117 protein-coding genes, 2 pseudogenes, 1 riboswitch and 2 other annotated features are annotated in these 115,343 nt (G+C 38.9%); of the genes and pseudogenes, 60 read left to right on the forward strand and 59 right to left on the reverse strand.

The features are described 5' to 3' along the window. The 8 genes from JP36_RS11970 to thiE all read left to right on the forward strand — a co-directional run. Positions 1-160 (forward strand): transketolase-like TK C-terminal-containing protein (locus tag JP36_RS11970; RefSeq protein ID WP_167332835.1); only part of this gene is annotated, 160 nt, incomplete at its 5' end. A gap of 221 nt (positions 161-381) precedes the next feature. Next, positions 382-474, forward strand: a riboswitch (TPP riboswitch). Positions 475-561: 87 nt separating this feature from the next. Continuing rightward, a complete protein-coding gene (locus JP36_RS05725; RefSeq protein ID WP_039172864.1) occupies positions 562-1,290 on the forward strand; it encodes an ABC transporter ATP-binding protein in 729 nt (242 codons plus the stop codon). Then, entirely contained in the window at positions 1,290-2,045 is a 756-nt protein-coding gene (locus JP36_RS05730; RefSeq protein WP_039172867.1) for an ABC transporter permease, read from the forward strand. The genes JP36_RS05725 and JP36_RS05730 overlap by 1 nt, the downstream gene beginning before the upstream one ends. 15 nt (positions 2,046-2,060) lie before the next feature. Continuing rightward, positions 2,061-2,705, forward strand: a complete 645-nt coding sequence (tenA, locus tag JP36_RS05735; RefSeq protein ID WP_209434478.1) for a thiaminase II — start codon at positions 2,061-2,063, stop codon at positions 2,703-2,705. 20 nt (positions 2,706-2,725) lie between these two features. Further along, complete coding sequence (locus JP36_RS05740; RefSeq protein ID WP_039172873.1) at positions 2,726-3,676, forward strand: ABC transporter substrate-binding protein; 951 nt, start codon at positions 2,726-2,728, stop codon at positions 3,674-3,676. A gap of 12 nt (positions 3,677-3,688) precedes the next feature. Further along, complete coding sequence (gene thiM, locus JP36_RS05745) at positions 3,689-4,489, forward strand: hydroxyethylthiazole kinase (protein WP_039172875.1); 801 nt, start codon at positions 3,689-3,691, stop codon at positions 4,487-4,489. 9 nt (positions 4,490-4,498) lie between these two features. Then, positions 4,499-5,317 (forward strand): bifunctional hydroxymethylpyrimidine kinase/phosphomethylpyrimidine kinase, encoded by an 819-nt coding sequence (gene thiD / locus JP36_RS05750; RefSeq protein ID WP_039172877.1) that lies wholly within the window; start codon positions 4,499-4,501, stop codon positions 5,315-5,317. Further along, the gene (gene thiE / locus JP36_RS05755; RefSeq protein ID WP_039172879.1) at positions 5,310-5,975 is read left to right on the forward strand and encodes a thiamine phosphate synthase; all 666 of its coding nucleotides are present in this window, start codon (positions 5,310-5,312) and stop codon (positions 5,973-5,975) included. The genes thiD and thiE overlap by 8 nt, the downstream gene beginning before the upstream one ends. Positions 5,976-6,017: 42 nt before the next feature. Here thiE and hisIE read toward each other — a convergent pair whose 3' ends face one another. The 10 genes from hisIE to glnA form a co-directional block, all read right to left on the reverse strand. Further along, complete coding sequence (gene hisIE / locus JP36_RS05760) at positions 6,018-6,635, reverse strand: bifunctional phosphoribosyl-AMP cyclohydrolase/phosphoribosyl-ATP diphosphatase HisIE (RefSeq protein WP_039172882.1); 618 nt, start codon at positions 6,633-6,635, stop codon at positions 6,018-6,020. Between the two features lie 7 nt (positions 6,636-6,642). Then, positions 6,643-7,416 carry an imidazole glycerol phosphate synthase subunit HisF gene (gene hisF / locus JP36_RS05765; RefSeq protein WP_039172885.1) on the reverse strand — a complete coding sequence of 258 codons (774 nt, stop codon included), beginning with the start codon at positions 7,414-7,416 and terminating at the stop codon, positions 6,643-6,645. After that, positions 7,398-8,147, reverse strand: a complete 750-nt coding sequence (gene hisA / locus JP36_RS05770; protein WP_039172889.1) for a 1-(5-phosphoribosyl)-5-[(5-phosphoribosylamino)methylideneamino]imidazole-4-carboxamide isomerase — start codon at positions 8,145-8,147, stop codon at positions 7,398-7,400. Before hisA ends, hisF begins: the two co-directional genes overlap by 19 nt. A gap of 104 nt (positions 8,148-8,251) precedes the next feature. Further along, on the reverse strand, positions 8,252-8,845 hold the full coding sequence (hisH, locus tag JP36_RS05775) for an imidazole glycerol phosphate synthase subunit HisH (RefSeq protein ID WP_039172892.1): 594 nt from the start codon (positions 8,843-8,845) through the stop codon (positions 8,252-8,254). Positions 8,846-8,860: 15 nt separating this feature from the next. Next, a complete protein-coding gene (locus JP36_RS05780; protein ID WP_039172894.1) occupies positions 8,861-9,874 on the reverse strand; it encodes a PDDEXK nuclease domain-containing protein in 1,014 nt (337 codons plus the stop codon). A 40-nt stretch (positions 9,875-9,914) separates the two neighbouring features. After that, on the reverse strand, positions 9,915-10,793 hold the full coding sequence (locus JP36_RS05785) for a hypothetical protein (protein ID WP_052119454.1): 879 nt from the start codon (positions 10,791-10,793) through the stop codon (positions 9,915-9,917). Between the two features lie 18 nt (positions 10,794-10,811). Beyond that, positions 10,812-11,909: a bifunctional histidinol-phosphatase/imidazoleglycerol-phosphate dehydratase HisB gene (hisB, locus tag JP36_RS05790; protein ID WP_039172897.1), complete on the reverse strand. Its 1,098-nt coding sequence runs from the start codon at positions 11,907-11,909 to the stop codon at positions 10,812-10,814. Between the two features lies 1 nt (position 11,910). Further along, the gene (gene hisC, locus JP36_RS05795; protein WP_039172898.1) at positions 11,911-12,981 is read right to left on the reverse strand and encodes a histidinol-phosphate transaminase; all 1,071 of its coding nucleotides are present in this window, start codon (positions 12,979-12,981) and stop codon (positions 11,911-11,913) included. Positions 12,982-13,003: 22 nt separating this feature from the next. Beyond that, positions 13,004-13,123, reverse strand: a sequence feature (His leader region). Between the two features lie 106 nt (positions 13,124-13,229). Further along, positions 13,230-13,877: a glutaredoxin 2 gene (gene grxB, locus JP36_RS05800; protein WP_039133949.1), complete on the reverse strand. Its 648-nt coding sequence runs from the start codon at positions 13,875-13,877 to the stop codon at positions 13,230-13,232. Positions 13,878-14,025: 148 nt separating this feature from the next. Next, positions 14,026-15,447: a glutamate--ammonia ligase gene (gene glnA / locus JP36_RS05805; RefSeq protein WP_039133952.1), complete on the reverse strand. Its 1,422-nt coding sequence runs from the start codon at positions 15,445-15,447 to the stop codon at positions 14,026-14,028. Positions 15,448-15,737: 290 nt separating this feature from the next. Here glnA and typA point away from each other — a divergent pair, with 290 nt between their 5' ends. The 6 genes from typA (at position 15,738) to JP36_RS05835 (ending at position 23,430) form a co-directional block, all read left to right on the forward strand. After that, positions 15,738-17,591 carry a translational GTPase TypA gene (typA, locus tag JP36_RS05810; RefSeq protein ID WP_039145505.1) on the forward strand — a complete coding sequence of 618 codons (1,854 nt, stop codon included), beginning with the start codon at positions 15,738-15,740 and terminating at the stop codon, positions 17,589-17,591. 201 nt (positions 17,592-17,792) lie between these two features. Next, complete coding sequence (gene gntR, locus JP36_RS05815; RefSeq protein ID WP_039172900.1) at positions 17,793-18,794, forward strand: gluconate operon transcriptional repressor GntR; 1,002 nt, start codon at positions 17,793-17,795, stop codon at positions 18,792-18,794. Positions 18,795-19,087: 293 nt separating this feature from the next. Beyond that, on the forward strand, positions 19,088-20,062 hold the full coding sequence (locus JP36_RS05820) for a tripartite tricarboxylate transporter substrate binding protein (RefSeq protein ID WP_039089720.1): 975 nt from the start codon (positions 19,088-19,090) through the stop codon (positions 20,060-20,062). 20 nt (positions 20,063-20,082) lie between these two features. Further along, on the forward strand, positions 20,083-20,532 hold the full coding sequence (locus JP36_RS05825; RefSeq protein WP_039172902.1) for a tripartite tricarboxylate transporter TctB family protein: 450 nt from the start codon (positions 20,083-20,085) through the stop codon (positions 20,530-20,532). A gap of 10 nt (positions 20,533-20,542) precedes the next feature. Then, on the forward strand, positions 20,543-22,078 hold the full coding sequence (locus JP36_RS05830) for a tripartite tricarboxylate transporter permease (protein WP_039145512.1): 1,536 nt from the start codon (positions 20,543-20,545) through the stop codon (positions 22,076-22,078). After that, a complete protein-coding gene (locus JP36_RS05835; RefSeq protein ID WP_039094103.1) occupies positions 22,075-23,430 on the forward strand; it encodes a sulfatase-like hydrolase/transferase in 1,356 nt (451 codons plus the stop codon). Before JP36_RS05830 ends, JP36_RS05835 begins: the two co-directional genes overlap by 4 nt. 71 nt (positions 23,431-23,501) lie before the next feature. Here the strand turns inward: JP36_RS05835 and iscX are convergent, their stop codons facing one another. From iscX to trmJ, 9 genes are all read right to left on the reverse strand, one after another. Further along, on the reverse strand, positions 23,502-23,696 hold the full coding sequence (iscX, locus tag JP36_RS05840; protein WP_013746577.1) for a Fe-S cluster assembly protein IscX: 195 nt from the start codon (positions 23,694-23,696) through the stop codon (positions 23,502-23,504). 1 nt (position 23,697) lies between these two features. Beyond that, positions 23,698-24,036, reverse strand: a complete 339-nt coding sequence (gene fdx, locus JP36_RS05845; protein ID WP_039172904.1) for an ISC system 2Fe-2S type ferredoxin — start codon at positions 24,034-24,036, stop codon at positions 23,698-23,700. Positions 24,037-24,060: 24 nt separating this feature from the next. Continuing rightward, positions 24,061-25,914, reverse strand: coding sequence for a Fe-S protein assembly chaperone HscA (hscA, locus tag JP36_RS05850; protein ID WP_039172905.1), 1,854 nt, complete (start codon positions 25,912-25,914; stop codon positions 24,061-24,063). An 18-nt stretch (positions 25,915-25,932) separates the two neighbouring features. After that, on the reverse strand, positions 25,933-26,451 hold the full coding sequence (hscB, locus tag JP36_RS05855) for a Fe-S protein assembly co-chaperone HscB (protein WP_039173281.1): 519 nt from the start codon (positions 26,449-26,451) through the stop codon (positions 25,933-25,935). A 32-nt stretch (positions 26,452-26,483) separates the two neighbouring features. Beyond that, complete coding sequence (iscA, locus tag JP36_RS05860; RefSeq protein WP_039094099.1) at positions 26,484-26,807, reverse strand: iron-sulfur cluster assembly protein IscA; 324 nt, start codon at positions 26,805-26,807, stop codon at positions 26,484-26,486. A gap of 49 nt (positions 26,808-26,856) precedes the next feature. After that, a complete protein-coding gene (iscU, locus tag JP36_RS05865; RefSeq protein WP_013746572.1) occupies positions 26,857-27,240 on the reverse strand; it encodes a Fe-S cluster assembly scaffold IscU in 384 nt (127 codons plus the stop codon). Between the two features lie 12 nt (positions 27,241-27,252). Beyond that, positions 27,253-28,467, reverse strand: a complete 1,215-nt coding sequence (locus JP36_RS05870) for an IscS subfamily cysteine desulfurase (protein WP_039172907.1) — start codon at positions 28,465-28,467, stop codon at positions 27,253-27,255. Positions 28,468-28,500: 33 nt separating this feature from the next. After that, the gene (gene iscR / locus JP36_RS05875; RefSeq protein WP_039172910.1) at positions 28,501-28,977 is read right to left on the reverse strand and encodes a Fe-S cluster assembly transcriptional regulator IscR; all 477 of its coding nucleotides are present in this window, start codon (positions 28,975-28,977) and stop codon (positions 28,501-28,503) included. 89 nt (positions 28,978-29,066) lie between these two features. Then, positions 29,067-29,813 (reverse strand): tRNA (cytosine(32)/uridine(32)-2'-O)-methyltransferase TrmJ, encoded by a 747-nt coding sequence (gene trmJ, locus JP36_RS05880; RefSeq protein WP_039172912.1) that lies wholly within the window; start codon positions 29,811-29,813, stop codon positions 29,067-29,069. Between the two features lie 145 nt (positions 29,814-29,958). Between trmJ and suhB the strand changes: the two genes are divergently transcribed. The 3 genes from suhB (at position 29,959) to JP36_RS05895 (ending at position 37,681) form a co-directional block, all read left to right on the forward strand. Further along, positions 29,959-30,759 carry an inositol-1-monophosphatase gene (gene suhB / locus JP36_RS05885; RefSeq protein ID WP_039134296.1) on the forward strand — a complete coding sequence of 267 codons (801 nt, stop codon included), beginning with the start codon at positions 29,959-29,961 and terminating at the stop codon, positions 30,757-30,759. 308 nt (positions 30,760-31,067) lie between these two features. Next, positions 31,068-37,184 carry an RTX toxin GtxA gene (locus tag JP36_RS05890; protein WP_039172916.1) on the forward strand — a complete coding sequence of 2,039 codons (6,117 nt, stop codon included), beginning with the start codon at positions 31,068-31,070 and terminating at the stop codon, positions 37,182-37,184. Between the two features lie 35 nt (positions 37,185-37,219). After that, entirely contained in the window at positions 37,220-37,681 is a 462-nt protein-coding gene (locus tag JP36_RS05895; RefSeq protein WP_081964347.1) for a toxin-activating lysine-acyltransferase, read from the forward strand. A gap of 70 nt (positions 37,682-37,751) precedes the next feature. Here the strand turns inward: JP36_RS05895 and uxuA are convergent, their stop codons facing one another. After that, a complete protein-coding gene (gene uxuA, locus JP36_RS05900; RefSeq protein WP_039172919.1) occupies positions 37,752-38,936 on the reverse strand; it encodes a mannonate dehydratase in 1,185 nt (394 codons plus the stop codon). 24 nt (positions 38,937-38,960) lie between these two features. Beyond that, positions 38,961-39,713: a GntR family transcriptional regulator gene (locus tag JP36_RS05905; RefSeq protein WP_039172922.1), complete on the reverse strand. Its 753-nt coding sequence runs from the start codon at positions 39,711-39,713 to the stop codon at positions 38,961-38,963. Positions 39,714-39,875: 162 nt separating this feature from the next. Here JP36_RS05905 and JP36_RS05910 point away from each other — a divergent pair, with 162 nt between their 5' ends. The 6 genes and pseudogenes from JP36_RS05910 to JP36_RS11500 all read left to right on the forward strand — a co-directional run. Then, positions 39,876-40,904 carry a zinc-binding alcohol dehydrogenase family protein gene (locus JP36_RS05910; protein ID WP_039172925.1) on the forward strand — a complete coding sequence of 343 codons (1,029 nt, stop codon included), beginning with the start codon at positions 39,876-39,878 and terminating at the stop codon, positions 40,902-40,904. 27 nt (positions 40,905-40,931) lie between these two features. After that, positions 40,932-41,915 carry a TRAP transporter substrate-binding protein gene (locus tag JP36_RS05915; protein ID WP_039172928.1) on the forward strand — a complete coding sequence of 328 codons (984 nt, stop codon included), beginning with the start codon at positions 40,932-40,934 and terminating at the stop codon, positions 41,913-41,915. Positions 41,916-41,967: 52 nt separating this feature from the next. Further along, a complete protein-coding gene (locus JP36_RS05920) occupies positions 41,968-42,438 on the forward strand; it encodes a TRAP transporter small permease (RefSeq protein WP_039172931.1) in 471 nt (156 codons plus the stop codon). Continuing rightward, the gene (locus JP36_RS05925) at positions 42,438-43,709 is read left to right on the forward strand and encodes a TRAP transporter large permease (RefSeq protein WP_039172936.1); all 1,272 of its coding nucleotides are present in this window, start codon (positions 42,438-42,440) and stop codon (positions 43,707-43,709) included. Before JP36_RS05920 ends, JP36_RS05925 begins: the two co-directional genes overlap by 1 nt. 13 nt (positions 43,710-43,722) lie before the next feature. After that, positions 43,723-44,571 (forward strand): SDR family oxidoreductase, encoded by an 849-nt coding sequence (locus JP36_RS05930; protein ID WP_039172939.1) that lies wholly within the window; start codon positions 43,723-43,725, stop codon positions 44,569-44,571. Positions 44,572-44,579: 8 nt separating this feature from the next. After that, positions 44,580-44,675, forward strand: a pseudogene (locus JP36_RS11500) (glucuronate isomerase); the annotation flags it as partial. A gap of 115 nt (positions 44,676-44,790) precedes the next feature. Here the strand turns inward: JP36_RS11500 and JP36_RS05935 are convergent. From JP36_RS05935 to pdxA, 7 genes and pseudogenes are all read right to left on the reverse strand, one after another. After that, positions 44,791-45,207 (reverse strand): type II toxin-antitoxin system HicB family antitoxin, encoded by a 417-nt coding sequence (locus tag JP36_RS05935; RefSeq protein ID WP_039172944.1) that lies wholly within the window; start codon positions 45,205-45,207, stop codon positions 44,791-44,793. Between the two features lie 41 nt (positions 45,208-45,248). Continuing rightward, positions 45,249-45,425, reverse strand: coding sequence for a type II toxin-antitoxin system HicA family toxin (locus tag JP36_RS05940; RefSeq protein WP_039172947.1), 177 nt, complete (start codon positions 45,423-45,425; stop codon positions 45,249-45,251). A gap of 95 nt (positions 45,426-45,520) precedes the next feature. Then, complete coding sequence (locus tag JP36_RS05945) at positions 45,521-46,276, reverse strand: DeoR/GlpR family DNA-binding transcription regulator (RefSeq protein WP_039172949.1); 756 nt, start codon at positions 46,274-46,276, stop codon at positions 45,521-45,523. A gap of 118 nt (positions 46,277-46,394) precedes the next feature. Next, positions 46,395-47,246, reverse strand: a complete 852-nt coding sequence (locus JP36_RS05950) for a nucleotide-binding domain containing protein (protein WP_324606549.1) — start codon at positions 47,244-47,246, stop codon at positions 46,395-46,397. Positions 47,247-47,285: 39 nt separating this feature from the next. Beyond that, positions 47,286-47,945 (reverse strand): tetratricopeptide repeat protein, encoded by a 660-nt coding sequence (locus JP36_RS05955; protein ID WP_039172952.1) that lies wholly within the window; start codon positions 47,943-47,945, stop codon positions 47,286-47,288. A 377-nt stretch (positions 47,946-48,322) separates the two neighbouring features. After that, positions 48,323-48,769: pseudogene (locus JP36_RS05960) on the reverse strand (ROK family protein); the annotation flags it as partial. Between the two features lie 26 nt (positions 48,770-48,795). Then, a complete protein-coding gene (gene pdxA / locus JP36_RS05965; protein WP_039172955.1) occupies positions 48,796-49,794 on the reverse strand; it encodes a 4-hydroxythreonine-4-phosphate dehydrogenase PdxA in 999 nt (332 codons plus the stop codon). Between the two features lie 304 nt (positions 49,795-50,098). On the opposite strand from pdxA, the gene nirK reads away from it, so the two are divergent. Beyond that, positions 50,099-51,205: a copper-containing nitrite reductase gene (gene nirK / locus JP36_RS05970; protein WP_039172957.1), complete on the forward strand. Its 1,107-nt coding sequence runs from the start codon at positions 50,099-50,101 to the stop codon at positions 51,203-51,205. 73 nt (positions 51,206-51,278) lie between these two features. Here nirK and JP36_RS05975 read toward each other — a convergent pair whose 3' ends face one another. The 3 genes from JP36_RS05975 to JP36_RS05985 all read right to left on the reverse strand — a co-directional run bounded on the left by JP36_RS05975 (position 51,279) and on the right by JP36_RS05985 (position 52,599). Continuing rightward, complete coding sequence (locus JP36_RS05975; protein WP_039172960.1) at positions 51,279-51,608, reverse strand: DUF413 domain-containing protein; 330 nt, start codon at positions 51,606-51,608, stop codon at positions 51,279-51,281. Between the two features lie 69 nt (positions 51,609-51,677). Continuing rightward, a complete protein-coding gene (gene dsbA, locus JP36_RS05980) occupies positions 51,678-52,319 on the reverse strand; it encodes a thiol:disulfide interchange protein DsbA (RefSeq protein WP_039172964.1) in 642 nt (213 codons plus the stop codon). Positions 52,320-52,332: 13 nt separating this feature from the next. Then, complete coding sequence (locus tag JP36_RS05985) at positions 52,333-52,599, reverse strand: YihD family protein (RefSeq protein ID WP_039134255.1); 267 nt, start codon at positions 52,597-52,599, stop codon at positions 52,333-52,335. Between the two features lie 74 nt (positions 52,600-52,673). On the opposite strand from JP36_RS05985, the gene mobA reads away from it, so the two are divergent. The 3 genes from mobA to JP36_RS06000 are packed head-to-tail and all read left to right on the forward strand — an operon-like array spanning position 52,674 to position 54,905. Further along, positions 52,674-53,264 carry a molybdenum cofactor guanylyltransferase MobA gene (gene mobA, locus JP36_RS05990; protein ID WP_021460759.1) on the forward strand — a complete coding sequence of 197 codons (591 nt, stop codon included), beginning with the start codon at positions 52,674-52,676 and terminating at the stop codon, positions 53,262-53,264. Beyond that, positions 53,261-53,533, forward strand: coding sequence for an ACT domain-containing protein (locus tag JP36_RS05995; RefSeq protein WP_013746546.1), 273 nt, complete (start codon positions 53,261-53,263; stop codon positions 53,531-53,533). The genes mobA and JP36_RS05995 overlap by 4 nt, the downstream gene beginning before the upstream one ends. Positions 53,534-53,543: 10 nt before the next feature. Continuing rightward, positions 53,544-54,905 (forward strand): PFL family protein, encoded by a 1,362-nt coding sequence (locus JP36_RS06000; protein WP_039091237.1) that lies wholly within the window; start codon positions 53,544-53,546, stop codon positions 54,903-54,905. Between the two features lie 93 nt (positions 54,906-54,998). On the opposite strand, the gene JP36_RS06005 is transcribed toward JP36_RS06000, so the two are convergent. The 6 genes from JP36_RS06005 to JP36_RS06030 form a co-directional block, all read right to left on the reverse strand. Next, the gene (locus JP36_RS06005) at positions 54,999-56,531 is read right to left on the reverse strand and encodes a pyridoxal phosphate-dependent decarboxylase family protein (RefSeq protein ID WP_039172967.1); all 1,533 of its coding nucleotides are present in this window, start codon (positions 56,529-56,531) and stop codon (positions 54,999-55,001) included. A gap of 16 nt (positions 56,532-56,547) precedes the next feature. After that, positions 56,548-57,915, reverse strand: a complete 1,368-nt coding sequence (locus JP36_RS06010) for a diaminobutyrate--2-oxoglutarate transaminase (protein ID WP_039172970.1) — start codon at positions 57,913-57,915, stop codon at positions 56,548-56,550. Between the two features lie 353 nt (positions 57,916-58,268). Further along, on the reverse strand, positions 58,269-58,988 hold the full coding sequence (gene deoD / locus JP36_RS06015) for a purine-nucleoside phosphorylase (RefSeq protein ID WP_018345544.1): 720 nt from the start codon (positions 58,986-58,988) through the stop codon (positions 58,269-58,271). 16 nt (positions 58,989-59,004) lie between these two features. Next, entirely contained in the window at positions 59,005-60,237 is a 1,233-nt protein-coding gene (locus JP36_RS06020) for a phosphopentomutase (RefSeq protein ID WP_039172973.1), read from the reverse strand. Between the two features lie 29 nt (positions 60,238-60,266). After that, positions 60,267-61,046, reverse strand: a complete 780-nt coding sequence (deoC, locus tag JP36_RS06025; protein ID WP_081964348.1) for a deoxyribose-phosphate aldolase — start codon at positions 61,044-61,046, stop codon at positions 60,267-60,269. A gap of 103 nt (positions 61,047-61,149) precedes the next feature. Then, on the reverse strand, positions 61,150-62,421 hold the full coding sequence (locus JP36_RS06030; protein ID WP_039081696.1) for a NupC/NupG family nucleoside CNT transporter: 1,272 nt from the start codon (positions 62,419-62,421) through the stop codon (positions 61,150-61,152). Positions 62,422-62,732: 311 nt separating this feature from the next. Here JP36_RS06030 and mtr point away from each other — a divergent pair, with 311 nt between their 5' ends. The 4 genes from mtr to hisD all read left to right on the forward strand — a co-directional run bounded on the left by mtr (position 62,733) and on the right by hisD (position 67,214). Continuing rightward, positions 62,733-63,986: a tryptophan permease gene (gene mtr / locus JP36_RS06035; protein WP_039172976.1), complete on the forward strand. Its 1,254-nt coding sequence runs from the start codon at positions 62,733-62,735 to the stop codon at positions 63,984-63,986. Positions 63,987-63,988: 2 nt separating this feature from the next. Next, positions 63,989-64,741 carry a class I SAM-dependent methyltransferase gene (locus tag JP36_RS06040; RefSeq protein WP_418904664.1) on the forward strand — a complete coding sequence of 251 codons (753 nt, stop codon included), beginning with the start codon at positions 63,989-63,991 and terminating at the stop codon, positions 64,739-64,741. 127 nt (positions 64,742-64,868) lie between these two features. Then, positions 64,869-64,988: a sequence feature (His leader region), on the forward strand. 30 nt (positions 64,989-65,018) lie between these two features. Beyond that, positions 65,019-65,918 carry an ATP phosphoribosyltransferase gene (gene hisG / locus JP36_RS06045; protein ID WP_039172982.1) on the forward strand — a complete coding sequence of 300 codons (900 nt, stop codon included), beginning with the start codon at positions 65,019-65,021 and terminating at the stop codon, positions 65,916-65,918. Positions 65,919-65,927: 9 nt separating this feature from the next. Beyond that, positions 65,928-67,214 (forward strand): histidinol dehydrogenase, encoded by a 1,287-nt coding sequence (gene hisD / locus JP36_RS06050; RefSeq protein ID WP_039172985.1) that lies wholly within the window; start codon positions 65,928-65,930, stop codon positions 67,212-67,214. Between the two features lie 71 nt (positions 67,215-67,285). On the opposite strand, the gene JP36_RS06055 is transcribed toward hisD, so the two are convergent. The 16 genes from JP36_RS06055 to rppH form a co-directional block, all read right to left on the reverse strand. Continuing rightward, positions 67,286-68,890, reverse strand: coding sequence for an ABC transporter substrate-binding protein (locus JP36_RS06055; protein ID WP_039134216.1), 1,605 nt, complete (start codon positions 68,888-68,890; stop codon positions 67,286-67,288). A 129-nt stretch (positions 68,891-69,019) separates the two neighbouring features. Next, a complete protein-coding gene (locus JP36_RS06060) occupies positions 69,020-70,423 on the reverse strand; it encodes a DHA2 family efflux MFS transporter permease subunit (protein ID WP_039172988.1) in 1,404 nt (467 codons plus the stop codon). A 3-nt stretch (positions 70,424-70,426) separates the two neighbouring features. Beyond that, entirely contained in the window at positions 70,427-70,939 is a 513-nt protein-coding gene (gene mobB, locus JP36_RS06065; protein WP_039172992.1) for a molybdopterin-guanine dinucleotide biosynthesis protein MobB, read from the reverse strand. 19 nt (positions 70,940-70,958) lie between these two features. Then, positions 70,959-71,858 carry a c-type cytochrome biogenesis protein CcmI gene (gene ccmI / locus JP36_RS06070; protein ID WP_039172995.1) on the reverse strand — a complete coding sequence of 300 codons (900 nt, stop codon included), beginning with the start codon at positions 71,856-71,858 and terminating at the stop codon, positions 70,959-70,961. Then, positions 71,859-72,335 carry a cytochrome c-type biogenesis protein gene (locus JP36_RS06075; protein WP_039172998.1) on the reverse strand — a complete coding sequence of 159 codons (477 nt, stop codon included), beginning with the start codon at positions 72,333-72,335 and terminating at the stop codon, positions 71,859-71,861. Then, on the reverse strand, positions 72,320-72,886 hold the full coding sequence (locus JP36_RS06080; protein WP_039083935.1) for a DsbE family thiol:disulfide interchange protein: 567 nt from the start codon (positions 72,884-72,886) through the stop codon (positions 72,320-72,322). The genes JP36_RS06075 and JP36_RS06080 overlap by 16 nt, the downstream gene beginning before the upstream one ends. After that, positions 72,879-74,837 carry a heme lyase CcmF/NrfE family subunit gene (locus tag JP36_RS06085; RefSeq protein ID WP_039173001.1) on the reverse strand — a complete coding sequence of 653 codons (1,959 nt, stop codon included), beginning with the start codon at positions 74,835-74,837 and terminating at the stop codon, positions 72,879-72,881. Before JP36_RS06085 ends, JP36_RS06080 begins: the two co-directional genes overlap by 8 nt. Further along, positions 74,834-75,373, reverse strand: coding sequence for a cytochrome c maturation protein CcmE (ccmE, locus tag JP36_RS06090; RefSeq protein ID WP_039173003.1), 540 nt, complete (start codon positions 75,371-75,373; stop codon positions 74,834-74,836). The genes JP36_RS06085 and ccmE overlap by 4 nt, the downstream gene beginning before the upstream one ends. Further along, positions 75,370-75,582 (reverse strand): heme exporter protein CcmD, encoded by a 213-nt coding sequence (ccmD, locus tag JP36_RS06095; RefSeq protein WP_039173007.1) that lies wholly within the window; start codon positions 75,580-75,582, stop codon positions 75,370-75,372. Before ccmD ends, ccmE begins: the two co-directional genes overlap by 4 nt. A 12-nt stretch (positions 75,583-75,594) precedes the next feature. After that, positions 75,595-76,332 carry a heme ABC transporter permease gene (locus JP36_RS06100; protein WP_039173010.1) on the reverse strand — a complete coding sequence of 246 codons (738 nt, stop codon included), beginning with the start codon at positions 76,330-76,332 and terminating at the stop codon, positions 75,595-75,597. A gap of 25 nt (positions 76,333-76,357) precedes the next feature. After that, the gene (ccmB, locus tag JP36_RS06105) at positions 76,358-77,020 is read right to left on the reverse strand and encodes a heme exporter protein CcmB (protein WP_039173013.1); all 663 of its coding nucleotides are present in this window, start codon (positions 77,018-77,020) and stop codon (positions 76,358-76,360) included. Between the two features lie 2 nt (positions 77,021-77,022). Beyond that, positions 77,023-77,670 carry a cytochrome c biogenesis heme-transporting ATPase CcmA gene (ccmA, locus tag JP36_RS06110; RefSeq protein ID WP_039134189.1) on the reverse strand — a complete coding sequence of 216 codons (648 nt, stop codon included), beginning with the start codon at positions 77,668-77,670 and terminating at the stop codon, positions 77,023-77,025. A gap of 299 nt (positions 77,671-77,969) precedes the next feature. Next, a complete protein-coding gene (locus JP36_RS06115) occupies positions 77,970-78,821 on the reverse strand; it encodes a thymidylate synthase (protein WP_039173016.1) in 852 nt (283 codons plus the stop codon). Next, on the reverse strand, positions 78,805-79,620 hold the full coding sequence (lgt, locus tag JP36_RS06120; protein ID WP_018345561.1) for a prolipoprotein diacylglyceryl transferase: 816 nt from the start codon (positions 79,618-79,620) through the stop codon (positions 78,805-78,807). The genes JP36_RS06115 and lgt overlap by 17 nt, the downstream gene beginning before the upstream one ends. A gap of 7 nt (positions 79,621-79,627) precedes the next feature. Beyond that, entirely contained in the window at positions 79,628-80,416 is a 789-nt protein-coding gene (locus JP36_RS06125) for a sulfite exporter TauE/SafE family protein (protein ID WP_039173018.1), read from the reverse strand. A 2-nt stretch (positions 80,417-80,418) separates the two neighbouring features. Beyond that, positions 80,419-81,021 (reverse strand): RNA pyrophosphohydrolase, encoded by a 603-nt coding sequence (gene rppH, locus JP36_RS06130; RefSeq protein ID WP_039173021.1) that lies wholly within the window; start codon positions 81,019-81,021, stop codon positions 80,419-80,421. 186 nt (positions 81,022-81,207) lie between these two features. On the opposite strand from rppH, the gene JP36_RS06135 reads away from it, so the two are divergent. From JP36_RS06135 to JP36_RS06175, 9 genes are all read left to right on the forward strand, one after another. Beyond that, entirely contained in the window at positions 81,208-81,936 is a 729-nt protein-coding gene (locus JP36_RS06135; protein WP_039173024.1) for an ElyC/SanA/YdcF family protein, read from the forward strand. A gap of 96 nt (positions 81,937-82,032) precedes the next feature. Continuing rightward, a complete protein-coding gene (gene rsxA / locus JP36_RS06140) occupies positions 82,033-82,614 on the forward strand; it encodes an electron transport complex subunit RsxA (protein ID WP_039134177.1) in 582 nt (193 codons plus the stop codon). Beyond that, complete coding sequence (gene rsxB, locus JP36_RS06145; RefSeq protein WP_039173026.1) at positions 82,614-83,210, forward strand: electron transport complex subunit RsxB; 597 nt, start codon at positions 82,614-82,616, stop codon at positions 83,208-83,210. The genes rsxA and rsxB overlap by 1 nt, the downstream gene beginning before the upstream one ends. A 22-nt stretch (positions 83,211-83,232) precedes the next feature. Next, positions 83,233-85,671, forward strand: a complete 2,439-nt coding sequence (gene rsxC / locus JP36_RS06150; RefSeq protein ID WP_039173029.1) for an electron transport complex subunit RsxC — start codon at positions 83,233-83,235, stop codon at positions 85,669-85,671. Continuing rightward, positions 85,664-86,734 carry an electron transport complex subunit RsxD gene (gene rsxD, locus JP36_RS06155; protein WP_039173032.1) on the forward strand — a complete coding sequence of 357 codons (1,071 nt, stop codon included), beginning with the start codon at positions 85,664-85,666 and terminating at the stop codon, positions 86,732-86,734. Before rsxC ends, rsxD begins: the two co-directional genes overlap by 8 nt. Positions 86,735-86,743: 9 nt before the next feature. After that, positions 86,744-87,376 (forward strand): electron transport complex subunit RsxG, encoded by a 633-nt coding sequence (gene rsxG / locus JP36_RS06160; protein ID WP_039134168.1) that lies wholly within the window; start codon positions 86,744-86,746, stop codon positions 87,374-87,376. A gap of 15 nt (positions 87,377-87,391) precedes the next feature. Next, on the forward strand, positions 87,392-88,069 hold the full coding sequence (locus tag JP36_RS06165) for an electron transport complex subunit E (RefSeq protein WP_039134164.1): 678 nt from the start codon (positions 87,392-87,394) through the stop codon (positions 88,067-88,069). Continuing rightward, positions 88,069-88,704: an endonuclease III gene (gene nth, locus JP36_RS06170; RefSeq protein ID WP_013746510.1), complete on the forward strand. Its 636-nt coding sequence runs from the start codon at positions 88,069-88,071 to the stop codon at positions 88,702-88,704. The genes JP36_RS06165 and nth overlap by 1 nt, the downstream gene beginning before the upstream one ends. Positions 88,705-88,722: 18 nt before the next feature. After that, positions 88,723-90,087, forward strand: coding sequence for a sodium-dependent transporter (locus JP36_RS06175; RefSeq protein WP_039173036.1), 1,365 nt, complete (start codon positions 88,723-88,725; stop codon positions 90,085-90,087). Here JP36_RS06175 and priC read toward each other — a convergent pair. Continuing rightward, a complete protein-coding gene (gene priC / locus JP36_RS06180) occupies positions 90,079-90,648 on the reverse strand; it encodes a primosomal replication protein PriC (protein WP_039173040.1) in 570 nt (189 codons plus the stop codon). The genes JP36_RS06175 and priC overlap by 9 nt on opposite strands. 54 nt (positions 90,649-90,702) lie before the next feature. Further along, positions 90,703-92,430, reverse strand: a complete 1,728-nt coding sequence (gene argS, locus JP36_RS06185) for an arginine--tRNA ligase (protein WP_039173043.1) — start codon at positions 92,428-92,430, stop codon at positions 90,703-90,705. A 100-nt stretch (positions 92,431-92,530) separates the two neighbouring features. On the opposite strand from argS, the gene JP36_RS06190 reads away from it, so the two are divergent. From JP36_RS06190 to ndk, 4 genes are read left to right on the forward strand one after another with little or no spacing between them, the layout of a single operon-like run. Next, entirely contained in the window at positions 92,531-93,109 is a 579-nt protein-coding gene (locus tag JP36_RS06190; protein ID WP_039173045.1) for a VOC family protein, read from the forward strand. Positions 93,110-93,121: 12 nt separating this feature from the next. Next, on the forward strand, positions 93,122-93,592 hold the full coding sequence (locus tag JP36_RS06195; RefSeq protein WP_039173048.1) for a glycine zipper 2TM domain-containing protein: 471 nt from the start codon (positions 93,122-93,124) through the stop codon (positions 93,590-93,592). Between the two features lie 58 nt (positions 93,593-93,650). Beyond that, the gene (gene pepB / locus JP36_RS06200) at positions 93,651-94,952 is read left to right on the forward strand and encodes an aminopeptidase PepB (RefSeq protein ID WP_039173050.1); all 1,302 of its coding nucleotides are present in this window, start codon (positions 93,651-93,653) and stop codon (positions 94,950-94,952) included. 9 nt (positions 94,953-94,961) lie between these two features. Further along, entirely contained in the window at positions 94,962-95,381 is a 420-nt protein-coding gene (gene ndk, locus JP36_RS06205) for a nucleoside-diphosphate kinase (RefSeq protein ID WP_013746503.1), read from the forward strand. Between the two features lie 60 nt (positions 95,382-95,441). On the opposite strand, the gene ychF is transcribed toward ndk, so the two are convergent. From ychF to birA, 3 genes are all read right to left on the reverse strand, one after another. After that, positions 95,442-96,533, reverse strand: coding sequence for a redox-regulated ATPase YchF (gene ychF, locus JP36_RS06210; RefSeq protein WP_013746502.1), 1,092 nt, complete (start codon positions 96,531-96,533; stop codon positions 95,442-95,444). Between the two features lie 9 nt (positions 96,534-96,542). Continuing rightward, a complete protein-coding gene (pth, locus tag JP36_RS06215; RefSeq protein WP_039173053.1) occupies positions 96,543-97,130 on the reverse strand; it encodes an aminoacyl-tRNA hydrolase in 588 nt (195 codons plus the stop codon). 78 nt (positions 97,131-97,208) lie between these two features. Further along, positions 97,209-98,153, reverse strand: a complete 945-nt coding sequence (birA, locus tag JP36_RS06220; RefSeq protein WP_039173056.1) for a bifunctional biotin--[acetyl-CoA-carboxylase] ligase/biotin operon repressor BirA — start codon at positions 98,151-98,153, stop codon at positions 97,209-97,211. Between the two features lie 124 nt (positions 98,154-98,277). Here birA and JP36_RS06225 point away from each other — a divergent pair, with 124 nt between their 5' ends. The 13 genes from JP36_RS06225 (at position 98,278) to JP36_RS06285 (ending at position 110,693) form a co-directional block, all read left to right on the forward strand. Next, positions 98,278-98,712, forward strand: a complete 435-nt coding sequence (locus JP36_RS06225; protein ID WP_039173061.1) for a type II toxin-antitoxin system RatA family toxin — start codon at positions 98,278-98,280, stop codon at positions 98,710-98,712. After that, entirely contained in the window at positions 98,705-99,034 is a 330-nt protein-coding gene (locus JP36_RS06230; protein WP_039173064.1) for an RnfH family protein, read from the forward strand. Before JP36_RS06225 ends, JP36_RS06230 begins: the two co-directional genes overlap by 8 nt. A gap of 14 nt (positions 99,035-99,048) precedes the next feature. Next, a complete protein-coding gene (locus JP36_RS06235; protein WP_039173066.1) occupies positions 99,049-100,254 on the forward strand; it encodes a cupin domain-containing protein in 1,206 nt (401 codons plus the stop codon). After that, complete coding sequence (gene xseA / locus JP36_RS06240; protein WP_081964349.1) at positions 100,244-101,611, forward strand: exodeoxyribonuclease VII large subunit; 1,368 nt, start codon at positions 100,244-100,246, stop codon at positions 101,609-101,611. The genes JP36_RS06235 and xseA overlap by 11 nt, the downstream gene beginning before the upstream one ends. Before the next feature lie 35 nt (positions 101,612-101,646). Next, positions 101,647-102,819: a XylR family transcriptional regulator gene (locus tag JP36_RS06245; protein ID WP_039173070.1), complete on the forward strand. Its 1,173-nt coding sequence runs from the start codon at positions 101,647-101,649 to the stop codon at positions 102,817-102,819. A 283-nt stretch (positions 102,820-103,102) separates the two neighbouring features. Then, positions 103,103-104,596, forward strand: a complete 1,494-nt coding sequence (gene nrfA / locus JP36_RS06250; RefSeq protein WP_039173071.1) for an ammonia-forming nitrite reductase cytochrome c552 subunit — start codon at positions 103,103-103,105, stop codon at positions 104,594-104,596. A 63-nt stretch (positions 104,597-104,659) separates the two neighbouring features. Beyond that, positions 104,660-105,250 carry a cytochrome c nitrite reductase pentaheme subunit gene (nrfB, locus tag JP36_RS06255; RefSeq protein ID WP_013746493.1) on the forward strand — a complete coding sequence of 197 codons (591 nt, stop codon included), beginning with the start codon at positions 104,660-104,662 and terminating at the stop codon, positions 105,248-105,250. Next, positions 105,247-105,924 (forward strand): cytochrome c nitrite reductase Fe-S protein, encoded by a 678-nt coding sequence (nrfC, locus tag JP36_RS06260; RefSeq protein ID WP_209434479.1) that lies wholly within the window; start codon positions 105,247-105,249, stop codon positions 105,922-105,924. Before nrfB ends, nrfC begins: the two co-directional genes overlap by 4 nt. Beyond that, the gene (gene nrfD / locus JP36_RS06265) at positions 105,921-106,880 is read left to right on the forward strand and encodes a cytochrome c nitrite reductase subunit NrfD (RefSeq protein ID WP_039173078.1); all 960 of its coding nucleotides are present in this window, start codon (positions 105,921-105,923) and stop codon (positions 106,878-106,880) included. Before nrfC ends, nrfD begins: the two co-directional genes overlap by 4 nt. A gap of 85 nt (positions 106,881-106,965) precedes the next feature. Further along, positions 106,966-108,867, forward strand: a complete 1,902-nt coding sequence (locus JP36_RS06270; RefSeq protein ID WP_039173081.1) for a heme lyase CcmF/NrfE family subunit — start codon at positions 106,966-106,968, stop codon at positions 108,865-108,867. Next, complete coding sequence (locus JP36_RS06275; protein ID WP_039173083.1) at positions 108,864-109,427, forward strand: DsbE family thiol:disulfide interchange protein; 564 nt, start codon at positions 108,864-108,866, stop codon at positions 109,425-109,427. Before JP36_RS06270 ends, JP36_RS06275 begins: the two co-directional genes overlap by 4 nt. Then, entirely contained in the window at positions 109,427-109,879 is a 453-nt protein-coding gene (gene nrfF / locus JP36_RS06280) for a heme lyase NrfEFG subunit NrfF (RefSeq protein ID WP_039173087.1), read from the forward strand. Before JP36_RS06275 ends, nrfF begins: the two co-directional genes overlap by 1 nt. Further along, positions 109,872-110,693: a nitrite reductase gene (locus JP36_RS06285; RefSeq protein ID WP_039173090.1), complete on the forward strand. Its 822-nt coding sequence runs from the start codon at positions 109,872-109,874 to the stop codon at positions 110,691-110,693. Before nrfF ends, JP36_RS06285 begins: the two co-directional genes overlap by 8 nt. Positions 110,694-110,741: 48 nt before the next feature. Here JP36_RS06285 and metC read toward each other — a convergent pair whose 3' ends face one another. Then, positions 110,742-111,935 (reverse strand): cystathionine beta-lyase, encoded by a 1,194-nt coding sequence (gene metC / locus JP36_RS06290; protein WP_039173093.1) that lies wholly within the window; start codon positions 111,933-111,935, stop codon positions 110,742-110,744. A 172-nt stretch (positions 111,936-112,107) separates the two neighbouring features. Between metC and JP36_RS06295 the strand changes: the two genes are divergently transcribed. The 3 genes from JP36_RS06295 to cpxA all read left to right on the forward strand — a co-directional run bounded on the left by JP36_RS06295 (position 112,108) and on the right by cpxA (position 115,306). Next, positions 112,108-112,710 carry a peroxiredoxin C gene (locus JP36_RS06295; RefSeq protein WP_039173097.1) on the forward strand — a complete coding sequence of 201 codons (603 nt, stop codon included), beginning with the start codon at positions 112,108-112,110 and terminating at the stop codon, positions 112,708-112,710. Positions 112,711-112,971: 261 nt separating this feature from the next. After that, complete coding sequence (cpxR, locus tag JP36_RS06300; RefSeq protein WP_039173102.1) at positions 112,972-113,691, forward strand: envelope stress response regulator transcription factor CpxR; 720 nt, start codon at positions 112,972-112,974, stop codon at positions 113,689-113,691. A gap of 205 nt (positions 113,692-113,896) precedes the next feature. Then, entirely contained in the window at positions 113,897-115,306 is a 1,410-nt protein-coding gene (cpxA, locus tag JP36_RS06305; RefSeq protein WP_039173107.1) for an envelope stress sensor histidine kinase CpxA, read from the forward strand. Positions 115,307-115,343 lie beyond the last annotated feature (37 nt).

The following is a 115,343-nucleotide window of genomic DNA, read 5'->3' on the forward strand; positions in this document are numbered from 1 at the left end:
TGAAGCCGGCATTTCGGATTTTTGGTATAAATATGTTGGCTTGGAAGGTCGTGTTGTCGGAATGAACCGCTTTGGTGAATCTGCTCCAGCAGGCGAGTTATTTAAATTATTCGGATTTACTGTGGATAATGTCGTTGCTAAAGCAAAAGAAATTCTATAATTTTGCTTTTGTGATTTAATATTGAACACTCCCCCATTAGTAAATAGTGGGGGATTTTTCGTTTTTAATCACTTTATCATTTTACAATTATCTAACTAAGTTAAAGATAAAATGCTCAAATATTAGTTCGATTTTGTTTTGATATAGCATAAAACAACAATTTTCTTAAATTTATCATTATTGATCTGTTGCCATTGTCAAAATTTCGCTGTAAAGTAATCGACCATTAGTCGGGGTGCTGTTTAACAGCTGAGAAAATACCCGTTGAACCTGATCCAGTTAGCACTGACGTAGGAAACTAATTATGCAACATTTACACCTTTTATCTATTCCCATTTCCTTTCTGATTTTTACTCATTACCGCTATTTATCATTAACTCATTGATATCAGGTTATTGATAATGAATGCGGTAGAAATCCGGCAATTAACATTGTCATTTACTGACAAACCACTTTTTGTCGACTTTAATTTCAATATTGCTCATTCTCGCTGGAGTGCTGTTCTTGGGCGTTCCGGCGTCGGCAAGTCAACTTTATTGCGTGCTATTGCCGGATTAGAACAAAATACAATAAAATCTGGAAAAATTATAGTTAAACATTGTCCGAATCATCAGCAAAAAATTGCTTTTATGGCGCAAAATGATGGCTTGTTTCCTTGGCTTTCCGTTTTAGACAACGTACAACTGGCACATCATTTACAGGGGTCAAAAAATAAAGCTAGTCGCCAACAAGCGTTATCACTACTAGAGCAAGTGCAATTAGCGGATTATCAGCATAAGCCTTGTTATCAACTTTCCGGCGGACAACGACAACGTGTAGCATTAGCGAGAACGCTAATGCAATCTTCCGATTTGATCTTAATGGATGAGCCTTTTTCCGCTTTAGATGTGGTTACTCGCCAACAGCTCTATCAACTTGCGACAACCTTATTAGCCGGGAAAACGCTCCTATTGGTCACACACGATCCACAAGAAGCGTTACAACTATGTGATGATATTTTTGTTCTGCAAAAACAAACTGATCGGGTTGTTCTCTCACAAAAAGTTTCAACCGCTGTTCATTCTCCGCAACAACCGCAATTTTGGCAGATATACCAACAGTTATTCTCTCTTTTGCAGGAGGAATTTTAATGTATTCACTATCCTCACTGTTAAAAACCGCTCTGCTCTGTCTATTTTTATTAGCGTTATGGCAAGGCACAATTCTTATTTGGGATTTACCGCACTATCTGTTGCCGACACCGTCTGATGTGTTCCAACAGCTCACTTCCCATCATCAACTGTTGTGGCAGCACACAATGGTTACGTTATTGGAAATTTTTCTTGGCTTGTTTCTTGGCTTTATTTTCGGTTTGTTTTCCGCCATTTTGCTCTCTATATCCAATCGGATTGCTACTTTTTTATTGCCGTTACTACTTATTTCTCAAGCTATTCCTGTTTTTGCTATCGCACCTCTGTTGGTGTTGTGGCTAGGATATGGACTGGCTTCAAAAATCGCAATGACGATTTTAATTATCTATTTTCCAGTGACAGCCAACTGTTATGACGGTTTAAGAAATACACCAAGAATTTGGCTGGAATTAGCACAAACAATGCAGATTAATCGTTGGCAAATGCTGTTTAGAGTTCGTTTGCCAGCAGCATTGCCTTCACTTGCTTCCGGTTTACGAATCGCTGTTTCCATCGCCCCAATCGGTGCAGTAATCGGAGAATGGGTTGGTGCTAATCAAGGTTTAGGTTATTTAATGCTACACGCCAATGCTCGTATGCAGGTTGATTTAATGTTTTCAGCACTCTTTTTATTAATGTCGATCACACTTTTACTCTTTTTTATTACCGATAAATTACTGCACCGTGCATTACCTTGGGTAACGCAATTACGTTAAGGAGAAATGATGTCAATTACACAACAATTTATTCAGCAAGCACAACCAGATTGGCAACGTTATGTCAGACATTCATTTGTACAACAACTAGGAAATGGTTCTTTACCAATTGAATGCTTTCAACACTATCTAATTCAAGATTATCATTATTTGTTGCACTACAGTCGCGCTTTAGCATTAGCAATGTATAAATCTCACCATTTTGTGCAACTTACTGCTTTTAATCAAGATTTACAGAATATTTTGGCAGAAGTGCAATTACATATTCATTATTGTCAGCAATGGCAAATTTCTAAAACAGAACTGGACAATACACCAGAATCACCTGCTTGCGTTGCTTATACCCGTTATATGCTCGATTGTGGCTTACAAGGGGGGTTAGCTGAACTCTATACTGCGATTGCACCTTGTGCTTTAGGCTATGCAGAAATCGGTAAACGACTAGCAGCTTTACCGCAGTCGAAAAATAATCCTTATCAGACTTGGATTGATACCTATGCCTCCAAGGAGTTTCAAGCTGCTGCCAATGCTATTGCACAACAGCTAGAACAACTTTGTTCCGGTATTTCTCCACAACAACAGCAAAATTTGCAGCATATTTTTACCACCGCTACCCGAATGGAAATTGCCTTTTGGCAAATGGGGTTGGATCGTTCATAACATTAATCAGAGGAAATCTTATGAAAATTCGTCTATTTTTTACTGCATTTTTACTCTCATTTTTTGCTTGGTTTGCGCAAGCTGAAAAATTAAGTTTACAACTGGATTGGTTCGTTAACCCTGATCACGCTGCTCTCATTGTGGCGCAACAGAAAGGATTTTTTGCAAAAAATGGAATTGAGGTGGAAATCATTGAACCTGCCGATCCCTCTATACCACCAAAATTAGTTGCTGCCGGCAAAAGTGATTTAGCTGTTGGTTATCAACCACAACTTTATTTAGATGTTGATCAAAGCTTGCCTTTGGTTCGTATAGCCACATTAATCGCAACACCGTTAAACAGTATCGTTGCCTTAAAGGAGAGCAATATCAAAACATTAGCTGATTTTAAAGGCAAGAAAATCGGTTATTCGGTCAGTGGTTTTGAAGAGGTTTTACTCGGCACAATGCTGAAATCCGCCGGCGTTAATCCGAATGAAGTAGAAAAAATCAATGTAAATTGGTCATTATCACCGGCATTGATGAGCAAACAAGTAGATGGTGTAGTCGGTGCATTTCGTAATTTTGAACTTAATCAGCTTAGTTTAGAAAAACAACAGGGTATCGCTTTTTATCCGGAAGAACACGGTGTGCCAATCTATGATGAATTGATTTTATTAGCCAATAAAAACAAATTAGATACCCCTCAATATCAAGCAAAACTCTCCGCTTTTCTCACTGCTATTGAACAGGCAACCGTTTATATCAGTAATCATTCGCAAGAGGCGTGGCAAGCATTTATTAGCTATAAACCGCAAGAATTAGATAACGAGTTGAATCGTTTAGCGTGGCAAGATACCTTACCTCGTTTAAGCTTAACGCCACGTGCATTGGATCAGCACCGTTATCAAACAATGGCAGAATTTATGTACCAACAAGGATTAATTAAGAAAGTACCAGCTTTATCCGATTATGCTCGTCAAATCAAATAGAAGAGAAATGATATGAAATTCAATTTATTAGAAAAAATTCGCCAAACCAATCCTTTAATCCACAACATTACCAACATTGTGGTGGCAAACTATGTAGCGAACGGGCTGTTAGCCTTGGGAGCCTCACCAATTATGGCTGATGCCGAAGAAGAAATGGCGGATCTTGCCCAATTTAGCGCTGCCTTAGTAATTAACATTGGTACGCTCGATCCTTTCAAAGTAAAAGCTATGCTGGCGGCAGGCAAAGCCTCGAATAAAGCTGATATCCCTGTGGTGCTTGATCCTGTGGGCGTGGGTGCAACACAATATCGCAAGGATGTAGTCGCCGAATTACTTAACAAGGTAAAATTCACAGCTATTCGTGGTAATGCTGGAGAAATCGCTCAGTTAGCAGGGGTGAATTGGGTAGCGAAAGGCGTGGACGCAGGACAAGGCGAAGGCGATGTGGCACAAATTGCAAAACTTGCCGCACACCGCCATCAATGTGTTGTGGCGGTGAGCGGTGCGGTAGATTACATCAGCGATGGTGTGCAAGTGGCTGCCATTGATAACGGCACGCCAATGTTTCCTAGAATCACAGGGTCAGGCTGTTTGCTTGGTGCAGTGTTAGGGGCTTTTTTAGCGGTCGATCCAAACCAACCTTTTAATGCGATAGTGCAAGCCAGTGCAGCTTATGCGGTGGCAGGGCAACTCGCAGCAAAAGAGTTAGGAAGCACAAAATATGGGCAATTTTATACCGCTCTTTTAGATCAGCTTGGCGAGCTGAGCGATCAACAAGTGGCACAATTCGCACAGGTTCACATTGAAAACTAAGGAGCAACAATGATTCATATTTCACAAGCTCTAACCATTGCTGGTTCAGACAGTGGTGGCGGTGCAGGTATTCAAGCCGATCTGAAAACCTTTCAAATGCGTAATGTATTTGGAATGAGCGTGATCACCGCCGTTACCGCACAAAATACCTTAGGCGTAACGGATATTCATTTGATTCCCCTTAGCACCATTGAGGCGCAACTCAAGGCGATTGTGGAAGATTTCACGCCCAATACGGTAAAAATTGGTATGCTCGGCACGGCTGAAATTATCCAAACCGTGGCAGCTTTTTTACGTCAGCACCCATTTGAGAATGTGGTTATCGATCCTGTGATGATAGCCAAAGGGGGTGCAAGTTTGTTGCAACAATCAGCAATTCAAGCGATGCGTGAGCAATTATTACCATTAGCCGATGTGCTAACGCCAAACCTTCCTGAAGCAGAAGCCCTAACAGGATTGAAAGCTAAAGATCAGCACAATATTGCGAAAATTGCTGAACGTTTACAACAAATGGGCACAAAAACTGTGATTATAAAAGGTGGGCATCAGCAAAACAGCGAAAGCGCAGTATGCCAAGATTTTATTTTCACGCCGACAGAATCTTTTGTCTTGGAAAGCCCACGTTTTAACACGCCGCATACCCACGGCACAGGCTGCACTTTTTCCGCTTGCTTAACCGCTGAACTTGCCAAAGGGCAATCTTTGGAGCAAGCCTGCAAAACGGCCAAAGCCTTTATTACCAGCGCCATCACGCACCCTTTAAATATCGGACACGGACACGGCCCAACCAATCACTGGGCTTATTCACAGGAGCAAAAAAATGGATAAATCAATTTTACGCTGTTATTTAGTCGCAGGTACGCAAGATTGCCGTCACCTACCACAATATAATGCAAGCCAGCCACAACAAACCTTATTAGATCGTTTAGAACAAGCGTTAAAAGCCGGCATTACTTGTTATCAATTTCGTGAAAAAGGGCAATTTTCCCTGCAAGATCCGCAACAAATTGAGCAACTTGCTCGCCAATGCCAACATTTATGCCAACAATATAATGTGCCTTTTATTATCAATAATGATGTGGCGCTGGCAGAAAAATTGCACGCAGACGGCATTCACGTTGGGCAAAAAGATTTTGCTGTGGATAAGCTAGCCCAACAAATTCAAGGCAAAATGCTCATTGGTTTGTCAGTAAATACCTTGCAACAAGCGCAGCAACATAATGCTTTCGATGGTGTGGATTATTATGGCTGTGGTCCGATTTTTCCCACTTTTTCCAAAGCAGATGCTGCTCCCGCTGTAGGAATAAACTTTGTGCAATTTTTACGTGAGCAAGGGGTCTACAAACCATTAGTAGCCATTGGAGGAATTAAAGTAGAACACGTCCCTGCCCTATTACAAGCAGGAGCAGACGGTGTAGCAGTAATTTCGACTATTATGCAGGCAACCAACATAATTTCTACAGTAAAACAGATTTTAAACGCATAAAAAATGGGGCTTACCGCCCCATAAATACTAGTTTGCAGATGTTTATTTATGACGTTCTTTTAATTTTTCAATAACATCACTCCAGTCTAAATCGGCATCCTGCAATAATACAGTCAAATGGTAAACTAGATCCGCCGCCTCGCAAATGGTTTCTTCGCGATCTTTCACGGTTGCCGCCAATGCAGTTTCTACCCCCTCTTCGCCGACTTTTTGTGCAATACGTTTTGTGCCTCGTGCATAAAGTGAAGCGGTATAAGAACTCTTCGGATCAGCATTTTTACGCGCATTCAACAGTTTTTCCAATTTACTCAAGAAAATCCAATTCGGTGTTTCAGAAACCGGTGAAAAACAGCTATCAGTACCTTCGTGACAGGTTGCACCAATCGGATTTGCCAAGATCAACAAAGTATCACAATCACAATCTAATGTATAATCAACAACATTTAAAAAGTTGCCAGAAGTTTCCCCCTTTGTCCATAAGCGTTGCTTGGTACGTGAATAAAAGGTAACTTTCCGCTCCGCAAGGGTTTTCTCAAGGGCTTCCGCATTCATATAGCCCAGCATTAACACTTCGCAAGTGTTTGCATTTTGTACGATAACAGGGAGCAAACCGCCCACTTTTTGCCAATTAATTTGTTCTGTTAATAATTTATTGCTCATTTTATTCCTAACCTCTCACTTCAATTTTTTCATTGCGTAAATACTGTTTTAACTCCCCAATATCAATAATCCGCTTATGAAACACGCTAGCGGCTAGCGCACCGTCCACATGGGCTTCAATAAAGGCATCGCGGAAATGCACCATTTCACCCGCTCCACCTGAAGCGATCAGTGGCACATTGCATACTTCTCGCACTTTTTTCAGTTGGACTAAATCATAGCCTTGACGCACGCCGTCTTGGTTCATCATATTTAGCACGATTTCACCTGCCCCGCGTTTTTGTACTTCTTGCACCCAATCGAGGGTTTGCCAGTTTGTTTGGCGGGTGCGTTTTTCATCGCCTGTGTATTGGTTCACCCAATATTTATCTTGTTTGGCATCATACCAAGTGTCGATCCCCACCACAATGGCTTGCACGCCAAAGCGATCCGCCAAGCGAGAGATTAAATCAGGATCAGCAAGTGCGGGGGAATTTATGGAAATTTTATCCGCGCCAAAAGTGAAAATTTGCTCGGCATCCGCAATGGTTTTGATGCCACCTGCCACACAGAACGGAATATTGATCTCTTTCGCCACACGTTCCACCCAGCTTTTATCTACGGTGCGGCCGTCTGACGAGGCGGTGATGTCATAGAACACCAGCTCATCCGCTCCCTCTTCCGCATAACGTTTTGCTAGCGGCACAATATCGCCGATAATCTCGTGGTTGCGGAATTGCACGCCTTTCACCACCTGTCCATCACGAACGTCTAAACAAGGGATTATGCGTTTTGCCAACATTGGATTGCCTCCGCCACGTCAAATTTTCCTTCTAATAAAGCGCGACCAACAATCACGCCAGCCACGCCGGTGTCTTTTAACACGACGATGTCTGTTAATGAGCCGATACCACCTGAGGATTGAAATTCAATCTGTGGAAAGGCGGTGCAGATTTCTTGATATAATGCCACATTCGAGCCTTGCAACGTGCCATCGCGAGAAATGTCAGTGCATAGCACGTGCTGTAAGCCCACTTGGCTGAAATCTTCAATCACTTGCTCTAACGTCAGCGGACTGGTTTCTTGCCAGCCGTGAATGGCGATACGTTTTTCACCGTCCACGATATGAATATCTAAGGCTAAAACGAATTTTTCCGAACCGTATTTTTGAAACCATTGCTTCACCATTTCAGGCTGCTTAACCGCCGTTGATCCAATGACCACACGGTTCGCCCCAACACGCAATAGATCCGCCACATCTTGTTCTGTACGAATGCCACCACCCACTTGAATATTAGCTTGCGTTGCAGCAATGATTTCGCCAATAAGTTTAGTTTGGCGTTGGCTCGGATCTTTCGCCCCCGTTAAATCCACCAAATGGAGTTGTTTCGCTCCTTGCGATAAATAATGCTGAAATTGGGCGATGGGATTGTCGCTATATTGGGTTTGCTGGGCGTAATCCCCTTGATACAACCGCACAACCTTGCCGTCAATAAGGTCAAGTGCGGGGATAATTTGTGATGTTTTTTTCATTGTTGTGTTCTCTTTTGTTTTTATTAACTAAGCCATAAACGTAATTTCAAGCCCCATGGGCTGCTTAAGCCTGTGGTAGTGTGAACGATTTTGCCGTTTTTAAATTACAGATTTTCCATAAAATTCCGCAATAATTGTTCGCCCACCTTGCCTGAACGCTCGGGGTGAAACTGCACGCCGTAAAAATTATTTTTTGCAATCGCTGCAGAAAATGGCACGCCATAATCACAGGCTGCAATGGTATTTTCATTCGGCAACACGGCATAGCTATGCACAAAATAGAAATAGCTATCTTGTGGGATATGTTCAAATAGTGGGTGGAGATCCTGATAATGCACCTTATTCCAGCCCATATGCGGTAGCGGCAAGCCTTTGTTTGGCAATAATTCCGTCTTTCCCTGAATGAGTTTGAGCGTGCTGATCTCACCCTCCGCTGAATAATCGGTCATTAATTGCATTCCCAAACAAATGCCTAAAACGGGCTGGCTGAGCTGGGTTAAAATGTCCGTTAATTGGCGAGCTTGCATACTTTGCATTGCCGCCAGTGCTGTGCCAACACCGGGTAAAACCAGTTTTTCCGCTTGCTGAATTGTGGTGTGATTGTCCGTAATTTCCGCCTGATAGCCTAATCGTTCAAAGGCAAATTTAACCGAAGACAGATTGGCACAGCCTGTGTTGATGATAGTAATAGTTTGCATTGTTTTCTGAATTTCCTAGCTTTCTTGTTGTTTTTGTTCAAAATTTTCGATTTCTTTGCGTATTTCTGTCAGTAATAATTCTTCTGACGGCAGATAAAGTTGATATTGGCTGGCGAAAATTTGCTGTTGATTTTCGGGTAAAGAAAATTTCACCACGCTATCATTTTTATCCGCACATAATAAAATGCCAATGGTTGGATTTTCTCGTGGCAGTTTTTCAACACGATCAAAATAATTCACATACATTTGCAACTGCCCCAAATCCTGATGGGTTAATTTGTGGGTTTTGATTTCGATAATCACAAAGCATTGCAACAAGCGATTGTATAAAACGAGATCCACGAAAAAATCATCGCCATCAAGATGTAAACGTTTCTGACGAGCCAAAAAAGAAAAGCCGTTGCCTAATTCAAGTAAAAATTCTTGTAAGTGAGTAATAATGGCTTGTTCAAGATCTTTTTCGTAATAAGCACTTTCACGTTGCAGACCAAGAAATTCCAACACCATCGGATCTTTAATAATCTGTTTCGGATCACTGGGAACAAGCTGATTATTCGCCACTGCAAGCACGGTTTCTTTATCGTTACTCAATAATAAACGTTCGTATAAACTGCTGTTGATTTGGCGTTCTAACTGGCGAGAACTCCAATTATTTTTGATACTTTCACCAATATAAAACTCGCGTTTATCAGGATCGTTGAGGCGTAAAAGCAAGCGATATTGCGTCCAGTTTAATTGTGAACGCAGTGCGTTCACAATTGGAAATGTTCGATAAAATTGGCGATACCAATTCAGATTTCGATGAGAAAAGCTACTGCCAAATTCAGGTTCAAGTTGCTGAGCAAGATATTTGATTAAATAAGCCCCATAATCCGCCCTCTCTTGCCCTTGCTGTTCTTCTTCAAAAATACGCTTGCCAATGTGCCAATACATCAGCACACGCTGAAAATCCACCGCTCTTACCGCATTTTCACGGGATTGGGCGATGATTTGTTTGATGTCGGTGATGATATGGGTATCAGTTAGCATTTTATCTTCCTATTATTCATTATGCCATCAGATTTTAATTCTATTTAAAAAATGGAGATAATTGCGCTGCTCCGATTAATATTCCAGCAAGTGCAAAAATTATATTGATAATAAATTGCTTTTTTTGCTGTTTTTGTTCTTTATCTAAATTTAGAATATAATGTGCATTTGACAATTTATTTAATAGCTCTTGATTAGCTTTAGTTATGCCTAAGGTATTATTAATACGCTCCCAAACCTCTGCAAGAGTTGTTTTATCATGAAGGACTGGTTGATTATAGAAAAATATACCGTTAAATTTTGTTGCTTTAATATAAATATCCTGTAACAAACTAACATTAGTTGGTTCTCGTGCAATTGTTTTGGATAGTTCATCGTTCAAAACAGCCATTGCTTCAAGATAAGCATAAGCAAGGCTTAATAGCAAAATGCTCCTTTCAAAATTACCTACCTGCTTAGGAAGATGAGTAAAGAAAGAGAATCCTTTTCCATCAATATGATCATGATGAGAAGTATGTTCTAAAAAATGATTTTCTTTTATTGATTTACTTTCCCTAACTGATATAGATAGTCTTTCTGAGACTTGGTTTAATTCTTTTTCATCAATTAAACAGCAAGCAGAATATAGATGATTATATTGCTTATAATCAGGAGAAGATTTTTTTATCGTCTCATTTATATTTTTTGTCTCTATATGTGAGATATCTAAAAATTTAACGAAAATATGTTGTTTATACGGAGTATCCTTGAAAAAAACTAATTCCCAAGAGTTTTTATCATCACTTATTGAAAAATGGCATGCTTCAAGAAGTGTTTGTCGTAAAAATAGAATATTATTATTCTGAATTTTTAATGATGCTTTATTGGTTGGACTTAATTCCTGTTTAGGTAAGTATATTCTTGCAACAATATGTTTCATGTTTTTTCTCCTATAGTTTTACAACACACCCTTACTACTCGGCATTTCATTGCCTTCAATACGAATGGCTTGTCTTAAGGTGCGTCCGAACACTTTAAACAGGCTTTCGATTTTGTGGTGATCGTTGTCGCCGCTGGCTTTTAAATGCAAGGTGGCAAGCATTGTAAAGGCGAGGGATTGAAAGAAATGTTCGGTCATTTCTGTGCTGAAATCGCCCACTTTATCTCGTTTAAATTTGGCTTTAAATTTGAAATAAGGGCGACCAGAAAGATCCAACACACATTCCGCTTTGCATTCGTCCATTGGCAACATAAAGCCAAAGCGGGCGATGCCACGTTTATCGCCGATGGCTTGTTTTAACGCTGTGCCGAGTGCGAGAGCGGTGTCTTCCACCGTGTGGTGTTCGTCAATATGCAAGTCCCCTTTGCAGCTGATGTTCATTCTAAAACCACCGTGAGTAGCGATTTGGTCGAGCATATGATCGAAAAAGCCCACGCCTGTGTGAATGTGGTTTATGCCCGTTTCGTCTAGCCACACTTGCACTTTGATGTCTGTTTCTTTGGTTTTGCGTTCCACTTCGGCATAACGTGGCGTGCGTTCGCCGATATTGGTAACGGGTTCAGCCAATAATTTTTCTGCGATCAAATCCCAATTCAACTTTTCTGGGTGATATTGCAAGGCTTGAATACCTAAATTTTCAGCCAATTGCACATCAGTGGTACGATCGCCAATTACAAAGCTGGTGGCAGGATCAAAAAGCTGTTTTTCAATGTATTTTTTGAGCAATTTAGTTTTTGGCTTACGGCATTGGCAGTTGTCTTCAGGCTTGTGCGGACAAATTAAAATATCATCAAATTCAATGCCTTGTGAACGGAAAAGATCAAGCATTGCATTATGCGGTTTATCAAAATCCTCTTTAGGAAAGGAATCTGTACCTAAGCCATCTTGATTTGAAACCATTACAAAGTGATATTTCTTTTGCAGTTTCAACAACGCGTGAATAACATTTTTTTCAAATTTGAGCTTTTCCAAGCTGTCAATTTGAAAATCCGTTTTCGGCTCATCAATTAATGTGCCATCGCGATCGATAAATAAGATAGATTGTTGTTTTTTCATATTATTTTCCTTGCTGTGCAAATTGATTAATGGCTTCTAGTGTACGGCTGTTTTCTGCTGCTGTACCGACAGTAATACGAATACAATTTTCTAAAAATAATTGACTGTTCTGATTACGCAAAATAATGCCGTTATCCCATAAATATTGAAATAACTTTTGTCCATTTTGTGCTTTAAACAGGATGTAATTGGATTCACTTGGATAAACGATATCAATTATCGGACATTGCGCCAATGCTTCACTTAATTTAACACGATTAATCAACACTTCCTCAACGCGCTGCTTCATTAACGCTAGCCCTTGCGCAGAAAGTGCTTGAGCAGCAATATCAGCGACCGGACTCGGCAACGGATAAGGTGCGATAACTTTTTGCAACACACCGATTAACTCTTCATTGGCAAGCGTAAAACCGCAACGCAAGCCGGCTAAGGCAAAGGCTTTAGACAAAGTACGGATAATAGCAAGATGTGGATAATTTTTTAACTCGGAAACCATTGTTGCTTGCGGACAAAATTCAATATAGGCTTCATCAACCACCACAATTGCACGATTTTTTGTCATTTCTAGCAAAGAAATTAAATCCTCACGTTTTAATAAATTCCCAGTAGGATTATTCGGACTGCAAACAAACACAACTTTCACATTATCCAATTGACACTCAATTTCAGCTAAATTTAGTTGAAAGTCTTTAGTCAATGGCACTTTTTTGCAAGCAATTCCGCAAGTTTCTGCACTAACTGAATACATCCCATATGTTGGAGGACAATACAAAATAGCATCCTGACTCGGCTCACAAAAAGCTCTGATAATTAATTCAATACTTTCGTCTCCACCACGACTCACTAACACATTGTTCATAATCACACCAGCATAATTTGCATAAGACTGGATCACTGCCTGTGGTTGTGCTTCAGGATAACGATTAAAATTTTGAACGCTTAATGAGAAATCCGGTGAGATTGGGTATTCATTGGCATTTAGCCAAATATCTCCTTTTCCCCCCAACCGACGTGCAGATTGATAAGGGGTTAATGCCTGAATATTTTTACGAGAAAGTTGTGTAATGCTCATAATTTTTTCCTATAACTGAAAATAAAAAATCCTCTCGAAATTATCTTCCGAGAGGATTGTGATTCATATCGAATGCTCGGAAGATTATTAATCTTCCACGCACCATCGCCTGAAAGATTAATCAGGTTGATGATGGTGATGATGAGCAATTCGAGAAAATTTCATTTTTTGTATCCTTAATGTTAAAACTGCTATTTACACTACTGTATCATCTACAAAAAAGCAATAGATCTTTGACAAAAAATTTATTAAACCGCCCTATCCGTATAAAGCTCTATGCCTGACATCAATGACATTTTTTTCACATAGGCAGCAACTTTATTCGGAAATTCAATTCCTTTCACAATCGTTAAATTACGTAGAACCGGGAATAAGACAATATCTTCGATAGACAATTCACCAGAACTGGCTTTCGGACTAATAATCAAATCGTTCAATTCTTTAAGATCCTGATTAATTTTTGCTAAATATTGTGGGGTCTGCGCTAAATTTTCAGCAAAATTACCAATTATTTTGCTTTTTTTCATAGTGAAATATTCCACTGATTCCGGCATTGCAAACTCTTTTAAGCCGATTTGTGTAAATCGAGGAATCACTAAATGATTATAGTAACTCCCTACTTTTTGCAACCATTGACTTACCTCCTCACGAACATTTTCTTTTAAGCAAGGCTCACCATATTTTTTATCAACATAACGGACAATATCCAAACTTTCCGGCATTACCATTCCATCACTATCGGCAAGAATCGGCACTACTTTACGCCCCACCAATTGCATAGGGGTATCTTCGTGATGATTTGCCAACACAATGACATCAACCGGGATATTTTTTAAACCGAAAATCATTCTGGCACGTACACAATATGGACAATGCTCATAAGTATAAAGTCTCATTATTTACTCCTCAGTTGTGTTAGGTAACTTTAGTTAGTTTTAATACAAATCAACTGTTTTATCAAGGATTAGACTACTTTTATCTAAAAAAACAAGCTCCGAAAATTTCTTATTCTCGGAGCCTGACTTAACTGACTTTCAGTAACAATTAAAGTGAATAATACAATTCAAATTCTGCCGGATGTGGTAGTAAACGAATACGATCAACTTCTTTATTTTTCAATTCGATATAAGCTTCAATAAAGTCGTTGCTGAATACACCACCACGAGTTAAGAATTCGTGATCTGCTGCCAATGAAGCAAGCGCCTCATCTAAAGAGCCAGCTACGGTTGGGATCTCTTTTAACTCTTCAGGCGGTAAGTCGTATAAGTTTTTATCCATTGCATCCCCTGGATGGATCTTATTGATAATACCATCTAAACCTGCCATTAAAATTGCAGAAAATGCCAAATATGGGTTTGCACCTGGATCTGGGAAACGAACTTCAATACGACGCGCTTTAGGACTTGATACTGTAGGAATCCTAATTGATGCAGAACGGTTACTTGCTGAATAAGCCAACAATACTGGTGCTTCATAGCCAGGTACCAAACGTTTATAAGAGTTGGTTGTCGGGTTGGTAAACGCATTCAATGCTTTAGCGTGTTTAATTACACCCCCAATAAAGAAGAGAGAAAGTTCAGATAATCCAGCATATTTATCACCGGAGAATAAATTCACACCATCTTTACCTAAAGAGATATGGCAGTGCATACCTGAACCGTTATCGCCAAAAAGTGGTTTTGGCATAAAACAAGCGGTTTTACCGTGTTCAAACGCAACATTATGAACAACATATTTATAAATTTGTGTTTCATCCGCTTTTAAAGTTAACGTATTAAAACGACAAGCAATTTCGTTTTGTCCGGCTGTTGCTACTTCGTGGTGATGAGCTTCAATCACTAAGCCCATATCTTCCATTACTAAGCACATTTCAGAACGTAAATCTTGTGAAGAATCAACCGGTGGAACAGGGAAATAACCACCTTTAGTTGCCGGACGATGACCTTTGTTTCCACCTTCATACTCTTTGTCGCTATTCCAGCTCGCTTCGATATCATCAATTTCATAGAAAGAACCTGACATTCCTGTTTTGAAACGTACATCATCAAAGATAAAAAATTCAGGTTCCGGTCCAACTAATACAGTATCTGCAATACCAGATGCTTTAAGGTATTCTTCTGCTCGAATTGCAATTGAACGCGGATCGCGATCGTAACCTTGCATTGTAGTTGGTTCATAAACATCACAACGAATAGAGAGTGTCGGAACGCTAAAGAAAGGGTCGACTAATGCACTTTCTGGAATCGGCATCAATACCATATCGGATTTATTGATAGTTTTCCAACCGGCGATAGAAGATCCATCAAACATTTTTCCATCTTCAAAAAAATCTTCATCAACAGCACTAACTGGCACAGAAACGTGTTGTTCCTTCCCTTTGATGTCTGTAAAACGAAGATCAACAAAACGAATTCCGTGTTCTTCAATAAGTTCAAAGACTTTTGCAATTGCTTGAGTGTTTGCCATAATCAATCCTCTCGTATTTGACTAGTTAATTTATAAATATAATGTTGGTTTTTTAGATTCAGATAAACAATATCCTACTTTTATTAAAAATAAAACAATTTTTTTCATTTTTAATAAAAAATATCTAAATCAAAAAATTGTAACACTACATTATTTAATAGCCGTCTTCATTAAAACGCTGTATAATTTGCCACCTTTTCACTCGCTATACTGAAATGACAAGGCTTCAAAGGCAACAAGTATATTCAGTATAGCCAAACTATTTCAAAATACTACAAGATAATTTTTACATGAAAAACGATTTAGATATTAGTAAATTGCGTAATATTGCGATTATCGCTCACGTAGACCACGGAAAGACTACACTCGTTGATAAACTATTACAACAATCAGGCACACTGGAATCATCTCGTTCCGGTGAAACAGATGAACGAGTTATGGACTCCAATGCGTTAGAAAAAGAGCGTGGTATCACTATTCTTGCAAAAAATACCGCCATTAATTGGAATGATTACCGCATTAATATTGTAGATACTCCAGGACACGCTGACTTCGGAGGTGAAGTAGAACGTGTTCTCTCTATGGTTGATAGTGTTTTATTATTAGTTGATGCATTTGACGGTCCGATGCCGCAAACTCGTTTCGTTACCCAAAAAGCCTTTGCGCACGGATTAAAACCGATTGTGGTGATTAATAAAGTGGATCGTCCAGGCGCAAGACCAGATTGGGTTGTTGATCAAGTGTTCGATCTTTTTGTCAATTTAGGTGCAACTGATGAACAGCTCGATTTCCCGATTATTTATGCCTCTGCATTGAACGGCGTTGCCGGTTTAGATCACGACCAATTAGCGGATGATATGACACCTCTGTTTGAAGCGATTGTAAAATATGTAGCGCCACCAGAAGTACATTTGGATCAACCATTCCAAATGCAAATTTCTCAATTGGACTATAACAATTACGTTGGAGTTATCGGTATTGGTCGTATCAAACGAGGTTCAATTAAACCGAACCAAGCCGTTACTATTATTGATAGTGAAGGTAAAACTCGTAATGCTCGTGTTGGTCAAGTGCTAGGTCACTTAGGTTTACAACGTTACGAAGAAGATGTTGCTAATGCTGGCGATATTATTGCATTGACAGGTTTAGGCGAATTAAATATTTCTGATACCATTTGTGATATCAATAATGTGGAGGCATTGCCGGCATTAACCGTTGATGAACCAACCGTAACAATGTTTTTCTGTGTAAATACATCTCCATTCTGTGGGCGTGAAGGTAAATATGTTACCTCTCGTCAAATCTTAGAACGTTTGAACAAAGAGTTAGTACATAACGTAGCATTACGCGTTGAAGAAACAGAAGATCCCGATGCTTTCAAAGTATCCGGTCGTGGTGAGTTGCATCTTTCCGTTTTAATCGAAAATATGCGCCGTGAAGGTTACGAATTAGCCGTTTCTCGTCCAAAAGTAATTTTCCGTGAAATTGATGGTCGTAAACAGGAGCCATTTGAGCAAGTTACTATTGATATTGAAGATCAGCATCAAGGTGCCGTAATGGAGGCGTTAGGGATTCGTAAAGGTGAAGTGCGTGATATGGTACCAGATGGTAAAGGGCGTACCCGTCTAGAATATATTATTCCAAGCCGAGGTTTGATCGGTTTTCGTAATGAATTTATGACAATGACTTCCGGAACAGGGTTACTTTACTCAAGTTTCAGCCACTATGATGATGTTAAACCTGGGGATATTGGTCAGCGTCAAAACGGAGTATTAATCTCCAATGCCACTGGTAAAGCTTTAGCTTACGCTCTATTCGGCTTGCAGGAGCGTGGAAAATTGATGATTGAACACGGTGCTGAAGTCTATGAAGGTCAGATTATCGGCATTCATAGCCGTTCAAATGACCTAACTGTTAACTGTTTGCAGGGGAAAAAATTAACCAATATGCGTGCAGCCGGTAAAGATGATGCCATAGTATTAGTTCCGCCAGTAAAATTCACGCTTGAACAGGCTCTAGAGTTTATTGACGATGATGAGTTGGTTGAAGTTACACCAAGTTCTATCCGCATTCGGAAACGTTTCTTAACAGAAATAGATCGCAGAAGAGCGAATCGTACTACAACCAGTACCAGTACTCGTTAATTTTTGTTGTTATACTCCCGTTATTTTCCCTAAAATAGCGGGTGTTTTTTATCTTTATTTTCATAATGTTCCAATTCACAGAGCGACCTATAATACATAGTATGTTACGCTATGAATTGCATAATTGGGAAAAATTACCTCCTAGCTTAAGATAAGTCTGCCATCGTGAACTGTGGAATCTTAACCATTAAAGAGTTATTGATGAATACTTCGCATAAACGCCCGACATTACAACATATAGCCGATCATTTAGGTCTAACTAAAATGACTATCAGTCGTTATTTACGCAATCCAGATTCCGTTGCTGAAGAAACTCGCAAAAAAATTGCGGCGGCGATAGAACAATTCGGTTATATTCCGAATCGGGCACCAAGTATGCTCTCTAATGCTAAAAGTCGGGCTATTGGTGTTTTAGTTCCTTCATTAACCAACCAAGTTTTTGCTGATGTAATTAAAGGAATTGAAACTATCACCGATAAAGCCGGTTATCAAACAATGCTTGCTCACTATGGATATAGTCTGGGAAAAGAAGAACAGCGTGTAGAATCACTACTCTCTTATAATGTTGATGGATTAATCCTTTCAGAAAATCACCACTCCGAAAAAACCTTAAAAATGATTGAAGTAGCTAATATTCCAGTAATTGAGATTATGGATAGCCATCAGTTAGGTATTCAACAAGTCATTGGTTTTGATAATAACGTTGCTTCCCAAGCAATGGTAGAAACAATGATTCAACGTGGGCATCAGCATATTGTCTATTTTACTGCACGAATGGATAAACGAACTCATCTCAAAATGCAAGGCTATGAAATAGCAATGAAAAAACACAATTTAGTGCCTCATAGCTTAATCACTGAGCAGCCATCATCATTCTCATTAGGAGCAGAACTGCTTCACCAAGCATTAAAACAGTATCCTCAGATTGACGGCATTATCTGTACTAATGATGACCTTGCTGTTGGTGCATTATTTGAGTGCCAACGTTTAGGAATTAAAGTACCGGAACAGATTGGTATTGCCGGTTTCCACGGACACGATGTTGGTCAATCAATGACACCTCAACTGGCTACCGTTATCACGCCTCGTCTGGAAATAGGTAAACGTGCAGCAGAAGAGTTACTTAATCGCATTAATGGTATCCCACAGCAAAGCAGTATTATTGATTTAGGCTACCATATTCATATTGGGGAAAGTATTTAGCGGTAAGTCACCGAAAGTACCTGTCATACATATAAATTATTTGTTACAAAACCGTAATTAAATGCTCATAGAAATAAGCCAAGCATATGATTAAATATATTTAAGCATCGCTGTAGTTTAAAGGAACTAAGCCCCACAGCATTTCATCGCTCCATTAAATATTTTTAACAAAATTGTCAATTTTGTGATCCCGATCATTCTGTTTTTATGACAATCATCATAACAAGGCGTATTGTTCTTAATTAAGCTAATCTTAAGTTTCAACTCATCTTGTTCATTTCTAGGAGGAAACGATGAAATCATTGAAAAAACTATTAGCTGTGAGTTTAGCTGGTGTGCTTGGTCTGTCTCTATTAACAGGCTGTAAAGAAGATAAAAAAGCACAGCAAGAATGGCCTTCAGGCCCTGTGACTATTATCACCCCTTGGGCGGTGGGCGGTTTAGCGGATCAAGTCAATCGTGCGATGTCTGAATTTGGTAAGGCTCAATTTGGTCAGCCTTTATTAGCGGATAATATTTTAGGGTCTGGCGGTGCGGTGGCACTGACGGAATATCTCAAAGAAAAACCAAATTCCACGAAAATGATTTTTGGTGGTGAAGGTAGCTTCGCCATTGCGCCATTGACAATGAAAGTAGCTTACAAATTTGAAGATTTTGTTCCTGTTATTAACGTGTATTCTTCTACCTTCATCTTGCTGACTAATCCGAGAACTGGCGTGAAAAGCTATCAAGATTTAGCCCAAGCCATTAAAGAAGGCAAGGAAATCAAAATTGGGGCAAATGGTGTCAATTCTTCAGAAGCATTACAATCTGCGGCGTTAATTGATGAAATGGGTGGCAAATTCAAAATTATCCCTTATGAAGGCGCAAACCAAGCCCTTGCAGCTGTTGTTTCTGGCGAAATTGATTTTGCGGTTACCCACGCCTCTCTTGCGAAAGAATTTGCTAAAGCGGGTAATATTATTCCGGTCATTGCTTTCGATAATAAACCGCTGAAAGATGATGTGTATGATTTGCCGAGTGTGACCCAATTTGGGCACGATACTTGGATGACCAATATCTGTGCGGTATTTATGCGTGCCGGTACCGATCCTGCCAATGTGGAAAAAGCCTACAACGCCCTAAAAAATATTATGCAGGAGCCGAAATTCCAACAAGTGGCAAAAAATATTGGCGTGAACATTGATATTCAAGATAGTCAATGGGTGAAAAGCTATATTGATTCCACGATGGTGAAAGCGAAAAAATACGCTGAGTTGGTGAAATAAACACAAATAAGGGGTAAGCAATGAAAATTTATAAAGAATTTGTTGGTGCGGTGTTATTTTTAGGTGTTTCCACCGTCTTATGGTGGCTTATCCCTTCTCAAATTGAATTAAGTAAAAATGCAGAAGCTATTAATTCACAAACCTTCCCTAAAATGATTGTTGGGCTAATGTGGATTGCTAGTCTGATTTTATTAGTCCGTGAAATATGGCGAATGGTGCGCCAAAAATCTGTCAAAGTAATGCTCTTAGATCTGCAAGAAGAAAGTCGTTCACTCTTAATTATTGGTTTGCTGATTTTATATTGGGGACTGCTCTATGTATTACCATTCTTAGGCGCATCACTGATTTTCGCGTTACTTTTCCTCTATTTAAGTCATTGTCGAAAATGGCTTTATTATCTCATTGTTGTGCTAACAATTTTAGCGATTAGCTTGGTTTTTGAATATGTGTTAGGGGTTTCTCTGCCTTAAGGAGGCATTGATGTTAGAACATTTTGTCAATGGCTTTGAAGCTTTCTTTTCTTGGAGTAGCTTCTTTTATATGAACCTCGGGCTGTTCCTTGGGATTATTTTTGGTGCTGTGCCGGGACTAACTGTAATGCTTTGTCTTGTGCTACTTCTGCCTCTTACTTATAACTTAGGCGCTATCGATTCTTTTATGTTTCTGCTTGGCATTTATTGTGCAGGCAGCTACGGTGGCTCAATCTCAGCCATTTTAATCCGTACCCCCGGAACGCCTCACGCAACGGCAACAATGATGGATGGTAATCCGCTTTCCGTGCAAGGACATTCACAAAAAGCCTTGAATATTGCCCTTTATGCCTCTTTCATTGGGGGAACATTTAGCGCCTTAGTGCTACTTTTCCTTGCGCCAGAAGTTGCCAAGGTGGCAATGAAAATGGGATCGCCTGAATATTTCCTTATTTGTGCCTTTGGCTTAACAATTATTGCGGGCGTCAGTGGTGATAGCTTGCTTAAAGGTATTATTTCTGGTTGTTTAGGATTATTCATCGCAACGGTAGGACAAGATCAAATCAGCGGTGGCACAATGCGTTTCACCTTTGATAATGTGTATCTCTATGGCGGTTTCGATTTAGTCATTGTTCTTATTGGCTTGTTTGCTTTGGTGGAAATCATCAATAAAAGCGCTTTATTCTTAAAAGAAAAAGTGCGGTCAGATTCCGAGCAAAAAATTACCTTTGAAAATGAAAAAATGAGCCGTGAAGAATGGAAAAGCATTAGTAAGCCACTCACACTTTCTTCTATTATCGGCTCAATTATTGGGATTATCCCGGGGACAGGGGCGTCAATGGCATCTTTCTTAAGTTATGATGTGGCAAAGAAAATCTCTAAAAAACCACAATTATTTGGTAAAGGTTCTATTGAAGGTATTGCTGCAGCAGAATCAGCCAATAATGCGGTGACAGGGGCAACCTTGATCCCACTTTTAACCCTAGGTATTCCCGGTGATGGTGCCGTGGCAATTATGCTTGGTGCTTTAATGATTAATGGCTTAACACCTGGGCCTAATTTATTCCAAAATCACGGCAGCACAGTTTATGCCATTATGATTGGGCTCATTTTTGTGAATTTATTTATGCTTATCCAAGGCAAATATCTCACCCGTGTTTTTGCCAAAGTGGTGAAAATTCCAAGTGTGATCCTTGTACCAATTATTGCGGTTTTCTGCTTTGCTGGTGCTTATTCCATCAAAAATTCAATGTTTGATGTAGGTACTATCATTGCTTTCGGCATCATCTCTTATGTGATTAGTAAACTCGGATTTTCCGCCATTCCAGTATTACTCGGCTTAGTGCTTGGGGCATTAACAGAAAAGAATTTCCGCCGTTCACTGATGATTTCAGACGGTAACTGGGATATTTTCGTTACTCGTCCTTATGCCCTTGCTTTCCTTATTCTGCTCATTTTGGCATTAATAATGATTATTTACACTAACTATAAAAAATCTAAACAAACCGACCGCACTTATAAAGTGGTCAAGGAGCTTGTAAAATGACCCGTCCAAATATTCTCTTTTTCTTTTCTGATCAACAACGCTGGGACACCATAGGCGCTTATGGTCAGCCTCTTGATGTTACCCCACACCTTGATGAACTCGCTAAACAAGGGGTACTGTTTGAAGAAGCCTATTCCCCACAACCAGTTTGCGGCCCGTGCCGTGCAATTTTCCAAACAGGGCTTTATCCAACCCAAACAGGTTGTTTCCGCAATAATATTGCGCTGCCAAAAAACACCAAAACTTTAGCCGATTACTTTACTGAAAACGGCTACGACACCGCCTATATCGGCAAATGGCATTTAGCGAGTGATGGCGAATTGGAGCAAGCTCCAACAGTAGATTACACTATCACTGCCATTCCCCCTGAACGCCGCGGTGGCTACAAAGGCTTTTGGCGCGCTGCGGACGTGTTAGAATTTACATCTCACGGCTATGATGGCTTTGTTTTTGACGAAAATATGAATAAATGTGAATTCAAAGGCTATCGTGTTGATTGTATTACTGATTTTGCCTTGGAATATTTAGATCAATATAATGGTGATAAACCTTTCTTTATGACGATTTCCCATATCGAACCGCATCATCAAAACGATCGTCAAACCTATGAAGGCCCTGAAGGATCGAAAACGCGTTTTAGCCAATATCAATTACCACACGATCTCAAAGTGCTAAAAGGCAATGCAGATGAAATGTATCCTGATTATTTAGGTTGCTGCCGTAGCCTTGATGATAATTTAGGACGCGTCATTGACAAATTGAAAGAAAAAAATCTGTTCGATAACACCATCATTATTTATGCCTCTGATCACGGTTCGCATTTTATGACGCGTAATAAAGATGAACATCTTAACGGTTATGATGATTACAAGCGTACTTGTCATTCTTCCGCATTACACGTTCCGCTCATCATTGCCGGTCCCGGTTATCGTGGTGGTTTACGTATAAAAGATTTGGTCAGCACCGCAAGCCTGCCAAAAACATTCCTTGCAATGGCTGGAATTAATGTCGGCGATAAAATGATTGGTGAAAACTTACACGATGTTGTAGAACATACTGATCCACAGCGTCCAAATGAAATTTTTGCTCAAATTAGTGAAAGCCGCATCGGACGTTGTATCCGCACCGATAAATATCTCTACAGCGTCTATGCTCCTAATGTGCAAGGTGGTGAACAAGCTAGCAGCGATTACTATCGCGATGATTTTCTTTATGATTTGGATAAAGATCCATTCGAACTCAGCAATGTTGTCGCTGATCCTGCTTATACGGAAATTAAAGCAGACTTACGAGAGCGGTTGTGTGAATTAATGGAAGAAGCGGGAGAAAAACGCCCTGTGATAGAAGATTAATCGCAAAAATACGGCATAGTAGATAATATTTTCTACTATGCCAAACACTTTCCAGTTTGTGTCAGAACAAACTACTCAAATTCATCTAACCAACATAAAAAAATCGCTTCGAGGATTTTTTCATTTGATTTCTTCGGATCATCATCAAATTCTTCTAATTCGCAGATCCAGCGATGCAAATCTGTGAAACGAACTGTTCTCGGATCAAGGTCAGGAAAACGATCATACAGTGCTTCTGCAATTTGTTGTGAATCCTGCCATTTCATTTTAATGCTCCTCTTTTGCGTGGTTAATTGTATAACGAGGAATTTCAACCACTAAATCCTCATCACCGACAATTGCCTGACAACTTAAGCGGCTATCCACTTCTAGCCCCCACGCCTTATCTAACATATCATCTTCCAAATCTGAACTTTCATTCAATGAATCAAAACCTTCACGCACAATGACGTGACAGGTTGTACAGGCACACGATTTTTCACAAGCGTGCTCAATCTCAATTCCAGAACGCAATGCGGCATCTAAAATACTTTCGCCAGTTTCAGCATTGATAACCATTCCTTCTGGACAATGTTCTTCATTAGGTAAAAATACAATTTTTGGCATACTGTTTTCCTTTTATTTATTATTTTATTCAGTAAATTGTTCAACCGAATGACCGGCCAACGCTTGTTTAATCGAATTATCCATTCTTTTAGCAGCAAAATTTCGAGTAGCTCGATCCAGTCGCTTGATACCTTCCGCAATTTTTTGACTATCATCCTGCTGTTGCAACTGTTCCAATTTCTCTATCGCAATTCTGACTTCCGCTAACTCTTGCTCATTTAATAATGCTGCATCTTCCGCCAAAGCACTATACACATTTTCTAATACACGTGCCGCCTCAACACGCTGCTCTGCTAATTCACGTGCTTGCATATCCGCTTTAGCATTTTCATGCGAAGACTTAATCATTTGTGTAATTTCTTCATCTGTCAGACCGTAAGATGGTTTCACTTGAATTGAAGAATGAACACCGGTGGATTTTTCCATTGCTGTTACACTAAGCAAACCATCAGCATCAACCTGGTAAGTTACTCGAACATGCGCTGCACCCGCAACCATAGGAGGAATGCCTTTTAAACTAAATCTGGCCAAAGAACGGCAATCCTGTACCAACTCACGTTCACCCTGCACAACGTGTACTGACATCGCTGTTTGCCCATCTTTAAATGTAGTAAATTCCTGAGCCCTAGCAACTGGGATTGTAGTATTGCGTGGAATAATTTTCTCCACCAATCCTCCCATTGTTTCAATCCCGAGCGATAAAGGAATTACATCCAGCAACAATATTTCACTATCTGGCTTATTACCGACTAGAATATCCGCTTGAATAGCTGCACCCAATGCCACTACTTTATCCGGATCAATAGAAGTTAGAGGTACTTTTCCAAAAAATTCGGCAACCTGTTCACGAACAAACGGTACACGAGTTGAACCACCTACCATTACCGTTTCAATCACTTCATTAACTGAAACATCAGCATCCTTTAACGCACGACGACACGCTAATAAAGTACGTTTTACTAATGGTTGGATAAGTCTATTAAATGTTACTCTTTCCACCATTATAGAATGATTATTTAGATTAACTTCAACTTGTTCCGCTTGGGTTAATTCGATTTTTACTTGAGTAGCAAGCTCTAATAAACGGCGTTTTTCTTGATCGGTTGACGCCACAAATTTAGTCTGTTGTGCTAAATAATCCGCTAACAGATGATCAAAATCATCACCGCCTAGCGCAGTATCACCACCGGTTGCTAGAACTTCAAAAACACCTCTGCTTAGACGAAGAATAGATATATCAAAAGTTCCACCCCCAAGATCATAAACCGCAATAATGCCTTCCTGTCCACTATCTAAACCATAAGCAATTGCTGCGGCTGTCGGCTCATTTAATAAACGAAGTACATTTAAACCAGCTAAACGCGCCGCATCTTTCGTTCCCTGACGCTGAGCATCATCAAAATAGGCTGGCACAGTGATGACACAACCGACTAATTCACCTGCTAAACGTTTTTCAGCCAATGAACTCAAGCGACGTAAAATATCGGCTGATACTTCAATTGGGCTAATAGCTCCCTTTTGAGTAACGATCATTGGCAAGCCGTTTTCACTCGCTTGAAAACGATAAGGTAAATTCGGGTAACGGCTCTGTACATCCGCTAAACTGCGACCAATTAAACGTTTGACGGAAATAATCGTATTGTGTGGATCTTGTCCTGCATTTGCTTTGGCTTCATAACCGACTATCGGTTCTTTCACTCCATAATAAACAACGGAGGGAATTAATGCTCGATCTTGCTCATCTAATAAAATATCAGCTTTACCGCTACGCACAGTCGCTACTAATGAATTGGTTGTACCAAGATCAATACCAACGGCTAAACGAGCCTGATGAGGTGCAGCACTTTGTCCCGGTTCTGCAATTTGTAATAATGCCATTTACCTTGTTTCCCACTGTTAAAAATCAAAAAATTTTTCTTCTAAACGTTCAATTTCTTGTTGTAATTTTCGAATAAACTTTAATCTATCGATAGTCTGTTTAGTACTATTCCAATCCTGTTGTTCAATACTGTCCGATAAAACCTCGATATTTTCTTGATAACTTTGCTCCACTTGTGAATTAAGTTGTTCCAACAACTCCTGATTATGCTCTTGTTGTACTTGTTCAAGTTGTTCACGTAATTCCATTTGTTGCATTAAAAACTCAAGATCGTGGGTAGTATTCTCACTATCCACCGACTTATCTAAAGCTAATGCCAGAATTGCTTCTGCTCGTAAAATAGGATCTTTTAAAATCTGATAAGCATCATTCACTTGTGTTGACTTCTGAAGTGCTAAACGTTGTTCTTGTTCACTTGCAGTTGAAAAATTATCTGGATGTAGTTGTTTTTGCAATTGCAAATATTGTTGAGATAGTTGTGTCGGATCAATCTGAAAACTTACCGGCAATGAAAATAGTTCAAATGGATTAAACATCATATTTTAATAACTTAGAATTTTATCAATACTTACACGTGAAAACTTTCACCACAACCACACTGCTCTTTGACATTAGGATTAGTGAATTTAAAGCCCTCATTTAACCCTTCTTTCACAAAATCAAGTTGTGTTCCATCCAAATAGACCAAACTTTTATTATCGACAATAATTTTTACGCCGTGATCTTCAAAAACCTGATCATCATCATTCAACGTATCAACAAACTCTAAAACATAGGCCAAACCAGAACAACCAGACGTTTTGATACCTAAACGCAACCCAATTCCTTTACCTCGATTAACTAAAAAATCTTTTACACGTTGTGCTGCGCTTTCGGTTAATGAAATTCCCATCGTGATCTCCCAAATGAGCAAAGTGCTATCTAACGATAGCACCTACATTTTATTTACTATTTTTTGCTTTATAATCAGCAATTGCTGCTTTAATCGCATCTTCTGCAAGAATTGAGCAATGTACTTTTACCGGCGGTAATTCAAGTTCGGCGGCAATATCACTATTTTTAATTGCTTGCGCTTCATCCAATGATTTACCTTTTACCCATTCAGTAATTAATGAACTGGATGCTATGGCGGAACCACAACCATAAGTTTTAAATTTGGCATCTTCGATAATGCCGTTATCATTCACTTTAATTTGTAACTGCATTACATCACCACACGCCGGCGCGCCAACCATACCGCTACCGACCGCCGGATCTTTTTTATCAAATGATCCGACATTACGTGGATTTTCATAATGATCGATTACTTTTTCACTATATGCCATAATTTTCTCCTATTAATGTGCAGACCATTCAACAGTGCTAAAATCCACGCCTTCTTTATACATATCCCAAAGCGGTGAAAGTTCACGCAATTTAGCCACTGCTTTTTTCACTAAATCAATGGTGTAGTCAATTTCTTCTTCAGTGGTATAACGTCCTACGGTAAAACGAATTGAACTATGTGCCAACTCATCATTTAAACCTAAAGCACGCAAAACATAAGACGGCTCTAAGCTGGCAGAAGTACAGGCTGAACCGGATGATACTGCGATATCACGCAATGACATCATTAAAGATTCACCTTCGACATAATTGAAGCTCATATTTAAATTTGTGCCGACACGATGTTCCATTGAACCGTTGACATAAACTTCTTCAATATCTTTCAAACCGTTGTATAAACGATCTCGTAATGCAGTCAAACGAGGCATTTCAGTTGCCATTTCTTCTTTACAGATACGATAAGCTTCACCCATACCGACAATTTGGTGAACCGGTAATGTGCCTGAACGCATACCTCTTTCGTGACCACCACCGTGGATAATCGCCTCTAAACGCACACGTGGCTTACGACGCACATATAGCGCACCAATACCTTTCGGTCCATAAACCTTATGCCCAGACATAGACATCAAATCTACTTTTAATTTTGATAAATCAATCGGTAACTTACCAACTGATTGTGTAGCATCAACGTGAAAAATAATCTTACGTTCTCGACAAATTTCACCAATTTTTTCAATATCCTGAATCACACCAATTTCATTATTTACGTGCATAATTGATACTAAAATTGTGTCATCACGCATTGCTGCTTTCAGTTCATCTAAATCAATTAAACCATCTGATTTCGGAGATAAATAAGTTACTTCAAAACCTTCACGTTCTAATTGGCGACAGGTATCTAAAACTGCTTTATGCTCAGTTTTTGAGGTAATAATGTGTTTTCCTTTGGTTTGATAAAAATGTGCTGCGCCTTTAATTGCCAAGTTATCAGATTCGGTTGCTCCGGAAGTAAATACAATTTCACGAGCATCCGCACCAATTAAATCTGCAATATGATTACGAGCGATATCAACAGCTTCCTCAGCCTGCCAGCCAAACTTATGCGAACGAGACGCAGGATTACCGAATGTTCCGTCAATGGTTAAATAATCCATCATTTTTTTTGCAACACGTTCATCTACAGGGCAAGTTGCCGCATAGTCTAAATAAATAGGTAATTTCATTTTCACTCCGATTTAATTCGTTAAGCCAGCCACTTAACTATCTATATTTTCATTTTCGAGATGTTGCTGTACGCTGATCTCAGCACGATAACGCTGTTGCATTTTTTCTTGTTGAGAACTGACTAACTCAGCGACAGTAATTTCATTTAAAAAATCTTCGATACGATCACTTAACTTTTGCCATAATGAATGGGTTAAACATTGAACGCCATCCTGACAATTTCCTTTGCTCTTACATTTTGTGGCTTGAACATTTTCATTTACTGCTGAAATGATCATACCGATAGAAATATTCTCGCAAGCATAGCCCAATTGATAGCCACCACCAGGCCCACGGGTACTTTTAACCAAACCGTGGCGACGTAATTTAGCAAATAATTGTTCTAAATAAGAAAGTGATATTTTTTGACGTTCAGAGATATCCGCTAAAGTAACAGGGCCATTGCCTGCATTTAATGCAATATCTAAAATTGCAGTTACCGCATAACGCCCTTTTGAAGTAAGTTTCATCGCAAATTCCCTAACCTTGTTAAAACAGGGGAAATTCTCACATAACCTACTAAAACAGTCAAGTATTATCACACCGTTTTTAGCTATTGTTATTTCCGATGACTTTCCATTAGCACTTTTTCTACTGCTGTCAACATTCCTTGCAGAATATTCAGTTCATTACGTTGAATTGCTGTTCTCAAATACAAACGGCGTAATTTTTTCATTACCGCACTGTTTTGAATAAAACCAAGTTGCTGATAAACCTGTTCCGTTTTATTAAAGAAATATTCTAACTCCTCTGCTACCACGCCTTTTGCCGGTATCTCTGCAACTTGTGAATGATGTAATTGATAACCTTGCTGTTTTTGCAAATACGCCATTCTTACTTCATAACTAACTAATTGCACCGCCATCGCTAAATTTAATGAAGAATACTCAGGATTTGCTGGAATATTAAGATGGTAATGACATTTCAACAGTTCCTCATTGGTTAAACCGATCCGTTCACGACCAAAAACAATTGCCACTTTTCCTTGTGTCGAACGTATAACTGCCAACTCCCCACAATCTCGCGGCGTTACAGCTGTGGTTGACAGGTGTCTAGCTCTCGCACTAGTACCAATTACCAATGAACAATCAGCAATCGCCTCTTCAAAAGAAGGGACAATATGAGCCTGTCTAACTACATCATCCGCTCCAGCAGACAAGGCAATACTTTCTTCATTAGGCTGGACTTTTGGTGAAACTAAATAAAGTTGAGATAATCCCATCGTTTTCATTGCTCTTGCCGCAGAGCCAATATTCCCCGGATGAGATGTTTCAACTAATACAATTTTGATCTGATCTAATGACATAATGAAACGATTGGATAAAAATAATGGCGGATTTTAACATATTTTCATTAAGAAAATGACTCGCAATTTGAGTGAACTTTCCCTATAATGCACGCCGAAATTTGTCAAACTTAAATCCGTTCTTTAAAATCCAGTGGAGAAAATAATGAATCCAATGTTAAATATTGCCATTCGTGCTGCACGAAAGGCAGGCAACATTGTTGCCAAAGGTTTTGAGCGCCGAGATGAAATCGAAACCAGAGAAAAAAGTGCTAATGATTATGTCACCAATATAGATCGCGCCTCTGAAGCTGCCATTATTGATATTATTCGTAAATCTTATCCAACCCACACTATTATTGGAGAAGAAAGTGGTGCGTTGGAAGGCGATAATGAAGTACAATGGGTTATTGATCCGCTGGATGGTACTACTAACTTTGTAAAAGGTTTGCCTCATTTTTCCATTTCAATTGCAGTTCTCGTCAAAGGACGCACTGAAGTCGGCGTCGTATATGATCCAATTCGCAATGAATTATTCACTGCGGTTCGTGGTGAAGGAGCAAAATTAAACGAATACCGCTTACGTTTGGACAGCCGTACCGAATTAAACGGCGCAATTATTGCCACCGGCTTCCCATTCAAAATTAAACGCTATATCCCTGTTCATCTTGAAATGATCAGTTCATTAATCAAAGAGTGTGCCGATTTCCGTCGTACTGGCTCAGCAGCATTGGATCTCTGTTATGTAGCATCAGGTCGTGTTGACGGCTACTTTGAAATGGGATTAAAACCTTGGGATTGTGCAGCAGGTGAATTAATTGTTCGTGAAGCTGGCGGTTTAGTTACCGATTTTATCGGTGGACATAGCTACCTCAAATCAGGCAACATTGTCGCCGGAGGTTCACGTATCACAAAACAAATCCTCACTAAATTACAGCCTTGTTTAATCCCTGAATTAAAAAAATAATTTGAACGCGCAATAAAGGCGTATTTCCCAAAATACGCCTTTTCCCATTCATAGTGCTTTCCACTCTACCTTTCTACCTCATAAAGTTACCTTCTTATTAGAGGTTAGACCAGAAACCACCCTCTATATAATAATGTAGAAAATTAATCAATTTACTGATATAGTTACGTTATTATTTCACACCCTTTATAGGTAGTATATAAAAATTCATTTTTCACTAATTTAATCTTTATCTCTTTAACCGCAAAACTTCAATAACTTAAGTAAAATTCATTTTATTTTTACTATTTTCACCTTGGGAGGTATTAATGTTCGATTCAGGAGTCGAAACTGTAAAAGAAACAGTGCTTTCACTAAAAGAAAAAATTACTGGAATAGATTTTAATTCAATCAAAGATAAAGTGATTTCATTAAAAAACACTGTTTCGACCATTGATTTTAATCTAGTAAAAGAAGATATATCCTCTTTAAAAAGTAATGCTTTATCCATCGCTGCATCAGATTTTAAAAATAAACCGGTGTTATTCAAAGACTCTTTAGACTTACTTACTGATGCTACAAATACACTCAGAAAGATTACCAATCAAATGTCATCAATTAGCGAAATTTCTAATAAGTCATTAGATTTGCTGGATTCTCTTTTTGAGGCTGCCAAAGATATTGTAAACATTGCCTATTCAAAAGGTGGTGTCGAAATTACTAAGTCTGCGACAGAATTAGCGGCAAAAGCGGCATTAATTGTTGATAAAAGTATCATATTAGCAAATAAAGATAATACAATTAGTGAAGCTGTTTATCATTCTATTAACAACTCATTACAAAATATTCAAAAAACAGCTATCAATATTGCTACACATTCACATAATGAAGATAAAGCTGAAATTGCTAAAGCCTCTTTTGAGCTGTTATCTCAAGTTAGTGATGTTATCAGTAATGCCTTAAAAAACTCAGGTGATATAGGTATCGAATCACAACTCTTAGCCGATATTAATCAGTTTTCTCATTCTATTTTGAACACAGCTAAAACAGTTACTGATATAGCTACTATGGATATGAATGATAAAACCTCAATCGCTAAAAATAGCATTTCATTAATAGCCAATGTGAATGATGTTATTTCCGATATTCTAGTAATGACGGATAAAGACACCGAATTATTAAATGCAATTCATAATGTTACTGCTAAAAATCTACAGAATATAGAAGAAAGTGCTGTCAATCTTGCAAATGCTGATGTGCTGTCTCAAGAAGGAAAAGTGAGTATTGCCATTAACTCTTTAACATTAATATCGCAAACCAACAAAATTGTCGCTCAAGTGCTAAATGAAGCTAATTTAAGCACCTCAAAAACCCAGTTTGTTGGTGAATTAACAGATGTATTATTAAATACAGCAAAAAGTATTACATTGTTAGCCACTGGCAATAATTCAACGCCGTTAGGAAAGGAACAACTTGCCGTTGCATCAACAAATCTTATTGGCAATGTGAATGATCTTATTCAATCTATTACAAACTTTAACGGTAAAGAGGATATTGGTAACGCCTTACATAGTGCAGTTGATGGGCAATTATCTCAAATCAAACAGCTTGCTATTGCATTATCAAATAGTGATCTTGATTCTTCTCAAGGTAAAACTGCGATAGCCATTACTTCTTTCGGGCTGATTGCACAAGCAAATAATATTATCAATAAATTCTTGGATAATATGAGTTTAAGTACTAATGTGAGTAAATCGGTTCATAGTTTGACTAATTCAGTGCTAGATGCAGCAAAAATTCTCACAAACGTAGTACAAGTAGATGCTAATAACAATCAAGGAAAGGTCGTGATTGCCAATAGTTCATTAGAACTTTCTAAAACAGCAAGTGATATTGTGTCTACTGTGTTAAAAAGCACATCTATTTCAACACAACATATTGATATAATTCATAATGCAGTAAATAAAACATTAACAGAAATGAAAGATAGTGCGGTAGCAATAGCACTTGCTTCATCTGAAAATAATAGCGCTGAAATTGCAACGCATTCATTAAGTCTGTTATCCGATGCAAGTAATATGTTGAAAGATATTATGCAAGGAATGAGCCCTAATAATGTCATTGCTCCGAAAACATTAGAATTATTTAACTCACTATTTGCAACAGCTCAAAATATCGTTCAATTAGCTGACGCAAAATCTTCAGAAAACATTGCTAAAGCCAGTGTTGATTTGGTGCAAAGTGCAACGATTATCCTCAATAACGTATTAACGTTGGCTAATGTTGATTCCTCTTTAAGTAAAGCTTTTCATCAATCGTTTTCGGCTTCTGTTTCTCAAATTAAAGAGGTGGCAGCCCAATTGGCTAGCGCATCTTCAGCCGCTGATAAAGCTGAAATTGCCAAACTCTCTTTTGATTTTATTAGTCAAGTAAGCGATTTAGCGACCAACACCTTAACAACAGCTAATACCGGATTAGATACAACACTACTGAATAACGTTAACGGTCTTTCTCATTCCGTCTTAAATGCAGCAAAATCAGTAACCGATATTATTGTGAGTGATAATCCGGCAGCTACCGCCAGTTTATCCGTTTCTTTGGTGAATGATGCCAATGAAATTGTTTCAAATATCTTAACCTTATCCGGAAAACAAAATACACTCTCCACGGCAGTACACGATGTAACCGCTAAACATTTGGCACCGATTGAGAAAATAGCAATTAACCTCGCCAATGCCGATAATTCAAGCAGCGATGGAAAAGTTGCTATTGCGTTAAACTCATTAACATTGATTGCACAAAGTAACCATTTAATTGAAGAAGTATTAAAAGAGGCTAAATTAGATAATGCGAAGAGCGCCTTTGCTCACAATTTAACGGATTTAGTATTAGATACCGCCAAAACAATCACGGCATTAGCATCAGCGGATACCAGTAAAGTAGACGGCAAGCAGCAGATTGCCTCTGCCTCAACACATTTAGTCGGACAAATTAATGAGATTGTCAAATCAATCACGACAATAACCAATTCAGAAACGAAAGTCGGCAATGCCGCATATCAAGCGTTAAAAACACATTTAGAGCAGGTAGAAACAATTGCGGTTAAACTTGCCGCCGCCAATGCATCAACAGCGGAAGGCAGAACAGAAATTGCGATTGAATCTTTCAATTTAATCGCAAAAACCAATGGCATAATGACCGATTTCCTAAATCAAATCGGCATAAAAGAAGAGTTAACCAAGCCAATCCACGGTTTATCCAACTCTATTTTAGATACCGCCAAAACCTTAACCAATGTGGTACAAATCGATCCAACAACAGATAAAGGTAAACTCTCGATTGCAGACAGTTCATTTGAATTGGCAAAATCTGCTAACCAAATTGTTTCCTATATTATGGATTTATCCGGCTGCTCAAGTGAACTAAGCCATAATATTGCGAATACGGCTCATCAAATCTTGTCTATATCCCAAGACAGACTATTAAGCATTGGAAATAATATTTCTGCATTGGCAAATGCCGATAAACTCACAAAAGAAGGCGTGAAAATTATTGTAGACAGTTCATTTGCCATCACCAGCGATGTAAATGGCTTTATCACTGATGTGGTGAAAACAGTAGGCAAAGACGGCAATCCTAAAGTGGGTTCAGCCCTGTCGTTATCCAATTCGATTATTGATATGGGGCATTCTATTGCAAACTTAATCCAATCGGATGTTAATACAAGTAGCGGAAAAGCGGCTATTGCTGAAGGCTCAATTAAATTAATTGGCAATATTAATGGCTTAGTCAGTGATGTGTTAAGCCTTTCTAATGCCTCTACCGCCGTTTCTGAAGCAATAAGCTCTTCAGCTGGAGGAATTTTAACCAATTTAGCCTCTTTAATTGGCTCATCAATTAAACTTCATAATTGGTCTAGTATGAGTCAAGCGGATCAAATTGCGGTAGGGTTTGATATTGGATTAAAAGCGGTAAGCACGATTGCAACTGGCGTTGGCACAACAGCACAATCCATTGCAAAAATAATTGGTACTACTACGATGTTGCCACAAATTGGTGCTGCTGTATCAGGAATCGCTCTGGCAGCAAGTCCGTTAGAGATAAAAGGCTTAGTTGACGAACATAAATATGTAAAACAAATTGATTCTCTTGCATCAGAAACAAAAACTTATGGTTATCAAGGTGATGAATTATTAGCCAGCCTTTTAAATGAAAAATTTGCACTTAATACCGCATATACCGCTACAGACATTGCTTTAAATTTAGCAACTACAGCGATCTCTGTGGCAGCAACAGCAAGTGTCATTGGTGCACCAATTGCGGCCATTGCAGGTGTAGTGAGAGGAGCTATCGGCGGTATTATGTCGGCGATCAAACAACCAGCATTGGAACATATTGCTAAACGTTATGTCGATCAAATTGAAAAGTATGGTGATATTCAAAAATACTTTGATCAAAATACTGAAGCAACATTAAATAAATTCTATGCGAGTCAGGAAGTCATTCAATCATTTAAGCAATTACAGAAATTATATAATGTTGACAACATTATCACCCTTGATGGCGTTGCCAGCTCAGACAGTGCGATAGAATTAGCCGCCATTACTAAATTGGTTGATCAAATGAATAAAGCAAATAATTATGCTCAACTTATTCGTAACGGTGAAATAGATAAAGCGCTTAGCGCTCAATATTTGAGTATGGACGCTAAAACTGGCATATTAGAAATTACTGCTCCCGGCAACTCATTAATAAAATTTAATAGTCCTTTGTTTGCACCGGGTGTTGAAGAAGCTCGTAGAAAAGCGGTTGGCAAAAATAATTTCTATACGGATCTTATTATTAACGGTCCAAATGAACATACTATTAATGACGGCGCAGGTAATAATATTTTTATTTCTAATGATAAATATGCCTCCGTTTTATATGATGAAAATGGAAAATTATTGAAGCATATTAATCTCAATATCAATGCTGGCGATGGAAATGATACTTATATTGCTGATAACGGACATTCTCTATTTAATGGAGGTAATGGAACAGATAGTGTAAGTTATAATAATGAACATATTCACGGCATTGTTGTTCATGGGCGAGACTCCGGTACTTATTCTGTAACAAAACATATTGCTGATGCAGAAGTAACTGTTGAAAATATTAAAGTGAAAAATCATCAATACGGTAAACGACAAGAACGAGTTGAGTATAGAGAGTTACATATTGAAACAAAATCTTATGATGCAAGCGATATGCTTTACAACGTCGAAGTTATCAGTGCCAGTGACTATGATGATGTTATGTATGGTAGTAAAGGTAATGATTACTTCCTTGCACAAAATGGTAATGATCTTGTTTATGGTAAAGAGGGTGATGACATTATTTTCGGTGGTGCTGGTGATGATAAACTTTATGGAGAAACCGGTAACGACACCTTAAATGGCGGTTTAGGCAAAGATTTAATTTATGGTGGCGATGGAAATGATACCATTATTCAAGATGATGCCCTTAGTTCCGACACTATCTTCGGCGATGAAGGGATTGATACATTAGATCTTCGTCATTTAGTGATTAATGATGAAGGACTCGGTGTTGTTGCTGATCTCCAGTCCGAGAAGCTTTATAAAGGAACCATCTTTGATCATATCTATGATATAGAGAATATTATAGGTACATCAGGAAATGATAACCTTATTGGAAATCATAAAGATAATATCTTAATCGGTAATGATGGTGATGATATTTTAGAAGGCTATAGCGGTAATGATGTACTTGCCGGAGGAAGTGGCATAAATAAACTTTATGGCGGACAGGGAGCAGATATTTATCTCTTATCCACCAACGCCACAAATTATATCTTCGATCTGACAAAAAATAATTTAGCAAAATTAGAGAATTCAGAAGATCTTAACCTTCAATTCACTAAAGATAGCGATGACAATGTTACCTTATCTTTCAACAAAGATGGCAATACTATCGGTAAAACCATTATAGAAAAATCGAGCCAATTTGGCACATTCTCAATAGGTGATGGATATTACTTAGATCTTAATGATGGCAAATTTAAGTATATTTTATCCGGAGAAAGCTCCAATGCCGATTTAGCTCAAAATACATTACATTTTAATAAAGGTGAAGAACTTCAAGTTCATGCTGCTGCCAAGGATAACCAAATTATATTAGATCACGAACATCAGCATTACATTAATATTTATAGTAATACGCAGACTAATATTAAAGGCTTTGAAGTTGGTAAAGATAAGCTACAATTATCACTGCTCAGCAACAATTTAAGCTCAGACACCACATTAAGGTTCAGTGGTTATGATGTTGAAGGAGGAGATGTTAATATTACTTCCGGCAATACCTATATTACGTTGTCCGGTGTGGGGCATACAGATTATGCGAGCAAAACATTTAATGAACTGGTCACTATGTATCTTGTTTAATTATTATGGATAACTTCTCAACTTTAGGAAAAGTAATGTGGCTGTGGAGCCATTCGGCTCTACATCGTCGCTGGCCAATTGAATCAGCGATACATTACATTATTCCTGCAATAGAAAAAGCGCAATGTAGACTGCTGGTCAATGAGGAAGGAATGCCTATCGGCTATGCCAGTTGGGCGTGGTTAAGTGCGGAAGCTGAAAAACGCTATATCTTAGATCCTAACTCATTACGCTACCAAGATTGGCAAAGTGGAGAGCGACTATGGTTTATTGACTTCATCGCGCCATTCAGTTTTCGTGATACGATTAAATTACGCCGATTAATGGGGAAAATTCACGGCAACAGCTATCTTGCCCGCTCAATACGTTTGCGAAAAAACAATAAAGCAGAGGTATTCGAACATATAGGCGGAAGTGTTGATATAAATGAAAGCAGAAGGATGAAAGAAGCTTTTTATCAGGAAATCAAGACTGCTTTTATGGAAGAAAATTCATAACCACTTGATAGTAAAAGACTAATTTGCCATTTAGCAAATTAGTCTTTTTTCATATTAATAAAAAATAATGTTATTTTTGAAAATAAACTTTCTTCAATGCCAATTCTAATCCTCTAAATTCCGCTAAACCGCGCAACCGCCCAATTGCAGAATAACCTGGGTTTGTTTTCTTTTTCAGATCATCCAACATTTGATGACCGTGATCTGGTCGCATCGGAATTAGACGTTTTTCACCATTATCCAAACGGCGATATTCTTCATCTAATAATGCTTTTACCACATTAAACATATCGACATCGCCCTCTAAATGCGCCGCCTCGTGGAAGCTCAAAGGATTCTCTTCACGACAAGTTGAACGCAAATGAGCAAAATAAATACGATCAGCAAATTGTTTCGTCATTTTGACAAGATCATTATCAGAACGTACCCCATAAGAACCGGTACACATTGTAAAGCCGTTCGCTTGAAGAGGTTCAGTTTCCACAAACCACTGCATATCTTCTATGGTTGATACAATACGAGGCAAACCTAAAATCGGGCGTGGCGGATCATCCGGATGGATCGCCAGTTTAATACCAACTTCCTGCGCAACTGGAACCACCTCGTGCAAGAAATAAGCTAAATGGGTACGGAATTTCTCCGGAGAAATCGCTTTATAGCGATCCAATTGCGCCTGAAATTCCTCTAATGTATACCCCTCTTCTGCCCCCGGTAATCCGGCAATAATATTACGGGTAAGTTGCTCAATCTCCTCTTTTGACATCTTGTCATAATAGGCTTTTGCCGCTTGACGTTCCTGTTCAGTATAAACTGCTTCTGCTCCCGGTCTTTTTAAGATATATAATTCAAACGCAGCAAATGCAATTTGATCAAAACGAAGTGCTTTAGAACCATCTGGCAATTGGTATGCCAAATCTGTACGAGTCCAATCCAAAACAGGCATAAAATTGTAACAAACCGTATCAATACCGCATTGTGCTAAATTACGCAAAGTCTGCTTATAATTTTCAATCCACTGTTTATAATTGCCTGTCTGGGTCTTAATTTCCTCGTGTACAGGTACACTTTCCACCACAGACCAAGTCAATCCTGCCTGTTCAATTAACTGTTTACGCTGATTGATTTCATTAATATCCCAAATTTGACCGTTTGGAATATGATGTAATGCTGTCACAACACCAGTTGCTCCAGCTTGTCTGATATCCGCTAATGATACAGGATCGTTAGGACCGTACCAACGCCAAGTTTGTTCCATAAGGACTCCTTTTAAATTAAAATATTACGTTTTTATACCCATCGGTGCTACATTAAATAAATATCCATCAAAATTAGGATCCTCTACATCAGAAAGTTCAAACAATTTCTGTTTTACATTTTCTAAATGCTGCCACATTGCCTGTCTAGCAAGAAGACCATTCTTTTTTTGAATACTTACAAATATTTCATGATGATCTTTCAACCATAAATGATGATAATTTTTTTCTAAAATATGAGTATGCAATTGCGCCCACATAGCACTATTAAAACGATATTCCCATAACTGTTCTTGAAACTTTATTAATACATCGTTTTGCGTTATTTCAGCCAATGCTAAATGAAAATTTCTATCTGCCGTATAGTCATCTATATTTTTAGATAACATTGCCTTTTCTTCTGTTAAAATTTCTTTAAGATTTTGAATATCTCTTTTAGTTGCCACATGAGCTGCAAATTCAGCGACACTACTTTCCACTAATTGTCTAGCCTGTAATAATTCAAAGGGTCCCACATCTGGTAACACAAACCTATCATCTCCCTTGATATTACTAGGTGTATTTATTACATAAACCCCCGAACCTTTCTTAACTTCTACTAATTTTTCAACTTCTAGCATCACAATAGCTTCTCTAACTATTGTTCGACTAATACCAAGCCTTTCGGAAATTTCTCTTTCTGTTGGTAATTTATCACCTATTTTATACACACCTTGAGAAATCTCTTTTTTAAGTAACTCTCCAACTTTACTATATGTTCTATTGATAATGGTATACATAAAACCTCCATTTTGGAATACCAAAATATTAAAAATAAGATCTAGATCACAAATTCAAAATTTTGGCATACCAATGTGAATAATATTAGATTAATATTTAGCGTATCACTTGGACAAATTACTGTCGAACTATTTTTCTTAAATAAATTAAGGTGAACTATAATGAAACAATTTATCAAAGCAGTAAAATTAGACAAACCAAATCAGGTATCCATACAAAATACACAATTTCCAATAAAAAACAAAAATGAAGTCTTAATTAAGGTTGAATCTGTTGGTATTTGTGGCTCTGATATAGGTGCTTATAGAGGAACCAATCCATTAGTTACATACCCTAGAATTTTAGGACACGAAGTTGTTGGCCGCATTATAGAACCAGGTATAGGAATGCCATCAAATATAAAAATTGGAGATCGTGTCATAGTAGATCCTTATATTTATTGTGGGAGTTGCTATCCTTGTTCAATAGGTAGAACTAATTGTTGTTCCAATCTTAAAGTTATTGGTGTACATATAGATGGAGGTATGCAAGAAATAATTTCTCATCCAGCACACCTTATAACAAAAGTACCTGAGAATATCCCTATTAACTTATTACCCTTAGCAGAACCTCTTACAATAGCTTTACATGCAATCCATAGAACAAAAGTAAAACAAGGAGAATTTGTCACCATTATAGGTGCTGGAGCAATAGGATTGATGGCAGCTTTAATAAGCAAATTATATGGAGCAACTCCTATATTAATAGATATCTTAGATAAAAGATTAGAATATGCAAAGTCTCTTGGTATTACATATACTATAAATTCGCTAAAAGAAGAACCTCAAGAAAAAATTAATAAAATTACTGATTCTCTCTTATCCCAAGTAGTTATTGAAGCTTCTGGTGCCAATGAATCTATTCAAAACACATTAAAGTATGCTTCTTTTGCAGGAAGAATAGCTTTGACCGGTTGGCCTAAAAAAGAAACTCTATTACCAACAAACATCATTACTTTTAAAGAATTAGATATTTATGGTTCAAGAACAAGCAAGGGGGAATTCGAAGAAGCTCTTAATATTATTTCATCTGGAAAATTTGATGCTAAAGATATTGTCACTAAAACTATTTCATTTGATGAAATTCCTGAATACATAAGGAAGTTATCGAATGAACCAGATAATTATCTAAAAATAAATGCTGTACTGTAATTAACAACTTAACTCAAGGAGTTCAATATGAAATTAACTAAATTCGCTAAATTACTATTAATCCCTACTATGTTAATGAGCAGTTCCGTATGGGCAAAAACCATCATTAAATTAGGACATTATAATTCTGATACCCATCCTTCAAACATTATATTAAAAGAATATTTTAAAAAAATAGTCGAAGAAAAGACTAATAATAAATATGAAATTAGAATCTATCCAAATAATCAATTAGGAGGAGAAGATCAGATAGTCAATGGATTAAGAAATGGAACTATAGAAATGGGAATAACAGGATTGCTTCTTCAAAATGTTGATCCTATTTTTGGAGTATGGGAATGGCCATATCTATTTAAAGACAATCTAGAAGCAAAAAAAGTTCTTGAATCTCCTATTGCCATAGAAATAGGAAATAAAATGGAAAACTATGGTATTAAATTATTAGCTTATGGAATGAATGGATTCAGAGTAATTTCTTCAAATAAAAATATAGAAAAATTTAGTGACTTTAAAGGATTACGATTAAGAGTACCACTAAATTCTCTATTTGTAGATTGGGCTAATGCTATGGGAATGAATCCTCAAAGTATGCCTCTAAGTGAAGTATTTACTGCTTTAGAACAAAAAGTCATAGATGGTCAAGAAAATCCATATATGCTTATTAAAGATTCTGGTTTATATGAAGTACAAAAATATATAATACAAACAAACCATATTTTTTCTCCTGGACTATTACAAATTAGTCTAAAAACATGGAATAAAATGTCAAAAGAAGATCAAGAAATCTTCCTTGAAGCTGCTAAAGTATATCAAGAAAAAGAATGGGAATTAGCTATAAAAACAGAACAAGAAGTAAAAGAGTTCTTATCTAAAAGTGGTATCTCTATAGTTATTCCAAATGAGCAGTTACGACAAGATATGATAAGCGCATCTCAAACCTTATATGAAAAATTCTATAAAAAGTATGACTGGTCTAAAGATGTCATTCAACGTATAAACGAATCTAAATAAATAATTTCCGCTATTAATATTATATTAATAGCGGAATATTTTAGGAGGCAGTATGAAATTATCAAAGATACTGGATAAAACTTTAAAATATTTATCTATACTAGCATTAGTTACTATGATATCTCTAGTGTTTTTTAACGCAGTATTACGTTATTTTTTTGACTCAGGAATAGCATGGTCAGAAGAGTTTGCCAGAATATGTTTTGTATATATGATTTTTCTAGGAATTATTCTTGTTGCTAAAGAAAAAAAACATCTAACTGTAGATATCATTATTTCTTATCTTCCGCCTAGATATAAAATATTATTTAATATAATATCTGACATTTTAATATTAATATCAACTTCATTTCTTGCTCTTGGTGCATATCAATTAATGATATTAACTTATAGCCAGAAAATGCCAGCTACCGGCATATCATCTTCTTTTTTATATGTAATAGCTTTATTATCAGCTATTATATATTTCATATTAATTACAATTGATTTATTAAAATCAGTATCTAAAAATAGGAGTTTATAATGTTACTATTATTCCTAGCTAGCTTATTTGCACTCCTCTTTTTAGGAGTTCCTGTTGCCCTATCAATGTTATTAAGTGCCAGCATAATGCTAATAAAAATGGATATGTTTGACACTCAATTAATTACAGAAAATTTTGTTATGGGCACAAATAATTTCCCTCTAATGGCTATTCCTTTTTTTATGCTTACTGGGGAGATTATGAAATATGGAGGAATTTCTGAAAGAATTATTAATTTTGCCATGAGTATGGTAGGACATATAAAAGGAGGATTAGGATATGTTGTTATTATATCTGGATTAATTTTTGCTGGGTTATCTGGCTCTGCTGTGGCAGATACTGCTGCTCTCGGAGCGATACTTATTCCAATGATGGCAGCTAGAAAATATGACATATCAAGATCAACAGGTTTAATTTGTGCTGCAGGAATTATTTCTGTTGTAATTCCACCTAGTATTCCAATGATTATTTATGGAATTACTGCCGGAACATCAATTACAAAATTATTTATGGGAGGTGCTGTTCCTGGTTTGTTAATGGTATTAGGTCTTTGGTTTACTTGGAAAATTCTTTATCGACACGAATCCTCCAATCTACAAGAAAAACAAAATTCAAAACAACGATGGAATGCATTTAAAAAAGCTTTCCTTCCATTATTACTTCCTGTCATTATTATAGTAGGTCTAAGAGGGGGCGTTTTTACTCCAACAGAAGCTGGTGTTGTAGCAGCTATATATGCCGCCATTATTAGCATTATTTATAAAGAATTAAACTTACAAAAAATACAAGATATTTTCCTTAATACTATAAAAACAACCTCTATGGTAATGTTCGTTGCAGCTGCAGCTATGATATCCGCATTTGCTATTACAGTTGCTCAAATTCCGATGGAATTAGTAGAATTTTTGCAAGGAATAACAACTAGCCCTACAATTTTAATGCTTATATTAATGATATTCCTTCTATTAGTAGGATGCGTTATGGATCTTATTCCTGCTGTACTTATTTTTGTACCTGTCATTTTACCTTTATTACGGGCATATCATATAGATCCTGCTTATTTTGGTATTATGATGGTTATAAATTTATCTATTGGATTAATTACTCCTCCAGTTGGAACTGTATTATATGTAGGTTCTGGAATAGCAAATTTAGGCATAGGTGCTATTTCTAAAGGGATTTTACCATTTCTAGGAATTTATATATTGATTTTACTATTAATGGTATTTTTCCCTAATATTGTAATTATCCCTATGAATTGGTTATCTTAAAAAGGACATAAAAATGAATAACATCGCTCAACACCACAATCTCAAGAATAAAGTTATCGTTATTTCAGGTGCAGGTGGCGTGCTTTGTGCGTTTCTTGCCAAAGCACTGGCAAAAACACAAGCCAAAATCGCCTTACTGGATATTAATTTTGACGCGGCAAACCAGGTTGCTGAAGAAATCGCCCAAACAGGTGGCATTGCGAAAGCCTACCAAACCAATGTGTTAGATTTAGACAGCATAGAGCAAACCCGCAACACTATTACACAAGATTTCGGCACTTGTGACATTTTAATTAATGGTGCTGGTGGTAATAATCCTAAAGCAACAACCGATAACGAATTTCATCAACTGGATTTACCGGAACATACTAAAACTTTCTTTGATTTGGACAAATCAGGCATCGAATTTGTTTTTAATCTCAACTACTTAGGTACATTATTGCCAACCCAAGTTTTCGCCAAAGATATGATGGGGAAAGCAGGAGCAAATATCGTCAATATTTCCAGTATGAACGCTTTTACGCCACTCACCAAAATCCCTGCTTACTCGGGAGCCAAAGCGGCAATCAGCAATTTCACTCAATGGCTTGCCGTCTATTTCTCAAAAGTGGGGATTCGCTGTAACGCCATCGCTCCGGGCTTTCTTGTCAGCAACCAAAATAGGGCATTATTATTTGATGAAAATGGCAATCCAACCGCTAGAGCCAATAAAATTCTCACCAACACCCCAATGGCACGTTTTGGTGAACCAGAGGAATTATTAGGAGCATTATTATTTTTGATCGACAATCAATATTCCAGTTTCGTCAATGGGGTCATCATTCCTGTTGATGGCGGATTCTCCGCATATAGTGGGGTGTAAACTGAAATTGGGTAGAAAACGGCGAAGCTCCTAATGATCTCGAGCTACTCGGACAAATGGTCAAAAACATTTGTTTTGATAATGCGAAACGCTATTTTAAATAAGAAAAAATACTTAATCAGGCAGATTCAGCTAACGGTAAATCTGTCTGATTAACTAAAAAAGAAAAAGGACGCTATTTCTAGCATCCTTTTCCAGCCCTCGATGGGAGTAAGTGCATTACAAAACAGAAATTTCAAGTCTTTTTCCTAATGCCTGAAATGCTCTATTTAATGTATCTATTTTTGTACTATGACTTAAATTAGTGATACGTTGAACCTCTTGCGGTTTTACATGAATACGTTTTGCTAACTCTACATTTGATATATTTTGTTTAATCATTTCATTTAATAACATCACCTTAGCTGTAACACTAGGCGGCAACTCAATTAATACTTCGCCCTCTTTTGCCTCGCTCGGCATTGGCACGCTACGTTTATCTTCAAAATAGAAATCCATTGCAGTAACTAGTGCATCTTTTGCCATAACTAAAGCATCTTCATAGTTATCGCCACAAGTAATCGCTTCCGGAATATCTCTAAATGTTACCGAATATAAACCGCTCTCTTCTTTCTCAAAAATTGCCGGATATAACATATAAATCTCCTCTAAAGATAGCCCTCTTCAGAGGGCTATTATTATTTTAGACCTAATTGCTTTTTAACAGCCATTTCAGTTCCTTTTGCTATCTCTTTGCCGGAATGGCGAGGTAACACGGATTGCTTGCCGTTTAAGTAGAGTTTAATATGATTGCTTCCATCTTTAACTTCTACTCCTTGTGCTTTCAGCCATCTTAAAAACTCACTTTGTTTCACTTAGACCTCCGTTCGTTTTAAGACATAACAACAATAAACAAAAATGTTTACAAGATCAATGAAAATTAACAAATTAAGAAAGCAAAATTATTTGCTCACACCAACACTAATTTAAAATTTTCTTTCGATAAAACAGGACGTATGGAACTAATTAAATTATCATCCGTCACAATATCCGTAAATTCCGATAATTTTGCCACCCCGAATAAAGAGTATTTACCGTATTTACTGCTGTCTGCAACCAATACTCGGCGTTTAGCGTGCTGTAATAAAGCACTTTTTAGCTCGGCTTTCTCTTCTGTCGGCGCGGTTACCCCCCGTTCCAAGCTCCACGAATTACAACTGATAAACGCTAAATCCGGATAAATATTATTCAATAATGAAAGGCTGTGATTACCAATACAAGATTGGCTGGAACTGTCGATATAGCCGCCAGTGATCATTAATTCAATCTGTTTATATTCAGATAAGAAAAGTGCAATGTGAAGATCTGTAGTAATCACCCTTAATGGTAAATGTGCAATTTTTTTTGCGATACTCAACGTTGTGGTGCCGGCATCTAGCACAATAGAATCTCCAGCACTGATAAAGGAAGAAACATATTCTGCAATCCGATCCTTTTCCACCATAAACTTCAGTTGCTTTTCATTAGTGGTAGGTTGAAATGGAATAAACTGATTTAAACTCACACCGCCGTGAGTTCGGATAATCGTTCCCTGTTGATTAAGTTTAATCAAATCGCGGCGAATTGTTGCAGGAGAAGCATTTGTTGCTTTTACTAGCTGATCAACGGTTGCCAGATTATGATTTTTGAGAAATAACAGGATTTGATCTAAACGGTCTGCAGACATATTCGCCTCTAACTGTAAGAAAACACGCATTGAAGACAATGCGTGTTAAAACGTTTAAGAATATATTAATTATTCACTAAATTTTTGTTTTTCTCAAATAGTCAGCGATACATTGATGTTAATTCAATTTCATAATATCACTTAATAAGTGATTATTTCCGAAACCTCCTGATTTTGTCATTACAGTTAAATTTTCATATTGACTATTTTGAATCTGGCAGACCGGCACTCCTGGAACAATCGAATAAAGCAATTTCATCTCTGTTACATTCATTTGTTCCAAAAGTGTAGCTGCCCCGTCACCACCAAATAAAATTAAATGATCAAAATGTTTATGATTTAAACAATATAAACTTAATTCAGCCAAATCTTTTGCAAGCGTTCTAGCGATCATATTTATATCGTTTTCTGCATTAACAACCTTTGTTGGATTAGCTCTAATGATGACATCAGATTCACTAGAGGTAATTAATGCATTTAATTGTTCTCTTAATGCTTTTGCCGAAATTTTATGATTGAGTAATTGCGACGGAGATGGGTTAAAAACTATTGCATCACCACCATTGTGTGCAATATATTCATCCACTTGATTTTGGCTAGTTTCGTGGATAGATGTTACCAAGATTAGGCTTCTTCCATTAGTTAAAGCTCTCTTATTATTTGAAGAGGGTAATGTCTGAAGTTTTAATTTATTAGCCAAACCTGCTGACCCTACAGGAATCACTGACTTACCTAAGTGATCAATAACATGAGCAATTATTTCTAAATCATTTTCTGTTTTTGCATCAACAACTATTTGCTCTAAAGTGGAAGATTGCACTTTTTGCAATAATTCTTGTTCTGTACTGAATGAAACTTGCTCTGCATTCGGTAAAAGATCCGTCATAATTGAAGAGGTTACTGGGCAAATAATATCCTTTCCAGATGGAGTATCTGTAACAGGAATCCCATTAACTGTAGCACCCCATATCTAATCCCGCTTCGCAGATAAGGCTAATTTTGCTCGCATTTATTTTCCTTCATTTAACATACGATATAACACACACCCTTTTGGGTTTCCATTCTCACAGGCTTTGCCTGCCCACATTTTGGCAAGATTGCGATCTTGTTTAACGCCTTTCCCTAAGCCATACATTATCCCCAAATTATTTTGAGCCTGTGCATGTCCCTGCTCTGCGGCTTTTTGATACCATTTCACCGCTTGGAAATCATCTTTTTTTACCCCTTCTCCATCTTTATACATCACCCCCAAATTATATTGAGCCTTTGCATGTCCCTGCTCTGCGGCTTTTTGATACCATTTCACCGCTTGGAAATCATCTTTTTTTACCCCACGTCCGTTGTAATACATCACCCCCAAATTATATTGAGCCTGTGCATCTCCCTGCTCTGCTGCCTTTTGATACCATTTCACCGCTTGGAAATCATCTTTTTTTACCCCTTGTCCCTCAAGATACATCAAAGCCAAATTAATTTGAGCCTCTGCCAATCCCTGCTCGGCTAAAGGCTTCCATAATTGTAATGCAGTCGCAAAATCACTACGCTCATACGCCTCAAAGCCTTGTTGGAACTGAGTATCAGGATCTGAAACCGCATACACCATTTGCGAGGCACTTAATACAGAAAATGAAAAAAGAGCGGTGGTTAATAACGTTTTTGTGAATTTCATTGTGTTTTCCTTATATAAAGTGATTTAAACCAATGATTGAAACGACAAGGCAAAGAGAAAGGTTTTCACAAAGAAAAAAGCAGTAAGAATATTCCCTTCTCTCTACTGTACATATTTCAATCGAAGTAACAAAATTTTTTCCTTTCGGCAAAGGGTTTTGTTCTCTCTGTAAAGAGAGAACAACAGGGAGTATACTCCCTTGAAATTGTTGAATATTTAGCCTAATTGTAAGAGAGGGAGATGATGAAAAATGGCTTAAAAAACCACCGCACTTTTAAGAGAACATGCCTGTTTTATAAGCTAATAAGAAAACGAAAAAAACCGAGCGAGGTTTTGCCCCGTTCGGTTAAATTTGCTGAAAAAGTGAGGGGTTATCTTTAACGAGAAAGAAACAACGCCGCCGCCCCACGCACGCCGCCTGAATCGCCGTATTTGGCTTTTTTAATCACTGGCACTTTGGCACTTCGCATTAAGTGGTTGGGGAGGGCTTTGGGTAAGGCTTGGTAGAGATAATCAAAATTCGACAAGCCGCCGCCTAGCACGATGAGATGGGGATCAAGAGCGGTGATGATGTTGCCGATGGAAATGGCGGCAAGTTCCACAAACATTGCCACAAAATCCACCGCACTTTGCTCTTGAGCGTAAAAGCGTTGAATGATGTCTTTCGCTGAGAGGGCTTCGCCTTTGAGATCACGATAGAGCATTTCAAAGCCTCGCCCTGAAAGATAGGTGTCTAAACAGGCGGAATTGCCACAGCCACATTGGTAAATCGGGGCGTTATCCCAGCCGAGCAATTTTAATGCGTGGTAGTTGAGTTGCATATGTAGACATAATTCGCTCCTAATTAAACTTAATTTCCAAATTTTATCTGTGCCATTTGAGCGGCAAGATAAAGTGATTCAGTCATACTTTTACTGTCTGCAATCCCTTTACCTGCAATCGGAAATGCCGTACCGTGATCGACAGAAGTACGAATAAACGGTAAACCGACAGTCACGTTCACACCGGTATCAAATCCCAACAACTTAATTGGAATATGACCTTGGTCGTGATACATCACCACCACAATATCGAATTCATTTAAATTGGCGGCACGATGGAACACAGTGTCCGGTGGAACCGGTCCGCTTGCATTAATGCCTAACTGTTTTGCCGCCTCGACAGCCGGCACGATTTCTTTACGATCTTCATCACCGAACATTCCGTTTTCGCCTGAATGCGGATTTAATCCTGCCACAGCAACTCTTGGTTGTTTAAAGCCGAGCATTTTTGCGTTTTCATCCGCTAATTTAATGACTGTCAATACCCGTTCTTTTTTCACTAAATCACAGGCTTTACGAAGCTGAACGTGCGTTGTCACGTGAATAACACGAAGTTTTTCACTCACTAACATCATTGAATAATCTTTTGTGCCGCTTAATTGCGCCAAAATTTCAGTATGACCCGGAAACATTTTCCCACCAGCGTGTAATGCTTCCTTATTCAAAGGTGCTGTTACCACCGCTTGAATTTTATTTTCCATAGCATATTGAACCGCCTTTTCCACATATTCATATGCTGCCTTACCCGCTCGAGGATCTACTTGAGAATAAATCAAATCAGCAGGCACATTATCCAAATCGATCAAATCGATAGTTCCATATTTCGTATTTAAATTATCTAAATTTTCTACAACATTTATCTTTAACGATGATTGCAATAAATCCAATGCTCGTTGCATCATTTTCTTATCGCCAATTACAATAGGTTGAGCAATTTCATAAAGATGTTTATCCGACAGAGATTTAACAATAATTTCAGCCCCAATCCCTGCAGCATCCCCCATTGTTACTCCTAAAACTGGTTTCATTTAATACTCCTATTGATTAAATTTAATCACACAAATATAAGGAAATCACATAGCACTCCTCATGCCTCCTAAATTTAGTCTAAATTATATGCACAAAAAGCGATTAAAACTGTGAACAAGATCACAAAATGATTAAATTAAATCAAAAAGATTTTATTTAATCATTTTTGTGGGTTAGATATGATGATGCGATAAATGATCTATTAAAAATAGGTTGAACTAATAAATCTTTATGATTATTGGAAAAATCTATTTCATTCACTAGAATAGTTCGATTGATATTCTCCTTATACCATTTGAAACTATGAAAAAAACAACATTAAACTTACTGCTTTCTGCATTTTTAATCGGGAATTTGAGCTTATCTGCTGCAGCACAATCTACAGATGTGCCGCAGAAGGTGGAGCAAAATGGTCAAGACGAAGTTTCATCTCTTCCGGTTATTGATGCGGAATTGACTGTTGCGCCAAATGTGCCGGCACCCATTAAACGTGATTATCCGGCTCGTGTAATTGTGAAATTAGAAGCGTTAGAAAAAATTATGGAAATTATGCCGAAAGTGCAATTTAAATATTGGACTTATAACGGTTCTACGCCGGCGCCGTTTATTCGTGTGCGTGAGGGCGATACGGTGGAAGTGCATTTATCCAATCCGATTAACTCAAAACTACCGCACAGCATTGATTTCCACTCTTCAGCAGCACCTGACGGAACGGCAATGGCGAGTAATACATTGCCGGGGCACACCAGTATCTATCGCTTCAAAGCACTCTCTCCCGGACTTTATCTTTACCATTGTGCCGCAATGCCCGGCGCACCGACACATATTGGTAAAGGAATGTTCGGGCTAATGCTGGTGGAGCCGAAAGCGGGATTGCCGCCGGTTGATAAAGAGTTTTACATTGTACAAAACGAATTTTATACCAGTGGTGAATTTGGTGAGCCGGGATTACAGGTTTTCAGTTCACAAAAAGCCAGTTATGAATTACCGGATTATGTCGTTTTTAATGGTCATTTTGCCTCAATGATGGGAGATAAGGCCTTGCAAGCCAAAGTGGGTGAAAAATTGCGTTTTTACGTTGGTAATGCCGGCCCAAACAAAGTATCTTCTTTTCATTTGATTGGGAAAACGTTTGATACGGTCTATGTCGAGGCCGGTTCATTAAAAAATCATAATGTGCAGACTACGTTAATTCCAGCCGGTGGGGCGATGATAGCGGAAACGACTATTCCGGTGCCGGGACAATACACTTTCGTAGATCATTCCATTTTTCGTACTGAGAAAGGTGCGAAGGGAACATTAATGGTAACAGGTGATGAAAATCTGGCGATCTTTAGCGGCAAACTAAAGGATGAGCCGTATAACAAACGCAATCCGGATGCGGATGTTTCTACCGGCTTTCAGCACTAATCAAATTCAAGCATAAAAAACGGCAACTTTTATTGTTGCCGTTCTTTTGCTCTATTCATTTTCTTTCTAAAACTTAGTCAGCATTGTAATCATCAACCGCATCGTTTGCCAATACGCCCGATAAGGTATAAACACGTTTGGTGCGAGAAATACGCGCACGATATTTTTCCCAAGTTTTTTCAAAAAAAGTTTCTGCCGGACGTTCACCACGGCAAAACGCAACAAATTGTTTTTCTTCTTCAGTAACCGGTTCACGATTACCATTTTCTAGCTCAAGAAAAGCTAAACCGTGATTTTCTAACGCTTGAGATTCACGAATAGTATAATCTCCGTGTCGAGCAAAACCACGCGGATAATTTTTATCATCAAAGAAACGACGAGTAACGCTAAAACTTTCAGACATAGTTAAAATTCCTTCATTTTAATCAAAAAGCGAAAAATCGCATTTAAGCAACTTTTCGCCGTAAGTCAATTATTTTTTCAAAAGATATTGGGTTAAATCGACATAACGCTGAATAAACTCTTCAATCGTCTGCACTTTTGAGAAACCGCTGTCATTGCCGGTTTCGATATGGTAATTCCCGTTGATATAGAAATCCGGCACGCCACGAACTTTAAATTTCTCTGCTGCCATTTCTTGTGCGGATACTAATGCATTAACAGCAAAACTATTAATTGCACCATCGAACTCTTTAGCATCAATACCGTTATCAATAAAGATTTGACGAATATCGTCCATTGAAGATAGGCTGTTTTTCTGAGCTGCTTCAAATAAAGGCGCACGCACTTTATCTTCAGCACCAATCGCCATTGCTAACGCCCAAGCTCGAGTTAGATTTTCTGATTGAGCACCTAAGAAATTAACGTGATATTGTTTAAATTCAACATTTTTCGGCAAAGATTGTTTAATTTTTTCCGGAATATGGAATTTCATTTCATAATCATAACAATGAGGACAATAAAAGGAGAAAAACTCAATCACACCACCATCAGGATGCGGTTTAAAGCCAAGCGAAGTGTAATCCTTTCCTTCAGTAAAATTTTCCGCCGCCACTGCCAGTGACACATTCACCGCAAAAAACAAGGTTACGATTGCCAATAACAATTTTTTCATCGTTGTTAAACTCCTATTTAATAATTCCTCGCGCTTTTAGTAACGCAGTTTTAAAATCTTCTTCATAATCTTTTTTTATTCCCGGAATCGGTTCATTTTTATCTTTATCCACCATTTTCAGATGATAAATAATCACCTCATCACTTAACTCACTTAATTCGCCATCAAAACCGGCTTCTTTAGCAATTTTTTGCAAAATTTGCATTAAATTCAAATCCGGATCTTTTGACCAATAAGGTTGCAATAGTTCTAAAACTTCATTTAAACGATGACATTTCATCGGATTTTCCTCACAGTTTTTAGTTGGTGTGCGATAATACCACTTAATTTTTTAATTGCCAAAAAGAGATTACAATGCAGGAACAGATTAGTGCAGTTATTTTGTGTGGTGGGCAAGCTCGGCGAATGAACGGTGTTGATAAAGGCTTACAGCGATTACAAGGAAAACCATTATATCAATGGGTTTATCAAGCAATTGCAACGCAAGTCGATGAAGTGATCATCAGTGCCAATCGTTCATTATCACAATATGCCGAAAGCGGATTGCCTGTGATTTCAGATCACATTGAAGGCTTTCTTGGGCCGTTAAGCGGAATGTTTAGCGGATTACAGACGGCAAAACACGATTGGGTGCTATTTGTGCCTTGTGATACGCCTTTTTTACCTGTAAATTTAGTAACTCGTTTGTTGGATAAACGCCGCACCAACACAGAGGTTGTTTATGTTACTGATGGTGAGCGTGAGCATCCGACCTGTTGCCTGTTAAAACGAACTTTAAGTGCCGATTTGAACAATTATTTACAACAGGGAAATCGGCGTGTATTACAGTTTTTTCAACAACATCATTATGAAACTGCTGATTTTTCAGCACAAAAATCCTGTTTTGCAAACATAAACTCACTCGAACAATTAGCTTTTTATCACCAAAGAGGGAATTTGAAATGAATCAATCTGTATTAACCGTCATCGGTAAAGACCGAATCGGTATCGTCTATGATGTCGCAAAATTACTTGCCGAACAACAGATCAACATTGTGAATATCAGCCAACAATTAATGGATGGTTATTTCACAATGATTTTATTGGTGGATACCACTGAATGTAAAAAAGATTATCAAACCTTAGCCGCTTATTGCAGTGAAGAGGGGCAAAAATTAGGATTAGATTTGCGCCTACAAAACACTGAAATTTTTAACGCAATGTACCGCATTTAAAGGTGGCTATATGAGCAACAGTATTCAATCTTATGAAATTCTAGAAACATTGCGAATGGTGTCGGATCAAAATTTTGATGTCCGAACTATCACTATTGGTATCGATTTACACGACTGTATCAGTGATAACATTGATGTATTAAATCAAAATATTTATGACAAAATTGTGCGTATTGGCGGCGATTTGGTGCAAACTGCACGCGAACTTTCAGCAAAATATGGTATTCCTATCGTAAACCAACGCATTTCCGTCACACCTATTGCACAGATCGCGGCAGCCACCAAAGCGGATTCTTATGTTTCAATTGCACAAACTTTGGATCGTGCCGCCAAAGCTATCGGTGTATCTTTTATCGGCGGTTTTTCCGCCTTGGTGCATAAAGGGATGAGTCCTTCTGATGAAGTATTAATCCGCTCTATTCCGCAAGCAATGAAAACCACTGATATTGTTTGTAGTTCGGTCAACATCGGTTCAACCAAAGCCGGCATTAATATGGATGCAGTTAAATTGGTGGGCGAAATGGTTAAACAGACCTCTGAAATCACGCCGGAAGGTTTCGGTTGTGCCAAAGTGGTGATTTTCTGTAATGCAGTGGAAGATAATCCTTTTATGGCTGGGGCTTTCCACGGTGCCGGTGAAGGTGATGCGGTGATTAATGTCGGCGTTTCCGGTCCGGGCGTTGTGAAAGCGGCATTGGAAAACAGTCAAGCCACCACCTTAACTGAAGTGGCAGAAATTGTGAAAAAAACGGCATTCAAAATTACACGTGTTGGCGAATTGATCGGGCAGGAAGCCAGCAAGCGTTTAGGAATTCCTTTCGGGATTTTGGATCTCTCACTGGCTCCGACACCGGCAATCGGCGACAGTGTTGCGCGTATTTTAGAGCAAATGGGATTAACGGTTTGCGGCACTCACGGCACAACCGCGGCTTTAGCGTTACTCAATGATGCGGTGAAAAAAGGTGGAATGATGGCAAGCAGTTCTGTCGGCGGTTTAAGCGGCGCTTTTATTCCGGTTTCCGAAGATGAAGGAATGATTGCCGCCGCTAAACAAGGCACTTTAACATTGGATAAATTGGAAGCAATGACTGCGGTCTGCTCAGTCGGTTTGGATATGATCGCTGTTCCAGGTTCCACTTCCGCCAGTACCATTTCCGGCATTATTGCTGATGAAGCGGCAATCGGGATGATCAACAGCAAAACCACTGCTGTGCGCATCATTCCTGTTCCGGGGAAAGATGTCGGTGATATGGTTGAGTTCGGCGGTTTACTCGGTTATGCCCCGATTATGCCGGTTAAAGAGGGATCTTGCGAAATTTTCGTTAATCGCGGCGGACGCATTCCGGCACCGGTTCAATCATTGAAAAACTGATGAAAAAAAGAAAAGCAGACAAAAGGCTTGCTACTCTTGTCTGCTTACAACACTCATGGTGCTTAGCAAAACACGCTGCACCATTTTTCTGTTTTACGCTATCGGAGGCACATAATTGCCGGCAACAATAGCATCCTTAATTCTAGCCGCTTCAGATAAAACCTGATCTAATAAAGATTTCACGTCATCCAAAGTCGCAATCGGACTTAATGTCGTCATTTTTAAGGCTTGTTGTTCACCCACTTTTGTTACACCAATATTGGCTTCACCGCGAGCAAACAGCTCATCCGCCACATTCTGATTTAACAGATCAACATATTCTGCCGGATAACCTTGCGGATTCACACGGAACAGAATAGAGGCAAATTGCGGCTCAACTAACATTTCCAGATCATCGGTAGCATTAATATAATCACGAATTTCTCGCGCCAAATAAACCCCGTGTTCGATCATTGACGCATAAAGATCTTCCCCTAATGCTTCCATTGTGAACCACAATTTTAAGGCATCAAAACGGCGTGTTGTCTGCAACGATTTCGCCACTAAATTCGGTACGCCATACTCCTCATCATATTCAGAATTGAGGTAATCTGCTTTGTAATCAATGAAACGGAAGTTACGTTCATCTTTCAATAAAAACGCACCGCAAGAGATTGTTTGGAAGAAATGTTTATGGAAATCCAACGTCACCGAATCGGCTTTTTCCAAACCGTTTAACCAATGGCGGAAATCTTTTGATAACAATAATGCACCGCCCCACGCCGCATCAATATGTAACCACGCACCATATTGATCGCTGATAGCACGAATCGCTTCAATATCATCAATCGCACCAGCATCGGTTGTCCCTGCCGTTGCAACCACGCAAGCAACCAATTTTCCTTGTGCTTGAAGTTCGGCTAACGTTTTTTCTAATGCCGTAATATCCATTTGTGCATTTTTATTGGTCGGCACAGTCACCACTGACTGAAATCCCATTCCCATCATTGCCATATTTTTTTGCACCGAGAAATGCGCATTTTCCGAACAAACCACTTTCACTTTTTGCAGAGCATCCGGTGGCAGACCGTTTTGCTGCACCAACCACTCCGAGCCATCTTCATTTTGCCAATGTTTAGCAATGCAGGCATCTCGTGCCAATAACACTCCCATTAAATTGGATTGCGTTCCACCCGAAGTAAATACTCCGGCTGTTCCCTCACCATATCCGACTTTTTGGCGAAGCCAGTCAATCAACTGTTCTTCCATAATTGAGCCAGCTGGGCTTTGATCCCATGAATCCATCGACTGATTAGTCGCATTAATCAACACTTCAGCAATTTGGCTGGCAACCATCGTTGGACAATGTAAATGTGCCAAAGAGTGCGGATGATGCACTTTTAAACTTGGATTGAGGAAAATGGTTACCAATCGTTGTAAGGTATTTTCTAAACCGGCGCCCTCTTTTGTCGGCGCAAATTCAATCGTTGAACGTAACCGGCGGATACTGCCACCGGTATACATTTTGTCATTCTGCAACCATTGACAAACAGCCTCGACCGCTTTATTCATTGCACGCTGATAATCTTGAATAGATTGCTCATCGCGGCAAAACAGTGCCTGTTTATGTTGAGATAACATTGACATTGTTTTTTATCCTCAATTAACCACGAACCGCTGCTAGCGCTTCCACTAATGATTTGGTAAAGCGTTTGATCATCTCTTCGCACTCTTGCTGGCTGATGATAATCGGGCAAAGCACACGCACCACATTACCGTTACGTCCGCCACGTTCCAACAACAAACGATTGTCAAAACAGGCTTTTTGGATAGCCACCGCTAAATCGGCATCGCCCGGGAATACGCCGGTGTGATCGGCTTTCTGGCGTTCATCAACAATTTCAATGCCCATCATTAAACCACGTCCGCGCACATCACCGATACAAGGATACTGTTTTGCTAATGCTTGCAATGCTGTTTTTAAATAGTCTCCGCGCTCTTGTGCATTTTGTGCTAAATTTTGTTCACGCATAATTTTTAAAGAAGCATACCCAGTTGCCATCGCTAATTGATTTCCTCGGAAAGTACCAGTATGACCTGCCGGCTTCCACGCATCAAATTCCTTACGAATAGCCAACACCGCTAATGGCAAACTGCCACCAACCGCTTTCGACATCACCACAATATCCGGTTCAATCTCGGCGTGTTCAAAAGCAAACATCTTACCGGAACGGCAGAAGCCGGCTTGAACTTCATCGACGATCATTAAAATCCCGTGTTTTTGTGTCACTTCACGCACTTTCTGCAAAAACTCAATTGGTGCCGGCACTACGCCGCCTTCCCCTTGAATGGCTTCCAAAATAACGGCAGCTGGTTTAACCACTCCGCTTTCAACATCTTCAATAAAGTTTTCAAAATAGTGCGTTACTGCTTTGGCACCTGCTTCTCCACCGATACCAAACGGACAACGATAGGAATGCGGATATGGCATAAACTGTACGCCTGCCATCAGATTCTGTACCGCATTTTTGGCACCTAAATTACCGGTTAAAGATAATGCGCCGTGCGTCATTCCGTGGAAACCACCTGAAAACGCAATCACATTACCACGACCGGTATAGGTTTTGGCTAATTTAATCGCTGCTTCGTTTGCATCCGCACCTGATGGGCCGCAGAACTGTAAGCAGTATTTATCTTTCGGAAAGAAAAAGAGCAACTCTTCGGTAAAAGCATCTTTTAACGGCGTGGTTAAATCTAAAGTATGCAATGGCAAACCACTTTCAATGGTGTCTAAAATGGCTTGTTTAATTGCAGGATGATTATGTCCAAGTGCCAATGTCCCGGCACCGGCTAAGAAATCTAAATATTCATTCCCTTCCACATCGGTTACCCAACAACCGGAAGCTTTCGCAATCGCTAAAGGTAATTTTCTTGGGTAGCTACGCACATTGGATTCCATTTTATTTTGGCGATCCAAATAATAGGCATTGGTGGCGTTATCGATTGATTTTACAGGAGTGATAATTGTCATAATAAAACTAAACCTTCTAATAGAGGTGAAAAAAATAAGTCGGGTGCCTTGCGGGAAGCCTAAGCTTTCTGTTCCTGAAAAAACAGATGCCATGGGGCATTTTGACTCGCTACTTATTAAAAAAAGCGTTTCAGCTTTTTTATCTTTCTCCGGATCAATTCAAGGATGATTGATGGAGAGTAGATGAATTGCAAATAAATCACCATAGATTAATAATTCATTCACAATGAGGGCGGTATGGTACCGATTTTTATTAAAAAAGAAAGTGTTTTTTTATACAAATAATGCAATTTTTTATTTGCTTCTTGCAAAAAAATAGGGTGCTTGTCAGCACCCGATTCAATCATTAAAATTTATTGTTGATCGCCGATTAGAACCGATTCCAATGCAATTTCGATCATATCATTGAAGGTTAATTGACGCTCTTCAGCGCTGGTCTGTTCTCCGGTACGGATATGATCGGAAACGGTGCAAATCGCCAATGCTTTTGCGCCATATTCCGCCGCCACCGCATAAATACCGGCAGCTTCCATTTCCACGCCAAGAATACCGTATTTTTCCATAACATCGAACATCTCAACATCCGGTGTATAGAACAAGTCAGCAGAGAAAAGATTACCGACACGCACCTTTGCCCCTTTCTGTTTTGCTGCCTGAACAGCTGCTTGCGTCATATCAAAATCAGCAATCGCCGCAAAATCATTATCTTTAAAGCGGATACGGTTGACTTTAGAATCAGTACAAGCCCCCAAGCCGATAATCACATCACGCACTTTCACATCTTGGCGCACTGCACCGCACGAACCGACACGAATAATTTTTTTCACGCCATATTCAGTGATCAACTCTTTGGCATAAATAGAACAGGAAGGAATGCCCATTCCGTGCCCCATCACCGAAATTTTACGACCTTTGTAAGTACCGGTAAAACCAAGCATATTACGCACATTGGTCACTTCAACCGCATTTTCTAAAAAGGTTTCCGCAATATATTTTGCACGCAGCGGATCGCCCGGCATCAATACAACATCTGCAAATGCACCATCAACCGCATTAATATGTGGAGTTGCCATATTTAATTTCCTCTTATTATTTATTTTCAAAATCAATCATTGCTGTACCATAATCCATTGCACTCAACCCAAAATAATTCGCAATGGTCTGCCCAATATCGGCAAAAGTTTCACGTTTACCGAAAGATTGTTTTGGCACATTTGCACCGTATAAAAGCACCGGGATATGTTCACGAGTATGATCGGTGCCGCTCCAAGTCGGATCACAACCGTGATCGGCAGTAATAATCAACAGATCATCACCGCTAACCAATTTGAGCAGTTCCGGCAAGCGTTTATCGAAATATTCCAATGCGGATGCATATCCTGCTACATTACGGCGATGACCGAAATCAGAGTCAAAATTGACAAAGTTAGTAAATACAATGGTTTTATCACCGGCAGCTCGAACCTCTTCTAAAGTGCGGTCAAACAACTCTTCCAAGCCGGTTGCCTTAATTTTACGGGTAATCCCTGTGTGAGCATAAATATCGGCAATTTTACCGATTGACACCACTTCACCCTGTTTCTCATCAACCAATTTTTGTAATACAGTTGCTGAAGGCGGCTCAATCGAGTAATCGTGACGATTTCCGGTACGCTGGAAATTACCTGCTTTATCGCCGATAAACGGACGCGCAATGACACGACCGATATTGTAACCTTCCAACTCTTCACGCACTAAATGGCAAAGTTCATATAATTTTTCCAAGCCGAAAGTCTCTTCGTGGCAAGCAATTTGGAATACAGAGTCAGCAGAGGTGTAAAAAATCGGTTTGCCGGTACGCATATGCTCTTCACCCAATTGATCCAAAATAACAGTACCGGATGAATGGCAATTACCTAAATAGCCTGGAATGCCTGATTTTTCCACAATACGATCCAATAACTCCTGTGGAAATGAATTTTCGTGTTTTGGGAAATAACCCCAATCAAATAAAACTGGCACACCGGCAATTTCCCAGTGACCAGATGGCGTATCTTTACCTGATGAAATTTCTTTCGCATAAGCATAACCGCCAATAATCTCCGCATTTTCATCCAAACCGGCTGGAAATACGCCACACGACTCTTTCGCTGCCAAACCTAGCCCTAATTTAGTCAAATTCGGCACCTTCAATACGCCTTCACGCCCTTCATTCGCCAATCCGTCAGCACAACGTTGTGCAATATGACCCAAAGTATTAGAACCGGCATCACCAAATTTATCGGCATCTTCCGCCGCTCCGATACCGAAAGAATCTAACATCATAATAAATACACGTTTCATAATATCCCTCTTTCTTTTGATTATGATGATTAATAACCGGCACGCGCCGCAGTTGTCTTCTCACCCAAAGTTGCTAATAAATTATTTAATAACCCTGAAGCACCAAAACGGAAATGACGCGGTGTAAGCCACTGTTCACCGAATAAATCCGCAGCAAGTTGTAAATATTGCTGTGCCTCTTCAGCGGTACGAACACCACCTGCCGCTTTAAAGCCGACGCGATCTTGGACAGCTAAATCACGAATAGTTTCCAACATCACTTTTGCCGCATCCAAAGTAGCATTAACCGCCACTTTTCCGGTTGAGGTTTTGATAAAATCGGCACCGGCAAGGATAGCAATTTCAGACGCTTTACGAATCAATTCCGCTGTTTTTAATTCTCCGCTTTCAATAATTACTTTGAGCAATTTATCACCGCACGCCTGTTTACACGCTTTCACCAACTCTGCGCCAGTTTTCTCATCACCTGCCATCAACGCGCGATATGGGAAAACAACATCCACTTCATCCGCGCCGGCTTTAATTGCCGCTTCAGTTTCGGATCTCGCCAATTCGATATCGGCTGCGCCTTGTGGAAAGTTCGTTACCGTTGCCACTTTCACTTGTGGATAACCGAGCTGTTGCAATCTTGTTTTTGCAGTTTGAATAAATGGTGGATAAATACAAACCGCAGCAGTCTGCCCGATGCTATTTTGTTCTTTATCACAAAGTGAGATCACACTCTCATCAGTATCATCGGTATTTAATGTGGTTAAATCCATTAAGGATAGGGCTAATTCAGCCGCTTGAGTAAGAGTAAGCATTGTCATAATTCTTCCTTTTTTAGAAAAGCAAACGTTTTCTATCCCCTAATAACAGAACACCACGACAAATTGCCGTGGTGTTTTACTGTGCATTATTCTATCACAATTACTATCCCATTAATACAGGTCCAACCAAACCGATAAATAACCCTGCAATTGCCGCACTCATTAAGTTGGAGAGAGAACCGGCAATAACCGCTTTAATTCCAAGTCGAGCAATATCCTTACGGCGATTCGGTGCCATTGTACCCAAACCACCGATTAAAATCGCAATTGAGCTGAAGTTAGCGAAACCGCAAAGCGCGAAAGTAATAATCGCTTTCGTTTTTTCTGCCAATACTATCGAAGAGTCAGGAGAAAGATATTTAACGAAATCAACGTAAGCAACGAATTCATTCAATACCAATTTTTCACCAATCATTGCACCGGCAATTTCAGCTTCATTCCAAGGTACGCCGATCACCCAAGCTAACGGACGGAACACCCAACCAAGAATAGTTTGTAGATTAAGCTCACCATAGCCGAACCAACCGCCAACGCCGCCGATAATACCGTTCAATAATGCGATTAACGCAATGAAAGCAAGTAACATCGCACCAACGTTCATCGCCAACTGCATACCTGAAGAAGCACCCATTGCCGCCGCATCAAGCACATTGGATGGTTTTTCATCCACATCGTTTGCTTTCAATTCATCATTGGTTTTTTCAGTTTGTGGGAATAGGATTTTTGCGAATAATAATCCGCCCGGTGCCGCCATAAATGATGCTGCGATCAAATACGGAAGCGGCACGCCCATTTGTGCATAACCGATCATTACTGAACCGGCAACAGAAGCCAATCCACCACACATAATCGCAAACAATTCAGATTGTGTCATTGTGGCAATATACGGACGCACGATTAATGGCGCTTCGGTTTGTCCTACGAAAATATTGGCTGCGGCAGACATAGATTCAGTTTTAGACGTACCAAGAATTTTTTGGAGGAAACCACCGATTAAACGGATAACCCATTGCATAATGCCTAAATAGTAAAGCACAGAAATTAAAGAGGCGAAGAAAACGATTGCCGGCAAGACCCGGAAAGCAAAAATAAAGCCGCCACCGCCGAACAACTCAAACATTTTATCGCTGACCAAACCACCGAAAAGGAAACTAATTCCTTCATTACCATATGCAATAACTTTGTTAACTGCTTCTGCAGCACCGAGCAATGCTTGGCGTCCCAATTCCGAATAAAGTACCAATGCCCCGATACCAATTTGAATTAAGAATGCACCACCGACCGTTCTAAGACTGATCGCTTTGCGATTATTTGATAATAGAAAGGCAATTGCCAATAACACAACAATGCCGATAATACTCATAAGTGAGTCCATAACTACCCCTAATTGGAAAATGGCTATTAATTGATAGAAGAAACCCTCAAGTTATCCCATAGCATCAAATATTCTCTACCTTAGGATAAACGCTGATAACTATACCTTTTTTCTGAAAAATTTGCTGAAAAAATTGTAAAAATGAGAACGGAATCGATTACTTAAAGCACATTTTTATCATTTAGCCTCATTTTTTATAACAAAAAAATTTTTCTTGTTCGCTTTATCTACTGAAAAATACATTCGTTTCACTATTTACTTTTTATAATGTACTACTATAATAGTGCAAAATTTTTATCGGAGAACAGATTATGAACCAAAAAATTCCTTCCTTACTTGGTGGTGCAATGATTATCGCCGGAACGGCAATCGGTGCCGGAATGTTTGCTAACCCGACCGCGACCGCCGGCTTATGGTTTGTCGGCTCAATTCTTGCGTTAATCTATACTTGGTTCTGTATGACCACCTCCGGATTAATGATTCTAGAGGCTAATCTTCATTATCCTACCGGAGCAAGTTTCAGCACCATTGTTAAAGATTTGCTTGGTAATGGTATGAATATTATCAATAGTTTATCACTTGTGTTTGTCCTATATATTTTAACTTACGCCTATATAACCTCAGGTGGTGGCATTACAGAAAATTTGCTTAATCAACTACTTACCACCGATAGCAATGCAGTTGAACTGGGAAGAAGCTATGGTTCACTTATCTTCTGCTTAATTCTTGCCGCATTTGTTTGGTTATCAACTAAAGCGGTAGACCGTTTTACCACAGTGTTAATTTTCGGTATGGTCGTTGCTTTTTTCCTTTCCACCACCGGCTTGTTAACTTCAGTAAAAACTGATGTTTTATTCAATACCATCGCACAAGGAGAGCAAAGCTATCTACCTTATTTGCTTGCAGCATTGCCTGTCTGCTTAGTTTCTTTCGGTTTCCACGGCAATGTGCCAAGCTTAGTGAAATATTATGATCGCGATGGTAAACGAGTACAAAATGCGATCATTTTAGGTACATTAATCGCATTATTTATTTATGTATTATGGCAGCTGGCAATTCAAGGAAATTTGCCTCGTCAAGAATTTGCACCGGTTATCGAAAAAGATGGTGATATTGCAGCATTGCTTGGTGCTTTGAATAAATATATTCAAACAGAATATATGGCGGTTATTCTGAATTTCTTTGCCTATATGGCAATTGCCAGTTCATTCTTAGGTGTTACTTTAGGGCTTTTTGATTATATTGCTGATCTCTTTAAATTTGATGACAGCATTAGCGGTAGAACTAAAACAACGTTGATCACTTTCTTACCACCGCTATTACTTAGTTTGCAGTTCCCTTTCGGTTTCGTTATTGCCATTGGTTATGCCGGTTTGGCTGCAACAATTTGGGCTGCAATTGTTCCGGCATTATTGGCTCGCGCCTGCCGCAAAAAATTCCCTGAGCAAAGCTATACTGTATTCGGTGGCAATTTTATGATTTACTTCATCATCCTATTCGGTGTGTTAAATATCATTGCACAGTTAGCTGCTCGTTTCGGCTATTTGCCTATATTTAAAGATTAATAATGCAAACCAGCATCTATGATCAAGCGGATTTTTTCGAGTTATATCAAAAACTTCGGAAAAATCCGATTAGCTTAAATGAAGTTGTTGAAAAACCAACGATGTTTGCAATGGTTGGGGATGTGAGCAATAAAACTATCCTTGATCTCGGTTGCGGAACTGGTTCGCATTTATTGCACTATTTACAGCAAGGCGCTAAACAAGTAACTGGCATTGATTTATCAACAAAAATGCTAGAACAAGCGACTATAAATCTTAAAAGTGCCGGATTTAATACTAATCAATTTAAATTGTTCGCCGGAGCGATGCAGGATCTATCTCAATATACCGATCTGCAATTTGACATCATTACTAGCTCTTTTGCTTTTCATTACATCGAAAATTTTCCTGATTTATTACGACAAATTTACGCAAAATTGCTACCGCACGGACAGCTCATTTTCTCTCAGGAACACCCAATTGTAACCTGCTATCAAGGTGGCGATCGCTGGTTAAAAGATGAAAATAAACAGCAAATTGCTTATCGGCTCAACTTTTATCGTGATGAAGGAGAACGACAACGAAATTGGTTTAAACAACCATTTAAAACCTATCATCGTACTATATCAACTATTGTTAATGATCTGATCAATAACGGTTTTCAAATAGAACAATTGCAAGAACCTATGCTTACCGATCAAAAGCAATGGCATCAGGAGTTTAAAGATCTACAACATCGTCCAGTACTCTTATTTGTGAAAGCAATAAAACAATAAAGGTTACAAAGAGTTTAAAATTTATCCTTTTTTTAGAGAAAAAACTTGCATAATCAAAAAAAATCGCATAGTTTAAATAAAGTTTTTCAATTAGGATTAAGCAAATGTTATTTATTCGTTACTCTCATCATCACCATCACGTTACTGAATAATCTTTCAGGCGTTTGGTATTGCTTGGAAGATTCAACTTCCGAGAGTACAAATTTCAGCTACACCCTTCGGAAGTTATTTCGAAGGGTTTTTTAATATTTAACAAGTAAAAAAAGGAAGTTACACAATGTCAGATAAATCTCGTTTACGCATTGCAATGCAGAAATCAGGTCGTTTAAGTAAAGAATCACAAGAATTACTCAAACAATGCGGGGTAAAAATTAATTTAAATGAACAGCGTTTAATTGCTTACGCAGAGAATTTACCAATAGATATTTTGCGTGTTCGTGACGACGATATTCCCGGATTAGTTTTCGATGGAGTGGTAGATCTTGGTATTATCGGTGAGAATGTGCTGGAGGAAGAAGAACTTCGACGGCTATCCAGCGGTGAAGAAGCCAATTATAAAATGTTGACTCGTCTTGATTTCGGTGGCTGCCGTTTATCATTAGCCGTGCCTCAAGATGCCGAATATGATGGACCAGAATCACTCAATAATATGCGTATCGCAACGTCTTATCCGCAATTATTAAAACGCTTTATGAATGAACGTGGCTTAAAATTCAAAAGCTGTTTATTAAACGGCTCGGTTGAGGTAGCGCCTCGTGCCGGATTAGCCGATGCCATTTGCGATTTAGTTTCTACCGGTGCGACTCTTGAAGCAAATGGATTACGTGAAGTCGATGTTATTTATCGTTCAAAATCCTGCTTAATTCAACAAACCGGAACTTTAGAACCGACAAAACAACAATTAATTGATAAATTATTAACACGTATTCAAGGCGTAATGCAGGCTAGAGAATCTAAATACATTATGTTGCACGCACCTAAGAGCAAATTAAAAGAAGTTGTCGCTTTATTACCGGGGGTTGAAGATCCAACTATTTTGCCACTGGCAAACGAAGATGATCGTGTAGCACTCCATATGGTAAGCCAAGAAAACCTATTTTGGGAAACAATGGAACAATTAAAAGCAATCGGTGCAAGTTCTATTCTAGTATTACCAATAGAAAAAATGATGAATTAAGGAATCGTTATGAAGACTCTTATTTGGAATAATTTAGATCAACAACAACGCCGCCAAGCAATGCAACGTCCAGCTATCGGTAGTTCAAAAACGATTCAAGCGGCAGTGGATGAAATCCGTGAATTAGTTCTTTCTCAAGGCGATGCGGCGCTGTTTCAACTCAATGAGCGTTTCGATAAGGTTAAATTGCCCCAGCTAAAAGTAACCAAACAACAGATTACTGAAGCTGAAGCTCGTATTGATCCACAATTAAAACAAGCTATTCAGACTGCACAACGTAATATTGCAACTTTTCATCAAGCACAAAAACCACAACCTGTTGATTTAGAAACACAAGACGGCGTTCGTTGCCAAGTGTTAACTCGCTCAATCAACAAAGTTGGACTTTATATTCCGGGTGGTTCTGCGCCGCTGTTTTCAACAGTATTAATGCTAGCAACACCGGCTAAAATCGCTGGTTGTCAACAGATTATTCTCTGTTCCCCACCGTCTATTGCAGATGAAATTCTATATGCAGCTTCTTTATGTGGAGTAGAAACCATTTATCAGGTAGGCGGCGCTCAAGCGATAATGGCGATGGCATTCGGTACAGAATCTATCCCGAAAGTAGATAAAATTTTCGGACCGGGAAATGCTTTTGTTACTGAAGCAAAACGTCAAGTTAGCCAAGATCCTAACGGTGCTGCAATTGATATGCAGGCAGGGCCTTCAGAGGTATTAGTCATTGCAGATGAATACGCTAATCCAGAATTTGTAGCGGCAGATCTATTATCACAGGCGGAACACGGTGCTGACTCCCAAGTTATTTTAGTTACCACCAGTGAAACATTGGCACAACAAACCGAATCTGCCATTCAACGACAGCTTGCCCAATTACCTCGTGCGGAAACTGCCGAAAAAGCATTATCACACAGCCGTATTATTTTAGCGCAAGATTTAGCCCAATGTGTTGAAATCAGTAATGATTATGCGCCTGAACACTTAATCGTGCAGGTTAAAGAAGCAAGATCACTATTACCTCAACTGGATAACGCCGGCTCTATTTTCTTAGGTGCCTATTCACCGGAGAGTATGGGAGATTATGCCTCCGGGACAAACCACGTTTTACCAACCTATGGTTATAGTAAAACTAACTCCAGTCTTGGTTTAGCAGATTTTAGTAAACGAATGACCGTTCAGGAATTAACGCCGCAAGGCTTCTTAGATCTAGCGCAAACCGTTGAATTAATGGCAGAAGCTGAACAGTTACAAGCACATAAAAATGCCGTTACCCTGAGATGCAACAGCTTAAAATAAGGTAACAAAGCAAACAAAAAGCGGGTAAATCAAATTACCCGCTTTTGCTTTTTCTTTTGCTTCTTTAAACTTTACTCAACAACATCAACACCATAAAACGCATTATAGCCAAAAGGACTCTGTGCATAATTACGAACACGAGGACTTAACGGTGTATAGCTGACCGAGTGAGCCACAGGAATCCACGGCACTGCTTTATGGAAAATTTCCTGTGCCTGTTCATATAACGGAGTACGCACATTTTTGTCTGAAGTAACTATTGCTTTTGCCAGCAAAGCATCAAACTCTTTATTACACCAACGAGAATAGTTACTACCGTTATTGGCATTTTCACAACTTAACAACGGCGATAAAAAGTTATCCGGATCACCGTTATCACCTGACCAACCATAAATTCCGGCAGTAAACTCTCCAGCACGAGTGCGCTTAATATAATCACCCCATTCATAACTGACCAATTTTGCTTTTACACCAATCTTTGCCCAGTCATTCTGTAAAATTTCTGCGGTACGGCGAGGATTAGGGTTAGAAGCACGCACCACCGGCTGCACCCATAGTTCAGTTTCAAAACCATTAGGGAAACCTGCTTCCGCTAAAAGCTGTTTCGCTTTTTCTAAATCAAATGGGTAATCTTGAATACTGTTGTTATAGCTCCAAATTGTAGGTGGCAAAGGGCTTTTTGCAGGAATACCAGCACCTTGATACACTGATTCAATAATCGCTGATTTATCCGCAGCATAATTTAATGCCTGACGTACTTTTTCATTATCAAACGGCTTTTTCTCAGTATTAAACGCAATATAAGCAACATTTAATCCCGGTTGAGAAACTAATTGAACTTTAGGATCTTTCTTCATCCGTTCAAGATCTGCAGCATTCGGGAAATCAATCATATCGCACTGCCCTTTCTGCAATTTTGCATAACGTGCTGTGGCATCCGGCGTAATACTAAAAATTAAAGTATCAATCGGAGTTTTACCACGCCAATAATTTGGGTTAGCTTTATAACGCAGTGCCTGATCCAATTTTGCACCTGCAAAAACAAATGGACCTGTTCCAATCGGATCGGTATCTACTTTTTCCGGCGTACCTTTTTTCATCATTTGATCTGCATATTCCGATGAGTAGATAGAGAGGAAATCCATTCCTAATGTCGGTAAAAAGGTAGCATCTGGACGAGTTAGGGTAATTTCTACGGTATTATCATCCACTTTTTTAACCGATTTTAATAATTGCGGAAATTTCATCGCATTAAAGTAAGGATAGGTGCCTTTCGACACGTTGTGATAAGGATGATTAGGATCAAGCTGACGCATAAAAGAAAAAATCACATCATCAGCGTTGAAATCACGTGTTGGCTTGAAATTTTTACTACTGTGGAATTTTACACCTTTTCTAAGATGTAGAGTATAAGTCAAATTATCGGTAGAAATATCCCAACTTTCTGCTAATCCCGGTTCAATCTCAGTTGATCCTCGTTTAAAGTTAATTAAACGATCATAAACTTGCTGTGAACTGGCATTATAAGAAATGCCATCCATTACCAATGCCGGGCTAATTCCCTGCGGATAACGGCTGGTACAGTTAATAAAGGTTTTATCTGCATAAACAAAATTAGCTGCTCCTAATAAAGTCGCTGCCACTGCACTTAAAGCAAAAATTGATTTTAACTTCATCTGATTACTCCTAAGTAATGTTTTATTATGCGTCCAAGATCAAACTTACGCACTATAGCGATATAGCATAGTCAATCAGAACTTAAACTGAAATAACAAAAAGTTTCGTTTTATAACCAAATTGAATAACTATGATTCACCACGTTTATTTTGCATTACAGCCCCAACATCTGTTCGATAAAACAAGAATGTTACCAACGATAATATGCCAAAAATAGATAAGGTAAAGAAGGTATAACTAAAACTCGCAATCAACTCCGTACCTTGTGCTGTATGCTGATAGTATAAGTTTAATACCACAGAAGCAGCGGCAATTCCTAAACTGATACCGATCTGTTGTACCACACTTAATAGCGTTGTACCAGCACTAACTTGATCATCTTTTAATTCGCTGACCATCAAAGTATTGACACTGGAGAAAATCATTGAAATACAAGCACCATAAAATATTATGCTGATAATGGTCCACCATAATTGCTGATAAATACCGACCAAGCCCAAACATAGAATAGCCAAAGTTAATAAAATGCTGACACAAATTAAAGTCTTTTTATAGCCGAATTTCGCAATAATTTTAGTATTAATCGGCTTCATAATAATTGAACTGATTGCCAACGGCACCATCATCATTCCGGCTTTATCGGGTGAATAACCCAAACCCAACTGCAACATTAACGGTAATAAAAAAGGTACGCCGGCGGAAGAAAGTCTGATCAAAATGTTGCCGATCATACTTAACGAAAACGTAGAATTTCTAAAGACTGAAAGCGGAAATAGCACCCGTTTTTTACCTTTAGCATACAACACATAACTCCCAACCAGTAAAAATCCAATAACAACGAATGAAGAAGCCAAATCCTTATCACGCATAGCTTCACCAATAAAATCCAAACCTAATGTAGCCAGAACAATTCCACCGGAAAACAGGGCAAAACCAATAATATCAAATCTACTTGCTGTTCCTATCAAATTAGGCATATAAAAACGTGCACACCAAATACCGATGACACCAACCGGAATATTAATTAAAAAAATCCAATGCCAAGACATATAAGTTACCAAAAAACCACCAAGTAACGGTCCCATAATCGGTCCGGTTAATCCTGCCATTGCCATTAAATTCCACGCCGATAACAACTGACTTTTCGGCACTGTTTTGATCAAAGTTAATCTGGCAACTGGCATCATCATTGCGCCACCGACACCTTGCACAATACGAGATAAAATTAAAACATTTAATGAAGAGGAGAAAGCACAGAATATCGAGCCGATAACAAACATCGCTACTGCATAACGGAAAACTTTTAATGTCCCATAACGATCAGCAATCCAGCCACTAAGTGGCATAAATAATGCTACAGTTAATGCATAACTAATGATGGTTAACTGCATATTTAGCGGTGATTCATTTAAATCGCGTGCAATAGTCGGTAATGAAGTATTTAAGATAGTAACATCGAGAGTTTGCATAAAAAACGCAATCGATGAGATCCACGCCAAGCCTTGATACTCTTTACTTAGCTGAGAAGCCATAAACTACTTCCCTTGATTATGATTGAAATATTTAACAATAAAATCGGCGATCTGCTGTGGTTGATTAATATCTAACTGAGGTACATCTGTTGTGCTTAAGGATAAGCGATAATCTAACGCCAATGCAATGGTGTAATCATCTATTTCAGGCAATGGCTTTTCCAATTGTTGACGATGCAACAAAATTTTTGCAATAGGTTCCTGTTTAAACCCCTCTACCAAAATGAGATCGACCAACTGAGTATCAAATTGAGTGGCAAGATAATTCAGTGAAACCGGTGCGAGCGTTTCCGTCATCAATGCCCAGCGTTGATCACAAGTCATAATAACCTGTTTTGCCCCTGCCTGTTGCATTCTCCAACTATCTTTTCCCGGTTTATCCAACTGCACATTGTGGTGAGTATGCTTGATCACTGCCGTACGAATCCCGTGTGTTGTCAACAATGGCAGTAATTTTTCCAGTAACATTGTTTTTCCGGTACCACTATATCCTGTAATACCCAGCATCGGGATCATTATCACTACTTCCTCTTTTTTATTTTTGTGATGAATTTGGCTGTTGCCGTTGCATTTCTTGACGCGCATTTTCAATGCTACGCTCCAATAATTCACGTTTCGGATCATCTTTTGGCAACAGTTGCAACATCATATTCCAACTGACAATCGCCATTTTATAATCACCACGCTGAAAACTGTCAAATGCCAATAATCCTAATGCATCGGCATTACTATGATCTTGACGAATCACTTCGGATAATAACGCTCGCCCTTTGCTATTATCATTTTGATCTTGAGAAAACATTAAAATTCTGGCGTAAGCCAATTTATAGGTAAGATCGCTCGGCTGTAATTGATAGGCTTTGGCGTAACTGTCCAGCGCTAACTGTGCTTTATCGGTTGCCATCGCCATCTGTCCCATTAGCCACCAATATTCAGCATTTTCAGGATTACGCTGCAATTCCTGGCGCAACGCAACAATAAACTGCTCCAATTCAGCATTGGATAATGGTTGTTTTTGTTCATCTTTCAAACGCTCAAAAAAGTGCGGTAAGTTTTGATAAGATTGCTCCAACATTTGTTCAGCTCGCCAAGATCCAACTGCAAAATAACTTGCTGACGCCATTGTTAGCAACAACAAAAAAGCGGAAACAAACCATATTTTGCCGAAGTGCCGTACTGAAAGCGGTGTCGCGTTAGACTGTTCCGGAATATCGGATAATAACGACTGCTGTAATTCTGTTTTTAATTGTTGCTCGTTATCCAATAATCCCTGCTTTGCAGCCTCCTCAATTTCTCTCACACGATCGAAATAAAAGGCTTTATTAAATACTTCACGTTTTATTTCCGTTGCTTCTTTAGTTTTTCGTAACAACGGTAAAAAACAGATAACGGCAATTACCAATGTTAATGCTAAAACACTTAACCAAAAATTCATCTATGCTTTATCCTTTTTTAATAACTGCTGTAACCGTTGTTGCTGCGCCTCATCCAAATCTTTTTCTATGAGATTATCTGCCGACGGGTTGCGTTTACGCCAAAAAATGATAACGCCGACAACTAGAAGACATAGCGGCACCAACCATAAAACCAGTGTCGCAGCGGTAAGTGGCGGATCATAGGTCACAAAATTTCCGTAACGCGCAACCATATAGTCAATAATTTCCTGTTTGCTTTTTCCCTGTTGCAGCAATTCAAACACTTTAGATCGCATATCGGTCGCCACTAAGGCATTGGAATCAGCGATATTATTATTCTGACATTGCGGACAACGCAGCTCCTGCGTTAATTGATGATAAGTTTGCTCCTGCTCGGTGGAACTGAATTGTAATGCTTCAATCGCCGCATTGGCTGCAACGACATATCCGCAACATAGCAGTAGCGCAAACGCTATTTTTTTTATTTGGCTGAACATACCGCCTCCTTCGCATATTTCTCATAAAGCGGCTGTAATTTCTGCTGCCACACTTGCTGATTTATGTCTCCAGCGTGGCGGTAACGAATAATGCCTTGGCAATCAACAATAAACGTTTCCGGTGCACCATAAACACCAAGATCCAAACCAAAGCTTCCCTTTTGATCGTTAATCACTTCTTGATAAGGATTACCTAAATCATTCAGCCATTTTTTTGCTTTTTCAACATCATCTTTATAGTTGATGCCAATAATGGTAATTCCTTGTTTCGCTAATTGATTTAAATACTGATGTTCAGCAAAGCAGGTTGGACACCAAGTTGCCCATACATTTAACAATAGCGGTTTTTGCTGTAAAAATAGTTGATCGTTATAAGATTTGCTCTGATCAAATAGATTCATTAAGTGTGCTGTAACCGGTACTTTTTTACCAACCAATGCAGATTCCAAGGCTTTCGGATCTTCTCCCTGTGCATTACGAATCAACGCTACTGTTGCAACAATCACAAAGATTAAAAAAATAATTAACGGCAAATAGAGTTTTTTATTCATAAACTGCACCCTTAACCAATTTACTGAAACGATAACGGCGGTCACACATACATAAAACACTGCCGAATGCCATCAATAAACCACCAAACCAAATCCAACGGATAAATGGTTTATAATAGAGTCTTACCGCCCAAGCACCATTATCCAAACGTTCGCCCAACGCTGCATAAAGATCGCGTGTAATGCCAGCATCAATTGCCGCTTCGCTCATACTCATTCGACTTACTTGATAAAAACGTTTTTCTGCCTCCAATCGAGTAATTTTTTTGCCCTCTCTACTCACATCAATTTCTGCAGTAGCACCTAAATAATTAGGCCCATTACTCTCTTTAACCTGACTGAAAGTAAATTGATAACCTGCGACCTCGACACTATCTCCGACACTCATTCGCACATCTTTTTCAATGCTGAAATTCTGACTAAAAGCAATGCCGAACACGGTTACTGCGACACCAATATGGGCAAAAAACATTCCCCAATGTGAACGAGAAAGTTTACTGATACCTTGCAAAAATGAACTGCGATGTGTAGCACGTTGCTGTAATTCATAAGCACCTAACAATACGATAATTACCGTCATCATTGTACCTAAGACAACACTAACTGTTATTTTATCTGCTAATATTAACGGCAAAATAAAACCCAATAACGCCATTACAATTACACTGATCACAACCGGTTTTCTAATAACGGAAAATTGATCACGCCGCCATTTCACTAAAGGCCCAATGCCTAACAATAAAGAAAAAGGCACCATAATGATTAAAAACATCTGATCAAAAAACGGTGCACCAATTGAGATTGAACCTAAGCCCAACTGTTTATGTACCAATGGCAATAATGTACCTAACAACACTACCGCCAACGCCGTCATCAATAACACATTATTGAGTAACAGCATTGATTCTCGTGAATAGCGTTGATAATTATCCCGAGAGCGAATTTGGCTACCTTTATAAGCATATAACGCCAGCGAGCCGCCAATCACAACCACTAGATAAGCCAGAATATACAATCCTCGAGTTGGATCAGAAGCAAACGCATGCACGGAAACTAAAATACCGGAACGCACTAAAAATGTGCCTAATAAACAGAGAGAAAAGACTAGAATTGCCAATAAAACCGTCCAAGCTTTAAAACTGCCACGTTTTTCTGTTACCGCAAGAGAGTGCAATAACGCTGTACCGGCAAGCCACGGCATAAAAGAAGCGTTTTCTACCGGATCCCAAAACCACCAGCCACCCCAACCGAGTTCATAATAAGCCCACCAAGATCCCAACACAATTCCCAAAGTTAAGAAACACCAAGCCGCTAATGTCCAAGGTCTTGACCATCTTGCCCAAGCAGTATCCAAATTACCGCTCATTAGAGAAGCAATAGAAAATGCAAAAACCACTGAAAAACCAACATATCCCATATACAACAACGGTGGATGGAAAATCAGCCCGATATCCTGCAACATCGGATTCAACTCTTTACCATCAACCGGTAGCTCCGGAAATGTTCGTGTAAATGGATTAGACGCAAAAATGACAAAAATCAGAAAGCCGATACTGATCATTCCCATTACCGCTAACACTCTGGCAATAGAATCTTGAGGTAAGCGACGGCTAAAAACAGCAACTGCCAAACTCCAACAACTTAACAACCAAATCCACAACAACAAAGATCCTTCGTGCGATCCCCAAACAGCGGATAAACGATAATAGATCGGTAACTGACTGTTTGAGTTATTTACCACATACTGCACACTAAAATCGTTAATCGCAAACAGATACATTAATGCAAAAAAGGCAAAGGAGAGGGTTAAAAATAACCCCACCGTCATCGGTCTTGCTAAGGAAATTAATAATGGATTATTTTGTTTAACACCCCATAACGGCACGATTGTCAGTAAAACAGCTATCGCCAATGACAACGCTAACGCATAATTCCCGAGTTCAGCAATCATTGTTTCTCCTCAGCTTGCGATTTTTGTTCTAACATCATTTTATCCCGTTCCGATTCTGAGCTAAGATCTTTCTCAGATACGCCCATTGGATTATGAACTTTTTTCATTTGTTCACCCAATTCAGGTGGAACATAATTCTCATCGTGTTTTGCCAATACTTCACTTGCCACTAATGTCGTTGCATCTTTTAACGTACCTTGTGCAACTATACCTTGTCCTTCACGGAAAAGATCTGGCAAAATCCCTTCATATTCCACATTAATTGCCGGTCCAATATCGTTTAATTGAAATTTCACTTTTAAACTCTGCGGATCTCGTTCAACCGTTCCGGTTACTACCATTCCACCAACCCGAATACGTTGCCCAGGCTCAGGCTTCAAAGCAGCATCATTATCTTTGCCATATATTACTTCGCTCGGTGTATAAAAAAGATCAATATTTTGACGTAACGCATACAGCATTAGCCCAGCCGCAATAGCAATACCGACAAGTACAAATAACACTAAATACAGTCTTGATTTACGACGTGGGTTCATAATCCGTTCTCCGTTGAGGCTTGTTGTTTCATTCGTTGTTGACGTTGTTTATCTTTTGCAACTTCCTGCAAAATTTTTTCTTTATTTCTATGGCTAATGACCACTAATGCCAATACCGAAATCACTGAAATACCATAAGAAAGCCACACATATAAACCGTGGTTTCCCATCTGCCAAAAAGCACTCCAACTATCAAAAAATGGTGTCATTTTTTCTTCCTTCTACTTTTTTGCGACCAATGTTTGCACCCACGCACGTTTCCTATCCGCACTGAGCAATTCATTACGATAACGCACCACTGTTAAATAAACACTCAATAACATAAAACCTAAAATCGCTAACAATAACGGGATCAACATCTCTGTAGCAATAGATGGTTTTTCAAATTTTGTGATACTTGCCCCTTGATGTAAGGTATTCCACCATTGCACCGAAAAGTGAATAATCGGTAAATTCACCACACCAACAATTGATAAAATACCTGCCGCTTTAGCGCCGATACTTTTGTCTTGAAATGCACTATATAAGGCAATAACACCAAAATAGAGAAATAATAAAATTAATTCTGAAGTTAAGCGGGCATCCCAAACCCACCAAGTTCCCCAAGTCGGTTTTCCCCATACCGCTCCTGTTACCAATGCCAAAAAAGTAAACACTGCACCAATCGGTGCCATTGCCACCATCGCAAGATTTGCCTGTTTAATTTGCCAAACCAATGCTACTAAAGCGGCAATTGCCATTGAAGCATAAATTCCCATCGACCAAATTGCTGCCGGTACGTGAATATACATAATACGAAAACTATTGCCTTGTTGATAATCTGCCGGCGCAAAGGCTAATCCCCACACTATTGCTATAATAAGTACAAGCAGTGAAGCAACACCTAAAAATGGAATCAAACGCTGACAAATACGATATTGCGTTTCCGGTTTCGCATATGGATGTAACCATTTCCACATAATTTTTCTACCCTTCTCCTTATTGTTATTGCAAACTTATACGTAATGCCGCCGCCACTGCAAAAGGACAACTAACCAAAGCTAACACCAACATTGCGCCCAAAATCGCCAATTGTCCACCGTACGCCAAATGTAATGAAGCGGCATCTAATACAGCTGCTGTAAAAATAAGCACCGGAATAAATAACGGCACAACTAATAAACTTAATAACACACCACCTTTTCTTAACCCCACAGTTAACGCTACTCCTACAGCTCCTAGACAGCTTAAAATGGGTGTGCCGATAAATAAGGTTTGCACCAATGCCCACCATACATCCACTTCAAGTGATAATAAAAGCGCAGCAATCGGCGATAACAGTATCAAAGGAAATCCAGTTAATAGCCAATGTGAGAAAATTTTGGCAAGTGCGGTCATTGCTAAAGGCATCGGCAATAAAATCAGCTGTTCCAAAGAACCATCCAAATAATCATCTTTAAATAAGCGTTCAAAAGAGAGTAATGCCGACAATAATGCTGCAACCCAAACAATACCTGGAGCAATACGGGATAACAATTGAGGTTCAGGCCCGACAACCAATGGGAATAGCGTAATTACAATTAAAAAAAACCACAGCGGATTTAAGATCTCACCGGGTTTTCGCATTGCGATTTGTAATTCTCGCTTAATTACTTCGTAAAAAATCATCTTTATTCGCTTTCAATAAATTTATATTTTTCCAACTGCACTTTTTGCACTAATCGACTCGGTACATCTTGATGACTGGTAATAATCACGATTCCACCTTGATTGATGTGAAACTCAAATAAATTTGTCAAAACCTGCACGCCACGTTTATCAATCGCATTAAACGGCTCATCTAAAATCCATAACGGTGCAGTTGATAACCATAATCTCGCCAATGCTACACGTTTTTGCTGCCCAGCCGACAATTGATTTGCCGGAATATCTTCATACCCTAGCAATCCCACAACTTGTAAGGTTTCCCACAATACCTCCACCTGTTGACGACTATTAGTTGTTTTTTGGAAAAAACGCAAATTTTCCCAAGCAGATAATTCCGGTTTCGTGCCGGAATGATGTCCTAAAAACAGTAAATTTTGATTAAATTCTTCCTGCTGTTGCAAAATCGGCTCATTATTCCACAAAACCTGCCCTTCTCTTGGTCGAGAAAGCCCACTTAATGCACGTAACAGCGTTGTTTTACCCACTCCGTTATGCCCTTCAATCTGTACAAAATCACCACTCTGGAAACAGAGATTAACATCGTTAAACAAAATGCGTTCACCTCGTTGGCAACTGAGATGATTAAGCTGTAACTGATTGATCGAGTTCATATATTTATAAATGCACTTTGAGATTAATTTAACGGGCGGAAATTCTAACACAAGCAAGCAATAGGTGGTATTTTTATCTGAATAGGAATTATACCTCTTTGGTAGTAATTTTAGGTATAAAATAAGATTAAATGAATTTTAATTCATTGATATATAAGTTCTTTTTGATATATTAGTAACACACTTTTTTTTGATCTACCGCAAAATAGCACCAATGCTGGATCTTTTTATAAAGCTACTTAAATAACCAAGATAGCACTGCTTAACACCTGGGATATACAGTGCTATCTTTTATTCAACTAAACAGAAAACGGATATTTAATTGCTGGATGACACTGATAATTATGCACTTTGAAATCATCTAACGTGACCCAAGTTTCCAAATCCTCCAATGTCTTAATATCAGGATTAATCTCTAACTGTGGTAAAGGGTAAGGTTCTCGCTTTAATTGTTCATCACGCATTAATGACAGTTGATCTTCATAAATATGCGCATTGATAATCTTATGGAACGCTTTGCCTGGTTTATGTCCGGTAATTTGTGCCATTAATGCTAAAAAAACAAACACTTGAATTTGATTAAAAGTCAAACCGAGTGGCACATCACAAGAACGTTGATAACTAGTTAAATATAGAGTATCCCCCAATAGGGAAAATGTATGTGTGTGCATACAAGGACGCAAACAGCCTTGCTCAATCTCGCCCGGATTATAAAACGTTAAAATTTCGCCACGATCATCAATGCCCTTGCTTAAATCATTGACAATTTTGCGCAACTGATCGACCGTTTCGCCATTTGGTTTACGCCACGAACGCCCCTGCACGCCGTAGACGCGCCCCATATCATCCTCACCTTTGCGATACGGATTGGCAAGCCACGCCGCATTTTCATTGGCATTCGCATCCCACGTTTTGGTGCCCAATTTACGGAAATCAGCTGCATTGTCATAGCCACGAATATAGCCCAATAATTCAGCAATAGCCGCTTTCCAGAAACTCTTTCGCGTGGTAATCAATGGGAATTCATTATCAGCGACATTGTAAGTTAATGAGGCATCAATCACGGTCAAACAACGTTTTCCGGTTCTCTGATTTTCTACCCAAACGCCTTCATCAATAATACGTTGGCAAAGATCAAGATACTGTTTCATTGTTTTTCCCCTTACGCTGATATGCAAACCAAATAATGACAAGCCCGATAACAATCATCGGTGTCGAAAGAATCTGTCCCATTGAAATTTCGTGTCCGAAATAAAGCCCTAACTGTGGATCCGGTTCTCTGAAAAACTCAACAATAAAACGGAACACACCATAACAGAACAAGAACAGACCTGAAACCGCGCCGGTTGGGCGCGGTTTACGAATAAACAGATTTAAAATAGTAAACAACACCACGCCTTCCAAAAAGGCTTCATAGAGTTGTGACGGATGTCGCGGTAAATAGCCGCCGCTCGGAAACAGCACTGCCCAAGAAACATCTGTTACTCTGCCCCACAATTCATCATTAATGAAATTACCTATTCTCCCCATTCCCAAACCGAATGGAATGAGTGGTGCGATAAAATCAGCGACGGCAAAGAATTGCCGTTTTTGTGCCTTGGCGGTCAACCACATCGCCACGATTACACCGATTAGCCCACCGTGAAACGACATTCCGCCTTCCCACACCCGAATCAGATAAAGCGGATCCTGCAAGAAAAGATCAAATTGATAGAACAGAACATAGCCGATACGTCCGCCTAAAAAGACACCTAAAAATCCGTTAAAAAGCAAATTATCAAACTGATCGGCGCTCCAACCGCTGTTAGGGCGTTTTACTCGACGCATTCCCAACCAGCGCGCAAATAAAAAACCGATCAAATACATCAAGCCGTACCAACGCAGCGCAATCGGTCCGACAGCAAAAATGACAGGATCAAATTGAGGATAGGTAAAAAATTCGCTATTCATAACCACTCTATTTAATAAACATATCTATCGCAATGGCAATCAACATCAACGCAAAATAACGTTTTAAGGTAGGAATCGGCAATTTGGTTGTTGTTGTCGCACCTAATTTTGAAGTAAAGAATGAGGTTACTGTAATTCCGACCACCGCCGGCAAATAGACGTACCCCAAAGAATAACTCGGCATATCAGCATTCCAACCTCCAATAATAAAACTTAACATACCAGACAAACCGAGCAACATTCCGCAGAAAGCAGACGAACCAATTGCTTTTTTCATATCAATACCGCGAGAATTTAAAAATGGCACAATAAAACCACCGCCGCCGATTCCGGCGGCACTGGAAGCCATACCAATCAAAATTCCACCAATTACCGAAGCAGTTTTAGTCAATGTTTTCACCGCTTGTTTAGGTTTGATTGACAACACCATTTTAATAGCCAGATAAACGACTAAACAAGCGAAAACTTTGCTCGTGATTGACTTGTCCAATTTACCGATAAATAGCCCTGAAATAAACGTGGTTACCATAATGACCGGTGCTAAAATCTTCACTGCATCCCAAACAATATTGCCCAACTTATGGTGACGTTGTGCCGAAGAAAAACCAGTAACGACAATGGTAGCGAACGAAGTACCCAACGCTGATGACATCAATAAATTATCCGGAATTCCTGCCATCGGTAATAAATAGACTAACACCGGCACAATAATTACTCCACCACCAATACCGAACAATCCAGCGAGAAAACCAACAAGCGCACCAACCACTAAACAGATAAGAAAAAATGTGAGCATTACTAACTCCTTGTTTTATTAAACAAACGTTTTGAATATTTTGCGGAAAAAGAGCGTTTATTATTGACGTAATTACGCTTATTTTGAACGTTCTGATAATTTACAGTAGATGCAACAGTTTCATTTTCTTTTTGGCTGAATAAAACCGCTGAGAACTCTTTCATAATTTTGCGATAAACATCTCGTTTAAATGACACAACCTGTCTTACCGGATACCAAAAACTAACCCAGCGCCAGCCATCAAATTCCGGCGATGAGCCAACATTCATATTAATATTTTTTTCCGAACTAACAAGTTGCAACAGAAACCAACGCTGTTTTTGTCCGATACAAACCGGACGAGAATCGTGGCGAATAAGACGTTTAGGTAATTTATAACGCAACCAGTGTTTTGAACTATAAATAATTTTGACATCATTGGCGGTTAAACCCACCTCTTCATAAAGCTCACGATACATCGCTTGTTCCGGCGTTTCTTTTGGATTAATGCCGCCTTGAGGGAATTGCCACGAATTTTGATTATATCGCTTCGCCCAAAAGACCTGTCCCTTTTGGTTACAAATAACAATACCGACGTTAGGACGATAACCGTCGAAATCGATCACTATCGACAACCTTAAACTTACATTCAGATAAAAAAGATAACGTTGATTGTTTCATACTATTGTTTTTTTCTCAAGTTTCCGATTCGGCTCCATATACAAAATCACGTATTATCACGGATCTCATTCTGCTTTTATGATAGTATAAAATCTATTACTGATAATTGAAGCAAGAAAGAGTTTAAGCAAATGAGCAAATCACACGCATTACAGACATTGATACATAATGTGTTTGCTTACTGCAAACATATCGCTGCTACACACTACAAAAAATGCCTTATGTTTATACTCTCACTGCTTTCACTTACTATCGTATTGTTGGTTACCGTTGATGTCGGCATCAGCTGGTGGGTAAAAGATCGTATCTATCGCGATATCGATCTTCTGCCTTATCGACCTTACGGCTTGGTGTTGGGAACTTCAAAATACTTTAAAAACAATACCTTAAATCTATTCTATTATAATCGTCTCTCCGCCGCCGAATCATTAATCAAGCATCATAAAGTTGATTACCTGCTACTCAGCGGCGATAATCGCACGCTCCAATATAATGAGCCGCAAAGAATGTTTAAGGATTTGCTAAAAATGGGCGTGCCTTCACAAACGATGTTTTTTGACTATGCCGGTTTTCGCACGCTTGATTCGGTTGTTCGTGCCGATAAAGTTTTCAAAGCGCAATCTTTAACCATTATCACCCAGCGCTTCCATTGTGAACGGGCACTGTTTATTGCCAAACATTATGATATTGATGCTATTTGCTATGAGGCGGATAATCCAGAAGGTTATACTTGGGTGCGTTTTCGTGAATTTTTTGCCCGTGTGCAAGCAGTTTTAGATATTATGCTCGGTAAACAGCCCTATTTTTTAGGCAAACCAGAACCGCTACCGCCACCAATTTTGCCGCCCCCTGAAAAGTAATTCTTACGATAAAAATCGAACAAATATTCGCTTTTGGCTATTGTTCTTGCTTCAAGAAAACACGATAATAGCCCTCTTATTTTTAGCGATAGATCAATGATGAGTTATATTCTTTTAATTATCAGTACTGCATTAATCAACAATTTTGTGTTAGTCAAATTCTTAGGTTTATGCCCATTTATGGGAGTTTCCAAAAAAGTGGATACTGCTGTTGGAATGGGGCTAGCAACAACTTTTGTTTTAACTGTTGCTTCATTAGTTGCCTATTTGGTTGATCACTATATTTTGTTGCCATTAAACGCTATCTATTTACGCACATTAGTCTTTATTTTAGTGATTGCCGTTGTCGTGCAATTTACAGAAATGGTTATTAATAAAACTAGCCCTACACTTTATCGCTTACTCGGTATCTTTTTACCGTTAATCACCACCAACTGTGCTGTGCTTGGTGTTGCTTTATTAAACGTTAATTTAGCACATAATTTTATCCAATCTGTTATTTACGGTTTTGGTGCTGCACTTGGTTTTTCTTTAGTGCTGGTGCTGTTTGCTGCTATTCGTGAACGGATTGAAGCTGCCGATGTACCTTTTCCGTTTCGTGGTGCATCGATTGCTTTAATCACCGCCGGATTAATGTCTGTCGCCTTTATGGGTTTTAGTGGATTAGTGAGAGTCTGATGTCTTGGTTATTATCTCTATCCCCTTATATGTGGATTTTAATCAGTATTGCATTACTTGCTTTAATTTTCGGAGCCATTTTAGGTTTTTCCTCGATTAAGCTGAAAGTAGAAGCTGACCCAATTGTGGACAAAATTGATGCTTTATTACCACAAAGCCAGTGTGGACAATGTGGTTATCCGGGTTGTCGACCTTATGCAGAAGCGATTGCCAATGGCGATATCATCACTAAATGCGTTCCCGGCGGACAACCTTTAGTCGAAAAATTGGCAGATTTACTCGGTGTGGATGCACCGCAAGGCGTATTTGAAGAAGAACCTGTGCCTAAAGTTGCTTTTATCCACGAAGAAATGTGTATTGGATGCACAAAATGTATTCAAGCTTGCCCAGTTGATGCCATTATCGGTGCTAATAAAGCATTACACACTGTTATTCCTGAGCTATGTACCGGTTGTGAATTATGCGTTGCTCCTTGTCCGACTGATTGTATTACGATGGAAAAAGTCAAACCTTCCCTCGATTCTTGGAACTGGAAATATGATCAAAAATTAATTATTCCTGTCGTACAAGTACAAAATAAAAATGAGTCGGAATAAGTAAAATCATAGGAAAGTTAAGATGTTAGATGATGTATTAACCAGAATAAATAAAAATCGATTATGGGATTTTCCCGGCGGGATTCATCCACCGGAAATGAAACAGCAATCGAATGGCACTAGACTTTCCCGATTAAAACTACCTAACACTTACTACATTGCATTGAAACAGCACGCCGGTAAAGCTGGTCAGCTCTTAGTTCAAGTTGGTGATTATGTACTAAAAGGGCAAGCCTTAACTCAAGGCGATGATTATCGCACGTTACCCGTACACGCCCCCACTTCCGGCACCATAACCGCTATCGGCGGTTATGCCTCTTCGCATCCGTCTGGATTACCTGAAACCACCATCACCTTACAAGCTGACGGTAAAGATCAGTGGCGTGAACGCCAACCTATCGAAGATTTTCTTACTGTACCACCTGAACAATTGCTACAAAAAATCTATCAAGCCGGCATTGCCGGCTTAGGCGGAGCAGTATTCCCGACTGCATCTAAAATCGCCAGTGCGGAAAACAAAGTTAAATTATTAATTATTAACGGCGCAGAGTGCGAACCTTATATTACCTGTGATGATCGCTTAATGCGTGATCGCAGTCTTGATATTCTCGAAGGCATTCGGATTCTGCGTTATATTTTACGGCCGCAAAAAGTGGTGTTGGCAATCGAAGATAATAAAGCAGAAGCTATTGAGGCTATGCAACAAGCCCTATCCGGTGCTAACGATATTGAAATTCGCGTGATTCCAACCAAATATCCTTCCGGTGCGGCGAAACAATTAATTCAAGTTTTAACCGGTCTGGAAGTGCCGAATAATGGTCGCTCTTCGCAAATTGGCGTGTTAATGAACAATGTTGCCACTGCCTTTGCGGTAAAAAAAGCGATTATTGATGACGAACCGCTCATTGAACGCGTGGTAACACTGACCGGTGATAAAATTCCGCAACCTCGTAATGTTTGGGCAAGAATAGGGACACCAATTTATCACCTGTTACAACAAGCCGGTTATCAATATGATGATCGTTTTCCTGTCTTTATGGGCGGACCGATGATGGGATTTATTTTACCGAATCTCAACTCGCCGGTAACCAAAGTGACTAACTGCTTAATTGCGCCGGATCATTTTGAATATCAGCCGCCGCCGCAAGAGCGTAATTGTATTCGCTGTTCTGCCTGTTCCGATCACTGTCCAATTAAATTGATGCCACAGCAACTCTATTGGTTTGCGCGCAGTGAAGATCACGAAAAATCAGAACAGTACAACCTAAAAGATTGCATTGAATGTGGCGTTTGTGCCTATGTCTGCCCGAGCAATATTCCGCTGATCCAATATTTTCGCCAAGAAAAAGCCAAAATCGCAGAATTAAAATTAAAAGCAAAACTGGCGGAAGAGGCGAAAGTCCGTTTTGAAGCTAAACAGGCTCGAATGAAACGGGAAAAACAGGAGCGAGATCGCCGAACTCAATTAGCGGCGGAAGCTCGTCGAGCAGAGATGGCAAAACAACAAGGCGTTGATCCTGTACAAGCTGCATTGGAACGTGTTCGTCAAAAACAGGCAACTAATGCAACACCACAAATCAAAACTATCACCAACGATAAAGGTGAAATATTGCCTGATAACAGCGATATTATGGCAGCTCGTAAAGCGCGCCGTTTAGCCAAACAGGCACAAACACAAACCGGTCAACCGACATCATTGGCAACAACGGATAAAGAGAATAAACAAGCCGCTATTGCCGCTGCCATTGCCAGAGCTAAAGCGAAAAAAGCGCAGCAATCGGAAAACAGCAATAGTGCTGCCGAATCTTCTTCGGTAGCTGCTGAAAACAACGCAGATACTGATCCGCGTAAAGCCGCTATCGCCGCCGCCATTGCCAGAGCTAAAGCGAAAAAAGCACAACAAACGGACAACAGCAATAGCGCTGCCGAATCTTCTTCGGTAGCTGCTGAAAACAACGCAGATACCGATCCGCGTAAAGCTGCTATCGCCGCTGCTATTGCTAGAGCAAAAGCGAAAAAAGCACAACAAACGGAAAACAGGAATACCAACGCTGAATCTTCTTCGGTGGTAGCTGAAAGCCTCACAGATACCGATCCGCGTAAAGCCGCTATCGCCGCTGCCATTGCCAGAGCTAAAGCGAAAAAAGCACAGCAAGCGGAAAACAGCAATAGTGCTGCCGAATCTTCTTCAGTGGCAACTGAAAGCAGTGCAGATACCGATCCACGTAAAGCCGCCATTGCCAGAGCTAAAGCGAAAAAAGCACAAACGCTTGCGGAAGCAGAAAAAGTCATTTTAATAACAACAGACGAAACATTAGATCAGCAACAAAATCCTAGTGCCGATCATCATTCTATTGATAATCATCAACATACAGATCCTAGAAAAGCGGCGATTGCAGCAGCAATAGCCAGAGCAAAGGCAAAAAAAGCAGTAAGAGAAGGAAATCAAGATAATGTTTAGAATGGCAAGTTCTCCTCATGTACATTCCCATAGCTTGACCGCAAAAGTAATGTTGTGGGTAATTGTAGCAATGATTCCAGCAATTATGGTACAAATCTACTACTTTGGTTTCGGTACTTTAATTCAACTGTTATTAGCTGTGATTTTCGCTATTTTACTGGAGTGGATTGTAACTAGATTACGCACTAAGAAAAATTTTGCTGATTTATCGGATATGAGCGTCATCTTGACAGCTATTATTTTAGCAGTTGCCATTCCACCTTATGCTCCCTATTGGATAATTCTGCTTGGCATTTTTTGTGCTGTTATTTTAGGTAAGCAAGTTTATGGCGGACTTGGACAAAATCCTTTTAATCCGGCAATGGTAGGGTACGCTATTCTGTTGGTATCTTTTCCGGCACAGATGACCGCTTGGGCATTGCCAAATCATTTATTAATTGAACCTACCGGATTTAAAGATGCTTATTTATTGATATTTCAAGGTGTTACCAGTGATGGCTACAGCCTACATCAACTTACCTCTACGATTGACGGCATCACTCAAGCAACTCCATTAGATAGCGTTAAAACCGGAATAAAAAATCATCTAACATTGGGTCATATCGCGGCTTCACCAATTTTTCAACACGACAATTTGCATGATATCCTTACTATCACGATGGGGATCGGTTGGTGGCAAGTTAATCTTGCATTTCTGGTCGGTGGTCTTTTCCTTATATGGAAAAAAGTGATTCACTGGCAAATTCCTTTTGCAATGTTGCTCACCTTAGCCATTTTGGCTACAGCAACTTGGTTGATCGCACCCCAAACTTATCCATCACCGTTATGGCAACTTTTTTCCGGTGCAACGATGTTCGGTGCTTTTTTTATTGCCACCGATCCGGTAACGGCCTCTATCACACCGAAAGGGAAATTATTATTTGGTAGTTTAATCGGTCTCTTACTTTATGTTATCCGCTTCTATGGTGGTTATCCTGACGGCGTAGCATTTGCTGTTTTATTGAGCAACATTTGTGTTCCGTTAATCGATCATTACACTCGTCCCCGTCTTTATGGCCGCTAAGGAGAAAAAATGGCAACGCTAAAACGTACAACCATTAACTATGCTTTAATCTTAGCCTTTGTTGCTTTGGTTTGCACTTTAATCACATTGGCAATGTACTCATTAACACAAGATAAAATTCAACGAGTAATGGAAAATCAACAGAAACAACTTTTATCTGAAGTGCTACCACCAAATTTTGCTGATAATGATCTGTTAAAATCGTGCTACATTCCAAATAATAACAAGCAGTTAGCCGATATTTCTAAACTTTATTTGGCAAAAAAACAGAATAAAACCGTTGCTTATCTGTTTGAAACCACCGCACCGGATGGTTACTCAGGTAATATTCGTATTTTGGTGGCAGTAACACCTGAACGTGAAGTGTTAGGAGTCCGTGTCTTGGAACATCACGAAACACCCGGATTGGGTGATAAGATCGAAACACGGCTTTCCGACTGGATCTTAGCCTTCAGCAATAAACAATTTAATCTTAATGAGTTAGACAAATGGGCAGTAAAAAAAGATGGTGGTGAATTTGATCAATTTGCCGGCGCAACTATTACTCCACGAGCGGTTGTTAATGCAGTGAAAAAAGGGTTACTGCAATTACTCTCTCAACCATTTGCATTTAACCCTGAAGATTACAATCGTTGCAATTAAGTAAAGAGGTGTTGAATGAATCATAGTACTTCAGAAGTAACTACTCACACTGATAGTGCCAATTCCGTTTGGAAAACTTTGTTTATTCAAGGTGTATGGAAGAATAACGCCGCATTAGTACAATTATTAGGATTGTGTCCATTATTGGCAGTGTCCAATTCTGTTGCTAATGCGTTAGGGCTTGGTTTAGCAACAATGCTAGTGTTGATTTGTACTAACAGTATGGTTTCTTTATGCCGGCACCTTATTCCTAAAGCTATTCGTATTCCGATTTATGTGATGATTATTGCTTCAACTGTAACTATCGTGCAGCTAGCAATGAATGCATATACTTATTCGCTTTATCAATCATTAGGGATTTTTATTCCACTCATTGTTACCAACTGTATCGTCATCGGTCGAGCCGAAGCCTATGCCTCAAAAAACAGTTTATGGCACGCAATGTTCGACGGTTTCTCAATGGGATTGGGAATGACGCTAAGTTTGGTCGTATTAGGCGCATTACGTGAAGCGATCGGTAGCGGCACGCTGTTCAGCGGTATGGAACAGCTATTCGGTGAATCGGCAAAGGCACTGAAAATCACTCTATTTCACGCCGACAGCCATTTTTTACTTGCGATTTTGCCGCCCGGCGCTTTCCTTGGCTTAGGAACACTGTTAGCACTAAAAAACATTATTGAACGGAACAAATAATGAACCAACAAAAAAGAATAGAAATTCTCACTCGTTTGCGTGATGCTAATCCGCACCCTACCACCGAATTAAAATATCATTCGGTTTTTGAGCTGCTGATTGCCGTTATTTTATCGGCACAAGCGACTGACGTTGGTGTAAACAAAGCCACTGCAAAATTATTTCCGATCGCGAATACACCGCAGGCAATTCTTGATTTAGGTGTAGATGGTTTAAAAAATTATATAAAAACTATCGGTTTATATAATAGTAAAGCTGAAAATATTATAAAAACTTGTCGAGTGTTAATTGAAAAGTATAATGGCGAGGTTCCGGAATCACGTGAAGCATTGGAATCTTTGCCGGGCGTTGGGCGTAAAACTGCAAATGTGGTGTTGAATACTGCTTTTGGTTGGCCAACGATTGCCGTTGACACTCATATTTTTCGTGTCGCCAATCGTACCGGTTTCGCTCCCGGTAAAGATGTTCTTGCCGTTGAAAAAAAATTATTAAAAGTTGTTCCTGATGAATTCAAAGTCGATGTTCATCACTGGCTCATTTTACACGGACGCTACACCTGTATCGCTCGTAAACCCCGTTGCGGTGCCTGTTTAATTGAAGATCTGTGTGAATTTAAAGATAAAACCGAATACTAAAAACTACAGGAGGATAATATGACGACTCACACAGAAAGACAGACTTGGTCAAACCGACTGACTTATGTTTTAACCGTAGCCGGTGCAACTGTCGGTTTTGGTGCTACTTGGCGTTTTCCCTATCTGGTCGGTGAAAGCGGTGGTGGCGCTTATGTATTACTATTCTGTATTGCAATGATTGTGATCGGCATTCCAATGATTCTGGTTGAAAATGTTATTGGTCGGCGCATTCGCGTTAATGCTATCGATTCTTTCAGCGGAAACATTCACCATAAACCTATCCCTCGCTATTGGAAACTTGTCGGTTATCTCAGCGTGCTCGGTGCGTTTTGTATTATGGCGTACTATATGGTGCTCGGCGGTTGGGTGATTAATTATATCGTCAGTTTGCTCAGTGGCGCTTTGGACATCAGCACACCAATTACTGCCGACACCACGAAAAATTTCTTCCAAGCTACCATTATGGATAATCCGGCAATGATTAGCCTGTACACCTTTTTATTTGTCTTGGTTAACTATGTGATTCTGGTGAAAGGGGTGATTGACGGCATTGAAAAATCGGTGAAATATTTGATGCCGCTATTATTTATCTTTTTAATCTGTATGGTGATTCGTAATGTTACACTGCCGGGTGCTTGGCAAGGCATTGTGTTCTATCTCAAACCTGATTTCTCTAAAATCACACCACAACTTTTCGTGTTTGTCTTAGGGCAAGTCTTTTTCGCTTTAAGTTTAGGTTTCGGTGTTATTGTTACACTCTCCAGTTATCTTAAAAAAGGGGAAAATCTGGTACAAACTGCTGTGATTACCGGCTGCGTCAATACCATTATTGCTGTATTGGCAGGTTTTATGATCTTCCCATCACTTTTCACGTTTGGTATTGCACCAAATTCAGGGCCAACATTGGTATTCCAAAGTTTACCAATCGTATTTTCTCATATGTGGGCTGGTAAATTTTTTGCCGTGATCTTCTTTAGTTTATTACTGATTGCTGCATTAACTACTTCTCTTACCATTTATGAAGTTTTAATTACCGCCTTGCAGGAAAAAACAAAAATTAATCGCCGTTTAGCGATTCTATTCGTTCTCGGTGCGATCTTCCTTCTCGGCAATGTACCCTCAATTTTAAGTTACGGTCCTTGGCACGACATTCATTTCTTCGGCAAAAATATTTTCGATGCTTTTGATTTTGTCAGTGGCAATATTCTCTTTATGCTCACTGCGCTATTCTGTGCTGTTTTTGTCGGTTTTGTAATGAAAGATGAAGCTAAACGAGAATTGAGATTAGGCGAAAATTCCAAGTTGGCACAATGGTGGTTCAGCTATGTTAAATATATCGTGCCACTTGTCATTATTGTAATCTTTATCAGTAACTTAATTTAATTCGCTTTTGGCTTGAGAAGCCTTAAATTCTAGGTATTCTTCCAATTGTTCAATGGCGGCAAGACAACGTTGTCGCCGTTGTTGCAATAGTGCAAGCTGTTGCTGAAAGAGAGGTTTCTGCTCTCTCGGCGCTAGTTGTTGCTGTTGTTCCAAATCAGCAATGCGATCATTAAAACGCGTTAAAAATTCATAATATTTATGAATTCTCTCCTCTGCCGGTAATTGAAAAACATCATACTGTTTTTTCTCTGTTTTTTGTGGCTGGGCTGCTGCCGTTTCTGGTTTTTTCGCTGATCTTTCGGTTCGTTGCAAAGCCTCCAACAACACTCGGAACTGAATACTGATTTGCTCCGCCAAATAAGCAACTACCTCAACCTTATCTAAGGTTGCCAAGCGAGCGATATTTTGTTCAATTTGCGCAATGTAGTAGCGTAACGGCTGTCCCGATTCTGCAAAAACGGTACGTTCAAACTTCTGCTTAATAATCTGCTCACCGTCACAACGGTAGAAAAGCTGTAATTGTTGCTGTAATTGAGAGATGAGTTGTTGCTGATTTGTCATAATAGGATAAGCACAAGATCCGGTGCGGCATTGTCACCGCACCGACAACGGAAATTACATTTTTTCGACAGTTTTAATGCCTAACAGATCCAATCCCTGTTTTAACACTTTCGCCGTTAATGCTGCCAATTTCAAACGACTTTGTTTGACCTCTTCCGCTTGATTTAAGATTGGGCAATGTTCATAGAAGGAAGAAAATGCCCCTGCTAAATCATAAAGATAAGCGCATAAAACGTGAGGCGTACCCTCTTTCACTACAGTGTTAATCGCTTCTTCAAATTTCAATAAAGTTAACGCTAACTGACGCTCTTTATCATCCTTAATTTGAATTTCACCTGCCAACTGCTGAGGATCAATGCCACTATTGGCAAAAATAGAACGGATACGCGTGTAAGCATACTGAATATAAGGTGCGGTATTGCCTTCAAACGTCAACATATTATCCCAATCAAACACATAATCGGTAGTGCGGTTTTTTGATAAGTCAGCGTATTTCACAGCCCCAATACCAACTACTTCCGCCACTTGACGTTGTTCTTCAGCGCTTAAATTGGTTGATTTCTCACTGATCAATTTTTCTGCACGCTCTACTGCTTCATCCAACAGATCAGATAATTTAACTGTGCCACCGGTACGTGTTTTAAACGGTTTATTATCTTTACCCAACATCATTCCGAAATTGAAATGCTCCCAAGTTACGCTTTCCGGTACATATCCTGCTTTACGCACAATTAACCAAACCTGTTGTAAATGTTGGCTTTGACGACTATCGGTAAAATAGAGAATACGGTCGGCGTGCAAAGTTTCATAACGATATTTTGCACAGGCGATATCGGTAGTCGCATAAAGATAACCGCCATCCTTCTTCTGAATAATAACGCCTAGCGGATCACCCTCTTTATTTTTAAACTCATTTAAAAACACCACTACTGCGCCATCATCTTTCACCGCTAATCCTTTTGCTTCCAAATCGGCAACAATGCCCGGCAACATTGGGTTATAAAGGCTTTCTCCCATAACATCCTTATCGGTAAGCGTCACATTTAGGCGATCGTAATTGCGTTGATTCTGTTTCATCGTAATATCAACCAACTTGCGCCACATCTTACGACAATATTCATCACCGCCTTGCAACTTCACCACATAACCACGAGCTTTTTCGGCAAAAACCTCATCTTCATCGTAATGTTTTTTCGCTTCACGATAGAATGCTTCCAAATCGCTTAATTCCATATCGGATGCATTTTCATTCTGCATTTTTTCTAAATAAGCAATCAACATTCCAAACTGTGTTCCCCAATCACCTACGTGATTAGCTCGAATAACATTATGTCCGACAAATTCCAACGTACGCACTACCGCATCACCGATAATGGTTGAACGTAAATGCCCGACGTGCATCTCTTTTGCCACGTTCGGCGCTGAATAATCCGCCACAATAGTTTGCGCTTTTACCGGCGAAATTAAAAAATGGTGATCCGCCAACATTTTATTGGTTTGTGTCGCCAACCAAGCAGGATTAAGAAAAATATTGATAAATCCCGGTCCGGCAATTTCCACTTTTTCAATCATTTCACCAAGATCAAGATTTTCCACCACTTTTTGTGCCAAATCACGTGGCGGTATTGCCAATTTCTTTGCTGCCGCCATCACGCCGTTTGCTTGATAATCACCAAACTGCGCTTTGCTTGACGGACGAACCAAAGCCTCACTTTGCTGATCCGCGCCGGCGGCAATCATTGCTTGTTTAATTTTTTCAGATAGAATGGTTTGAATATTCACAAATATATGCCTTATTGAATTTAAACGATAAATTTAAACTTGTAATGATACTAGGCTTTCCACTATCAGAAAAGTATAAAAAACAAAATACCCTCGCATTATGACTGAAGCAAAATTATTACAACAATTTCCTGAATTATCAGCCCAATTAGTTGAAGCAGAAAAACTATTTGCGCAAATTCTCACACTGACACAATTAGATCGATTAAAGCTCTGTATCGATCATATTGCATTACGTGTGAATGAATTTGATACTGCCAAACTTTGGCAACAAGCACTTGCTGCTGATGCAGAACTGTTAAGCAATAACAAGATCAACGGTCGCCCGATTTATCTTTATCAACTGCCACAACCATTATTCATCCTGAATCAAGCAGTGAATATCATTGAATTACCGTTTCCAAATGAAAAAAGATATCCACAACAAGGTTGGGAACATATTGAATTAGTTTTGCCTTTTTTAAAGAATGAATCCGTTGAGCAGTGGTTTCATCGTGCAGAAAATAAGCTTAAGATCGACTCCCACAGAATTATTTTGAAAAAAAGCTGTCATAAAGCAGATGGCGAAGGTTTACCAAATCCAGCACTTGCCATAAAATTAACGGATAAAAATAATTTTACAACAATTAAATTGCATCCTTTTTCTATTAAAGAAATTGTGATGTCGGAACAGATATAATAGGAGAAAAATATGAAAAAGATCACTTTAATTGCAAGTCTATTAACAGCAGTTACGTTGGCAGGTTGTTCTAATTCTGATCTCTATAGTGGCAATGTATACAGTGGCGGGCAAGCAAAAGAAGCTAGAGCTGTCAGCTATGGACGCATCATTTCTGTACGTCCAGTAACCATTCAAGGAGAAAGCAATTCTCAAGGTGTTATCGGTACTGTCGGTGGTGGTGCATTAGGCGGTATTGTTGGTTCAACCATCGGTGGTGGTAAGGGACAAGCTATCGCTACCGCTGTCGGTGCTATCGCCGGTGCGGTTGTTGGTAATAAAATTGAACAAAAATTGGATCAAACTAACGGTGTTGAACTTGTAATCCAAAAAGAAGACGGTCAACGTATTGCTGTAGTACAAAAAGCAGATCCTAGTTTTGTGCCGGGTGCCAGAGTGCAACTTGTCGGTAGCGGTGCGTCTTTAAACGTTTCCGTACTTTAATCCCTTTATCAGCGAATTACCTCGGTAATTCGCTGTTTTCTATTTAAGGCAAATCATTATGACTATGAAAATTCAATTATCCTCACAGCCAGCATCTGAAGTTTGGGGAGAAAATGCATTAATCTCATTTCAAAACGATCAAACCATTATTCACTTTACTGAAAAACAGAATATTAATGATATACAAAAAGCAGCTCGTAAATTACGTAACCAAAATTTCAAAGAGGTAGAATTAATTGGCGATAACTGGCAATTAGAACATTGCTGGGCATTCTATCAAGGATTTTATACTGCAAAACAAAACTTCTCTATTGAATTTCCTTGTTTAGCTGAAGATGATGAAGCGGAGCTTTATGAACGTATTCGTTGTAGCGATTTTATTCGTGAAATCATCAATTTACCTGCAGAAATCATCACTCCAACTGAATTGGCAAGCAGAGCAGCAAAATTTATTAGTGAACAAGCAGATAATTATGCCGTAAAAGGTTGCGTCAGTTATCACATTATTAGTCGTGAAGAACTGAAAGAACGTGGTTACAATGGTATTTGGGAAGTTGGTAAAGGTTCTCATAATAAACCGGCGATGCTGCAATTAGATTTCAATCCTAGCGGCAATCCTAATGAACCCGTTTTCGCTTGTTTAGTCGGTAAGGGTATTACTTTCGATTCTGGCGGTTATAGCATTAAACCAAGTAACAGTATGGACTCTATGCGTTCAGATATGGGTGGTGCGGCACTATTAACCGGCGCACTCGGTTTTGCCATTGCTCGAGGATTAACAAAACGCGTAAAACTTTACTTATGCTGTGCTGAAAATTTAGTAAGTAGTAAAGCATTCAAATTAGGTGATATTATCAAATATCGCAACGGCGTTACTGTTGAAGTCTTAAATACTGATGCTGAGGGACGCTTAGTGTTAGCTGATGGTTTAATTGAGTCTTCTGCACAAAAACCAAGTATTATTATTGATTGTGCTACGCTAACCGGTGCTGCAAAAGTAGCTGTCGGCAATGACTATCACTCCGTACTCTCAATGGATGATCGCTTAGTTTCCGCACTATTGGCTGCCGCAAAAGAAGAAAACGAACCGTTCTGGCGTTTGCCGTTTGAACCGTTCCATCGTGATCAAATCAGTTCATCTTTTGCCGACATTTCCAATACGGCGAGCGTAAATACTCCGGCTGGGGCAAGCACTGCAACCGCATTTTTGTCGCACTTTGTTGAAAATTATCAACAAAACTGGTTACATATCGACTGTTCCGCCACTTTCCGTAAAGCAGCAAGCCCATTATGGTCAGTCGGCGCAACCGGAATCGGAATGAAAACTTTAGCTAACTTATTAATTTCATTTGAAAAATAGGAAATCTTTATGGCATTAGAACGTACACTCGCAATTATTAAACCGGATATTATCGAACGCCACTTAATCGGAGCGATTATTTCGCGTTTGGAGCAAGCTCAATTTTCCATTGTGGCAATGAAAATGGTTCATCTAAATCAACAGCAAGCCGCCGGTTTCTATGCTGAACACGAAGGTAAGCCGTTTTTTGCAAATTTAATTGCCTTTATGACCTCTACGCCGGTAGTCGTTCTAGTGCTGGAAAAAGAGAATGCCATTGCGGACTATCGTGCCTTAATGGGAAAAACCAATCCGGCTGAAGCCAATATGGGTACGCTACGCCGTGATTTTGCTTTAGATGGCAGTCGCAACAGCGTTCACGGTTCAGATTCCAGCCAATCGGCAGAAAGAGAAATTGCCTATTTTTTTACTTCAAATGAACTGTTTTAACCATAAAAAATGCGTGAGCTATGGCTCACGCATTCTGTCCATTTAAATATATTCCAAGCGTTACACATTAAATCTGAAGTGCATTACATCGCCGTCCTGAACGATATAATCTTTTCCTTCCAAACGCCATTTGCCGGCTTCTTTTGCACCGTTTTCACCTTTATACTGCACGAAATCATCATAACTGATCACTTCTGCACGAATAAAACCGCGTTCAAAATCAGTGTGAATCACTGCCGCTGCTTTTGGTGCGGTGGCACCGACCGATACGGTCCAAGCACGCACTTCTTTAACGCCGGCAGTAAAATAAGTTTGTAAATTCAATAACTTATAACCTGCACGAATCACACGGTTTAATCCCGGCTCTTCCAAGCCAAGTTCTTGTAGGAATTCGATTTTTTCATCATCTTCCAATTCGGCAATTTCCGCCTCAATCGCCGCACAAACTGGCACCACTACTGCGCCCTCTTTTTCGGCAATTTCACGCACACGATCAAGATAAGGGTTATTTTCAAAACCATCTTCATTGACATTGGCAATATACATTGTCGGTTTCAAAGTTAAAAAGTTATAACTTTTAATCGCTTGCAACTCTTCCGCATCCAAGCCGATAGAACGTAACATTCCGGCATTTTCAAGCACCGGCAAGCATTTTTCCATCACCGACAACTCAAATTTTGCCTCTTTATCGCCGCCTTTAGCACGCTTTTGCAAACGCAAAATGGCTTTTTCACAGCTTTCTAAATCTGCCAATGCCAATTCGGTATTAATGACTTCAATATCATCCGCCGGATCAATTTTCCCTGAAACGTGCACAATATCATTGTTTTCAAAACAACGTACAACATGCCCAATCGCATCGGTTTCTCGAATATTGGCCAAGAATTTATTGCCTAAACCTTCGCCGTTAGAAGCGCCTTTTACCAAACCGGCAATATCAACAAACTCCATCGTGGTCGGCAACACACGCTGAGGGTTCACAATTTTTGCCAACTCATCCAAACGCGGATCAGGCATCGGCACCACGCCGGTATTCGGCTCAATCGTACAGAATGGATAGTTTGCCGCTTCAATTCCCGCTTTCGTCAATGCATTAAATAATGTTGATTTACCCACATTCGGTAAACCGACAATTCCACACTTAAATCCCATAATTTATCCTTATTCAGCTCGGAAGCCATTCAAGCGATTCATCGCTTTTTCGACTCCATCTTTAATTAAAATATCAATACAACTTTCTGCTTCATCCAACGCTTTATCAATTAAGCGTTGATCCTGCGGAGCCGGTTTGCTCAAGACATAACTCGCCACCAAATTTTTATCGCCGGGATGCCCGATACCGACACGAAGACGGTAAAAGTTTTTGTTATTCGCTAACTGCGCAATAATATCTTTCAACCCGTTATGACCGCCGTGTCCGCCGCCAAGTTTTAACTTCACGCTGCCCGGTGGTAAATCCAACTCATCGTGAATCACCAAAATTTCTTCCGGCAAAATACGATAAAAATTCGCCAATGCACCGACTGATTTCCCACTTAAATTCATAAAAGTGGTTGGTACCAACAAGCGAATATCTTTGCCCGAAATGGTTGCCATTGCAGTTTTGCCGAAAAATTTATTCTCCTCTTTCAGGCTGACATTAAAACGGCGTGCCAAGCGAGTAATCATCCATTCACCTGCATTATGCCGTGTATCTTGATATTTACTGCCTGGATTTCCCAACCCTACAATTAATTTTATTTTTGCCACAATTCTTACCCTGTCGCTAAAATGGGCTGCTATTTTATGCAAAAACCCCTTTTTCTACAATCACAATCACAATCACAATCACGATTGATCATTTATCGGACGCAATGAAATTTCTCCAATAGAAAAACTAAGTTGTTGATTATCTTCCGTATTCAACAATAGTTCCCCTTTATCATTTATTCCCTGCTCTATCCCAATAATGAATTGATTTTCCAATAATAATTTCACTTTCTTTTGATAAAATGCATCATATTGTCGCCATTGCGAAATAAAAGCCGATAATCCTTCTTGTTCAAACAAGGCTAATGCCCGTGCTAGATGTTGAATTAATTTAACAATCAATAAGTTACGATTTATATTTCTCTGCTTACTAATCATTGCAATTGGTTGATCTACTACAAATTTTTTCGGCAAATTGACATTTAAACCTAAACCGATTACCACCTGATTTTGTGCTAAATGCGGATTATGTTTCATCTCAATCAAAATCCCACCCAACTTTTTGCCATCTAACCAAATATCATTCGGCCATTTTAACTGAACTGAATGTAAGTTAAGCTCGGTCAATGCTTGAGCTACCGCCATTCCAACCGCTAAACTCAAGCCGGAGATATCACAATTTGTTGAGAAAATACGGTAGTAACTCATTATCACCTGTCCGGCAAACGGCGATAACCACTGACGACCACGCCGACCACGTCCAGCAAATTGATATTCCGCCAAGCAAACACTGTTATTTGATAATTTAGGCAAATTGTTTAATAAATATTGATTGGTAGAATCGATCACAGGCTGGATAAGCAACTGTTGTTGTGGCAAATTTTTTGTTAAAAACTCACTGTCCAGCACCTCTGCCGAAGCTAGCCAATAACACCCGTCCGTTTCACAACAAATTTCTATTCCTTGTTGATCTAATTGTTGCAAATCTTCCATAAGTTTTTGTTTTGTTATGGATAATTCTTGGCAAAGATCAGTATAAAAATGTTTTTTACCATCTGATAATGCGGACAATAACACAATCATTCCTTTTCCTTCCAATGCAAAATGGCGACAAAACCCGTATAATACACCGCATTTGTCTTTATCTCTATCGCTTATGCTATTAGATAAACCGCTATGTTGCGATAACCTTTACTAAGGAAAACGAATGAATCGTGTCTCTCAAACAATGTTAGTGCCACACAGTGCCGAACAGATGTATCAGCTTGTGAATAATTATCAACGTTATCCTGAATTTTTACCCGGCTGTGTTTCAGGCAAAACCTTACATCAACAAGGCAATGAGTTGGATGCGGAACTGATTGTCAGCAAAGCTGGTATTCGTTTAGCCTTTACCACTCATAACACAATGCAACCGAATCAGTCGATACAAATGAAATTAGTGGAAGGTCCATTTAAACATTTAAATGGGGAATGGCGTTTCCTTGAATTAGATGAATACAGCTCGCAAATCAGCTTGCAATTACAATTCACTTTTTCTAATGCGTTAGTAGAAAAAATATTCGGTAAAATTTTTCAACAACTTACTTCACAAATGGTGCAAGCCTTTAAACAACGTGCAAAGGAGATATATCGTGTCTAACATTAGTGTAGAAATTGCTTATGCTTTACCTGATCATCATTTTTTAAAAAAAATTCAAGTAACTGCAGGCAGCAATTTGCAAGCTGCGATTTTGCAATCAGGTGTTTTACAGCTCTATCACGATATTGATCTTCGTAACAATAAAGTCGGTATCTTCGGGCGTTTAGCTAAGTTAACCGATATCGTACAGGAAGGAGATCGGATTGAGATCTATCGTCCTTTATTGGCTGACCCGAAAGAGATTCGTCGCAAACGTGCTGCCGAACAAGCCGCACAACAACAAGCCGCACAACAACAAGCCAAAAAAGCACAAACAAAATAATTAGGAATGCCGTTATGACACACGATTTTTGTTTACCCACAACCATTAATAGCGAAACTTTTCTGCGTGATTATTGGCAGAAAAAACCACTTTTAATCCGTCAAGGTTTGCCACAAATCATCGGAATGTTTGAACCACAAGATATTATTGAATTAGCTCAGGATCCGGATGCAACCGCGCGTCTTATCCGCACTGATATTGTACAGAATCAAGAGCAATGGCAACTAAAAACCAGTCCGCTATCAGCACAAGATTTTAGCAATTTGCCGGAGAAATGGTCGGTATTAGTACAAAATTTGGAACAGTGGTCACCCGAACTAGGCAAGTTATGGCAGGCTTTCGCTTTTATTCCTCAATGGCAACGAGATGATATTATGGTTTCTTTTGCGCCCAAAGGTGGCTCGGTCGGCAAGCATTATGATGAATATGATGTTTTTCTGGTGCAAGGCTATGGTGAACGCCGTTGGCAACTGGGCAAATGGTGTGATCCTTCAACTGAATTTAAAGCCAATCAACCAATTCGCATTTTTGATGATATGGGGGAGTTAATTTTTGATGAAGTGCTGCAACCCGGTGATGTGCTTTATGTGCCGTCTCGCCTTTCTCATTACGGTGTTGCCGAAAGTGATTGTTTAACTTTTTCTTTCGGTTTGCGTTATCCGAATGCTGCTGATTTGCTGGAAAATTTGTGCAAAACGATTGAACATCACAGCGAACAAATCAATAGCAGTGACTTTGCTATTCCCTTCCGTTTATCACAGAAACCACAGCCGAATGGTCAATTAAATAGTGAGTCTGTTGCCAACTTTAAACAGCATTTGTTAGATTTATTAGCCAATTCATCCCAATTTGATGCCTTATTGCAACAAGCGGTGGCACAAACCGTCAGCGCTCGCCGTTATGATTTATTACCAACGGACGCAGAGTATTATCCAGATGAGCTGCTCGAAATGTTGCAAGCTGGCGACAGACTCAGTCAAGATGCGAACTGCAAAATTATCTATACCGATAACGGCAATATTTTCATTAATGGTGAATGGATTGATGAGTTAAATGAAATAGAACAAACACTTTTGGCAGATTTTGCCAATGGTAAATCACTTGATTGGCAACGTTTACAAAAACTTTCCGCTGACATTTCTCTCGATTTATTATTAGACAGTCTATGCGATTGGCTCGACAGCGGTTGGCTTCTATTAGAGAGTGTTGATGATGTTTAACCGTGAAAGCCAACCAACAATTTATTCCATTAGCCAATTAAATCGCCTTGCAAAAGAGATCTTGGAACAAGAATTGGGCAGCTTATGGTTAAGTGGAGAGATTTCCAACTTTACTCAACCGGTATCAGGGCATTGGTATTTTACGCTGAAAGATAAAAACGCTCAGGTTCGCGCGGCAATGTTTCGTATGCGTAATTTACGCGTTAATTTTAAACCACAAAATGGAATGCAAGTTGTAGTGCGTGCCAATATTAGTTTGTATGAACCGCGTGGCGATTATCAGATTATTGTGGAAAGTATGCAAACTGCCGGCGAAGGGCTGTTACAACAACAGTTTGAACAATTAAAAATGAAGTTGGCTGCTGAAGGTTTATTTGCTCAGCAATATAAAAAAGAGATTCCAGCACATTGTCGAAAAATAGGCGTTATTACCTCCGCTACTGGTGCAGCATTACACGATATTCTACAGATCCTACGTCGCCGAAATCCCGTGCTTGAAGTGATTATTTATCCAACTTTAGTTCAAGGAAAAGAAGCTGCTCAAGATATTGTCGCTAATATCAAAATCGCCAACATCCGCCAAGAGTGTGATGTATTAATCGTAGGTCGTGGTGGCGGTTCACTTGAAGATCTCTGGTGCTTTAACGAAGAAATTGTTGCCCGAGCTATTTTTAGCTCACAAATTCCAATTATCAGTGCTGTCGGTCACGAAACCGATGTAACAATAGCAGATTTTGTTGCCGATTTACGTGCATCAACACCATCGGCTGCAGCCGAGTTATTAAGCCGAGATCAAAAAGAACTTTGGCAAAAAATTGATTATTTACAACAACGTTTAGAAATTGGTTTTACTTATAAACTCAATCACTCTATCCAACGATTAGAACGTTTACAATTACGATTAAAAAATCAACATCCACAAGCCAGATTACAACTGCAACAGCAACAATATCTCTATTTGCAACAGCGTTTAAAACAAGCGATTTCTAACTATTTACAACGCCGTCAACAATCACAAACATCATTATCTAAACGGATTTCACAGTTACCGTTAACATTAAAAATTGAAACGCAACAGCAAACGGTTAACCAATGGGAAGTTCGCTTACATACTGCAATAAACACATTTATACAGCAGAAAAAACATAAGTTAGCCAATCTCGGTGGTCGTTTAGATAACATCAGTCCATTAAAGGTATTACAACGCGGTTATACTGTTACCACATCAATGAATACAGAGTTAATCGACAGTATTAAACAGGTAACAATCGGGCAAGAAATCATCACTCGAACTGTTGACGGCAAATTGATCAGTCAAATTACTCGAATTGAACCATTACCGGACAGAAAAATCTAAAGACAAGTATTATTTCTGCCATAATAGGAAGCATTATGACAAAAGCCTATTACCAAATTGCACTACTGTTTAATGCCAACAAAGTTTATGATCGTGAAGTGATGGCAGGTATCGGTGAATATATTCAAACCTCTAAAACAGCGTGGAATGTCTTTCTGGAGGATGATTTTATTCATCGAGAATTAAGTCTAGATCAACGCCATTTGGACGGTATTATTGCAGATTTTGATAATCCGGAGTTAGTACAAAAATTACAGCATTGTCCTATACCGGTTGTAGCGGTTGGCAGTTCCTATCAAAATCCTCAACATTATCCGCAAAATGTTCCCTATATCGCCACTGATAACGACGCTATTTTACAAGTAGCATTTGAACATTTGCAACGAAAAGGCATCAATCATTTTGCTTTTTACGGCTTACCCAATCCTGGTTTTCAACACTGGTCAAATGAACGCCGAATGGCATTTGAACGCATAATGAAAAACAACAAATATCAACCGGAAATCTATCTTGGACAAGAAACGCACGCTAATAATTGGCAACAAGCTCAACAACAACTTAGTGAATGGATTACTGCATTACCAAAACATACCGGAATCATTGCCGTAACCGATGCACGTGCTAGACATCTGTTACAAACTTGTGAGCTGCTGGATATTCCCGTACCTGATCAACTCTGTATTATCGGAATTGACAACGAAGAATTAATTCAAGCATTTTCTCGTGTTTCACTTTCATCAGTCGTACAAGGCACTAAAAATATGGGTTACCAAGCGGCAAAGTTGTTACACGCCCAATTAGAAAATCGCCCGATTAAACAATACCAATATTTAATTCCACCATTACGCATTGAAGCCCGTACCTCAACTGATTATCGCTCAATTCAAGATCCTTTAGTCATTCAGGCTTTGCATTATATCCGAGTTAATGCCTGTTCCGGCATTAAAGTAGAGCAAGTTCTAGATTATGTTAAGGCTTCTCGTTCTAACCTAGAAAACCGTTTTCGTATTGAAACTGGCAAAACAATTCATCAAATATTGCACAATGAAAAAATGAAAAAAGCCAAGCAGCTGCTGACAAATACAGATATTGCTATCCAAGAAATTGCTGAAATATGTGGTTACCCTTCCGTACAATATTTTTATTTCGTTTTCAAAAAAGAGTTCAACCAAACACCAAATGAATATAGATTGCAAAAATTACATTAAATACCTCTAAATAATTAGAAAAATACAGTACATAACTTATTGATTAATATAATTTAATTAACTATAAATGGGTATTAATAATAACTTACATCCTATTTTTGCCACAATCGTGTAAAACTTTTTGATTAATCTCAAAAAAACAGCATAAAACCTTAGAAATTATAGCATTATTTGATAAAGTAACTTTTATTTACGGCTTATTTTGTCTTTCTCTTTTCTGTATAAAGTATAGACAATTGTTAGCTTTTTGTTATGTGAATAACTTTATGTTGGGGTAATTATCGTGAGAACTTTAAAACAAGCATTGTTTGTAATGCTAGCTGGAATAGCAACTATAAGTGCTATGTCCGCTTCTGCTGAAGATAAAACGGCTAATCCGGTACCGGATCAGAATCAACTGAATAATGACAAATTCAAAGATATGAAATTTGACATTGATAAAGTTGCCGTTCGCAATGACCTTTTTGCAGAAAAATATCCACTTCAATATCAATCTTGGTTAGGAACCAGCCAATCTGAAGAAATTGGTGATGCATTAGCGGAAGATCCTCGATTAGTAGTGCTTTGGGGAGGTTATCTGTTTTCATCAGAATATAACCATCCTCGCGGTCACTATTATGCGGTAACCGATGTACGTAATATCTTGCGTACAGGTGCTCCAAAAGATGAAAACAGTGGACCTCAACCAGCTGCTTGTTGGACTTGTAAAAGCCCGGATGTTGCTCGTTTAATTACTGAAAAAGGCGAAGATGGCTATTTCGGTGCAAAATGGGCAAAATGGGGTAACGAAATTGTTAATCCTATTGGTTGTGCCGACTGCCACGATACTAATTCAAAAGAGTTCGCTGAAGGTCAACCAGCTTTACGCATTGCTCGTCCACACGTTTTACGCGCTTTAGATAAGATTGATTGGAATTTTGAACGTTCCGATAAAACTGATAAACGCGCTGCCATTTGTGCTAACTGCCACGTTGAATATTTCTTCGCCGGCGACAAAAAAATCGTTACTTTCCCTTGGCAGAACGGTGTAAGCGTTGAACAGATGGAAAAATATTACGATGATCTCCAATTTAAAGATTGGACTCATTCACTCTCCAAAGCACCAATGTTAAAAGCACAACACCCTGATTTTGAAACTTGGACGATGGGAATGCACGGTAAAAACGGGGTGACCTGTGTTGATTGCCATATGGCGAAACAACAAACCGCAGATGGTCGCGTATTTACTAACCACAATATCGGTAATCCGTTCGACAACTTCCAAAATACCTGTGCTAACTGCCACGATCAAAGTAAAGAAAAACTACAAGGTATCGTTAATTCACGCAAAGAACGCGTACAGTCCGCAATGATCAAACTTGAAGATCAGTTAGTTCACGCCCATTTTGAAGCAAAAGCTGCTTGGGATGCCGGTGCGACTGAAGCGGAAATGAAAGATGCCTTGCAAGATATCCGCCACGCACAATGGCGCTGGGATTACACCTCTGCCAGCCACGGATTCTATATGCATGCACCTGAAGTTGCTTTGGAAGTCTTAAGTTCCGGCTTGGATAAAGCGGCAGATGCACGTCGTAAATTGGCTGTCATTCTTACCAAACATAACGTAAAACAACCGGTTGCTATTCCTGATATTTCTACTAAAGAAAAAGCACAGGCTGCAATGGGCATTGACATTGAAAAACAGAAACGTGAAAAAGAAGAGTTCTTAAAAACGGTTGTACCTCAATGGGATAAAGAAGCTAAAGAGAAAGGTTTATTACCTGCTGATGCAAAATAAATTTTGGTCCGGTTGCTCATTATGAGCAACCGCTTAAATCAGGATTTCCTTGAGGATAAGAAAATGAGTTTTTATATGTCTTTTAAAAAAGTGCTGTTTGTTACGGCTTCTCTGCTGCTTGCCGTTAATGTTTCGGCACAGGAAACAAGCAACACAAACGGTGCAAATACGTTAAGTTACCAACCGCAGTTGGAAAATCAACGTGATCCGAATCAATACTGTGCGAAATGCCATAAATTTAATGATCAACAATTTCACGGCACCCACTTGAGCAAGTTAAACCCGAATAACGGCAAGCCGATTAATTGTGTCAGCTGTCACGGTAAAATTTCCGAAGATCACCGTCGTGGCGTGAAAGATGTGATGCGTTTCCACGGCGATATTTTTGACGGAAAAACACCGATGTACACCGTTCAGGAGCAGAACCAAGTCTGTTTCGCTTGTCATCAACCGGAAAAATTACGGGAAAAATTCTGGGTTCACGATGTTCACGCAATGAAATTGCCTTGTGCAAGCTGCCATACATTACACCCGGAACACGACGCAATGAAAGGTATCGAACCGAAACAACGCGTTAAATTATGTGTCGATTGCCACGGTAAACAACAGGCTCTTCGTGAAGAAAAACAAAATCAAGCGAATAAGGAAAAATAATGAATTGTTCACGCCGTAACTTTGTTTCGGGTATGAGCGCATTAATGTTAGTTGCCAGTACCAGCAATAAAACATTGGCGGTTGCACTATCCGAAGAAAAAAATAAACGCTACGGAATGCTACACGATGAACGTAGTTGTATCGGTTGTACTGCCTGTATGGATGCTTGTCGTAAAGTTAATCAAGTCCCCGAAGGCGTTTCACGTTTACAAATTATTCGTAGCGAACCTTATGGGGAATTTCCTGATGTAGAATATGAATTTTTCCGCCATTCGTGTCAGCACTGTAGCAATGCCCCTTGTGTTCACGTCTGCCCAACCGGCGCTTCATTCATTGATGCAAAAACCGGTATTGTCGATGTGAATAAAGATTTATGCGTAGGTTGTCAATACTGTATTGCCGTCTGTCCTTACCGTGTTCGTTATATTAATCCAATTACAAAAGCAGCAGATAAATGTAACTTCTGTCGCGATACCAACTTAGCAAAAGGCAAGCAGCCTGCCTGTGTAGAATCTTGCCCAACTAAAGCATTAACCTTTGGTGATTTGAATGATCCTTACAGTGAACTCAATAAAAAAATTCACCAACAGCAGGTTTATCGAACAAAAGTGGAATTAGGCACAGAACCTAACTTGTATCACATCCCAAGTAAACACGGGGAGATCAGACGATGAACAGTCCTTTTCATTTTCCATCCCTCGTGTGGGATGAAATTATTGCGATTTACCTTTTCTTATTAGGTATTTCCGCTGGAGCAACAATGATTGCGGTATTGCTCAAACGTAGCGGTATTGCCGGCAGTAATCCCAGCGAAAACAATATTATTCGCTGTGCTGCAATTATTGCACCGACAACATTGCTGTTGGGCTTAACCATTTTGATTTTCCATTTAACTAAACCTTGGACTTTCTGGTATTTGATGTTCAATTACCACCATACTTCAATTATGTCGATGGGGGTAATGCTGTTCCAAGTTTATATGGTATTTTTGCTTTTATGGTTAGCTTTTATTTTTAAAGCATTAATAGCTCAACTGATTAAGCGCTTTTTGCCGAAACTCGCTTTTATCAATAACATTATTGAAAAGTTGGAACGTTTTAGTTCTCCGGTAGAGATTATCCTTGTTTTCCTTTCTGTTTTATTAGGTGCTTATACCGGTTTCTTGTTATCGGCATTAATCAGTTATCCGATGTTGAATAATCCGGTTCTGCCGGCGCTGTTCTTGGCTTCCGGCACCTCTTCCGGTATTGCGGCATTAATGATGGCTACACTGCTCTTTACCAAAGAAAGCACCCATTCACCGGCATTGAATTTCGTGCATAAATTTGAATTACCGGTGGTATTAATTGAAGCATTTCTACTTTTTGCGTTCTGTATCGGATTATTCCTCGGTGGCGGTCAAAAAACGGTTGCACTTTATAATGCAATCGGTGGTGGTTTTTGGTCTTATGTATTTTGGATAGGTTTAGTAGGTATTGGCTTAATTGCTCCACTTTTCCTGAATGCAGTAGCACCTGAAACATTAAAACATCGCAAAGGCTTTATACTCTTTGTTGCCGGATTAAGTTTATTCGGTGTGCTTTGTTTACGTTTTTGGGCATTATATGCAGGACAAATGACACTTGCCTAAAATGCAAAAGCCTATAAGCTTCGACCTACTTCCGTTACAAGAAGTAGGTCATATTTTAATACTTATTTTCTGACAATAACTAAAAATGTTGCCTGAACTCGGATTTTTAAGTTTACTCATTGTTGTTGCTTTGACGTTTTGTTTAGCTTTTATACCAGCTTACGGTCTATGGCGAAACAAACACGCTTTCTCACAATTGGCTTATCCGTTAAGCATTCTCTATGCTATTTTCTGTACGATAACACTAATAGCATTGGCATATGCATTTGCGACTAATGATTTTTCACTTGAATATGTCGCGCAACATTCTAATTCCAACCTGCCATTATTTTATAAAATTGCTGCAACTTGGGGTGGTCACGAAGGTTCAATGCTGTTTTGGCTCTTTTCACTTTCACTCTGGACAGCACTGTTTGCTCATTATAATCGTCATAATGATCAGCGTCTTATCATCTCAACGCTAGTACTAATGGGAATGATCAGCTTTTGTTTTGCGGTTTTTATTCTGTTTTTATCTAATCCTTTCAATAGGTTATTTCCAGTTCCACTTGAAGGACGTGATCTCAATCCAATGCTACAAGATATTGGTTTGATCATTCATCCACCATTGCTCTATCTTGGTTATGTCGGTTTAGCGATCAATTTCTCATTGGTTATTGCTGCTTTAATTTATCAAAAATTTAATGCCGCATTCGCACGATTATGCCGTCCTTGGGTTCTAGGTTCTTGGGCATTTTTAACTATTGGCATTATATTAGGTTCTTGGTGGGCTTACTATGAACTCGGTTGGGGTGGTTGGTGGTTTTGGGATCCGGTAGAAAATGCTTCATTGATGCCGTGGTTAATCGCCACTGCACTGTTACATTCACTTATTATCTATGAGAAACGAGGAATTTTACTCTATTGGGTGGTATTGCTCTCAATTTTTGCCTTTTCCTTGAGTTTATTGGGGACATTTATTGTTCGTTCAGGCGTCTTAGCATCGGTACACGCATTTAGCATTGATCCACAACGCGGACACGCTCTATTAGCAATCTTTCTACTGTTCACGCTATGTGGGCTATTATTATTTGCTTTACGCATCAAAGAGTTACATTCTATTGTCAAATTTCAACTGCTCTCAAAAGAATCCGCATTTTTATTCGCTAATATTTTATTCAGCCTTACAACATTTATTGTCTTCACCGGTACGTTTTATCCAATGATCTACCATATGTTAGGTTGGGGAACAATTTCTGTCGGTACGCCTTATTTTAACCGGCTCATCGTGCCATTAATTTTTATCCTTATGATATTAATGCTATTTTCGCCATATTTACACTGGCAAAAACTCCCATTTTCGTCAATTAAAAAAGTCACTTTATATCTGTTTCCAGCAGTAGTCATTACATCCTTTCAAATACTGGTAGAGCAGAATTTCAACTTCTCTTTACCTTCAATTTGGGCATTTATTAGTCTAAGTTTGGCTTGGTGGTTGCTACTCAATACTCTCTGTTCTTCGCAATGGAAAAATAAAAAACAATGGTCAATGCGCTTGGCACACTTAGGCATTGCTATCAGTATTATCGGTGGCACAATGAGTAACTATTATGCCAAAGAAATTAGCGTTAAAATGTCTCCCGGCGACACACAAACATTGCATAATTATCAATTCACTTATCTTGGTTTCCGCAATGAAATTGGTCCAAACTATACCGCAGAACGAACGTTTTTCGTGATTAGTCAACAGGACAGTCTCATTGCTGAGATAAGTGCTGAACGTCGCTATTATGATGTGCGTACAATGAATATGAGTGAAGTGGGGATAAAATGGGGATGGTTATCCGATCTTTATATCGTAATGGGAAATAAAATTTCAGCAAATGAATTTGCATTCCGCTTGCACTACAAGCCCTATATCCGTTGGTTATGGTTTGGCGGATTATTAGCAATGTTGGGAGGTTTTATTGCCGTTTGGAACGCTAGAAAACTAAAAGGTGAAAAATGAAACGTTGGTTACTCTTTATTCCGGCACTTTTTATTTTAGCATTAGCTCTCACCCTATTTTTAGGAATCAGCCAAGATCCATTGCAAAAAATGAAATCACACCTCAATAAGCCATTGCCGCCATTTTCCTTGCTTGATTTACACGATCATCATCGCCATTGGCAGAATCAAGATCTGCCACAAAATCAAGTTTTCCTGATCAATATTTGGGGTAGCTGGTGTCAATTTTGCAAACAAGAGTTCCCTTTATTGAAGAAAATAGCGCAACAACATCAACTACCGATTGTTGGTATTAATTATTTAGATAAACAAGAAAATGCGGTGCAAACATTACAGCAGCTTGGCAATCCATTCACTATCAATGCCTTCGATAATAAAGGAATGTTTGCAGCAGAATTGGGTATCAACGGTGCGCCTTATACCTTTATTATCGATAAAAATGGGAAAATACGTTATTTTTTTGAAGATGGTGCGATTAATGAAACGATTTGGCAGCAACAAATGTTACCGTTAATTCAACAATTACAGGCGGAAAAAGGATCATCTTTGAGGAGTTTTTAATGAAAAAATTACTATTTTTATTGCTCTGCTTTACTGCTTTTACACACGCTGAAATCGTTGAAACTTTTCAATTTAATTCGGAAGAAACGCAACAACGAGCTATTTCGTTAGCAAAAACATTACGCTGCCCACAGTGCCAAAATCAGAATTTAGTAGAATCCAATGCTGATGTCGCCGCTGAATTGCGTTTGGAAGTTTACACGATGGTTAATCAAGGCAAAAGCAATGATGAAATTATCCAAATAATGACACAACGCTTCGGTGATTTTGTGCGTTATGATCCGCCTTTTACATCAAATACTTTTTTGCTTTGGTTGATTCCATTTGTTGCTGGCATCATTGCCTTGTTATCTTCACTGTTTTATTTAAAAAAGAGAAGAGAAACCATATTAGATCCACAACAAAAAAAGAGTATAGAGACTTTTCTACAACAACGGGAACAGAATGGCTAATTTAGTTTTTTTCGCAGGTGTAGTCGTTTATCTACTGATTTTAGTCGTTATTTTTTATTTACATTCTCCGACCGAGAGTGAGGATCGACATAATCAAAAACTAAATAATCAATTATTACAACAACAATTACAACAATATAAATTTAAGGAAAATGAAGCACTTGCCAATGAAATTGTCTATCGATTTATGCAAGATCAGAAAGATGAAGAAATTGCTAACAGTATGGCTGACTATTCTAAAAAAATTGCTTGCGGTATTGGTGTGATTATTCTAGTTGTAATGGTTGGCTATTATTTATATAGCGGTAGACTACAAACACTTAATCAGCAACAGAATACACAACAAACAGAAAATAGAGAAACAACTACAGTAAGCCTTAATGAAAACAATATTATTGCTATTCAAAATAAAATTCGTACTGATCCAAATAATGGTGAAAATTGGTATGAATTAGGTTTAGCTTATGCACAAAATAATGAATTTAGCAATGCTATCGAATCGTACTCTCGTGCAACCGTATTATTGGGTAGAAAACCTTATATTTTAGGTGCTGCTGCTACTGCACTTTATTATAAAGATCAACAACATATATCATCTCAAGCACAACAATGGCTAGATGAAGCATTACAGCTTGATGCAGAAGATACCGCTTCTTTATTATTATTGGCAAATGATGCTTTTAGGCAAGCTCATTATGATTTAGCGATTAATTACTGGCAGAAAGTGTTAGACAGTCATCGAAAAGTGGATCGTAAACTATTGATCAACCTTATACAAATCGCCCAAGAGAAACAAAAATTAATAAAAAAATAGTTGCAGTCGAAAAACTGCAACTATGCCAAAATTTATGCAGAACATTTACTAACTGATGCGTTGTAATCCTGCTGCCAAATCATCAATCAGATCATCACTTGATTCCAAACCAACGTGAACTCTAACTAAGCTCCCACTCAATTTACGTTCAATATTCGGGCGAATTTTCGCAATTTCTTCCGGTTGATTGACCAAAATTAATGATTCATACCCTCCCCAAGAATAAGCCATACTAAATAAACTAAAATGGTCAAGAAATTTCGACATCTCCTGATCGTTCAACCGCTTATTTAATTCAAAAGAGAATAATCCACTTGCTCCGCTAAAATCTCGCATAAAAAACTCGTGTCCGGGACAGCTTGGCAGTGCCGGATGATATACGCTTTTCACCTGCGGTTGTTGTGCAAGCCATTGTGCAATTTTAATGCTGCTTTCACCTTGTTGTTGCAAACGTAATGCTAAGGTTCTGATCCCTCTTGCTGTTACATAAGCAGTATCCGCATCCACCATTTGCCCCATCAAATAAGACTGTTCTCTTAATTGCTCCCAAGTCCGTGCATTAGCCACAGCAGTACCAATCATCGCATCAGAATGCCCCACTAAATATTTAGTACCTGCTTGAATTGAAATATCAATATCGTGCTGCAATGCAGGAAACAACAGTCCTCCTGACCAAGTATTATCGATCATAATTACAATATCAGGCTTTTTTGCTCTCACAGCTTGAACAATAGCTAGAATATCAGCTACTTCCATTGTTAAAGAACTAGGAGCTTCTAAAAATAACACTTTTGTATTATCTTCAACTAAATCAGCAATTTTCGCTCCCGTCATTGGATCATAAAAAGTAGTACTGATCCCCATTTTTTTCAAAATGATATTACAGAATTCTTGAGTAGGCTCATATGCCGCGCCAGTTACCAAAATATGATCTCCTTGCTGTACAAACGCCAACAGACTGTTACTAATCGCTGCTGCTCCGCAAGGATAAAGATAACAACCGGCCCCTCCCTCCAATTCGCACATCAGATCTTGTAAAGCGAAATGTGTTAATGTACCTCTACGACCATAAAATAGTGCCTGTTTTGCTCTTTCTTGAGTTGCTTTTTTCTTATCTGCCACTGAATCAAACACTAATGAAGATGCTCTCTGAATAACAGGGTTAACACTCCCTTGCGTAACTCTTTTTCCTCTACCAGCGTGAATCAAATGAGTGTTTTTTTGTTGTATTTGCGTTACCATAATTAAACCTCTTTTTGGTACATAAATCGATTAAACATTAATTGATTTGATAGATAAAAACAACTGTATATTTAGAGGTAAAAGCGGTATCTTTTACTGCGTTAAAACAATGATGGTTTTAAAAATATTGTTTTAGTTTTATGATTAATTAGATATTCTCAAGGAGATAATTATGGTATTAGTAGCTCGTCAAGCACCTGATTTCACAGCTTCAGCAGTTTTAGGTAACGGTGAAATCGTTGACAATTTTAACTTTAAAAAACACGTTGAAGGCAAAGCAGCAGTAATTTTCTTCTGGCCATTAGACTTTACTTTCGTTTGTCCATCAGAAATTATTGCATTCGACCACCGTTATCAAGAATTCAAAAAACGTGGCGTTGAAGTTATCGGTGTTTCTATCGACTCTCAATTCACTCACAATGCATGGCGTAAAACTCCTGTAGATAAAGGTGGTATCGGCGAAGTTCAATTCGCAATGGTAGCTGACGTTAAACACGCTATCGCTCAAGCATATGGTATTGAACACCCTGAAGCGGGTGTTGCATTACGTGCATCATTCTTAATTGACAAAAACGGTGTTGTTCGTCACCAAGTTGTGAATGATCTTCCATTAGGACGTAATATTGATGAAATGCTTCGTATGGTTGATGCGCTTGCATTCCACGAAGAACACGGCGAAGTTTGCCCTGCACAATGGTCAAAAGGTAAAGAAGGTATGAAAGACAACCCTGAAGGTGTTGCAGCATACTTGAAGAAAAATGCAGATCAACTTTAATCTGTTATTCTAATTTAAATAACCCCACTTAGGTGGGGTTTTTACGTTCTTCCTTTACTTAAATGCCACCAATAATTAAAAATAGCTTAAATAAATTATCATTAAATATATAATCAATATCAAATTAATCGCAATTAACCTATAAATTTATCAAAATTACAATACATCAATAAACTTTTCTTTATTTATATCTTTAATAAACTATTATTACATCCAATATTGCTATACAATAATCCAATTTATTAGTTAGGGGACGATTTTATGCCTAAAATACTTCTGGTCGATGATGATGTCGAATTTACAAGTTTACTTGCTGAAGTTTTAGCAATGGAGAGCTTTGAAGTTGAAGTAGTACACAACGGAGAAGACGCATTACATACTTTAGATCTCAGTTATGATCTTATTCTATTGGATATTATGATGCCTAAACTTGGCGGTATCGAAACATTAAAGCAGATTCGTCAAAAATATAATACACCAGTGTTAATGCTAACCGCACGTGGTGATGATGTTGATAGAATTTTAGGCTTGGAACTCGGTGCGGATGATTACCTATCAAAACCATTTAATGACCGCGAACTTGTTGCTCGTATTAAAGCGATTCTTCGTCGAGCAACGAAATTGCCGACATCTCCTAATATCAGCAATATTGAATTAAACAACAGTGATGATCAAAGAACATTATATTTTGATGACATCGTGTTATTTCCTGGTCGTCAGCAGGTAATGTATCAAGGTAAAGATTTAGAATTAACCGGTACAGAATTCGCTTTATTATCAATGCTTATCCGTAACCCAGGACATATTCTATCTCGCGAATTACTTTCAATTGAAATTTTGGGTAAGCGCTTAACCCCTTTTGATCGGGCGATTGATATGCATATGTCCAATTTACGTAAGAAATTACCACCAAGAAAAGATAATTTACCTTGGTTCAAAACATTAAGAGGAAGAGGTTATCTTCTTGTTACTGAACAATAATCATCTTTGATTTTGGTAAAGGCCCTCAACAATGAGGGCTTTATCTTATTATACGTATACAATTCAACTTCTAGCTCTGTTTCTCCTCGCAGAGCAACTATACAACACTACTTTATGAATTGAGCTAGTGTAAAAGAAGTGATACTTTCAAAATTCAATAATTCTATCATCGCAAATAACAGCATTTTAAACTAAGGAGTTTTTGATGAAAAATGCAATATTACGACCATTTACTTCCCTGACCGGTCAAATATATCTCTTTTTTATATTAATTTTCTGCATTGCATTTACCATCGCTGTTATTTTACCTTCTTTTGATTCCCGAAATTACTCCTTAATCGAATCAAGAGAATTAAATGATTACAATAGTATCGTTTTTTCTATAATGGAAAAGATGAGTTCTACAGATGTGTTAAATATAAAAAACACTGATAACTTTTTGGAAAAAAAGTATAACTTAAATTTTGCTTTTATTAACAATAATGATGTTATTTTTAGTAAAAATTATAAAGATCTAGTAAATTTAAGGGATTTTATCTACCACTCAAATAGCCCACTAATTCCACAAAAAAAGCAATTTGATGACACTCAGATTATAGGACCATTTCAAATTAAATTAGATAATAGTGCAAATAACTTAGATAAATTAGATACTTATCGCATTTATTTTATAAAACCAACTAAGCCTCTTTCTCCAATTATCCAAGCATTTTTTGACAAACCAGTCTTAATGCTGATCATTATTGTGATTTTAACTGCACCGTTATTATTAATCCTATCTTATCGAATTACTAAACCAATTATTGAATTACGTAAAGCGGTAAATAATGTTGCTGTCGGTAATTTTTCAATTAATACTGATCTTGAAAAAAATGGACCTAAAGAAATTCGAGCAGTAGGCAAAAGTTTTAATCAAATGGTAACGGCAATAGATAATCTATTAAACTCGCAAAAAAGAATGTTATCCGATATTTCACACGAATTAAGAACACCTCTAGCTCGCTTAAAATTATCAGCCGCAATTTTGCGTCGCAAAAATGGCGAAACACCCGAATTAACCAGAATCGAAACAGAAGCAGAACGTTTAGAGCAGATGATTAACGATATTTTAAATATTTCCCGTCAACAAATTAACACACATCTTGAACACGAGATATTTCCTATTGAGGAAATTTGGGACGACGTTCTCGAAAATGCACGTTTTGAAACGGAACAATCAAAACAACAGCTCATTATTAATAATCAAATAAAACACCCCCATCGTTATCGTATTAATGGTAATCCAAACGCACTGGCTGGAGCATTAGAAAATATTATCCGTAATGCAGAAAAATATGGTAACAATACGATTAAAGTCTCTTTCTCTATTAACAAAAATGAACTGATTATGATAGTAGAAGATGATGGTAATGGTATCGATGAAAGTGAGTATCAGAATATATTCCAACCATTTTATCGTATTGATACCGCACGTACACGTGAGAGCGGCGGCATTGGATTAGGATTAGCCATTGTATTTAATACCGTACAACAGCATCAAGGATATATTTCTGCACAAAAAAGTGAACTTGGAGGTTTATCTATCGAAATTCGATTACCTTTATGGTTTGATTAAAAATTAAGGTATTTTTATCCATTAAATGCTAAAAAAT

The sequence above is a fragment of the Gallibacterium genomosp. 1 genome, assembly GCF_000771875.1.
GTDB lineage: Bacteria > Pseudomonadota > Gammaproteobacteria > Enterobacterales > Pasteurellaceae > Gallibacterium.

Excerpts from the sequence above, each read along its gene's own strand:
- JP36_RS05725 (WP_039172864.1), top strand. The coding sequence starts at position 562 with ATGAATGCGGTAGAAATCCGGCAATTAACATTGTCATTTACTGACAAA.
- JP36_RS05730 (WP_039172867.1), top strand. The coding sequence starts at position 1,290 with ATGTATTCACTATCCTCACTGTTAAAAACCGCTCTGCTCTGTCTATTT.
- JP36_RS05740 (WP_039172873.1), top strand. The coding sequence starts at position 2,726 with ATGAAAATTCGTCTATTTTTTACTGCATTTTTACTCTCATTTTTTGCT.
- thiM (WP_039172875.1), top strand. The coding sequence starts at position 3,689 with ATGAAATTCAATTTATTAGAAAAAATTCGCCAAACCAATCCTTTAATC.
- thiD (WP_039172877.1), top strand. The coding sequence starts at position 4,499 with ATGATTCATATTTCACAAGCTCTAACCATTGCTGGTTCAGACAGTGGT.
- thiE (WP_039172879.1), top strand. The coding sequence starts at position 5,310 with ATGGATAAATCAATTTTACGCTGTTATTTAGTCGCAGGTACGCAAGAT.
- hisIE (WP_039172882.1), bottom strand. The coding sequence starts at position 6,635 with ATGAGCAATAAATTATTAACAGAACAAATTAATTGGCAAAAAGTGGGC.
- hisF (WP_039172885.1), bottom strand. The coding sequence starts at position 7,416 with ATGTTGGCAAAACGCATAATCCCTTGTTTAGACGTTCGTGATGGACAG.
- hisA (WP_039172889.1), bottom strand. The coding sequence starts at position 8,147 with ATGAAAAAAACATCACAAATTATCCCCGCACTTGACCTTATTGACGGC.
- hisH (WP_039172892.1), bottom strand. The coding sequence starts at position 8,845 with ATGCAAACTATTACTATCATCAACACAGGCTGTGCCAATCTGTCTTCG.
- JP36_RS05780 (WP_039172894.1), bottom strand. The coding sequence starts at position 9,874 with ATGCTAACTGATACCCATATCATCACCGACATCAAACAAATCATCGCC.
- JP36_RS05785 (WP_052119454.1), bottom strand. The coding sequence starts at position 10,793 with ATGAAACATATTGTTGCAAGAATATACTTACCTAAACAGGAATTAAGT.
- hisB (WP_039172897.1), bottom strand. The coding sequence starts at position 11,909 with ATGAAAAAACAACAATCTATCTTATTTATCGATCGCGATGGCACATTA.
- hisC (WP_039172898.1), bottom strand. The coding sequence starts at position 12,981 with ATGAGCATTACACAACTTTCTCGTAAAAATATTCAGGCATTAACCCCT.
- grxB (WP_039133949.1), bottom strand. The coding sequence starts at position 13,877 with ATGAGACTTTATACTTATGAGCATTGTCCATATTGTGTACGTGCCAGA.
- glnA (WP_039133952.1), bottom strand. The coding sequence starts at position 15,447 with ATGGCAAACACTCAAGCAATTGCAAAAGTCTTTGAACTTATTGAAGAA.
- typA (WP_039145505.1), top strand. The coding sequence starts at position 15,738 with ATGAAAAACGATTTAGATATTAGTAAATTGCGTAATATTGCGATTATC.
- gntR (WP_039172900.1), top strand. The coding sequence starts at position 17,793 with ATGAATACTTCGCATAAACGCCCGACATTACAACATATAGCCGATCAT.
- JP36_RS05820 (WP_039089720.1), top strand. The coding sequence starts at position 19,088 with ATGAAATCATTGAAAAAACTATTAGCTGTGAGTTTAGCTGGTGTGCTT.
- JP36_RS05825 (WP_039172902.1), top strand. The coding sequence starts at position 20,083 with ATGAAAATTTATAAAGAATTTGTTGGTGCGGTGTTATTTTTAGGTGTT.
- JP36_RS05830 (WP_039145512.1), top strand. The coding sequence starts at position 20,543 with ATGTTAGAACATTTTGTCAATGGCTTTGAAGCTTTCTTTTCTTGGAGT.
- JP36_RS05835 (WP_039094103.1), top strand. The coding sequence starts at position 22,075 with ATGACCCGTCCAAATATTCTCTTTTTCTTTTCTGATCAACAACGCTGG.
- iscX (WP_013746577.1), bottom strand. The coding sequence starts at position 23,696 with ATGAAATGGCAGGATTCACAACAAATTGCAGAAGCACTGTATGATCGT.
- fdx (WP_039172904.1), bottom strand. The coding sequence starts at position 24,036 with ATGCCAAAAATTGTATTTTTACCTAATGAAGAACATTGTCCAGAAGGA.
- hscA (WP_039172905.1), bottom strand. The coding sequence starts at position 25,914 with ATGGCATTATTACAAATTGCAGAACCGGGACAAAGTGCTGCACCTCAT.
- hscB (WP_039173281.1), bottom strand. The coding sequence starts at position 26,451 with ATGTTTAATCCATTTGAACTATTTTCATTGCCGGTAAGTTTTCAGATT.
- iscA (WP_039094099.1), bottom strand. The coding sequence starts at position 26,807 with ATGGGAATTTCATTAACCGAAAGCGCAGCACAACGTGTAAAAGATTTT.
- iscU (WP_013746572.1), bottom strand. The coding sequence starts at position 27,240 with ATGGCATATAGTGAAAAAGTAATCGATCATTATGAAAATCCACGTAAT.
- JP36_RS05870 (WP_039172907.1), bottom strand. The coding sequence starts at position 28,467 with ATGAAATTACCTATTTATTTAGACTATGCGGCAACTTGCCCTGTAGAT.
- iscR (WP_039172910.1), bottom strand. The coding sequence starts at position 28,977 with ATGAAACTTACTTCAAAAGGGCGTTATGCGGTAACTGCAATTTTAGAT.
- trmJ (WP_039172912.1), bottom strand. The coding sequence starts at position 29,813 with ATGTCATTAGATCAGATCAAAATTGTATTAGTTGAAACATCTCATCCG.
- suhB (WP_039134296.1), top strand. The coding sequence starts at position 29,959 with ATGAATCCAATGTTAAATATTGCCATTCGTGCTGCACGAAAGGCAGGC.
- JP36_RS05890 (WP_039172916.1), top strand. The coding sequence starts at position 31,068 with ATGTTCGATTCAGGAGTCGAAACTGTAAAAGAAACAGTGCTTTCACTA.
- JP36_RS05895 (WP_081964347.1), top strand. The coding sequence starts at position 37,220 with ATGTGGCTGTGGAGCCATTCGGCTCTACATCGTCGCTGGCCAATTGAA.
- uxuA (WP_039172919.1), bottom strand. The coding sequence starts at position 38,936 with ATGGAACAAACTTGGCGTTGGTACGGTCCTAACGATCCTGTATCATTA.
- JP36_RS05905 (WP_039172922.1), bottom strand. The coding sequence starts at position 39,713 with ATGTATACCATTATCAATAGAACATATAGTAAAGTTGGAGAGTTACTT.
- JP36_RS05910 (WP_039172925.1), top strand. The coding sequence starts at position 39,876 with ATGAAACAATTTATCAAAGCAGTAAAATTAGACAAACCAAATCAGGTA.
- JP36_RS05915 (WP_039172928.1), top strand. The coding sequence starts at position 40,932 with ATGAAATTAACTAAATTCGCTAAATTACTATTAATCCCTACTATGTTA.
- JP36_RS05920 (WP_039172931.1), top strand. The coding sequence starts at position 41,968 with ATGAAATTATCAAAGATACTGGATAAAACTTTAAAATATTTATCTATA.
- JP36_RS05925 (WP_039172936.1), top strand. The coding sequence starts at position 42,438 with ATGTTACTATTATTCCTAGCTAGCTTATTTGCACTCCTCTTTTTAGGA.
- JP36_RS05930 (WP_039172939.1), top strand. The coding sequence starts at position 43,723 with ATGAATAACATCGCTCAACACCACAATCTCAAGAATAAAGTTATCGTT.
- JP36_RS05935 (WP_039172944.1), bottom strand. The coding sequence starts at position 45,207 with ATGTTATATCCGGCAATTTTTGAGAAAGAAGAGAGCGGTTTATATTCG.
- JP36_RS05945 (WP_039172949.1), bottom strand. The coding sequence starts at position 46,276 with ATGTCTGCAGACCGTTTAGATCAAATCCTGTTATTTCTCAAAAATCAT.
- JP36_RS05955 (WP_039172952.1), bottom strand. The coding sequence starts at position 47,945 with ATGAAATTCACAAAAACGTTATTAACCACCGCTCTTTTTTCATTTTCT.
- pdxA (WP_039172955.1), bottom strand. The coding sequence starts at position 49,794 with ATGAAACCAGTTTTAGGAGTAACAATGGGGGATGCTGCAGGGATTGGG.
- nirK (WP_039172957.1), top strand. The coding sequence starts at position 50,099 with ATGAAAAAAACAACATTAAACTTACTGCTTTCTGCATTTTTAATCGGG.
- JP36_RS05975 (WP_039172960.1), bottom strand. The coding sequence starts at position 51,608 with ATGTCTGAAAGTTTTAGCGTTACTCGTCGTTTCTTTGATGATAAAAAT.
- dsbA (WP_039172964.1), bottom strand. The coding sequence starts at position 52,319 with ATGAAAAAATTGTTATTGGCAATCGTAACCTTGTTTTTTGCGGTGAAT.
- JP36_RS05985 (WP_039134255.1), bottom strand. The coding sequence starts at position 52,599 with ATGAAATGTCATCGTTTAAATGAAGTTTTAGAACTATTGCAACCTTAT.
- mobA (WP_021460759.1), top strand. The coding sequence starts at position 52,674 with ATGCAGGAACAGATTAGTGCAGTTATTTTGTGTGGTGGGCAAGCTCGG.
- JP36_RS05995 (WP_013746546.1), top strand. The coding sequence starts at position 53,261 with ATGAATCAATCTGTATTAACCGTCATCGGTAAAGACCGAATCGGTATC.
- JP36_RS06000 (WP_039091237.1), top strand. The coding sequence starts at position 53,544 with ATGAGCAACAGTATTCAATCTTATGAAATTCTAGAAACATTGCGAATG.
- JP36_RS06005 (WP_039172967.1), bottom strand. The coding sequence starts at position 56,531 with ATGTCAATGTTATCTCAACATAAACAGGCACTGTTTTGCCGCGATGAG.
- JP36_RS06010 (WP_039172970.1), bottom strand. The coding sequence starts at position 57,915 with ATGACAATTATCACTCCTGTAAAATCAATCGATAACGCCACCAATGCC.
- deoD (WP_018345544.1), bottom strand. The coding sequence starts at position 58,988 with ATGGCAACTCCACATATTAATGCGGTTGATGGTGCATTTGCAGATGTT.
- JP36_RS06020 (WP_039172973.1), bottom strand. The coding sequence starts at position 60,237 with ATGAAACGTGTATTTATTATGATGTTAGATTCTTTCGGTATCGGAGCG.
- deoC (WP_081964348.1), bottom strand. The coding sequence starts at position 61,046 with ATGACAATGCTTACTCTTACTCAAGCGGCTGAATTAGCCCTATCCTTA.
- JP36_RS06030 (WP_039081696.1), bottom strand. The coding sequence starts at position 62,421 with ATGGACTCACTTATGAGTATTATCGGCATTGTTGTGTTATTGGCAATT.
- mtr (WP_039172976.1), top strand. The coding sequence starts at position 62,733 with ATGAACCAAAAAATTCCTTCCTTACTTGGTGGTGCAATGATTATCGCC.
- JP36_RS06040 (WP_418904664.1), top strand. The coding sequence starts at position 63,989 with ATGCAAACCAGCATCTATGATCAAGCGGATTTTTTCGAGTTATATCAA.
- hisG (WP_039172982.1), top strand. The coding sequence starts at position 65,019 with ATGTCAGATAAATCTCGTTTACGCATTGCAATGCAGAAATCAGGTCGT.
- hisD (WP_039172985.1), top strand. The coding sequence starts at position 65,928 with ATGAAGACTCTTATTTGGAATAATTTAGATCAACAACAACGCCGCCAA.
- JP36_RS06055 (WP_039134216.1), bottom strand. The coding sequence starts at position 68,890 with ATGAAGTTAAAATCAATTTTTGCTTTAAGTGCAGTGGCAGCGACTTTA.
- JP36_RS06060 (WP_039172988.1), bottom strand. The coding sequence starts at position 70,423 with ATGGCTTCTCAGCTAAGTAAAGAGTATCAAGGCTTGGCGTGGATCTCA.
- mobB (WP_039172992.1), bottom strand. The coding sequence starts at position 70,939 with ATGATCCCGATGCTGGGTATTACAGGATATAGTGGTACCGGAAAAACA.
- ccmI (WP_039172995.1), bottom strand. The coding sequence starts at position 71,858 with ATGAATTTTTGGTTAAGTGTTTTAGCATTAACATTGGTAATTGCCGTT.
- JP36_RS06075 (WP_039172998.1), bottom strand. The coding sequence starts at position 72,335 with ATGTTCAGCCAAATAAAAAAAATAGCGTTTGCGCTACTGCTATGTTGC.
- JP36_RS06080 (WP_039083935.1), bottom strand. The coding sequence starts at position 72,886 with ATGAATAAAAAACTCTATTTGCCGTTAATTATTTTTTTAATCTTTGTG.
- JP36_RS06085 (WP_039173001.1), bottom strand. The coding sequence starts at position 74,837 with ATGATTGCTGAACTCGGGAATTATGCGTTAGCGTTGTCATTGGCGATA.
- ccmE (WP_039173003.1), bottom strand. The coding sequence starts at position 75,373 with ATGAACCCACGTCGTAAATCAAGACTGTATTTAGTGTTATTTGTACTT.
- ccmD (WP_039173007.1), bottom strand. The coding sequence starts at position 75,582 with ATGACACCATTTTTTGATAGTTGGAGTGCTTTTTGGCAGATGGGAAAC.
- JP36_RS06100 (WP_039173010.1), bottom strand. The coding sequence starts at position 76,332 with ATGTGGAAATGGTTACATCCATATGCGAAACCGGAAACGCAATATCGT.
- ccmB (WP_039173013.1), bottom strand. The coding sequence starts at position 77,020 with ATGATTTTTTACGAAGTAATTAAGCGAGAATTACAAATCGCAATGCGA.
- ccmA (WP_039134189.1), bottom strand. The coding sequence starts at position 77,670 with ATGAACTCGATCAATCAGTTACAGCTTAATCATCTCAGTTGCCAACGA.
- JP36_RS06115 (WP_039173016.1), bottom strand. The coding sequence starts at position 78,821 with ATGAAACAGTATCTTGATCTTTGCCAACGTATTATTGATGAAGGCGTT.
- lgt (WP_018345561.1), bottom strand. The coding sequence starts at position 79,620 with ATGAATAGCGAATTTTTTACCTATCCTCAATTTGATCCTGTCATTTTT.
- JP36_RS06125 (WP_039173018.1), bottom strand. The coding sequence starts at position 80,416 with ATGCTCACATTTTTTCTTATCTGTTTAGTGGTTGGTGCGCTTGTTGGT.
- JP36_RS06135 (WP_039173024.1), top strand. The coding sequence starts at position 81,208 with ATGAGCAAATCACACGCATTACAGACATTGATACATAATGTGTTTGCT.
- rsxA (WP_039134177.1), top strand. The coding sequence starts at position 82,033 with ATGATGAGTTATATTCTTTTAATTATCAGTACTGCATTAATCAACAAT.
- rsxB (WP_039173026.1), top strand. The coding sequence starts at position 82,614 with ATGTCTTGGTTATTATCTCTATCCCCTTATATGTGGATTTTAATCAGT.
- rsxC (WP_039173029.1), top strand. The coding sequence starts at position 83,233 with ATGTTAGATGATGTATTAACCAGAATAAATAAAAATCGATTATGGGAT.
- rsxD (WP_039173032.1), top strand. The coding sequence starts at position 85,664 with ATGTTTAGAATGGCAAGTTCTCCTCATGTACATTCCCATAGCTTGACC.
- rsxG (WP_039134168.1), top strand. The coding sequence starts at position 86,744 with ATGGCAACGCTAAAACGTACAACCATTAACTATGCTTTAATCTTAGCC.
- JP36_RS06165 (WP_039134164.1), top strand. The coding sequence starts at position 87,392 with ATGAATCATAGTACTTCAGAAGTAACTACTCACACTGATAGTGCCAAT.
- nth (WP_013746510.1), top strand. The coding sequence starts at position 88,069 with ATGAACCAACAAAAAAGAATAGAAATTCTCACTCGTTTGCGTGATGCT.
- JP36_RS06175 (WP_039173036.1), top strand. The coding sequence starts at position 88,723 with ATGACGACTCACACAGAAAGACAGACTTGGTCAAACCGACTGACTTAT.
- priC (WP_039173040.1), bottom strand. The coding sequence starts at position 90,648 with ATGACAAATCAGCAACAACTCATCTCTCAATTACAGCAACAATTACAG.
- JP36_RS06190 (WP_039173045.1), top strand. The coding sequence starts at position 92,531 with ATGACTGAAGCAAAATTATTACAACAATTTCCTGAATTATCAGCCCAA.
- JP36_RS06195 (WP_039173048.1), top strand. The coding sequence starts at position 93,122 with ATGAAAAAGATCACTTTAATTGCAAGTCTATTAACAGCAGTTACGTTG.
- pepB (WP_039173050.1), top strand. The coding sequence starts at position 93,651 with ATGACTATGAAAATTCAATTATCCTCACAGCCAGCATCTGAAGTTTGG.
- ndk (WP_013746503.1), top strand. The coding sequence starts at position 94,962 with ATGGCATTAGAACGTACACTCGCAATTATTAAACCGGATATTATCGAA.
- ychF (WP_013746502.1), bottom strand. The coding sequence starts at position 96,533 with ATGGGATTTAAGTGTGGAATTGTCGGTTTACCGAATGTGGGTAAATCA.
- birA (WP_039173056.1), bottom strand. The coding sequence starts at position 98,153 with ATGATTGTGTTATTGTCCGCATTATCAGATGGTAAAAAACATTTTTAT.
- JP36_RS06225 (WP_039173061.1), top strand. The coding sequence starts at position 98,278 with ATGAATCGTGTCTCTCAAACAATGTTAGTGCCACACAGTGCCGAACAG.
- JP36_RS06235 (WP_039173066.1), top strand. The coding sequence starts at position 99,049 with ATGACACACGATTTTTGTTTACCCACAACCATTAATAGCGAAACTTTT.
- xseA (WP_081964349.1), top strand. The coding sequence starts at position 100,244 with ATGATGTTTAACCGTGAAAGCCAACCAACAATTTATTCCATTAGCCAA.
- JP36_RS06245 (WP_039173070.1), top strand. The coding sequence starts at position 101,647 with ATGACAAAAGCCTATTACCAAATTGCACTACTGTTTAATGCCAACAAA.
- nrfB (WP_013746493.1), top strand. The coding sequence starts at position 104,660 with ATGAGTTTTTATATGTCTTTTAAAAAAGTGCTGTTTGTTACGGCTTCT.
- nrfD (WP_039173078.1), top strand. The coding sequence starts at position 105,921 with ATGAACAGTCCTTTTCATTTTCCATCCCTCGTGTGGGATGAAATTATT.
- JP36_RS06270 (WP_039173081.1), top strand. The coding sequence starts at position 106,966 with ATGTTGCCTGAACTCGGATTTTTAAGTTTACTCATTGTTGTTGCTTTG.
- JP36_RS06275 (WP_039173083.1), top strand. The coding sequence starts at position 108,864 with ATGAAACGTTGGTTACTCTTTATTCCGGCACTTTTTATTTTAGCATTA.
- nrfF (WP_039173087.1), top strand. The coding sequence starts at position 109,427 with ATGAAAAAATTACTATTTTTATTGCTCTGCTTTACTGCTTTTACACAC.
- JP36_RS06285 (WP_039173090.1), top strand. The coding sequence starts at position 109,872 with ATGGCTAATTTAGTTTTTTTCGCAGGTGTAGTCGTTTATCTACTGATT.
- metC (WP_039173093.1), bottom strand. The coding sequence starts at position 111,935 with ATGGTAACGCAAATACAACAAAAAAACACTCATTTGATTCACGCTGGT.
- JP36_RS06295 (WP_039173097.1), top strand. The coding sequence starts at position 112,108 with ATGGTATTAGTAGCTCGTCAAGCACCTGATTTCACAGCTTCAGCAGTT.
- cpxR (WP_039173102.1), top strand. The coding sequence starts at position 112,972 with ATGCCTAAAATACTTCTGGTCGATGATGATGTCGAATTTACAAGTTTA.
- cpxA (WP_039173107.1), top strand. The coding sequence starts at position 113,897 with ATGAAAAATGCAATATTACGACCATTTACTTCCCTGACCGGTCAAATA.